The sequence below is a fragment of the Lautropia mirabilis genome, from assembly GCF_900637555.1.
Taxonomy (GTDB): Bacteria; Pseudomonadota; Gammaproteobacteria; order Burkholderiales; family Burkholderiaceae_E; genus Lautropia; species Lautropia mirabilis.
In genome coordinates this window covers 2,196,339-2,311,681 of record NZ_LR134378.1, presented here as the reverse complement: position 1 = coordinate 2,311,681, position 115,343 = coordinate 2,196,339, and the positions used below count along the sequence as shown (strand labels likewise).

Annotated in this window: 86 protein-coding genes and 5 tRNA genes (2 of these 91 cut by a window edge); 33 read left to right on the top strand and 58 right to left on the bottom strand. The window is 66.2% G+C overall.

The genetic code is table 11. The features are described 5' to 3' along the window. Nucleotides 1-160 carry the end of an NnrS family protein gene (locus EL249_RS09435; protein ID WP_050781801.1) on the top strand. The gene continues 1,211 nt to the left of window position 1, outside the view, so 160 of the gene's 1,371 nt are visible here — the last part of the coding sequence; its start codon lies off the left edge, out of view; it ends in the stop codon at nt 158-160. A 6-nt stretch (nt 161-166) separates the two neighbouring features. On the opposite strand, the gene EL249_RS09430 is transcribed toward EL249_RS09435, so the two are convergent. The 5 genes from EL249_RS09430 to EL249_RS09410 all read right to left on the bottom strand — a co-directional run bounded on the left by EL249_RS09430 (nt 167) and on the right by EL249_RS09410 (nt 4,503). Further along, nucleotides 167-772 (bottom strand): nitroreductase family protein, encoded by a 606-nt coding sequence (locus EL249_RS09430; protein WP_005672874.1) that lies wholly within the window; start codon nt 770-772, stop codon nt 167-169. Between the two features lie 164 nt (nt 773-936). Further along, a complete protein-coding gene (locus tag EL249_RS09425) occupies nt 937-1,326 on the bottom strand; it encodes a DoxX family protein (RefSeq protein ID WP_005672875.1) in 390 nt (129 codons plus the stop codon). 266 nt (nt 1,327-1,592) lie between these two features. Next, nucleotides 1,593-2,759 carry an MFS transporter gene (locus EL249_RS09420; RefSeq protein WP_005672876.1) on the bottom strand — a complete coding sequence of 389 codons (1,167 nt, stop codon included), beginning with the start codon at nt 2,757-2,759 and terminating at the stop codon, nt 1,593-1,595. Beyond that, entirely contained in the window at nt 2,756-4,084 is a 1,329-nt protein-coding gene (locus EL249_RS09415; protein ID WP_005672877.1) for a multidrug effflux MFS transporter, read from the bottom strand. The genes EL249_RS09420 and EL249_RS09415 overlap by 4 nt, the downstream gene beginning before the upstream one ends. Nucleotides 4,085-4,128: 44 nt before the next feature. Further along, a complete protein-coding gene (locus EL249_RS09410) occupies nt 4,129-4,503 on the bottom strand; it encodes a winged helix-turn-helix transcriptional regulator (protein ID WP_050781803.1) in 375 nt (124 codons plus the stop codon). Between the two features lie 284 nt (nt 4,504-4,787). Between EL249_RS09410 and EL249_RS09405 the strand changes: the two genes are divergently transcribed. Then, nucleotides 4,788-5,801, top strand: coding sequence for a zinc-binding alcohol dehydrogenase family protein (locus EL249_RS09405; RefSeq protein ID WP_005672880.1), 1,014 nt, complete (start codon nt 4,788-4,790; stop codon nt 5,799-5,801). A gap of 104 nt (nt 5,802-5,905) precedes the next feature. On the opposite strand, the gene efeO (EL249_RS09400) is transcribed toward EL249_RS09405, so the two are convergent. The 13 genes from efeO (EL249_RS09400) to EL249_RS09340 all read right to left on the bottom strand — a co-directional run bounded on the left by efeO (EL249_RS09400) (nt 5,906) and on the right by EL249_RS09340 (nt 22,772). After that, nucleotides 5,906-6,736: an iron uptake system protein EfeO gene (gene efeO / locus EL249_RS09400; RefSeq protein ID WP_040529725.1), complete on the bottom strand. Its 831-nt coding sequence runs from the start codon at nt 6,734-6,736 to the stop codon at nt 5,906-5,908. A 233-nt stretch (nt 6,737-6,969) separates the two neighbouring features. Then, entirely contained in the window at nt 6,970-8,439 is a 1,470-nt protein-coding gene (gene efeB / locus EL249_RS09395) for an iron uptake transporter deferrochelatase/peroxidase subunit (protein ID WP_005672883.1), read from the bottom strand. Between the two features lie 82 nt (nt 8,440-8,521). After that, complete coding sequence (gene efeO / locus EL249_RS09390; RefSeq protein ID WP_040529726.1) at nt 8,522-9,706, bottom strand: iron uptake system protein EfeO; 1,185 nt, start codon at nt 9,704-9,706, stop codon at nt 8,522-8,524. Between the two features lie 81 nt (nt 9,707-9,787). Continuing rightward, entirely contained in the window at nt 9,788-10,627 is an 840-nt protein-coding gene (gene efeU, locus EL249_RS09385; RefSeq protein WP_005672886.1) for an iron uptake transporter permease EfeU, read from the bottom strand. Nucleotides 10,628-11,005: 378 nt separating this feature from the next. Next, nucleotides 11,006-11,082, bottom strand: a tRNA-Asp gene (locus tag EL249_RS09380). A 178-nt stretch (nt 11,083-11,260) separates the two neighbouring features. Next, nucleotides 11,261-11,336, bottom strand: a tRNA-Val gene (locus EL249_RS09375). Between the two features lie 169 nt (nt 11,337-11,505). After that, complete coding sequence (gene lon, locus EL249_RS09370; RefSeq protein WP_005672887.1) at nt 11,506-13,920, bottom strand: endopeptidase La; 2,415 nt, start codon at nt 13,918-13,920, stop codon at nt 11,506-11,508. Nucleotides 13,921-14,464: 544 nt separating this feature from the next. Continuing rightward, nucleotides 14,465-15,730: an ATP-dependent Clp protease ATP-binding subunit ClpX gene (gene clpX, locus EL249_RS09365; protein WP_005672890.1), complete on the bottom strand. Its 1,266-nt coding sequence runs from the start codon at nt 15,728-15,730 to the stop codon at nt 14,465-14,467. Nucleotides 15,731-15,749: 19 nt separating this feature from the next. After that, nucleotides 15,750-16,361 carry an ATP-dependent Clp endopeptidase proteolytic subunit ClpP gene (clpP, locus tag EL249_RS09360; RefSeq protein ID WP_040530839.1) on the bottom strand — a complete coding sequence of 204 codons (612 nt, stop codon included), beginning with the start codon at nt 16,359-16,361 and terminating at the stop codon, nt 15,750-15,752. A gap of 298 nt (nt 16,362-16,659) precedes the next feature. Then, entirely contained in the window at nt 16,660-17,970 is a 1,311-nt protein-coding gene (gene tig / locus EL249_RS09355) for a trigger factor (protein WP_005672892.1), read from the bottom strand. Nucleotides 17,971-18,015: 45 nt separating this feature from the next. Next, nucleotides 18,016-18,100 (bottom strand) — tRNA-Leu (locus tag EL249_RS09350). A 287-nt stretch (nt 18,101-18,387) separates the two neighbouring features. Continuing rightward, complete coding sequence (locus tag EL249_RS09345) at nt 18,388-21,588, bottom strand: efflux RND transporter permease subunit (RefSeq protein ID WP_005672893.1); 3,201 nt, start codon at nt 21,586-21,588, stop codon at nt 18,388-18,390. Continuing rightward, nucleotides 21,585-22,772 (bottom strand): efflux RND transporter periplasmic adaptor subunit, encoded by a 1,188-nt coding sequence (locus EL249_RS09340; protein ID WP_005672894.1) that lies wholly within the window; start codon nt 22,770-22,772, stop codon nt 21,585-21,587. Before EL249_RS09340 ends, EL249_RS09345 begins: the two co-directional genes overlap by 4 nt. 111 nt (nt 22,773-22,883) lie before the next feature. Here EL249_RS09340 and hpnC point away from each other — a divergent pair, with 111 nt between their 5' ends. From hpnC to hpnE, 3 genes are read left to right on the top strand one after another with little or no spacing between them, the layout of a single operon-like run. After that, nucleotides 22,884-23,798, top strand: a complete 915-nt coding sequence (gene hpnC, locus EL249_RS09335; protein ID WP_005672895.1) for a squalene synthase HpnC — start codon at nt 22,884-22,886, stop codon at nt 23,796-23,798. 32 nt (nt 23,799-23,830) lie between these two features. Next, the gene (gene hpnD / locus EL249_RS09330; protein ID WP_005672896.1) at nt 23,831-24,706 is read left to right on the top strand and encodes a presqualene diphosphate synthase HpnD; all 876 of its coding nucleotides are present in this window, start codon (nt 23,831-23,833) and stop codon (nt 24,704-24,706) included. Between the two features lie 44 nt (nt 24,707-24,750). Next, the gene (gene hpnE / locus EL249_RS09325; RefSeq protein WP_169311660.1) at nt 24,751-26,208 is read left to right on the top strand and encodes a hydroxysqualene dehydroxylase HpnE; all 1,458 of its coding nucleotides are present in this window, start codon (nt 24,751-24,753) and stop codon (nt 26,206-26,208) included. A gap of 184 nt (nt 26,209-26,392) precedes the next feature. On the opposite strand, the gene radA is transcribed toward hpnE, so the two are convergent. Continuing rightward, nucleotides 26,393-27,760: a DNA repair protein RadA gene (radA, locus tag EL249_RS09320; protein WP_040530857.1), complete on the bottom strand. Its 1,368-nt coding sequence runs from the start codon at nt 27,758-27,760 to the stop codon at nt 26,393-26,395. A 2-nt stretch (nt 27,761-27,762) separates the two neighbouring features. Continuing rightward, nucleotides 27,763-28,881 carry an alanine racemase gene (gene alr, locus EL249_RS09315; RefSeq protein WP_040530860.1) on the bottom strand — a complete coding sequence of 373 codons (1,119 nt, stop codon included), beginning with the start codon at nt 28,879-28,881 and terminating at the stop codon, nt 27,763-27,765. Nucleotides 28,882-29,023: 142 nt separating this feature from the next. On the opposite strand from alr, the gene lplT reads away from it, so the two are divergent. Continuing rightward, complete coding sequence (gene lplT / locus EL249_RS09310) at nt 29,024-30,310, top strand: lysophospholipid transporter LplT (protein WP_005672900.1); 1,287 nt, start codon at nt 29,024-29,026, stop codon at nt 30,308-30,310. A gap of 42 nt (nt 30,311-30,352) precedes the next feature. Here lplT and EL249_RS09305 read toward each other — a convergent pair whose 3' ends face one another. The 3 genes from EL249_RS09305 to tsaB form a co-directional block, all read right to left on the bottom strand. Continuing rightward, nucleotides 30,353-31,168, bottom strand: coding sequence for a uracil-DNA glycosylase (locus EL249_RS09305; protein ID WP_232002007.1), 816 nt, complete (start codon nt 31,166-31,168; stop codon nt 30,353-30,355). Nucleotides 31,169-31,578: 410 nt separating this feature from the next. Further along, nucleotides 31,579-32,046 carry a ribosomal protein S18-alanine N-acetyltransferase gene (gene rimI, locus EL249_RS09300; protein ID WP_040529729.1) on the bottom strand — a complete coding sequence of 156 codons (468 nt, stop codon included), beginning with the start codon at nt 32,044-32,046 and terminating at the stop codon, nt 31,579-31,581. Between the two features lie 11 nt (nt 32,047-32,057). Then, the gene (tsaB, locus tag EL249_RS09295; RefSeq protein ID WP_005672903.1) at nt 32,058-32,993 is read right to left on the bottom strand and encodes a tRNA (adenosine(37)-N6)-threonylcarbamoyltransferase complex dimerization subunit type 1 TsaB; all 936 of its coding nucleotides are present in this window, start codon (nt 32,991-32,993) and stop codon (nt 32,058-32,060) included. A 607-nt stretch (nt 32,994-33,600) separates the two neighbouring features. Between tsaB and ompR the strand changes: the two genes are divergently transcribed. Continuing rightward, on the top strand, nt 33,601-34,314 hold the full coding sequence (gene ompR / locus EL249_RS09290; protein ID WP_005672904.1) for an osmolarity response regulator transcription factor OmpR: 714 nt from the start codon (nt 33,601-33,603) through the stop codon (nt 34,312-34,314). Between the two features lie 37 nt (nt 34,315-34,351). Further along, the gene (locus EL249_RS09285) at nt 34,352-35,815 is read left to right on the top strand and encodes an ATP-binding protein (protein ID WP_005672905.1); all 1,464 of its coding nucleotides are present in this window, start codon (nt 34,352-34,354) and stop codon (nt 35,813-35,815) included. On the opposite strand, the gene ispF is transcribed toward EL249_RS09285, so the two are convergent. Together ispF and ispD are read right to left on the bottom strand one after the other, a co-directional pair. Next, complete coding sequence (ispF, locus tag EL249_RS09280; RefSeq protein WP_005672908.1) at nt 35,724-36,299, bottom strand: 2-C-methyl-D-erythritol 2,4-cyclodiphosphate synthase; 576 nt, start codon at nt 36,297-36,299, stop codon at nt 35,724-35,726. The genes EL249_RS09285 and ispF overlap by 92 nt on opposite strands. A gap of 31 nt (nt 36,300-36,330) precedes the next feature. Beyond that, nucleotides 36,331-37,113, bottom strand: coding sequence for a 2-C-methyl-D-erythritol 4-phosphate cytidylyltransferase (gene ispD, locus EL249_RS09275; RefSeq protein WP_005672910.1), 783 nt, complete (start codon nt 37,111-37,113; stop codon nt 36,331-36,333). A 151-nt stretch (nt 37,114-37,264) separates the two neighbouring features. Here ispD and mfd point away from each other — a divergent pair, with 151 nt between their 5' ends. The 5 genes from mfd (at nt 37,265) to EL249_RS09250 (ending at nt 44,858) form a co-directional block, all read left to right on the top strand. Next, nucleotides 37,265-41,002, top strand: a complete 3,738-nt coding sequence (mfd, locus tag EL249_RS09270; protein ID WP_411431039.1) for a transcription-repair coupling factor — start codon at nt 37,265-37,267, stop codon at nt 41,000-41,002. 32 nt (nt 41,003-41,034) lie between these two features. Beyond that, nucleotides 41,035-41,892 carry a phosphoserine phosphatase SerB gene (serB, locus tag EL249_RS09265; RefSeq protein ID WP_005672913.1) on the top strand — a complete coding sequence of 286 codons (858 nt, stop codon included), beginning with the start codon at nt 41,035-41,037 and terminating at the stop codon, nt 41,890-41,892. A 171-nt stretch (nt 41,893-42,063) separates the two neighbouring features. Then, the gene (locus EL249_RS09260) at nt 42,064-43,293 is read left to right on the top strand and encodes a DUF711 family protein (protein ID WP_005672917.1); all 1,230 of its coding nucleotides are present in this window, start codon (nt 42,064-42,066) and stop codon (nt 43,291-43,293) included. A gap of 175 nt (nt 43,294-43,468) precedes the next feature. After that, a complete protein-coding gene (locus EL249_RS09255) occupies nt 43,469-44,143 on the top strand; it encodes a hypothetical protein (RefSeq protein ID WP_005672918.1) in 675 nt (224 codons plus the stop codon). 109 nt (nt 44,144-44,252) lie between these two features. Then, on the top strand, nt 44,253-44,858 hold the full coding sequence (locus EL249_RS09250; protein ID WP_197721581.1) for an RES family NAD+ phosphorylase: 606 nt from the start codon (nt 44,253-44,255) through the stop codon (nt 44,856-44,858). A gap of 115 nt (nt 44,859-44,973) precedes the next feature. Here the strand turns inward: EL249_RS09250 and gltS are convergent, their stop codons facing one another. Then, a complete protein-coding gene (gene gltS / locus EL249_RS09245) occupies nt 44,974-46,212 on the bottom strand; it encodes a sodium/glutamate symporter (RefSeq protein WP_005672920.1) in 1,239 nt (412 codons plus the stop codon). A 216-nt stretch (nt 46,213-46,428) separates the two neighbouring features. Between gltS and EL249_RS09240 the strand changes: the two genes are divergently transcribed. Continuing rightward, entirely contained in the window at nt 46,429-52,968 is a 6,540-nt protein-coding gene (locus EL249_RS09240; RefSeq protein WP_005672922.1) for an alpha-2-macroglobulin family protein, read from the top strand. A gap of 14 nt (nt 52,969-52,982) precedes the next feature. After that, the gene (gene pbpC / locus EL249_RS09235; RefSeq protein WP_005672923.1) at nt 52,983-55,523 is read left to right on the top strand and encodes a penicillin-binding protein 1C; all 2,541 of its coding nucleotides are present in this window, start codon (nt 52,983-52,985) and stop codon (nt 55,521-55,523) included. Between the two features lie 143 nt (nt 55,524-55,666). On the opposite strand, the gene rimO is transcribed toward pbpC, so the two are convergent. Then, nucleotides 55,667-57,160 carry a 30S ribosomal protein S12 methylthiotransferase RimO gene (rimO, locus tag EL249_RS09230; protein WP_005672924.1) on the bottom strand — a complete coding sequence of 498 codons (1,494 nt, stop codon included), beginning with the start codon at nt 57,158-57,160 and terminating at the stop codon, nt 55,667-55,669. 259 nt (nt 57,161-57,419) lie between these two features. On the opposite strand from rimO, the gene EL249_RS09225 reads away from it, so the two are divergent. Further along, entirely contained in the window at nt 57,420-58,199 is a 780-nt protein-coding gene (locus tag EL249_RS09225) for an acetoin reductase (RefSeq protein WP_005672926.1), read from the top strand. Nucleotides 58,200-58,304: 105 nt separating this feature from the next. Here the strand turns inward: EL249_RS09225 and EL249_RS09220 are convergent, their stop codons facing one another. The 4 genes from EL249_RS09220 to EL249_RS09205 form a co-directional block, all read right to left on the bottom strand. Beyond that, on the bottom strand, nt 58,305-58,526 hold the full coding sequence (locus EL249_RS09220; RefSeq protein ID WP_005672928.1) for a hypothetical protein: 222 nt from the start codon (nt 58,524-58,526) through the stop codon (nt 58,305-58,307). 148 nt (nt 58,527-58,674) lie between these two features. Then, the gene (gene phaR, locus EL249_RS09215) at nt 58,675-59,289 is read right to left on the bottom strand and encodes a polyhydroxyalkanoate synthesis repressor PhaR (RefSeq protein WP_005672929.1); all 615 of its coding nucleotides are present in this window, start codon (nt 59,287-59,289) and stop codon (nt 58,675-58,677) included. Between the two features lie 98 nt (nt 59,290-59,387). After that, entirely contained in the window at nt 59,388-60,125 is a 738-nt protein-coding gene (phbB, locus tag EL249_RS09210; RefSeq protein WP_005672930.1) for an acetoacetyl-CoA reductase, read from the bottom strand. 3 nt (nt 60,126-60,128) lie between these two features. Then, nucleotides 60,129-61,802 (bottom strand): PHA/PHB synthase family protein, encoded by a 1,674-nt coding sequence (locus EL249_RS09205; protein ID WP_005672931.1) that lies wholly within the window; start codon nt 61,800-61,802, stop codon nt 60,129-60,131. A gap of 251 nt (nt 61,803-62,053) precedes the next feature. Here EL249_RS09205 and EL249_RS09200 point away from each other — a divergent pair, with 251 nt between their 5' ends. Beyond that, nucleotides 62,054-62,278: a hypothetical protein gene (locus EL249_RS09200; protein WP_005672932.1), complete on the top strand. Its 225-nt coding sequence runs from the start codon at nt 62,054-62,056 to the stop codon at nt 62,276-62,278. A 24-nt stretch (nt 62,279-62,302) separates the two neighbouring features. Here EL249_RS09200 and pgeF read toward each other — a convergent pair whose 3' ends face one another. Next, the gene (gene pgeF, locus EL249_RS09195; protein ID WP_005672933.1) at nt 62,303-63,385 is read right to left on the bottom strand and encodes a peptidoglycan editing factor PgeF; all 1,083 of its coding nucleotides are present in this window, start codon (nt 63,383-63,385) and stop codon (nt 62,303-62,305) included. A 12-nt stretch (nt 63,386-63,397) separates the two neighbouring features. After that, nucleotides 63,398-64,396 (bottom strand): RluA family pseudouridine synthase, encoded by a 999-nt coding sequence (locus EL249_RS09190; protein ID WP_005672934.1) that lies wholly within the window; start codon nt 64,394-64,396, stop codon nt 63,398-63,400. Between the two features lie 269 nt (nt 64,397-64,665). Between EL249_RS09190 and EL249_RS09185 the strand changes: the two genes are divergently transcribed. Further along, complete coding sequence (locus EL249_RS09185) at nt 64,666-65,724, top strand: outer membrane protein assembly factor BamD (RefSeq protein ID WP_232002005.1); 1,059 nt, start codon at nt 64,666-64,668, stop codon at nt 65,722-65,724. A gap of 16 nt (nt 65,725-65,740) precedes the next feature. Here the strand turns inward: EL249_RS09185 and yoaA are convergent, their stop codons facing one another. From yoaA to EL249_RS09150, 7 genes are all read right to left on the bottom strand, one after another. Further along, nucleotides 65,741-67,921 (bottom strand): DNA repair helicase YoaA, encoded by a 2,181-nt coding sequence (gene yoaA, locus EL249_RS09180; RefSeq protein ID WP_170169605.1) that lies wholly within the window; start codon nt 67,919-67,921, stop codon nt 65,741-65,743. Between the two features lie 101 nt (nt 67,922-68,022). Beyond that, nucleotides 68,023-69,126 (bottom strand): cell division protein ZapE, encoded by a 1,104-nt coding sequence (zapE, locus tag EL249_RS09175; RefSeq protein WP_040529738.1) that lies wholly within the window; start codon nt 69,124-69,126, stop codon nt 68,023-68,025. 21 nt (nt 69,127-69,147) lie between these two features. Next, the gene (lpdA, locus tag EL249_RS09170) at nt 69,148-70,599 is read right to left on the bottom strand and encodes a dihydrolipoyl dehydrogenase (protein WP_005672940.1); all 1,452 of its coding nucleotides are present in this window, start codon (nt 70,597-70,599) and stop codon (nt 69,148-69,150) included. 15 nt (nt 70,600-70,614) lie between these two features. Beyond that, nucleotides 70,615-71,883 (bottom strand): 2-oxoglutarate dehydrogenase complex dihydrolipoyllysine-residue succinyltransferase, encoded by a 1,269-nt coding sequence (odhB, locus tag EL249_RS09165; protein ID WP_005672942.1) that lies wholly within the window; start codon nt 71,881-71,883, stop codon nt 70,615-70,617. Between the two features lie 99 nt (nt 71,884-71,982). Then, nucleotides 71,983-74,844 carry a 2-oxoglutarate dehydrogenase E1 component gene (locus EL249_RS09160; RefSeq protein WP_005672944.1) on the bottom strand — a complete coding sequence of 954 codons (2,862 nt, stop codon included), beginning with the start codon at nt 74,842-74,844 and terminating at the stop codon, nt 71,983-71,985. Nucleotides 74,845-75,088: 244 nt separating this feature from the next. Next, the gene (locus EL249_RS09155) at nt 75,089-75,436 is read right to left on the bottom strand and encodes a chaperone modulator CbpM (protein ID WP_005672945.1); all 348 of its coding nucleotides are present in this window, start codon (nt 75,434-75,436) and stop codon (nt 75,089-75,091) included. Beyond that, on the bottom strand, nt 75,433-76,401 hold the full coding sequence (locus tag EL249_RS09150; RefSeq protein WP_005672946.1) for a DnaJ C-terminal domain-containing protein: 969 nt from the start codon (nt 76,399-76,401) through the stop codon (nt 75,433-75,435). The genes EL249_RS09155 and EL249_RS09150 overlap by 4 nt, the downstream gene beginning before the upstream one ends. A 370-nt stretch (nt 76,402-76,771) precedes the next feature. Between EL249_RS09150 and EL249_RS09145 the strand changes: the two genes are divergently transcribed. From EL249_RS09145 to EL249_RS09135, 3 genes are all read left to right on the top strand, one after another. Then, complete coding sequence (locus tag EL249_RS09145; RefSeq protein ID WP_040530884.1) at nt 76,772-78,154, top strand: FAD-dependent oxidoreductase; 1,383 nt, start codon at nt 76,772-76,774, stop codon at nt 78,152-78,154. 104 nt (nt 78,155-78,258) lie between these two features. Beyond that, complete coding sequence (locus EL249_RS09140) at nt 78,259-79,854, top strand: aspartate:alanine exchanger family transporter (RefSeq protein ID WP_005672948.1); 1,596 nt, start codon at nt 78,259-78,261, stop codon at nt 79,852-79,854. A gap of 284 nt (nt 79,855-80,138) precedes the next feature. Next, entirely contained in the window at nt 80,139-80,981 is an 843-nt protein-coding gene (locus EL249_RS09135) for a cysteine hydrolase family protein (protein WP_005672951.1), read from the top strand. 260 nt (nt 80,982-81,241) lie between these two features. Here the strand turns inward: EL249_RS09135 and gltA are convergent, their stop codons facing one another. From gltA to sdhC, 6 genes are all read right to left on the bottom strand, one after another. Next, nucleotides 81,242-82,591, bottom strand: coding sequence for a citrate synthase (gltA, locus tag EL249_RS09130; RefSeq protein ID WP_005672952.1), 1,350 nt, complete (start codon nt 82,589-82,591; stop codon nt 81,242-81,244). Nucleotides 82,592-82,758: 167 nt separating this feature from the next. Further along, nucleotides 82,759-83,055 (bottom strand): succinate dehydrogenase assembly factor 2, encoded by a 297-nt coding sequence (locus tag EL249_RS09125; protein WP_005672953.1) that lies wholly within the window; start codon nt 83,053-83,055, stop codon nt 82,759-82,761. 186 nt (nt 83,056-83,241) lie between these two features. Then, nucleotides 83,242-83,964 carry a succinate dehydrogenase iron-sulfur subunit gene (locus EL249_RS09120; protein WP_005672954.1) on the bottom strand — a complete coding sequence of 241 codons (723 nt, stop codon included), beginning with the start codon at nt 83,962-83,964 and terminating at the stop codon, nt 83,242-83,244. Between the two features lie 74 nt (nt 83,965-84,038). Further along, a complete protein-coding gene (sdhA, locus tag EL249_RS09115) occupies nt 84,039-85,829 on the bottom strand; it encodes a succinate dehydrogenase flavoprotein subunit (RefSeq protein ID WP_005672955.1) in 1,791 nt (596 codons plus the stop codon). Nucleotides 85,830-85,833: 4 nt separating this feature from the next. Continuing rightward, complete coding sequence (sdhD, locus tag EL249_RS09110; RefSeq protein ID WP_005672956.1) at nt 85,834-86,184, bottom strand: succinate dehydrogenase, hydrophobic membrane anchor protein; 351 nt, start codon at nt 86,182-86,184, stop codon at nt 85,834-85,836. Nucleotides 86,185-86,222: 38 nt separating this feature from the next. Next, entirely contained in the window at nt 86,223-86,729 is a 507-nt protein-coding gene (gene sdhC / locus EL249_RS09105; protein ID WP_005672957.1) for a succinate dehydrogenase, cytochrome b556 subunit, read from the bottom strand. Nucleotides 86,730-87,367: 638 nt separating this feature from the next. Here sdhC and EL249_RS09100 point away from each other — a divergent pair. From EL249_RS09100 to EL249_RS09060, 9 genes are all read left to right on the top strand, one after another. After that, nucleotides 87,368-88,348: a malate dehydrogenase gene (locus EL249_RS09100; RefSeq protein ID WP_005672960.1), complete on the top strand. Its 981-nt coding sequence runs from the start codon at nt 87,368-87,370 to the stop codon at nt 88,346-88,348. A gap of 5 nt (nt 88,349-88,353) precedes the next feature. After that, nucleotides 88,354-89,361 (top strand): HpcH/HpaI aldolase/citrate lyase family protein, encoded by a 1,008-nt coding sequence (locus tag EL249_RS09095; RefSeq protein WP_005672961.1) that lies wholly within the window; start codon nt 88,354-88,356, stop codon nt 89,359-89,361. Nucleotides 89,362-89,838: 477 nt separating this feature from the next. Beyond that, the gene (locus tag EL249_RS09090) at nt 89,839-90,411 is read left to right on the top strand and encodes a hypothetical protein (RefSeq protein WP_005672963.1); all 573 of its coding nucleotides are present in this window, start codon (nt 89,839-89,841) and stop codon (nt 90,409-90,411) included. Between the two features lie 368 nt (nt 90,412-90,779). After that, nucleotides 90,780-91,397 carry a DUF3617 domain-containing protein gene (locus EL249_RS09085; protein WP_126348173.1) on the top strand — a complete coding sequence of 206 codons (618 nt, stop codon included), beginning with the start codon at nt 90,780-90,782 and terminating at the stop codon, nt 91,395-91,397. 139 nt (nt 91,398-91,536) lie between these two features. Continuing rightward, nucleotides 91,537-94,242 carry an aconitate hydratase AcnA gene (gene acnA / locus EL249_RS09080; protein WP_005672965.1) on the top strand — a complete coding sequence of 902 codons (2,706 nt, stop codon included), beginning with the start codon at nt 91,537-91,539 and terminating at the stop codon, nt 94,240-94,242. 158 nt (nt 94,243-94,400) lie between these two features. Then, the gene (locus EL249_RS09075; RefSeq protein WP_005672966.1) at nt 94,401-96,737 is read left to right on the top strand and encodes a sensor domain-containing phosphodiesterase; all 2,337 of its coding nucleotides are present in this window, start codon (nt 94,401-94,403) and stop codon (nt 96,735-96,737) included. Nucleotides 96,738-96,940: 203 nt separating this feature from the next. Next, nucleotides 96,941-97,017: transfer RNA gene (locus EL249_RS09070), tRNA-Pro, on the top strand. 72 nt (nt 97,018-97,089) lie between these two features. Continuing rightward, nucleotides 97,090-97,473 (top strand): hypothetical protein, encoded by a 384-nt coding sequence (locus EL249_RS09065; RefSeq protein ID WP_005672967.1) that lies wholly within the window; start codon nt 97,090-97,092, stop codon nt 97,471-97,473. 168 nt (nt 97,474-97,641) lie between these two features. Then, nucleotides 97,642-98,478, top strand: a complete 837-nt coding sequence (locus EL249_RS09060; RefSeq protein WP_005672969.1) for a class I SAM-dependent methyltransferase — start codon at nt 97,642-97,644, stop codon at nt 98,476-98,478. Nucleotides 98,479-98,590: 112 nt separating this feature from the next. Here the strand turns inward: EL249_RS09060 and EL249_RS09055 are convergent, their stop codons facing one another. The 12 genes from EL249_RS09055 to EL249_RS09000 all read right to left on the bottom strand — a co-directional run bounded on the left by EL249_RS09055 (nt 98,591) and on the right by EL249_RS09000 (nt 110,364). Further along, the gene (locus EL249_RS09055) at nt 98,591-99,010 is read right to left on the bottom strand and encodes a MerR family transcriptional regulator (RefSeq protein WP_005672970.1); all 420 of its coding nucleotides are present in this window, start codon (nt 99,008-99,010) and stop codon (nt 98,591-98,593) included. After that, entirely contained in the window at nt 99,007-99,321 is a 315-nt protein-coding gene (locus EL249_RS09050; RefSeq protein WP_232002076.1) for an integration host factor subunit alpha, read from the bottom strand. Before EL249_RS09050 ends, EL249_RS09055 begins: the two co-directional genes overlap by 4 nt. 123 nt (nt 99,322-99,444) lie before the next feature. After that, nucleotides 99,445-101,895, bottom strand: coding sequence for a phenylalanine--tRNA ligase subunit beta (gene pheT, locus EL249_RS09045; protein WP_005672972.1), 2,451 nt, complete (start codon nt 101,893-101,895; stop codon nt 99,445-99,447). Between the two features lie 111 nt (nt 101,896-102,006). Then, the gene (gene pheS / locus EL249_RS09040) at nt 102,007-103,041 is read right to left on the bottom strand and encodes a phenylalanine--tRNA ligase subunit alpha (protein WP_005672973.1); all 1,035 of its coding nucleotides are present in this window, start codon (nt 103,039-103,041) and stop codon (nt 102,007-102,009) included. Nucleotides 103,042-103,229: 188 nt separating this feature from the next. Beyond that, a complete protein-coding gene (rplT, locus tag EL249_RS09035) occupies nt 103,230-103,598 on the bottom strand; it encodes a 50S ribosomal protein L20 (RefSeq protein ID WP_005672975.1) in 369 nt (122 codons plus the stop codon). A 25-nt stretch (nt 103,599-103,623) separates the two neighbouring features. Next, complete coding sequence (gene rpmI / locus EL249_RS09030; RefSeq protein ID WP_005672977.1) at nt 103,624-103,821, bottom strand: 50S ribosomal protein L35; 198 nt, start codon at nt 103,819-103,821, stop codon at nt 103,624-103,626. Nucleotides 103,822-104,088: 267 nt separating this feature from the next. Continuing rightward, nucleotides 104,089-104,165: transfer RNA gene (locus tag EL249_RS09025), tRNA-Val, on the bottom strand. A 23-nt stretch (nt 104,166-104,188) separates the two neighbouring features. Further along, the gene (locus EL249_RS09020) at nt 104,189-104,434 is read right to left on the bottom strand and encodes a hypothetical protein (protein ID WP_005672978.1); all 246 of its coding nucleotides are present in this window, start codon (nt 104,432-104,434) and stop codon (nt 104,189-104,191) included. A gap of 17 nt (nt 104,435-104,451) precedes the next feature. Then, nucleotides 104,452-106,995 carry a DUF1631 family protein gene (locus tag EL249_RS09015; RefSeq protein ID WP_005672979.1) on the bottom strand — a complete coding sequence of 848 codons (2,544 nt, stop codon included), beginning with the start codon at nt 106,993-106,995 and terminating at the stop codon, nt 104,452-104,454. 427 nt (nt 106,996-107,422) lie between these two features. Further along, nucleotides 107,423-108,238, bottom strand: a complete 816-nt coding sequence (locus EL249_RS09010) for a TatD family hydrolase (protein WP_005672981.1) — start codon at nt 108,236-108,238, stop codon at nt 107,423-107,425. Between the two features lie 12 nt (nt 108,239-108,250). Beyond that, complete coding sequence (gene lolD, locus EL249_RS09005) at nt 108,251-109,009, bottom strand: lipoprotein-releasing ABC transporter ATP-binding protein LolD (RefSeq protein WP_005672982.1); 759 nt, start codon at nt 109,007-109,009, stop codon at nt 108,251-108,253. 50 nt (nt 109,010-109,059) lie between these two features. After that, entirely contained in the window at nt 109,060-110,364 is a 1,305-nt protein-coding gene (locus EL249_RS09000) for a lipoprotein-releasing ABC transporter permease subunit (protein WP_005672984.1), read from the bottom strand. A 131-nt stretch (nt 110,365-110,495) separates the two neighbouring features. On the opposite strand from EL249_RS09000, the gene EL249_RS08995 reads away from it, so the two are divergent. The 3 genes from EL249_RS08995 to EL249_RS08985 form a co-directional block, all read left to right on the top strand. Continuing rightward, nucleotides 110,496-111,824, top strand: a complete 1,329-nt coding sequence (locus EL249_RS08995; RefSeq protein ID WP_005672986.1) for a hypothetical protein — start codon at nt 110,496-110,498, stop codon at nt 111,822-111,824. After that, nucleotides 111,821-113,581 (top strand): single-stranded-DNA-specific exonuclease RecJ, encoded by a 1,761-nt coding sequence (gene recJ, locus EL249_RS08990; RefSeq protein ID WP_005672987.1) that lies wholly within the window; start codon nt 111,821-111,823, stop codon nt 113,579-113,581. The genes EL249_RS08995 and recJ overlap by 4 nt, the downstream gene beginning before the upstream one ends. Before the next feature lie 155 nt (nt 113,582-113,736). Then, on the top strand, nt 113,737-115,343 hold the 5' portion of the coding sequence (locus EL249_RS08985; RefSeq protein ID WP_126348170.1) for a cell envelope integrity TolA family protein. 1,096 nt of this gene lie beyond the right edge of the window; the window shows 1,607 of its 2,703 coding nt (coding positions 1-1,607); it begins with the start codon at nt 113,737-113,739; its stop codon lies beyond the right edge, outside the window.

Below are 115,343 nucleotides of genomic sequence, written 5' to 3'. Positions count from 1 at the left end.
GCTGCGGGCGCTGGCCTACTGGTTCGATCCGCCGGTGCTGCTGCAACTGGCGGGGCTGGCGTGGTGCGCCGCCTTCGTGCTGCAGGGCTGGCAGATGCTGCCCGTCTTCCTGCGCCCCCGGCAGGATGGCCTGTGGGGATGCCAGGGGGTGCAGGAGTAGAAGCGCTTACAGGCCGTAGACCTTCAGGCGAGCCTCGACGGGCTCGAAGGACTTCTCGCCGGCCGGGGCGGCAATGCCGCCGAACACCAGCTGGGCGCGCAGCTTCCACGAGGCCGGCACGTTCCAGGTGCGGGCCACGGCTTCGTCGATGACCGGGTTGTAGTGCTGCAGGCTGGCGCCCACGTTGATGCTGGCCAGTGCCGTCCAGATGGCGTACTGGTGCATGGCGTCGGCGTGCTCGGCCCAGATGGGGAAGTTCTCGGCGTACGGCGGGAACTTGTCCTGCAGGCCTTTCACCACGGTCTGATCCTCGAAGAACAGCACCGTGCCGGCGCCGGCGGCAAAGGAAGCCAGCTTGTCCTTGGTGGGCTGGAACTTGTCGGCCGGCACGATGGCGGCCAGTGCCTGTTCGGCCAGTTGCCAGAGTTTTTCATGCTCGGCGCCCAGCAGGACCACCAGACGGGTGGACTGCGAGTTGAACGCAGACGGCGTGTGCTTGACGGCATGCTCGATGGTCTTCACCACATCGGCGGCCGGCACCGGCAGCTGCTTGTTCAGCGCGTAGATGGAACGACGTTTCTCGGCGGCCTGGTGGATGTGCGTAATGGACATGTTTGACTCCTGATGGAATGGAGGCGAATGAATGAGGTCCCGGGGGCGTCGGCAATGCGTGCAACCGGGAGATCGTCGGGTACCCGAAAAGAGTACCCGGGAGAGACGGACCGATGGGGCTTGGACTGGCGCGTCGATCCGTCCGTGAGGGTCGAGGCGGGTTCTTACTTGCCGCGCAGGTGATCCAGCGACAGGGTACCGCCGCCGGCAGCCGACAGGTAGAGGAAGACGAAGCAGAACAACACCGCCGATTCACCGCTGTTGGCCAAGGGCATCAGCACGTTGCCCTGGGCAGCGTGTGCCATGAAGTAGGCCACGGCCATCTGGCCGGAAAGCAGGAAGGCGACCGGCCGGGTGAACAGGCCCAGCAGCAGCAGGGTGCCGCCCACCAGTTCCAGGGCGGCCGCCGCGATCATCATCGGGTTGCCGGAGATGTCGCCCATCGAGGCAGGATAGCCGAAGACCTTGGCGGTGCCGTGCCAGATGAAGAGATAGGCGGAGACGATGCGCAGGACGGACAGCAACGGTGCCTGCAGAGGAGACAGAGCGTTCATGATGGGACGATGTATCTATCAGGGAGGAATCGGAGCCAGGGTGGCCGGACGGGATGAACGGGTCATCGCCTTTCGGCTACCTGCTGGAACGCATTGTATGTCCACTCGAATCGGAACGGTTCGCCTGTAATGAAACTGATTGTTCCGAAAATAAAGATGATGAGCGGTTCGTAACGCGTCCTCAGCGGTTCCGTAACCCGCAGCTCCACATCAAGGTTGTGCCGTCATGGTCCTCAGATCAGCGCTTCAGGATCAGCGCTTCACGGTCAGAGCTTCAGGAAGCGCCCGCTGATGGCCACGAACAGCATCAGCGCGGCCACCAGTAGGAAGGCCATGGGCAGGCTGCTGTGGTGTGCGATGAAGCCGATGGCGGCCGGCCCGGCCAGGACCCCGGCATAGCCCAGCGTGGACATGGCCGGCACGGCGACGCTCTGCGGCATGCTGGTCTGGCGCCCCACGGCCGTGAACAGCACCGGCACGATGTTGGAGCAGCCCAGCCCCACCATGGCATAGCCCAGCAGCGCTGCCTGCCAGAGGGGGACCAGCGTGGCCAGCAGGATGCCGCCCATGGCCAGCAGGCCGCCCACCGTCACGACGCTGCGCCGCCCCACCCTTGCCACGATGCGGTCGCCGGTCAGGCGGCCGAAGGTCATGGTGAGCGAGAAGGCTGCAAAGCCGTAGCCGGCCTGCGCCACCGGCATGCCGTGGTTCTCGGTCAGCATCACCGCGCTCCAGTCCATCATCGAGCCTTCCACCAGGAAGACCGTCATGCATAGCATGCCCAGAAAGAGCACTTCGCCGCGCGGCAGTGCAAACGGCGGGCCCTCGGCCGGGTTCCCGTAAGGCAGGACGTGCCGCCGGATGAGCATCAGCAGCAGCACGCCGGCCAGGGCGATGGCGGACACCGTGGCGAACGGGCTCACGCCCAGGTCCATGATGGTACTGGTGGTGGCCGCCCCCAGCAGGCCGCCCAGGCTGTAGAAGCCATGAAAGCCCGACATCAGCGGCCGCTTGCTGTCGCGCTCGACGATGACGGCCTGGATGTTCATCACGCAGTCGAAGGTGCCGATCATGGCGCCAAAGAAGAACAGCGCGGCGGCCAGCGTGAAGACGTTCTGGACCGAGGCCAGCAGCGGCAGGCAGGCGCACAGGGCCACGCCGCAGACCATCAGCACCTTGCGGCAGCCATGGCGGGTGCTGACCACGCCGGAAACCGGCATGGCCAGCAGGGAGCCGATGCCCAGACACAGCAGGACCAGGCCCAGCTGACCTTCATTGACGCCTGTGGCGGCCTTGGCCACCGGCACGAGGGATGCCCAGGCGGCAGCCGAGAAACCGGCCAGCAGGAACAGCAGTCGCGTGCTGTGCTGCTCGGCCCTGCCTGCTGCAGGTTTCAGGGTGGCAGGGGTATCAGGCAAGGAGGATGTGCTCACGACCGGGCTTTGGAGGTGTCTGACGAGGGAGCGCTCTTTTCAGGCGCAGGCTGGGCGATGGCAGGTGCAGCGGCCGTGCCCGAAGCAGCGGGAGCGCCCTGCGGGCCGGGCGTGCCCGGGGCGTGGCCGGCGGGAGCAGCCCCGGCACCCGCTTCATGGCGCGGTCCCAGCGCCCATAGCAGCGCGGCGATGACCACGCCCGTGAAGTGGGCGATGGCCAGCCATTGGGCACTGTGAAAGAGCAGCGGCGCCACGAAGGCCGAGACCAGCGCGAAGATGCCCATCTGCACGAAGCTCTGCAACGAGGCCGCCAGGCCGCGCATCTGCGGGAAGATGCTGAGCACCTGCACCGTCATGCCGGGTACCGCCAGGGTCATGCCCAGGGTGTAGATGCCCAGCGGGATGACGGCCCAGGGGACCTGCGGCGTGGCCACCGAGGTGTAGACAACGCTGGTGAAGGTGGCGCCCAGCATCAGCACGAAGCCGACGAAGGTCAGGCGGCTGGGCGCCACCTTGCGGGCCAGCCGGCGCGAGGTGCTGGAGCCGCCCAGCATGCCCAGTGTCATGGGGATGAACATCCAGGCGAAGCTGGTTTCCGACAGGCCCAGGATGTTGATGATGTAGGGTGCGGCAGAGCTGATGTAGATGGCCACGCCGATGAAGACCAGGGCGATGCTCAGCACGCGCAGGATGAACACGCGGTGGAACAGCACCTTGCCGTAGTTGCCGACGATGCGGCCCAGCTGCAGCGGCATGCGCTGCGCCTTCGGCAGCGTCTCGGGAATGCCCAGCTGCCAGATAAGCCACAGCACGAGGCCGTAGCCGGTGAGCATGATGAACACTGAATGCCAGCCAAAGGTGGCCTGCAGCCAGCCACCGATGACGGGCGCGAACGACGGGGCAATGGAGAACACCATCATGATGAGCGCCATCACGCGCTGCGCCTCGGCGCCCTGAAAGCGGTCCTGCACGATGGTGCGCGAAAGCACCGCACCGAAGCCGGCTGCGACGCCCTGCAGGCCACGGGCCAGTAGCAGGACCTGGATGTCCTTGGCGAAGATGGCCAGTGCCGAGCCCGCCGTGAACAGCAGCAGCGACACGATCACCGTGGGGCGGCGCCCAAAGCTGTCGGACAGCGTGCCGGCAAACAGCGTGGTGATGGCCATGGCGCCCACGTAGATGCTGAGCGTCTGCTGCACGGCCAGCGGCGTGGCCTGGAAGTCCTGGATGATGGCGGGAAACGAGGGCAGATAGGCATCGATGCCCAGCGCACCAACCATGGACAGCATGGCCAGCGCAATGGTGATACCGGTGTTCTTCAGCATAAGTCGGGGATGAGGAGGGATCTTCGGGGAATGGATGCCGGGGATCAGTCGGGTGATCCGTCAGCCTTGTCGGCAGCAGGTTGCCTGCGGATGTGGCCATCGCCCCAGGCCTTCAGGGCCGCAATGACGGGTTCCAGTGTCTGGCCGTGCTCGGTGAGTCGATATTCGACACGCGGCGGCACTTCCGGATAGATGGTGCGGACCACCAGACCATCATGCTCCAGCTCTCGCAGCTGGTTGGTGAGCATGCGCTGCGTGATGTTGGGCAGCATGCGCTTCAGCGCATTGAAGCGCAGCACCTTCCCGGTGAGCAGATGGTAGAGGATGACCCCCTTCCACTTGCCGCCGATCAGGTTCAGTGTGGCTTCCACCGGACAGCCGGCGGCACAGTCGAATCGGGCGTGCGGTGTTCTTGCCATGGGAACGAAACAAGGGGCACACGACGCGCTGTCGTGCGAGAGGAGGCGGAACCCATCGGGCTGGCCGCTTGTGGCCGCTTGCTCTGCCGACAGACCTGAAGCACCCGTGAGACGGCCATTCCGCCCTGGCGGGCAGGTGCAGCCGGGGAAGCCGGGATTATAGCTTTGGCGCGCATGGACAGTATATTTTTCGACACTATGTGCGATTCATGTGCGTTCTTGCGGGATGCGATGGTACGGATCAGCATTGCTGACATGCCAATACCTTCTGCAAGGAGATAACCATGAAAGCCATAGGTTTCAACCAGCCCCTGCCCATTTCCGATGAACGCTCGCTGGTGGACATTGAGCTGCCCGATCCGGAGCCCGGGCCGAATGATCTGCTGGTGGCCGTCGAGGCCATTGCCGTCAATCCGGTCGATACGAAGGTACGCGCGTCGGCACGGCCGGCCGCGGGCAGCTGGCGCGTCCTGGGATGGGATGCCGTGGGGACGGTACGCGCCGTGGGGCGTGACGTGAGCGGTTTCAGGGTGGGTGATCGGGTGTTCCATGCCGGTGCCATCGACCGGCCTGGCTGCAATGCGCAGCTGCAGGTGGTGGATGCACGCATCGCCGCGCATGTGCCCGAAGGCCTGAGCAACGAGGATGCCGCCGCCCTTCCCCTCACGACGCTGACCGGCTGGGAGACGCTCTTTGATCGCCTTGACGTGCAACGCCCGGTCACGGGGGCTGCACCGGCGCTGCTGGTGATTGGCGGCGCGGGCGGTGTGGGGTCCATCACGATCCAGCTGGCTCGCGCGCTGACCGGACTGACGGTGATCGCCACGGCCTCGCGGCCCGAGTCGGTGGACTGGGTGAAGCGGATGGGAGCCCACCATGTCATCGACCACACCAGGCCGCTGGCACCGCAGGTATCGGCCCTGGGCATCGGCGCGCCGGCCTTCGTGTTCTGCACCAACGGTATTGACCGTTATCTGCCGGACATCGTGGAACTCATTGCCCCGCAGGGGCGAATCGCCATGATCGATGATCCCGAGACGCTGGATATCGTCCCGCTCAAGCGCAAGAGCCTGACGATCAGCTGGGAATTCATGTTCACGCGCTCGCTGCTGGGCACAGCGGATATCGCACGGCAGGGCGAGATCCTGCGTGAGCTGGGTGATCTGGTGAGCCAGGGCAAGGTGCGCAGCACCCGGACCGAGACGCTGGGGCGCATCAATGCGCAGAATCTGCGGCGGGCTCACGAACGGCTGGAAGGCGGCCGCACGCTGGGCAAGCTGGTGCTGGCGGGATGGTGAGGATGCCCTGACGTTTCTTCCTCACCCGAGGACTTCCCTGAAAGGAAGTCCCCCAACCCCCTGCCCGCCGGCCACGGCCGGACGGGCATGGGCTGTCGGGCGGATCAGTTCAGGCCGAACATGCCGCGCAGTTTGGACAGGTCCTCGGCCAGCGTGTTGACGCGGGCGGACAGGATCTTGCGGTCGCCTTCGGTGAGCTTGTCATAGGTGACGAAGCCGCCGTCCTTGGTGCGGTATTTCTTCAGGGTGTTGAAGACCGTCTCGAAGTTCTTCTCGGTCTTGTCCAGGAAGGCCTTGTCCTCGCGGGCGATCAGCGGCTTGAACAGCTCGACGATCTTGTAGGCGCCTTCGAAGTTGGCCTGGAAGTCCCACAGGTCGGTGTGGCTGTAGCGGTCTTCCTCACCGGAGATCTTGGTGGCGGCCACTTCTTCCATCAGCACGGCGGCACCGCCCACCACTTTCTCGGGCGGGAAGGTCAGGTCGGTCAGGCGCTTGTGCAGCTCCTCGACGTCAGCCTGCAGCTTCTCGGCGTATTTGACGACGCCCTTGGTGTCCTTCTGGTGCCACAGGGCATACTCGATGCGGTGGAAGCCGCCGAAGCCCGGGTCTTCCTCACGCTTCTCGTGGTCGTCGGCACGCGAGTCGATGGCGACGTCGATGTCGCTGAACAGCTCGGCGACCGGCTCGACGCGCTCATAGTGGGTGCGCACGGGGGCGAACAGCTTCTTGGCCTTTTCGATCTGGCCGGCCTTGACGGCAGCCACGAAGGCCTTGGTGTCCTTCACCAGGGCCGAGACGTTCTTGTCCACGAACAGCTTGTATTCGGCGATGGGGCCGACCAGCTCGCTGGGCTCCACGGCGGCCTGGGCGCTGATGGCGCCGAAGGCAGCGGCGTGGGCGACCAGCACGGAGATGATGCGACGGCGAAGGGTCATGTCGGTATGCTCCTCGGGGGTTGAAAGAGAGTGAAAAGAGAATAAGAAACAGAACGGATTCTGAAGGGTTGCCATTCTAGAGCCAGTTGCAATGACCCCACGAACGGCGGGGAAACCGAAGCCCTGATGTCGGGGCCATCGGCAGCCCGGCTGCCCTGCCCGCCTCCCGGGCGGAATCCGGGCGCCGGGTTGCAGAACATGATCCCGGCCAGGTTTCTGGCCGGGGTGTGGTCTCAGGCGCGCGTGCTGCTGCTGGCCTCCATCAGCGTGCGGCCCAGCCAGTCGTTCTCGTCACGGATGCCGGGCAGCGTGAAGAAGTAGCCGCCGCCGATGGGCTTGATGTATTCCTCCAGCGGTTCGCCGTCCAGGCGCTTCTGCACGGTGATGAAGCCCTTCTCCAGGTTCGCCTGGTAGCAGATGAACAGCAGTCCCATTTCCAGCTGGCCGGACTTGGTGACACCGTTGGAATAGTTGAACGGCCGGCGCAGGATCAGGTTCTCTTCGGTCTGCGGAGTGCGCGGGTTGGCCAGCCGGATGTGCGCATCCAGCGGCGTCTTCTGGCCTTTCGGGTCGGCGGTGTAGTCGGGCACCTGGAATTCGGTGCCGTCCGTGGCGTCCAGCGGCGCGCCGGTATCCTTCACGCGCCCGAAGATGGCTTCCTGCTCCTGCAGCGGGGTCCGGTCCCAGCGCTCGACGAAGTTGCGGATGATGCGCACGGCCTGGTAGCTGCCACCGACGGCCCAGGCGGGCTCGCCGGATTTCGGTCCCACCCAGACCACCCGGTCCATCAGCTGGGCATCGGCGGAATCCGGGTTGGCGGAACCGTCACGGAAGCCCAGGAAGTTGCGGGCGCTCTCGGCCGGCTGGCCGGGCTTGGCGGCGATGGGCGGCACGTTGCCTTCCTGCTTCCAGTGCAGGACCAGCAGGTCGGGCAGGTTCTTGATGATGTCGCGCAGCGCGTTGATGATCGTGTCCGGCGTGTTGGCGCAGAACTGGATCGACAGGTCACCATGGCAGAGCGACGGGTCCAGCGCGTCGTTGAAGAACTTCGTCATCTGCTGCAGGTACTTCGGCTTCACCTTGGCCAGCCCGAAGCGCTCGTCGAACATCGAGTTGCCCAGCGACACGGTGATGGTGAGCGCATCAGGCGGCAGCACGGGCCCCAGCAGGCCGGAGCTGACCGGCGGCAGCTTGGGATCGACCTGCACTTCCTTGCCGCCCTGGGTGAGGAAGGCAATGCGCTTGGTCAGCGTGCGAAAGAGCCGTTCCAGCTCCTCGCGGTCCTGGGCCAGCACGAAGAACGAGGCCAGCATGCCGGCGCTGGGGCGCGGAGTGACGACACCAGCCTGATGCTGGCCCAGGTACGGCACCCGCTCCTGGAAGTGGGTGCTGATGGGGGCATCGGTCACCTGACCGACCGAATCGTCGCCGGCGGCGCGCTGCGCCTTGCCGGCGGCTGCGGCGGCAGCCTGGGCCGTCATGCCGACCAGGCCCGCGGTGGCGGCGCCCAGCCCGCCCAGCACGTGGCGGCGGCGCATGGATTCGGGCTGGTGGGTGGCTGCCAGCCCGGCCGGACAGGTCATCATGGCCGGAGCCTGGTCATGGGCCGCGACGTGGCGGGCGGACGCTTCCGACTGGCCATGGATGCCGGCCGGACAGCCGCCCAGAGCGGCCAGACGGGATGGATCGAGCTTGTCTTGCATGGGAAGCCTCTTCTTTTGGAAATGCGATGCCTGCGGGGCTCCGGACGGGAGCCCCGGGCGCGTCAGATGGCCAGCAACGGGATCACTCCAGTCCCAGGGCGGCGTTGACCTGGCCCAGCGTGTCGGCCAGCTGGTTGACCGGGGCGGCCACGGCCTTGCGGCCGGCATCGTCCAGGGCACCGGCCTTGAAGCCGTTTCCGTCGCGGTACGGATCCAGTGCCTTGCCGAACTGGGCATAGCCGTCCTCGATGCCCTTCTTCAGGGCGGGAGCCGGCTTGGTCAGCAGCGGCGCCACCAGGATGGCCAGCTTGCGTGTGCCGTCGAGCGTGCCCTGCAGGTCGGAGGCTTCGGCGTGGCTCCAGGCTTCCTCGCCGCCGGTGGGCAGGTTGTCGGCCGTGCGACGCAGCAGTCGGGAGGCTGCGCTGGCCAGCCGCTCGGGCTTGATGTCCAGGGCGCTCAGCCGCTCCTTCAGCTTGCCCAGATCGGCCTGCAGGTCGTCGGCAATGGGGGCCAGCGCCTTCAGGTCGGGCGTGGGCTGGCCGAACAGCGTGTATTCCAGGCGATGGAAGCCGCGGAAGGCCGGATCGGCCTCACGCTTCTCGAAGTAGTCGGCCCGGCCGTTGATGCGCTGATCCAGGTCGGCAAACATCTCGGCCATGGGCTCGATGCGCTTGTAGAACTGGTGGGCCGGCGCGTAGAGCGCCTGCGCTTCCTTCAGGTTGCCGGCCTTGATGGCGGCCACCAGCTGTTCGGTGGCATCCTGCAGCTGGCTGGTCTGCGACACCATGTAGAAGCGGTACTCGGCCAGCGCTCCCAGGAAGTTCACGGCCGAGGGGCGTGCCGCTTCAGCCTCGGAGTCGGCCGAGGGCGTGACGTGCAGCTTGCCGCGCGGGTTGCTCAGCAGGCCGCAGGTGATGTCGTAGTCGCCGGGGCGCAGCTTGACCCGCATGGTCTGGGCGAAGCCCGGCGCGATGTTCTCGCGCTCCTCCACCACCATGATGCCGTCCAGGATCTCCCATTCCAGCGCCCGGTCGGAATTGTTGACGATGCGGAAGGTGGTACGGCCGGCCGGCACGGTGATCTCGTTGGGCTTGCAGACCTTGTCCTCGATGGTTACCGTGACGACATCGCCCTCTTCCTTCGGAGCTTGCTGCTGGGCCTTCTGCGAGGCATACCAGAAGGCGCCCAGGCCGGCGATGACGAGGATGGCCGAGCCGCCCAGGGCGGTGCGCATCAGTGCGGAGGATTTCTTTTGGGAATCAGGCATCGGAGTTCGACGAGGGGGTTTCTGTGAACCCGGAGCGGTCCGGTCTGCCCGGAACCTCCGGAGGATTTCGGATGGATGTTGTCAGCGAGGGGCCGCGCCGGCCGGGGCCGGTACTGCCGTCATGGGACGCAGGAAGAAGAACAGCGTGATGGCCAGGAAGGCGACGTAGACAAGGATCTCGCCCACCACGGGGGCGGACTGATAGCCCAGAAGGCCCGACAGCACGGTACCCAGCGGGCTGTCCATGGGCAGCGTGTGGTCCAGATCGAAGACCACCGTCTGCAGCTGGTTCCAGATGCCGGCTTCGTGGAACTTGCGCAGCACCCCGGCCAGCAGCCCGGCCGCCACCAGCAGGATGAACACGCCGGTAAAGCGGAAGAAGCGCCGAAGGTTGAGCCGCACGCCACCGGAATAGAGGCCATAGCCGATGATGACGGACACGGCGATGCCGGCCAGTGCCCCGACGGGCGCCTGCCAGCCCTGGCTCTGCTGGAAGATGGCGAGCAGGAAGAAGACCGATTCCAGGCCCTCGCGCGCCACGGCCAGGAAAACCATGCCGATGAGCGCCCAGCCGGCCGCATCGGTGCCATGGCCCAGCGCCCGCTCGACCGAGGCCTGCAGGTCGCCCTTGATGTTGCGCGCGGTCTTGCGCATCCAGAACACCATGGAGGTGAGCATGCCGACGGCGATGAGGCCCACCACGCCCTCGAAGAGCTCCTGTTCCTTCTGCGGGAACTCGGCCGCCATGAGCTGGAGCGCGGCGCCCGCAAACAGCGACAGCGCACTGGCCAGCAGCACGCCCACCCAGACGGCGGGCATCAGGCCGTCACGACCGCTCTGTTTCAGGTAACTGGCGACGATGCCGACGATGAGGGCGGCTTCGATGCCCTCGCGCAACATGATGAGAAAGGGAACAAGCATCTGGAAAGCGGGTTCTGATCGGAAGTGGAGTGATTCGCTACGGGGCAATGATAATCATTGTTTGTAATACGTGGTAATTCCCGCAACAGCCGCCGTGGGGTGGTTTGGCAGCGTTGGTCTCCAGATCGTTGATTCTTCGAGGGTTATGGTGCGCGCCTGTGCGCGGCAGGACCCTTGCAGGCGCAAGCCCTAGCACTGGTACTGGCACTGGCACTGGCACTGGCACTGGCACTGGCACTGCGTGTGCCGCAGGTGGGCCAACAGACGGCCTGGGAGGCCCTTCAGGAAGGCTGTCAGAAGCCTTGCGCTGACGATGGGCACAAAAAAACCACCTCAAGGGTGGTTTCGTTGTTTCAGCTTACTGAAGCTTTCAAGAGTTGGCGGAGCGGACGGGGCTCGAACCCGCGACCCCCGGCGTGACAGGCCGGTATTCTAACCAACTGAACTACCGCTCCTACTCTCAACAGCTTTCAATCAACCGCTGAAGTCATCATTATATCCTGCTTTTTTTGGTTGTCAACCGGTGGTTCAAAAAAAAGCTGCAGCTCGTTGAGTTGCCTGCTGTTTTCTGATCCACTGTCCAAGCAGACTTCACTTGAACGGCAGGAAAACTTCAGTCCAGTGCCTGACAGGTGGTGGGTGCTGAGAGTCTCGAACTCCCGACCTACGCCTTGTAAGGGCGCCGCTCTACCAACTGAGCTAAGCACCCAGTGTGCCGTGCACTGAAGCTGCGATGATAAACCGACTTTTGTGTGCTTTGCAAGTGGGGCGCAAAAAAAACGTCGCCAGCAGCTGAAGGCCGTGCTGGCGACGTTCATGGCGGAGGGGGCAACAGGGCAGCTGGAGTGCCGCCCTGCCCTGCTCAAGCCCTGTCCGGGTCAGTGCGCCACGATGCCGTCCTTGGGCTTGGCGGCGGCTGGCGGCGTGGCCGGAGCGGACGTGGGATCCTCGCCCTCTTCCGGCAGCGGCTGGGGACGATGCACCAGGGCCAGTTCCAGCACCTTGTCGATCCACTTCACCGGCACGATCTCGAGGCTGTTCTTCACGTTGTCGGGGATCTCGGCCAGATCCTTGACGTTTTCCTCGGGGATGAGGGCCAGCTTGATGCCCGCACGCTGGGCGGCCAGCAGCTTCTCCTTCAGGCCGCCGATGGCCAGCACCTCGCCGCGCAGCGTGATCTCGCCGGTCATGGCCACGTCGGCACGTACCGGAATGCCGGTCAGCACCGACACCAGTGCCGTGGTCATGGCGATGCCTGCGCTGGGCCCGTCCTTCGGCGTGGCGCCCTCGGGCACGTGGACGTGGATGTCCTGCTTCTCGTAGAAGTCCGGCTTGATGCCCAGCTGTGCCGCACGGCGGCGCACCACGGTCATCGCGGCCTTGATGGACTCCTGCATCACGTCGCCCAGCTTGCCGGTGGTGAGGTTCTTGCCCTTGCCCGGCACGGCGATGGCCTCGATGGTGAGCAGCTCGCCGCCCACTTCCGTCCAGGCCAGACCATTGACCTGCCCGACCTGGTTGTTCTTCTCGGCAATGCCGTAGGTGTAGCGGCGCACGCCCAGGAAGGTGTCGAGGTTCTCGGCCGTGACGGTGATGCCCTTGAGCGACTTGTCCAGCAGCAGCGCCTTGACGGCCTTGCGGCAGATCTTGGACAGCTCGCGCTCCAGCGAACGCACGCCGGCCTCCCGCGTGTAGAAGCGCAGGATGTCGCGCAGCACCGCTTCGCTGACCGTCAGTTCACCGGCTTTGAGGCCGTTGTTCCTGATCTGCTTGGGCAGCAGGTAGCGCTGGGCAATCGAGACCTTCTCGTCCTCGGTATAGCCGGACAGGCGGATGACTTCCATCCGGTCCAGCAGCGGTGCGGGAATGTTGAAGGAGTTGGCCGTGGCCACGAACATCACGTCCGACAGGTCGTAGTCGACCTCGACGTAGTGGTCGGCAAAAGTGTCGTTCTGCTCGGGGTCGAGCACCTCCAGCAGGGCCGAAGCCGGGTCGCCACGGAAGTCCTGGCCCATCTTGTCGACTTCGTCGAGCAGGAAGAGCGGATTGCGTACGCCGACCTTGGTGATGCTCTGCAGGATCTTGCCCGGCATCGAGCCGATGTAGGTGCGACGGTGGCCACGGATCTCGGCCTCGTCACGCACGCCGCCCAGGGCCATGCGCACGAACTTGCGGTTGGTGGCGCGCGCGATGGACTGACCCAGCGAGGTCTTGCCCACGCCCGGAGGTCCGACCAGGCACAGGATCGGGGCCTTCACCTTGTCGACGCGCTGCTGCACCGCGAGGTGTTCCAGGATGCGCTCCTTGACCTTCTCCAGCCCGTAGTGGTCCTCATCGAGCACCTTCTCGGCATGGGCCAGGTCATTGTTGAGCTTGCTCTTCTTCTTCCACGGCAGGGCCAGCAGCGTGTCGATGTAGTTGCGCACCACGGTGGCCTCGGCCGACATGGGCGACATCAGGCGCAGCTTGCGGAACTCGCCCTCGCACTTCTTGCGGGCCTCTTCGGGCATGCGGGCGGCCTTGATCTTCTTCTCGATGTCCTCGAAGTCGGCACCGTCCTCGCCCTCGCCCAGTTCCTTCTGGATGGCCTTGACCTGCTCGTTCAGGTAGTACTCGCGCTGGCTCTTTTCCATCTGGCGCTTGACGCGCCCGCGGATGCGCTTCTCGACCTGAAGGATGTCGAGTTCGTTCTCGATCTGCGCCAGCAGCTTCTCCAGGCGCTCGCCCACCGGCAGCGTCTCCAGCACTTCCTGCTTCTGCTCGATGCGGATGGGCAGGTGTGCGGCGATGGTGTCGGCCAGGCGACCCGCATCCTCGATGCCGGACAGCGAGGCCAGGATCTCGGAGGGCACCTTCTTGTTGAGCTTCACGTAGTGCTCGAACTGCGACAGGATGGTGCGCCGCAGGGCTTCGACCTCGGGCGAGACCGACTCCTCGTCATGGATGTCGTCCAGCTCGCACGAGAAGTACTCGCCCTCGGTGTCGACGTTGGCGATGCGTGCGCGGCTGACGCCCTCGATCAGCACCTTGACGGTACCGTCGGGCAGCTTCAGCAGCTGCAGGATGTTGGAGACGCAGCCAATGCCATAGATGTCGCTGGCGGTGGGGTCGTCCTTCGAGCCGTTCTTCTGGGCAACCAGCATGATGCTCTTGCCGGCTTCCATGGCCGCTTCCAGCGCCTTGATGGAACGCTGGCGGCCCACGAAGAGCGGGATCACCATGTGGGGGAAGACCACCACGTCGCGCAGGGGCAGCAGTGGCAGGGTCTGGTTGGGAATATGGCTATCGTTCATCGGTTTCCCGAAAAGTGTGCTGACCGCTGTACCCGGGACCGTCCTGGGCGACAGGGGTCAGCATACGAGGCATCTGGGGATGATTCCAAAAGATTACAAGAATACGCGGAGGTTGTTGCGAGTTTCCTTATGAAACCGTGTCCGGCCGGCCGCACAGCAGGGCGCGGGACGGGCGGCCGGCGCGATCCGTCGGAAGGTGGCGCGTTCTGCGGCCGCCACGCATCGACAGCACGCCGAAGGCCTGTCAGCCGTGTGAATGACGGCCGGCATGCCCGGAAAACGGGGGAATGAAAAAGCGGGTGGTGACGATGGGCAGGCACCGCCGAAGCGGGCTGGCGGCAAGGATGGTGGAAAGAACGGAGGCTGCAGAAACGGGACAGCCGGCCAAGTCTGCACGGAAGGTGTAAACGGGGCCGGCTGTTGTCGATGGTACAGGCCATCGGGTGGCGGATGCAAAGCGCCCCCGGATGGGCCAAGGGGCCCCCGCTACCCGGACTTCCGTCCTGATAGTTGCGAGGGGATGCCCTGGCCGGTCCGGCGATCGTCAGCTGTCGCCTCCCGAGACCTTGGAGGTCTCGCTGTAGATCAGGAGCGGCTTGCTGGTGCCTTCGATGACGTTCTCGTCGATGACGACCTTCTCGACGTTCTTCAGGCCGGGAAGCTCGTACATGATGTCGATCAGCGCATGCTCCAGGATGGAGCGCAGGCCGCGCGCACCGGCCTTGCGCTTGAGCGCCTGGCGGGCAATGGCCTTGAGCGCGGCCGGACGGATGTCCAGCTCGACACCTTCCATCGAGAAGAGCTTCTGGTACTGCTTGACCAGCGCGTTCTTCGGCTCGGTGAGGATGCGGACCAGCGTGGCCTCGTCCAGCTCGTCCAGCGTGGCCAGCACGGGCAGACGGCCCACCAGTTCGGGGATCAGGCCGAACTTGATCAGGTCGTCAGGCTCGATGTCCTGGAAGAGTTCCGACAGGCTGCGGTCGGATGCTCCCTTGACCTGGGCGCCGAAACCGATGCCGGAGCGCTCGGAACGGTCGCGGATCACCTTGTCCATGCCGTCGAAGGCGCCACCACAGATGAACAGGATGTTGGTGGTGTCGACCTGCACGAAGTCCTGGTTGGGGTGCTTGCGCCCGCCCTGCGGCGGGATCGAGGCCACGGTGCCCTCGATGAGCTTCAGCAGCGCCTGCTGCACGCCCTCGCCCGAGACGTCACGGGTGATGGACGGGTTGTCGGCCTTGCGCGAGATCTTGTCGATCTCGTCGATGTAGACGATGCCCGTCTGGGCCTTGTCGATCTCGTAGTTGCAGGCGGCCAGCAGCTTCTGGATGATGCTCTCGACGTCCTCGCCGACGTAGCCGGCCTCGGTGAGCGTGGTGGCGTCAGCCATCACGAAGGGCACGTTGAGCAGCCGCGCCAGCGTCTGGGCCAGCAGCGTCTTGCCCGAACCGGTGGGGCCGACCAGCAGGATGTTGCTCTTGGTCAGCTCCACGTCGTCCTTGTCGCCCTTGTGACGCAACCGCTTGTAGTGGTTGTAGACCGCCACGGCCAGCGTGCGCTTGGCCTTCTGCTGGCCAATCACGTACTGGTCGAGGATGGCCGCGATCTCGGACGGGATGGGCAGCTCGCTGGACGGCGTGCCGGGTGCCTCGCCCTGCACTTCGTCACGGATGATCTCGTTGCACAGGTCGATGCACTCGTCGCAGATGTAGACCGACGGACCCGCGATCAGCTTGCGGGTCTCGTGCTGGCTCTTGCCGCAGAACGAGCAGTAGAGGGGCTTGTCGGAGGATCCTGTGTTGTCGGGCATGCGCTGTATCTCCGGTCTCTTACTTGCTGCCGGCGTCGGCTTTGGCGGTGGCCTCGGTGCGCGAGGTCATCACCTTGTCGATGAGGCCGTATTCCAGGGCCTCGTCGGCGGACATGAAGTTGTCGCGCTCAGTGTCGCGCTCGATGCGCTCCAGCGGCTGGCCGGTGCGGTCAGCCAGGATCTGGTTCAGGCGCTTGCGCAGGTAGATGATCTCCTTGGCGTGGATCTCGATGTCCGAGGCCTGGCCCTGGGCGCCGCCCGAGGGTTGGTGGATCATGATGCGCGAGTTGGGCAGCGAATGACGCTTGCCCTTGGCACCGGCGGCCAGCAGGAAGGCACCCATGCTGGCGGCAAAGCCGATGCACAGCGTGGAGACGTCGGGCTTGACGAACTGCATGGTGTCAAAGATGCCCAGACCCGCCGAGACGGAGCCACCGGGGGAATTGATGTAGAAGTGGATGTCCTTGTCCGGGTTCTCGCTTTCCAGATACAGCATCTGGGCCACGGCCAGGTTGGCGGACTGATCCATCACCGGGCCCACCAGGAACACCACGCGCTCACGCAGCAGGCGCGAGTAGATGTCGTAGGCACGCTCGCCCCGACCGCTCTGCTCGATGACGATGGGCACCATGCCCAGGCCCTGGGGAGCCTGTGCGACGGCCTGCGGGGCGAAGGGATCGGTGGCCTGCGCCAGGTGCAGGTTGACCTGATCCTCGACCAAGCTGTTGAAGGTCATGAATGCTTCCTCGATGGTGGGGCGAAAATGCAAACCGGCCGGGATGTCACCGACCGGTCTTGCACAACCCATATGGGGATGTTGCGGAGGGCCGCAAGGTGGCGGGCTCCGAAGGAGCCCCGCCGCCCGTGGCATCCGGCGGGCCTGATGGGGGCGCCGCCGGACAGGCGCCGGTGGCGGCAGGAGGGCCTGATCAGGCCAGACCCTTCATCAGCTCGTCGAAGCTGACCTCGTGGTCGGTGACCTTGGCCTTGGACAGCAGCCAGTCGACGACGTTCTGCTCGACGACCAGGGCCTCGACCTCGGCCAGACGGTCACGGTCGCTGAAGTACCAGCGGATCACCTCGGCCGGGTTCTCGTAGGTGGAGGCGAATTCCTCGATCTGCTTGCGGATCTGCTCGGGCTTGGCCTGCAGGGCATTCTCGCGCACCACTTCGGAGACGATCAGGCCCAGACGCACGCGGCGGGTGGCCTGTTCGGTGAAGGCGTCGGTGGGCACCGGCGGGGCCTTGCGCAGATCCACGCCGCGGGCCTGCAGGTCCTCGCGCATGCGGGCAGCCAGCGACTCGGCTTCCTGGGCGACCAGGGCCTTGGGCAGCTCGATGTCGGCCAGGCCGACGATCTTGTCCATGACGGAGCTCTTGGTGCGCGACTGCACGCGCTGACGGACCTCGCGCTCCAGGTTGGTGCGCACGTCGGCACGGAACTTCTCGACGTCACCGTCTTCCTGGCCCATCTGGCGGGCGAAGTCGGCATCGACCTCGGGCAGCTCGGGCGCCTCGACCTTCTGGATCTTGACCTCGAACTGGGCGGTCTTGCCGGCCAGGTGCTCGGCGTTGTAGTCGTCGGGGAACTTCACGTCGAAGGTGACGGTCTCGCCAGCCTTCTTGCCCAGCACGCCGGCCTCGAAGTCAGGCAGCATGCGGCCTTCGCCCAGCACCATCGGGAAGCCCTCGGCGGAACCGCCGGGGAAGGCTTCACCGTCGAGCTTGCCCACGAAGTCGATGGTGGCACGGTCACCCTTCTCGCCGGCGCGATCGACGGCCTTCCAGCGGGTGCGCTGCTTGCGCAGCACGTCGATGGTGGCTTCCAGGGCCTTGTCGTCGACGCTGGCGTTGTAGCGGTCGACTTCCAGCGTGGCCGGGTCACCCAGCTTCACGTCGGGGTAGACCTCGAAGGTGGCGACGAATTCGGTGGCATTGGGGCCCTGGCTTTCGTCCTTGGGCGCGATCTCGGGCTGGCCGGCCACGCGCAGGTTCTCGGCCTGCACGGCGTCGCTGAAGGCGCGCGAGATGGCTTCGCCGAGGACTTCGGAATGCACCTGCGGACCGTAGCTCTGCTCGATCAGGCGCACCGGCACCTTGCCGGGGCGAAAGCCCGGCATGCGGGTGGTCTTGGCCATCGAACGCAAGCGCTCCTGGACCTTGGAGGAAATGTCGGCCGGGTTTACCGAAAGCGTCAGCCGGCGTTCCAGGGTGCCGGTTGTTTCAAGCTGGGAAGCCATCCGTCGTTGAGTTCCGTTGGGTTGGTTGTTCAAGAAAAGGCAGGCTGGTGCGGCTGAAAGGACTCGAACCTTCACACCTTGCGGCGCCAGAACCTAAATCTGGTGCGTCTACCAATTTCGCCACAGCCGCAGGACCGGAAAAAGGGCCGGTTGCAGGCGCTGCCGCGACGTACCGCTGGGCACCGTTGCCGGTGTCGGGTCAACCCGATGCGGCGCGGGACGTCGTTTCCCGGCAAGGCTCGGGCCGCAGGCAGCGCGTCAATCCCAATGATTCTAGCTGAAACAGAAAAGAGGATGCGGGCCGGACCGTGGTTGCAGTGCCGTGAGGGGGCTGCCCTCCCCCATTTGCACCGGGGGCTGCCTTCGGGCCGCGTTGCCGGCGTTGTATCCGGCAAACAGCGGCCCGGGCACAGGCCGTCAGGCAGCGGCGCGCTTCGGCGGACGGATGCGGTACCAGGCCACGTAGAGCGCCGGCACCATCAGGAGCGTGAGTGCCGTGGCCACCACCAGACCGCCCATGATCGAGACGGCCATGGGTCCCCACAGCACGTCGCGCGACAGCGGGATCATGGCCAGAATGGCCGCGGCAGCGGTAAGGGTGATTGGCCGGAAGCGGCGCACGGTGGCCTCGCGCACGGCCTCCCACGGCGTGTGCCCCTCGTCGATGTCCTGTCGGATCTGGTCCACCAGGATGACGGTGTTGCGCATGATGATGCCGGCCAGCGCGATGGTGCCCAGCATGGCGACGAAGCCGAAGGGGCGGCCCGAGACAAGCAGCGCCGCCACCACGCCGACGATGCCCAGCGGTGCGGTGAGCATCACCATCAGCACGAGCGAGAAGCGCCGCAACTGCAGCATCAGCAGCGTGAGGATCAGCCCCACCATCAGCGGCATGCCGCTCATGATGGAGGCCTGCGCGCTGACGTTCTCTTCCTCGGGGCCACCGGCATCGATGTGGTAGCCAGCCGGCAGTCCGGCCCGGATCGTCTTCAGCTGGCGCTGGATCTGGTGCATCACGTCCGGCCCCTGCACGCCGTCCACGACATCGGCGTTGACGGTCAGCGTGGGGATGCGGCTGCGGCGCCAGAGGATGGGTTCCTCCATCACCTGGCGCAGCGTGGCCACCTGCGACAGCGGGACAGTGCCCCCCAGCGGCGTGGTGATCGGAATGGAACCCAGCGCCGACAGGTCGTTGCGCTCGTTCTGAGGGGCCCGCATGATCACCGGGAGCAGCTGGTCACCCTCATGCAGCGTGCCGATGGTGGCGCCATCGATGACGCCGCCCAACGCCCGGCTGATCTGGCCGCTGGACAGGCCCACGGCACGCGCCCGGTCCTGGTCCACGTCGACCTGGATGCTGGGGCTGCGCTCGCCCCAGTTCAGGTGCGGTTCGACGGTGTAGGCGTTGGCGCGGACCACCTCCAGCACCTGGTTGGCGATGCGCTTGATCGTGCCGACATCGGGTCCCCCGATGCGGAACTGCACCGGGAAGGCCACGGGCGGGCCCAGCGGCGTGAGGTATGCGCGGGCGCGCACGCCGGGGAAGTTGCCGGCCAGCTCGGCCTGCAGACGCGGCATCAGGCGGTTGCGGGCCTCCACGTCCGGGGTCAGCACGACGAACTGCGCATAGTTGGTGCGGTAGAGCTGCTGGTCCAGCGACAGGAAGTAGCGCGGGCTGCCGTTGCCCACGTAGGCCACGAAGCTCTGCACGTCGTCGTCCCTGGCCAGCCAGCTCTCCAGCTGTTCGGACTGGGCCCGGGTGGCCGCCAGGCTGGCGCCCTCGGGCAGCCACAGGTCCACCAGGATCTCGGCGCGATCGGAGGGCGGGAAGAACTGCTTGGTGGTGAACTGCATGCCGGCCACCCCGGCCGCCAGGAGCAGCACCGTGATGCCCAGCGTGATCCAGCGGTGACGCATGGCGCCCTCGATGGTCGCGCGTAGCCGGCGGTAGAACGGGGTATCGAAAAGCGCGTGCTCCGCGCCGTGGCCCGTGCTGCCGCCTGCCCCGGCCCCGGCGGATGTGGTCAGGGCCTGCTTCGCGTGAGCATCCGGATTCGCCGCGGCAACCGGCGTGTCGCGACCGCGCAGCAGGTAGGTGCCGATGAAGGGTACGGCGCCGACGGCCATCACCCATGAGATGAGCAGGGCCAGCGTGACGACCGCGAAGATGGCGAAGGTGTATTCGCCCGTGGATGAGCGCGCGGTGGCGATGGGCAGAAAGCCCACGGCCGTGATCAGCGTGCCGGTCAGCATCGGGAAGGCGGTGCTGGTGTAGGCGTAGGTGGCGGCATGGAAGGTGTCCAGCCCCTCTTCCAGCTTGCGGGCCATCATCTCGATGGAGATCATCGCGTCGTCGACCAGCAGGCCCAGCGCGATGATGAGCGCGCCGGTGGAGACGCGGTGCAGGTCGATGCCGAAGACCTTCATGCCCAGGAAGGTGGCGGCCAGGACCAGCGGGATGGACAGCGCCACCACCATGCCGGCACGCAGCCCCAGACTGAGCAGGCTGACCGCCAGCACGATGATGACCGCTTCCAGCAGCGAGCGGGTGAAGACATCCACGGCCCCTTCCACCACCTTGGGCTGGTCGGAGACCTTGCCGAACTCGATGCCCACCGGCAGATCGGTGCGCAGCTCGCGCATGCGGGCATCCAGGTTGCGGCCCAGCTGCAGCACGTCGCCGTTGCCCACCATCGAGACGGCAATGCCGATGGCATCCCTGCCCTGATAGCGCATCACCATGGTGGGCGGATCCTGATAGCCGCGGGTGACGCTGGCGATGTCCCCCAGGCGGATGATGCGTCCCCCCACGGTCAGTCGCAGCGCCTGGACAGCCTTCACGTTGTCGAACTGGCCGCTCACGTTCAGCCGCACGCTGCGGGCGTCGGTGTGCAGGGTGCCGGCCGAGGCCACCAGGTTCTGGGCCTGCATCTCGCGGGCGATGGCCTCGGGCGTCAGGCCCAGCCGCGCCAGGCGTGTGGCCGACAGGGTGACGTGGATCTGTTCGGGCTGCACGCCCACCAGCTCCACCTTGGCGACATCGGGCACGTGCAGCAGCTGGTCGCGCACGTCCTCGGCGTAGCGGCGCAGCCGCGCCATGTCGATGCCGTCGCCGGTCATGGCGTAGATGGTGCCGAAGACGTCGCCGAATTCATCGTTGAAGAACGGCCCCTGGATGGCAGGCGGCAGCCGGTAGCGGATGTCGCCGATCTTCTTGCGCACCTGGTACCAGTAGTCCTTCACCTTGTCGGGCGGCGAGGAGTCCTTCAGCATCAGCACGACCAGCGACTCACCCGGTTTGGAGTAGCTGGTGGTGTACTTGAAGTAGGGAATCTCCTGCACCGTCTTCTCGATGCGATCGGTGACGAGTTCGTCCACCTGCTGGGCCGTGGCGCCCGGCCAGAGCGTGCGCACCACCATCGCCCGGAAGGTGTAGTCGGGGTCCTCACGCTGGCCCAGGCTGAAGAAGGCCAGCGCACCGCCGATACCGCAGATCAGCAGGAAAAAGAGCGTCACCTGCCGGTAGCGCAACGCAACGGCCGAGAGGTTGAAGCCCTCGCGCCGGGTGGCGCCGGAATGTGCGGTCTGTGGGGTTTCGGGAAGGTTCGGCATCGTCATGCCCCGCCGTTCTTGCGCTGCCCGTCCGGGCGTCCGTGGCCTTCGGAACCGCCCTGCCCGGTGCCCTGGCTGTCCTGACGCTTGCCGGGCAGTTGCACCTTCTGACCGTCGCGCAGCAGATTGGCACCGGCCACCACCACCTCGTCACCGGCCGACAGGCCCTGGCGGATCACCACCCGGTTGCCGCTGGCGGCGCCCAGCACGACGGGCCGGGCGCGTACGGTGGACGACGAGCGGTCGAGCACCCAGACCTGCGCGCCGTCGTCACGGCTGTAGAGCGCGCTCAACGGCACGCTCAGCACGTCGGCATCGGTGCGGGGCGCATGGACCACGGCACTCATGCCCAGGGCCACCTCATGGGTGTCTCCCTGCAGGGCCAGCCGGGCTGCGTAGGTGCGTGAGGCCGGATCGGCAGCAGGCGACAGTTCGCGCAGCATGGCCTCCCAGTGCTTGCCGGGCAGCCCCGGAAACTCGACCCGCCACGTGCCGGCAGAACGGGTGCGGGCCAGATCGGCCTCGGGAATGGCCACGGCCACTTCCACATCCCCCTGGGCCGCCACGCGCATGACAGGCTGACCCGCGGCCACGACCTGCCCGGCTTCCACCTGCACGGCCGTCACCACGCCATCGACCTTGCTCACCAGCTGGCGGTAGCCGAAGGCGTTGTCCGCCTGGTGTGCCTGGGCGTTGGCTGCCTTCAGCCGGGCCTTTGCCACGTCCACCGCGGCGCGAGCCCGATCCACATTGGCGCTGCTCACGAAATTCCGGGCGTGCAGCCGCTCGGCGCGCTCCAGGTCGGCCTGGGCCAGCTGCAGCTCGCTGCGGGCCGCCAGCTGATCGGCACGGCGGGCGTTGACCAGCGGCTTGAGGTCCACGGGATCGATGCGGGCCAGCACCTCACCGACCGTCACGGTATCGCCCGTGTCCACCTGTCGCTCGATGACGCGGCCTCCGGTCTGGAAGGCATAGCTGACCTCGGCGCGTGCCCGCACCTCACCGGCCAGGGACCAGCCATCCAGGAGCGGCGCGGGCCGTATCACCTCGGACAGTACCGGTCGGGGCGGCTCTTCATGGTGCGCGGGCTTCTGGCCACAACCGACCAGCAGGAAGGCTCCGAGGCAGGTCAGCGCCAGTGTCCGGAACGGGCTTCTGGCCAGGGAAGATGGGGGCAGACAGCAGATCATGATCGACACGACGAAAGAAGGAGTCTGTCAATGACCGACGAGTCATCAATTTGACCCATATTATCGCATCCATGCAGAAGACGGTCGGTTCGCTGGCTACAATCCGGTGCCATGAATCCAGCGCGCACCCCCTCGGATGCTGACGGACCGGCATCCGGCAGCCCTGCCCCCGCTCAGGCCTCCAGGCCCTGGCACGGGGTCGACCATGCCGAGAACTTCCCGGTGGGGTCGTGGCTCGTGCCCGCGCAGCTGCGCCCGGCGGTTCTGGCCATCTACCGGTTTGCCCGCCATGCCGACGACCTGGCCGACGAGGGCGATGTGCCGACGGCCGAGCGCGAGGTGGCGCTGCAGGCGCTGCACGCGGCGCTGGATGAAGCCGCCCGGGGCGCCCCCAGCGGTGTGCCGGTGGTGGATGGGCTGGTGGCCTCGGTGCAGCGCCACGGGCTGCACTGGCGTCATTTCCATGATCTGCTTGATGCCTTTCTTCAGGATCTGCGGGTGACGCGCTACGACACCGAGGCTCAGGTGCAGGATTACTGCCGCCGCTCGGCCAACCCGGTGGGACGGCTGTTGCTGCAGCTGTACGGGGTGGGATCGGACACGGCGCTGGCGCAGTCCGACGCCATCTGCAGCGCCCTGCAGCGCATCAATTTCCTGCAGGACATCGGCATCGATGCCGCCAAGGATCGGGTCTACCTGCCTGCCGCCACACTGGCTGCGGCGGGAAGCAGCGCCGAGATGCTGCTGGCCGAGGCCCGTGCAGGCCGTCTGGGCGCGGCAAGTCGCCAGGCCGTGCGCCTGGAATGGCAGAGTACTCAGGCCCAGCTGCTGGCCGGTGTGGCATTGCCGCAGCAGTTGCCCTGGCGCCTGGCGGCTGAACTGCGTTTCATCATCGCCGGCGGCCAGCGCATTCTGGACCGGATCGCCCATGCCGATTACGATTCCGTGGCCCGTCGCCCTGCCCTGGGCTGGCGCGATGGCCCCGCCTTGCTGCGCCTGGCGCTTTTCCCCCGCCGTCAGGCCTGACCCCGTTTTCCGTCCACGACGACACCGTTTTCATGACACCGGATGAATACTGCCAGGACAAGGCAGTGAAGAGTGGTTCCAGCTTCTACTACAGCTTTCTCTTCCTGCCGCCCGAGCGGCGGCGCGCCATCACTGCGCTCTATGCCTACTGTCGCGAGGTTGATGACGTGGCCGATTCGCAGGGCGATCGCAACGTGGCCCGGCGCAAGCTCGACTGGTGGGCCCAGGAAGTGGGAGCCCTCTTTGACGGGGCACCCACCCATCCCGTCACGCGCGCCCTGCAACCTTTCCTTGCGCCCTATGGCCTGCGTCGCCGCCAGCTGGTGGAGGTCATCGACGGCATGCGCATGGACCTGGACGGTGAACGCTACCTGGATTTCGAAGGGCTGAAGCTCTACTGTCGCCGGGCCGCCGGCGTGGTGGGCGAGATGTCGGCGGCCATCTTCGGCTACGAAGACCCGAAGACGCTGCAGTATGCCGACCGGCTGGGGCTGGCCTTCCAGCTCACCAACATCATCCGCGACGTGGGCGAGGACGCCCGGCTCGGGCGCGTCTACCTGCCGCAGCAGGATCTGATCCGTCATGGCCTGAGCCGCCAGCAGATCCTGTCGGCACGCGCCGAGGTGCAGGAATCGCCCGCCTTCCGGGCGCTGATGGCCGAACAGGTGGTGCGGGCCCGTCAGGCCTACCGCGAAGCCTTTGACCTGCTGCCGGATGTGGACCGCGCTCGACAGCGGCCCGGACTGATCATGGCGGCCATCTACGCCAGTCTGCTCGACGAGATCGCGCGCAGTGGCTATCCGGTCATGACGCAGCGCATTGCGCTCACGCCGCTGCGCAAGTTCTGGCTGGCCTGCCGCACACGCGCCACTGGCCGCCCGCCCCGCATCACGACCGATCCGGCCTGACGCCCATGCGTATCGACGGAACGCCGGAGGCTTCCCTCCGGAACGTGCCTGCCCTGCGGGATGACATGCCGCCCGTGGTCATCGTGGGGGCAGGCTGGGCCGGGCTGTCGGCCGCGCTGCACCTGCGGCGTGCCGGCGTGCCGGTGCAGGTGCTGGAAGCGGCGCCTCAGGCCGGTGGCCGGGCACGGAGCCAGACACTGCCCTGGCCCGACACCGACGGCATCGTGCTGGACAACGGGCAGCACCTGCTGCTGGGGGCCTACCGTGACACGCTGGCGCTGGTGGACTGGCTGGGCGGCCAGGGCATGCAGCGCCTGCCGATGCACTGGGAGAATGCGGCCGGCCTGCGGCTGAAGCGGCGGCGCCATGCCCCGGTCGTGTCCGGGGATGCTCCGGTGGGGCTGAATCCGGCGGAATCCCTGTCGCTGCTGACCGCCCTGCTGTCGGCCCGGGGCCTGACGGTGGCCCAGCGGCTGCACCTGCTGCGCACATTGGCGCTGGCACGGCTGAGTGGCTGGCACCCTCCCATGGGCGTGCGCACCGTGGCTGACTGGTACACACGGACCCATCAGCCCCCGGTGCTGGTACGGCAGCTGTGGGATCCGCTGGTGGTCAGCACCATGAACACGCCGCCGGAACTGGCTTCGGCCCAGGTCTTCCTGCGGGTGCTGCGCGACAGCCTGGGCCGTGCGCCGGCTGCCAGCGACTTCGTGCTGGCCGGTCAGGATCTGGGGGCGCTTTTCGTCGATCCGGCCCTGGCCTGGCTGCAAGCACAGGGGTGTCCCGTCCAGCTTCGCACACCGGTCCGCGAGATCCGTGTGGGCCGTCTGGGCAGCACGCCGGGTGCCGAAGGGGCATGGACTGCCTCGCCGGGCGGTGTTGGCTATATGTTGCGTACCGGCAGCGCCGGTCAGGACGAACGGACGCTTCAGGCGCGCCATGTCATTCTGGCCTGCCCGCCGCCCACCAGTGCGCGGCTGCTGGCCCACATTGCGCCGGCTTCCTTTCTGGCGCCGCTCAACGGCTTTGGCTGGCGTCCCATCACCACGGCCTATGTCGGCTGGCGGGCAAGCCATCCCGATCTGCCTGCGCGGCTGCCCGCCGTCTTCTCGCTGGTGGGCGACCAGGGCGAGCCGGGGCCGGCCCACTGGTTCTTCGACCGGGGCGAACAAGCGGGCTGGCGACTGGGGGCGATGGTGATCAGCGACAGCGAGGCGGCCCAGGCCGAGGGTGAGGCCGCCTTCCAGGTAGCCCTGCAGTCTCAGCTCTCTGAACTGATGCGGTTGCCGCCGGCCGAACACATGGTGCTGATCCACGAAAAGCGCGCCACCTTCGCCTGCACCGACGACCGCCCGACGGTACCGCCGGGCTACCTGCTGCCGCAGCTGCCCGGTGTGGTGCTGGCCGGTGACTACAGCTACGGTGGCTATCCCGCCACGCTGGAAGGCGCGGTACGCAGCGGCCGGATGGCGGCCGAGATCCTGCTGGACGACCTGGGCTGAAGCGCCCTGCCCGCAGGATCCTGGCTGGCTGCACCGCAGGTGTATGGCGAGACCCCCTGAAGCCCACTGCCCCGCAGGATCCGTCCCTCAAGGATTAGCGCGGTCACAGCCAGAAACATCGAAGTTGTTTGCCAGCAGGGGTCCGCTGCACATGCCGGCTTGAGGGGGCGGCTTGAAGGGAGGCTCAGTCCCAGGCGTGGGCAATGGCCTGGTCGATGCGCTCCACGGCGATGACCTCCAGCCCGGCCAGCGGCTTGCGCGGCGCATTGGCCTTGGGGCAGATCACCCGCGAGAAGCCCAGTTTCAGCGCCTCGCGCAGCCGTTCCTGGCCGCGCGGCGACGGGCGCATTTCACCGGCCAGGCCCAGCTCGCCGAACACGGCTAGCCCCTGCGGTAGCGGCCGGTTCTTCAGCGACGACAGTACGGCCAGCACGACGGCCAGGTCAGCCGCCGGCTCGGTGATGCGCACGCCGCCCACCGCGTTCAGGAACACGTCCTGATCGTGGTACTGGATGCCGGCATGGCGGTTGAGCACGGCCAGCAGCAGCGACAGCCGCATCGGATCCAGGCCCACGCACAGCCGGCGCGGTGCGCCGCCGGCGGACTGGTCCACCAGCGCCTGGATCTCCACCAGCAGAGGCCGCGTACCTTCCTGGGTGATCAGCACGCAGGAACCCGACACTGGGTCGGCATGCTGCGACAGAAAGAGCGCCGACGGGTTGGTGACGGCCTTCAGCCCCCGGTCGGTCATGCCGAACACGCCCAGCTCGTTCACGGCCCCGAAGCGGTTCTTGATGGCGCGGATCAGCCGGTAGGTGGAGTGGCTGTCGCCCTCGAAGTACAGCACCGTGTCGACCATGTGCTCCAGGATGCGTGGCCCGGCCAGCGCCCCTTCCTTGGTCACGTGGCCGATCATCACCACCGCCACACCCTGCTGCTTGGCCAGCCGGGTGAGCTGCGCGGCGCAGTCGCGCACCTGCGACACGCTGCCGGGGGCCGACTGCAGGTCGTCGCTCATCATCGTCTGGATGGAGTCGATGACCACCACGGCCGGCTTGACCTGCTCGATGGCCTGCGTGATGTGGGCCAGCGACACCTCGGCCAGCATCGGCAGCGTCGAGCCGTCAATGCCCAGGCGTGCGCCGCGCAAGGCCACCTGTGCCAGTGACTCTTCGCCGCTCACGTACAGGACCCGCTGGTTCTGCGACATCAGTGCCAGCGCCTGCAGCAGCAGCGTGGACTTGCCGATGCCCGGGTCGCCTCCGATCAGCACGACCGAACCGGGCACCATGCCGCCGCCCAGCACGCGGTCGAACTCGGCCAGCCCGGTCGGCAGCCGCGGCACCGTGTCCACCGGCACCTCTGATAGCAGCGCAATCGAGGAGGTCTCGGCCAGCATGCCCGTTGTCGGGCGTCGGCCACTGGCATCCTTTTTCGGCAGCCGGAATTCTTCCAGCGTGTTCCAGGCCTGGCAGGCCGGGCACTGTCCCAGCCACTTGGCCGTGGTGTTGCCGCATTCACGGCAGACGAACTGGGTCTTGGCCGTTGCCATGTTCAGACCACCCGACGGCGCACACGGGGTGCCACCGCACACATCAGCTCATAGCCCAGCGTGCCGGCGGACTCGGCCACCTCGTCGATCGAGACCGCATCGCCCCACAGCTCCACCGGGGTGCCGGGCCCCGCGTCGGGGATCGGCGTCAGGTCCACGGCCAGCATGTCCATCGATACCCGGCCCAGCGTGCGGGTGCGCACGCCATCCACCACGACCGGGGTGCCCGTGGGGGCCACCCGTGGGTAGCCGTCCGCATAACCGCAGTTCACGATACCGACCCGCACCGGCTGCTCGGCCACGAAGATGCCGCCGTAACCGGTGGCCTCGCCCGGGGTCAGCTGTTGAACACCCAACACGTTGCCGGTCAGCTGCATGGCGGGGCGCAGCCCCAGCGACGCCGCGCTCTGTCCGGCAAAGGGGCTGGCACCGTACAGGGCAATGCCCGGACGCGCCCAGGCCCTATAGGCCTGGGGCAGCGTGAAGAGCGCGGCCGAATTGGCCACGCAGTGTTCCAGCGTCTGCCCGGCCGGCAGCCGGGCCTGCACGGCACGTGCCACGGCATCGAAGGTGGCCAGCGGCTGGAGGGCTCCGCCCGGGGTGTCAGCGTTGGCAAAGTGCGTCATCATGCCGCGAAGCCGCACGCCCGGCGTGGCCAGCACCTGGGTCAGGTAGGCGTCCACGTCATCGGGCTTGAGCCCCAGCCGGTTCAGGCCCGTGTTCAGCTTCAGGTACACATCCACCGGCGGCCCGTCGTGGGCAGCCAGCCACTGCAGGTGGCGCGGCTGGTGGATGGCCAGCGTCAGCCCCTGGGCGGCCGCCTGCGCCACATCCGTGGCATCGAAGGCACCTTCCAGCATCAGAATCGGTTTTGTCCAGCCGTGCCGGCGCAGCCAGTCGGCCGCCTCGAATTCCAGCAGGGCCATGCCGTCGGCCTCGGCAAAGCCGGTCAGTGCGTTGGCCAGGCCATGGCCGTAGGCGTCGGCCTTCACCACCGCCCACAGGCGCGTGTCGGCCTGGACATGGCCATCCGGGCGGTTCTCTTGGACCTGGCGGCGTATCAGCGCCAGGTTGTGCGCCATCGCCGAGGGCGAGACGCTTGCAGTCAATGTTCTAGGCATGGCGGTGATGATAGAGCGTGTTACGAAGCGCTGCCCGGCCATGGCGATGTTGCGGGTATCATCGCCACCACATGTGCAGTGACCGTGGCAGGAACTACGGCACACTGTGCCCATACAAACTGACTGGAATGGAAACGTCCGGATGAAACCCGGTTTCTACACCATCATGGCAGCGCAGTTCCTGTCGTCGCTGGCCGACAACGCGCTGCTGATCGCTGCCATCGCCCTGTTGCGCGAGGCACAGTCGGCCGACTGGCTGATCCCCTTCCTGAAGCTGGTCTTCGTCGTCTCCTACGTCATGCTGGCCCCCTTCGTCGGCGCCTTTGCCGACTCCATTCCCAAGGGCCGCGTGATGTTCCTGACCAACGCCATCAAGCTGGTGGGCTGCATCCTGCTGCTGGGCATGCTGCCGCCGCTGATGGCCTACGCGCTGGTGGGCTTCGGTGCTGCGGCCTATTCGCCGGCCAAGTACGGCATCCTGACCGAGCTGCTGCCGCCCGACAAGCTGGTGGCTGCCAATGGCTGGATCGAGGGAACCACCGTCGCGTCGATCATCCTGGGGACCGTGCTGGGCGGCGTGCTGATCTCGCCCCACGTGGCGCCCTGGCTGCTGTCGTTCGACCTGCCCCTCATCGATACCCACATCGACACCCCGGCCGAGGCTGCCGTGGTGGTCACCATCGGCATCTATGCGCTGGCTGCAATCTTCAACCTGCGCATCCCCGATACCGGTGCCCGCTACCCGGGCCGCACCTCCAACCCGTTCACGCTGCTGCGCATCTTCTGGCACTGCAACCTCACCCTCTGGCGTGACCCGCTGGGCCAGATCGCGCTGGCCGTCACCACGCTCTTCTGGGGGGCTGGTGCCTCGCTGCAGTTCCTGGTGCTGAAATGGGCCGAGCATCAGCTCGACATGCGCCTGGACCAGGCCACCCGCCTGCAGGGCGTCGTGGCACTGGGCGTGGCGCTGGGCGCCGTGCTGGCGGCCAGCTGGGTGCCGCTGCGCCGCTCGCTGCGCGTGCTGCCGCTGGGCGTGGCCATGGGCTTTGCCATCATGCTCATGACCATCGTCCACAACGAGGCCATGGCCATGCTCGTGCTGCTGGTCATCGGCATCCTGTCGGGCTTCTTCGTGGTGCCCATGAACGCGCTGCTGCAGCACCGTGGCTACGTGGTGATGAGCGCCGGCAACTCCATCGCGGTGCAGAACTTCAACGAGAACCTCAACATCCTGGTGATGCTGTCGTTCTACGCACTGATGCTGTGGCTGGACCTGCCCATCAACACCGTGGCCGTGCTCTTCGGTCTGGCGGTGGCCAGCGTCATGCTGCTGGTGATTCTCTGGCACCGGCGCAACCAGCGCCGCTTCGACAGCGAAGTGCATATCGGCGAGGATCCTCGCCATGGCAACATTCCAACACCGCATTGAGGATGCGCCTCGCGGGCCGGAGGCCCTGCCTCCGGCGGCCGATCAGCTGGCCGTGCGCGCGGTGTCCTGTGCCTCCATCGCCGACAGCGCAAGGCACAGGTCTTCCCAGCCTTTCAGCTTGTCGCGCTGGTTGCGCAGCAGATAGGCCGGGTGATAGGTGACCACCACCGGTACCTGCCGGCCGTCCAGCGTGATGTGGTGCAGCTTGTTGCGCAGTCGGCCGATCTGCAGCTCGGAATGCAGCACGCTCTGTGCCGCGAAGCGTCCCAGCAGCAGGATGCAGTCCGGCTGAACCAGCCGGATCTGCTCGTACAGGTAGCCTTCGCAGGCCGCCACCTCGTCCGGTTCGGGGTTCCGGTTGTTGGGCGGGCGACACTTCAGCACGTTGGCGATGAACACGTCTGCAGAAGGATCGATGCCGGCCGCATCCAGCATCGCGTCCAGCAGCTTGCCGGCCTGGCCCACGAAGGCCTCGCCCTGCTTGTCCTCCTCGGCCCCCGGGCCCTCGCCGATCAGCATCCAGCGGGCCTGCTGCGGGCGTCCACGCCCGAACACCGTGTTCGTGCGCGTCTCGGCCAGGCGGCAGCGACGGCATCCGTCCACATCCTCGCGCAGCCGGATCCAGCGCTGTGCCGGAGGCAGGTCCGGATGAGACAACGGTGCGGATTCAGGCTCGGGCTCGGCGGGCAGCATCGGCTCGGGCAGCCAGTCCGCGTCTTCCATCCAGGGTTCGCCGCCCCAACTCTCCAGCGGCACGTCGTCTGCCCAGGCCGGGTGCCCGGGCTCGGGGCCTGCATCGGCAACGACGTCATCAGACGGGCGGGCGTTGGGAGCAACGTCGGCAGCTCCCGTGGACAAGCCCTCCGATCTCTCTCCGATGTCAACAGCGGCGACAGGGATATTCGCACCGGAAGAATTTTTGACACCAGAAGAAATTTCGACCTGTGGGGCGGAATACGTTGCGGGAGACTCTCCCGCCATGGCCGCGGTGTCCGCAGATGCTTCGCGCGCTTGCCAGACGTCGCTGGCATGGACGTCGATATCGGCATCGGATCCGGAAGCCTCGGGGGCCCCTGCTTCAGCCTCTGGCACGGCCTGCGAATCTGCACGGGTAACGTGTGTGATGTGTGGCGCGCCGGGCAAGGCCCCGGCACGCGGCAGCCACAACGGCCCCAGGCCCAGTGCGGCCCATGCGCGGCGCCGACGTGCAGCCAGCACGGCATCGTCCTTCGTGGAGGCATCGTCCGGCATCGCGACCGTATCTTCCGTCATTTCGTTGGCTCAAGGGGGCAGCGCATCACCCAGGCGTCGTCGTGGCGACCGTCGGCGGCGCGATAGTAGTTGCGACGCCGTCCCAGCGTCTCGAAGCCCATGCGCTGATAGAGCGCCAGGGCTGGCGCATTGGCGGTGGCCACCTCCAGAAACAGGCTGCGTCCGCCCTGCTGCCGTACCTGTGCCTGCAGCCAGCCCAGACAATGTCGGCCCAGCCCGCGCCCCTGATGGCTGCGCGCCAGGGCCAGGGTCAGCAGCTCCACCTCGTCCAGCGCCGCCAGCAGCACGGCATAGCCGAAGGGCTGCCCGGCCTCGGTGAAGATCCAGGCCTGATGCCCGGCCTTCAGCGAATCGGCAAACTGGCTGATCCGCCATGGATAGGGCTGCACGGCCTGTTCGATGGCGTCCACCGCCGGCAGGTCGGCTTCCGTCATCGGCCGAAAGCCGATCGTCGACAGATCCATGAGGGACCTGCTCATCGGCCGGCGGGCTGTGCGGCCAGCTTGGCCGCTGCCAGCTGGCGCTGCTCGTCCCGGTCCAGTGCCACGCGGTCGCGCACGTACAGGGGGCGCACATCCCGTGCTGCCATCAGCGCCGGGGCATCCGGCACATCGGCCACGGCCAGCAGTGCGCGTGCGCCAGGGCGTCGTTCGGCCGCCAGTGCCGCATCCTGCCCCACTTCCATGGCCCAGGCGCGCAGCGGCTCGAAGTTCGGGCCAAAACCGCCGCCGGCCAGGTGGACCGCACTGATCCGGCCTTCGGCCGTCAGCTGCCGGCGCAGCCCCTCGAAGGCCACGGCGGCGTCATCGGCCTTGCCGACCGCGGGTGGTAGCGCGGGCTGGGGCCAATGGCCGGCACGGCACAGAAAGGCGGCGTAATAGCACTCGCCCATTCGCGCATCCAGAGCAGAACAGAGCAGCCAGGGCAGCGTGTCTGCGCCGGCATGGCCGCCCTGCCCAACGAAGCTGTCTGCTGCCCCCGCAGAAGCCGGCGACGACGGGCAGCCGGATGAAAGGCCGTCGTTCGCATCCGGGGAGGCCAGCGGGAAACGCCAGTCCGGCACCGTGGCCGCCAGCGCCTGCAGAGAGCCAATGGCACCCACCGGCCGGTTGCCCGGCAGTGCCAGGCCCTGCACGAGCCCCACGGCAATGCGCAGCGAGGTGAAGGCGCCCGGCCCCACGTTCACGTAGAAGCGCTCGACCTCATCCAGCCGGCGACCGGCCTGCCGGAGTGCCTGCTGCACCAGGGCCAGCGCATCGCGCGAGGCCTGGGGGCCGCCGCTGGCGTCCAGCAGCGTGCGCGCACTCAGTTCGATGGCGGTGCTTTCGGTACCGTGGTCGATGCCGGCGCCGGCCAGCGCCACGGTGCAATCGTCCCATTCGATGGACAGGGCCAGACTCAAGGGTTTCATGGGCCCGATTCTATTGCCTGTCCTGCCTGCCGGGGGCGCAAATGGGGGCGTGAACCACGCGGCACGCCCAGGGCGCCGATCTTCCTGACGATTGTCATGTTTGCAGGATGGCCGCGCACTTCCTTGCAGAGTGTCAGGCACACCGGCGCAGCAAGGCGCTGTGACCGATTACACTTTGCGTCATATCGGGGTGAATGGCGACGGCCCCGACGCTCTTTCCGGCTGCCAGGCCCTCCGAAGGGCCTCGGTAGCTGGCAAGTAACCCGACGGTTTCAGTAAACAGCGCAAAATGTCGCCAAGAATGACAAGGCTTGGTTCACACGTGGAATTTTGAAACAAATTCAGCATTCCACGCGCTCCTTCAAGGGGGTTTTGACACGTGTCCGACGGAAGATGAACGATGCTTTCCCGGGTCAAGACCGGCTGTTTCAGGATGTCGCCAGCGGTCATTGGTTTAACGCAATCTAACGCTGTTTTAGAATTGCCACGAACCCCGGGGTTACATTTCATGTAACTATCGGTAAAACTTTGCCGATAGAACAAGGATCATCGCAACCGGAAGCCTCTACACTGATCAGCGGGTAATGGAACCCGATATCATCGGAAAATGAACACCAGCGTCAGGAAACTTGTTGTCGTCGATGACGACGCCAAATTGCGGGACTTGCTCAATCGGTATCTCACCGAGCAACAGTTCGAGGTCACACTCGCAGCCGATTCGGCATCGCTGAACCGGCTCATGCAGCGTGAGAGCTTCGATTTGATCATCCTTGACCAAATGCTTCCTGGCGAGGATGGGCTGTCGATCATCCGCAGGCTGCGTGCCGCGAACGACCGCACCCCCATCATCATGCTCACCGCCAAGGGCGACGATGTCGACCGCATCATCGGCCTGGAAATGGGCGCGGACGACTACATGCAGAAACCCTTCAACCCCAGGGAACTGGTGGCCAGGGTTCATGCCGTGCTGCGTCGCCAGATCCCCAACGACACCCCGGGCGGCGCCATGCACGACATCGGCGCGGTCTCGTTCGGCCCCTTCGTGTTCGACCTGGGCACCCGCACCCTGTCACGTGACGGCGTGCGCCTCAACCTCACCACCGGCGAGTTCTCGGTGCTGAAGGTGCTGGTGCGCCACCCGCGCATCCCGCTGTCGCGCGAAAAGCTCATGCTGCTGGCCCGCGGGCGTGAATACGGCGCCTTCGACCGCAGCCTGGACGTGCAGATCTCCCGCCTTCGCAAGCTCATCGAGCCCGATCCGCAGAACCCGCGCTTCATCCAGACAGTCTGGGGCGTGGGCTACGTCTTCGTGCCTGCCTGAGGTCCCTCGCAACACCAGACCTTGAAAGGATCGAGGCTTGAGACTGAGTCTGTTCTGGCGCACCTTTGCGCTGATCAGCCTGCTGCTGGCCATCAGCCTGGGCGCCTGGTACCAACTCTACCGCGCCTTCGAGCAGCCCCCGCAGGCCAGCCGCTTTGCCTGGGAAATGGCATCGGCCATCAACCTGGCACGCACCGCACTCGTGCACACCCGGGGAAGCGACCGTGAAGCCCTGCTGCAGGCCATGGCCAGCAACCAGGGCCTGCGCGTCTATCCGCGCAGCGATGCCGATCGCGTCGAGCCCTACCCCAACCAGAAGCTGGGTGTCGAGGTCGAGCGTCAGCTGACGAAGCGACTGGGCAACCCCACCACGCTGGCCGGCCGCGTCAACGGCGTGCACGCGCTGTGGGTCAGCTTCGACATCGACGACGAACGCTACTGGCTCATTGCCGAGCCCGAACGGCTTGTCCTTCCCATGACGGGCAGCCGGACCGAAATGGTGGCCTTTGCCATTGGCGTGCTGCTGGCCATGATCGGCGGTCTGCTCATCAGCCGGCTCGTCAACCGGCCGCTGGCCAACCTGGCCCGCTCCATCGATCGCCTCTCGCGGGGCGAGCCTCCTCCCCGGCTCAGTGAAAGCGGCCCGCCCGAGATCGCCATGCTCAACCGCCGCTTCAACGAGCTGGCCGGCGACCTGCAGGCCATGGACGCCGACCGCGCCATCGTGCTGGCCGGCGTCTCGCATGACGTGCGCACCCCGCTCACCCGGCTGCGCCTGGAAGTGGAAATGAGCGCCCTGCCCGATGCGGCCCAGGCGTCCATGATCGAGGAGATCGAGCGCATCGACTCCATCGTCCATCAGTTCGTCGAATTCGCCAGCCCGCTGGAGCGCACCGTCGAGGTCGTCGACATCAACGACGTGTTCTCGCAGTTCCTGCGGCTCTACAGCCGCGAGCGCGCCGCGGGCCTGCTGTCGGTCTTCAAGCGGGTCGAGCACGGCCTGACCTGGCAGGGCAATCCGGTGCTGCTGGAGCGCATCCTCAGCAACGTCTTCGAGAACGCCATCAAGTACGCGGCCACGCCGGGCGAGCGCAACGTGCGCATCGACATCATCGGCCGCCGCCATGAAAAGGGCGTCGAACTCATCTTCCGTGACCATGGCCCCGGTGTGCCCGAGGCCTCGCTGTCCAAGCTGGCGCGCCCGTTTGCCCGGCTGGACACCGAGCGCAGCGTCATTGGTGGCTCCGGCCTTGGCCTGGCCATCGTGGCGCGACTGGCGCGCCGTACCCGCGGCGGCATGATCATCGAGAACGCCTCTGGCGGTGGCCTGCGCATCCGCGTCGTGCTGCGCGACCTCGATTCCGCCAAGGTCGCCGCACGCGAGACATTCATCGATACGCTGGATCCGGTCAGCGCACCAGCAGAGCTGATGCAAGCGCCGCAATCGACTCGCAACGGCCGACGGTCCCGACCTTCTCGTTCGTCTTCGCCTTCACGTTGATCTGCGCCGGATGGCAGCCAATGGCTGCCGAAAGCGCGGTGATCATGCCCGGCAGCCAGGGTTTCATCTTCGGTTGCTGGGCAATGATCGTGGCATCGATGTTGCCCAGCCGCCAGCCCCGTGCGCGCACGGCCGCCATGGCTTCTTTCAGCAGCACCATGCTGTCGGCCCCCTTGAAGGCCGGGTCGGTATCCGGAAAGTGATGGCCGATGTCACCCAGACCGGCTGCACCCAGAAGGGCGTCCGTGATGGCATGGGCCAGCACGTCGGCATCCGAGTGGCCGGCCAGGCCCAGGGGGTGCTCCACATGCACGCCGCCGATGATCAGCGGCCGCCCTTCCACCAGCACATGCAGGTCATAGCCCTGCCCGATCCGGAACGGGATGTCGGGCGGGAGGCCGACGTCCTGGGGGGCATGGCCTGTCTGGGGGGCCGGGGCGGCCTGGGAAGCGCCGGGATTCGGGGTGTTCGGATTGGCAGTCATCGGACTTGGAAAGTGATTGAAGAAAGAGCGATCACTCCACGTCCGCAGGCTTCATGCCCAGCAGGATGCGCAGCATGATCAGGTCTTCCGGCGTGGTGATCTTCAGGTTGCGGCGCGTGCCGGCCACCATCCGCGGCCGGCCACCCTCGGCCTCGATGGCGCCGGCCTCGTCGGTCACGTTCGGGTGCGCCTCCAGCGCCTTCCGGAGCGCTGCGAAGCGGAAGGTCTGCGGCGTCTGCGCCAGCCAAAGCCGGCTGCGATCCACCGTGCCGCCCGAGCGGTACTCGTTGTTGGCCGCCAGCGAGGCGCGGCTGTCGATGCGCTTGACCGTATCGGTGACGGGCACGCACAGGAGCGCCCCGCAGGGTTCGTATTCTAGGTAGGCGGCCAGTCTCTGCAGGCTGGCCGAATCGATGCCCGGGCGTGCCGCATCGTGCACGTGCACCCAGTCGTGGGCCTCGATCATGCCGCGCTGTGCCAATGCCGTCAGGCCGTTGAGCACCGTGTCACGGCGGGTCTGGCCGCCGCGCCGCACCAGCAGCACCTTCGGATGGCGCAGTCCCGGCAGGCGCATCACCAGCGGGTCATCAGCCTGCACCACCACGACCACGCGGCTGATCCAGGGCTCGGCCAGAAAGACGGCCACCGTGCATTCCAGCACCGTGCGTCCGCCGCCCAGCTCCAGATACTGCTTGGGCACCTTGGCGCCGAAACGGCTGCCGCTTCCGGCGGCCGGAATCAGCACGAAGTGCCGCGCCACCGGTGTGGCCTCCTCTGCCTGGACCTGTTTGCGCATGGCACCCTTGTTCATCATGCCGACCCTCGAACCATCGCGTCAGTCGTTAAAATAGCAGGCTGTCCGCTCATATTCTTCCTTTTTCGGGCATGTCAGTCATGCTCGGCTTGCCTTGTTCAGGGCGTGCCGCTCACCCCATGCCTTCGACCGCGACGACAGGTTCGCCATCTTGACCGCTTCCATCCATCGTCTTCCCGCCGGCTTCGGCTCTTCGGATGCCTGGCTGCTGGCTCAGCGCCTTGCGCCGGAAAACGCCACCGCGGCATCGGCTGCACACGACGACCCCACCGAAAGACCTCCCGTCACGGGAAAGACCCGCGTCATTGTATGCGCGCAGCCGGCCGACTGCAGCCGTCTTGCCGCAGAAATCGCCTGGTTCGCGCCCTCATTGGCCATCGCCCGGCTGCCCGACTGGGAAACCCTGCCCTACGACAGTCTTTCACCCCACCAGGATCTGGTCTCCGAGCGCCTTTCCGCCCTGTATCGCCTGCAGGGGCGCAAGCTGGACGTGCTGCTGGTAGCTGCCAGCACGGCCGCGCACCGGCTGGCGCCGCCCTCGTGGCTCGCCTCGCGCACCTTCCAGTTCTCCCAGGGCATGAAGCTGGACGAAGCCGCCCTGAAGGCCCAGCTCACGCTGGCCGGCTACGAGCATGTCGAGCAGGTGCTGCGCCCCGGTGAATACACGGTGCGCGGCGGCCTCATCGACCTGTTCCCGATGGGCTCCCCGCTACCCTATCGGCTGGACCTCTTCGACGACGAACTGGACAGCCTGCGCACCTTCGACCCCGACACACAGCGCAGCCTGTATCCGGTCAAGGCCGTCAAGCTGCTGCCCGGCCGCGAGTTCCCGCTGGACGAAGCGGCACGCTCGGCCTTCCGGGGCCGCTGGCGCGAGCGCTTCGACGGCGATCCCTCGCGCGTGGCCCTGTACCGGGACATCGGCAACGGTGTCACCGCCAGCGGCATCGAATACTACCTGCCGCTTTTCTTCGACGAGACGGCCACCCTCTTCGATTACCTGCCTGAAGATGCCGAGATCATCCTGCATGGCGACGTGCAGGGCCAGCTGCAGGCCTTTCGCGCGGATGCCCGGCAGCGTTTCGACTTCATCGGCCACGACGCCGAGCGCCCGGCGCTCACGCCGGATGAACTGTTTCTCTCGCCCGAGCAGTTCTTCGTGCGCAGCCAGGCCTTTGCGCGTTTCTCGCTGCCCACTGTCTCGGCTGACGCGCGGGGCATCGCGACAGTTCCCATAGACGGTGCCGACACGAAAGCTTCCGTCAGGGAGGCTGCAGAGGGTGCATCAAATGACGCGCGCATAGATGCCGCTGCCCCCGGCGATGACGCTCCCAAGAGCGCCGCAGGTACCGAATCGAGCGAATTCGGGGCTGACGGCGCGCGCACACGCGCCGTCCATGCTGTTGCCGTGCCCAACGTGGCCGTCAACCGCCGTCAGGACGATCCCATCGGCGCCCTGCGCAACGTGCTGGATGCCCCCGCGCCCGTGGCCGGAATCGCCGAGAAGCGCCTGATCATTGCCGAATCGCTGGGCCGGCGCGAGACGCTGCAGGAACTCTTTGCCGAATCTGGCCTGAAGATGGCCACGGCCGAAGACTGGCAGACCGCGATGGCCACCGACGCCACCGTGGTGCTCACCGTCGGTCCGCTGCAGCGGGGCTTCCGCCTGGTGGACGGCCAGCTGCTGGTCATCACCGAAAGCGAGCTCTTCCCCTCCTTCGTGCGTCAGGGCAAGCGCAACAAGGGGCAGACCACCCAGGTCGACACCCTCATCCGCGACCTGTCCGAACTCAAGCCTGGCGATCCGGTCGTCCATGCCCAGCATGGCATCGGCCGCTACATGGGGCTGGTCAACATCGACCTGGGTGAAGGCGCAGCCGAATTCCTGCACCTCTCCTACGCCAACGATGCCACCCTGTACGTGCCGGTGGCCATGCTGCACCTCATCGGCCGCTACTCCGGCGCCGCGCCCGAGAATGCCCCGCTGCACACGCTGGGTTCCGGCCAGTGGGACAAGGCGCGCCGCAAGGCGGCCGAGAAGGCGCGTGACACCGCCGTCGAGCTGCTGGATCTCTATGCCCGCCGCGCCGCCCGGCCCGGACATGCGTTCAAGTTCGACCCGGCCGGCTACGCAGCCTTTGCCGAAGGCTTCGGCTTCGAGGAAACCCCCGACCAGCAGGCCGCCATCCATGCCGTCGTGCAGGATCTGATCGCCCCCAAGCCGATGGACCGTCTGGTCTGCGGCGACGTGGGCTTCGGCAAGACCGAGGTGGCCCTGCGCGCTGCCTACGTGGCCGCCAGCACCGGCCGTCAGGTGGCCGTGCTCACCCCCACCACGCTGCTGGCCGAGCAGCATTTCCAGACCTTCAACGACCGCTTCTCCAGCTTCCCGCTGAACGTGGCCGAACTGTCCCGCTTCGGAACGGCCAAGTCCACCCGCAACACCCTGGAAGGCATCGAGAGCGGCAAGATCGACATCGTCATCGGCACCCACAAGCTGCTGTCCAAGGACGTGAAGTTCCGCGACCTGGGCCTGGTGATCATCGACGAGGAACACCGCTTCGGCGTGCGCCAGAAAGAGGCGCTGAAGAACCTGCGCGCCGAGATCGACGTGCTCACGCTCACCGCCACGCCCATCCCGCGCACGCTGGCCATGAGCCTGGAGGGCATCCGCGATTTCTCCGTCATTGCCACCGCACCACAGAAGCGCCTGGCCATCCGCACCTTCGTGCGCAAGGAAACCGGCGGCACCATCCGCGAGGCCATGCTGCGCGAACTCAAGCGCGGCGGTCAGGTCTATTTCCTGCACAACGAGGTGGGCACCATCGAGAACCGTCGGCAGATGCTGGCCGAGCTGGTTCCCGAGGCGCGCATCGAGGTGGCCCATGGCCAGATGCCCGAGCGCGAGCTGGAACGGGTCATGCGCGACTTCCACCAGCAGCGCTTCAACGTGCTGCTGTGCACCACCATCATCGAGACCGGCATTGACGTTCCCACGGCCAACACCATCATCATGCACCGTGCCGACAAGTTCGGTCTGGCACAGCTGCACCAGCTGCGCGGGCGCGTGGGCCGGTCACACCATCAGGCCTACGCCTACCTGCTGATTCCCGACGAGGAAGCCATCACCAAGGACGCCACCAAGCGTCTGGAAGCCATCCAGATGATGGAAGAACTGGGGGCCGGCTTCTTCCTGTCCATGCACGACCTGGAAATCCGCGGTGCGGGCGAAGTGCTGGGCGACAACCAGTCCGGCGAGATGCAGGAAGTGGGCTTCTCGCTCTACACCGACATGCTGCAGCAGGCGGTCGAGGCGCTGAAATCCGGCCGCGAACCCGATCTGGCCGCCACGCTGGCCCACGTGCCGGAAATCAAGCTGCATGCACCGGCCCTGCTCCCAGACGACTACTGCCCCGACGTGCACGAGCGGCTCATCCTCTACAAGCGGCTGGCCAATGCACGCGACAGCGTGGAACTCTCGCAGCTGCGCGAGGAGCTCATCGACCGCTTCGGCAAGCTGCCCGAAGCTGCCCAGACCCTCATCGAGAGCCACCGCCTGCGCCTGATGGCCACCGAGATCGGCCTGGCCAAGATCGATGCGGACAGCGACGGCATCCTGCTGCAGTTCGACCCCGAACCACGCACGCCGCCCACGCAGATCCTGGCCTTTGCCCAGGGACGGCGCGACACCAGCTTTGCCGGTCAGGACCGCCTGCGCGTCAAGGTGGCCAGCAAGGACACCGCCGAGCGCATCCAGACGCTGCGCAGCATCCTGCAGGCGCTGCTGCCCAAGGCGGCGGCCGAGCCGTCCGCGGCTTCGACCTCGCCTGCGGGAACGGCATCCGACAGGAAGGCCGGCAAGAAGAAAGGAAAGATGGTTCGTTCATGAACCATAGGAACAACGCTCATTCGGACCCTCTCATGAACCACGCCGGCAAACAGATCATCGTCCAGAAACAGCCTGCCCTGGACACCGAGACCATCAACGCCATCAGCGCGCAGCTGCAGCAAGCGCCCGTCGAGCACCCGACGCCCGGCCTGGCGCGCTGGCGCGCCGAGCCCCAGTCCCCGGCCGTCTTCGACGACTGGGCTGAACGCTTCGGCGTCGATGCCGCCAACGTGCCCAACGGTCTGCGCCTGGCAGATTTCCGGCTGCTGGCCATCGACATGGATTCGACCCTCGTCACCATGGAGACGCTGGACGAGATCGCCGACATGGCGGGCCTGAAGGCCGAAGTCGCCGCCATCACCGAAGCCGCCATGCGGGGCGAGATCAAGGACTTTTCCGAGAGCCTCACCCGTCGCATGGCACTACTGAAAGGCGTGGGAGAAGACCTCATCGAGCGGGTCTACCAGGAACGCCTGCACCTGTCGCCGGGCGCCGAGATCCTGCTGGCGGCGGCCAAGGCTGCCGGTCTGAAGACCATGCTGGTTTCGGGTGGCTTCACCCACTTCACCGAACGCCTGAAGGGGCGTCTGGGCTTCGACTACGCCTTTGCCAATCAGTTCGACATTGCCAACCAGCGCCTGACCGGTCGCGTATTGGGCCCCATTGTCGACGGCGCCTTCAAGGCCCGGGCCGTGCAGCAGTGCTGCCAGGACATCGGCTGCCCGCCCAGTCAGGCCATCGCCATCGGCGACGGCGCCAACGACCTGGGCATGATGTCCGTGGCCGGCCTGTCCGTGGGCTACCACGCCAAGCCGGTGGTGCGGGAGAAAGCCACCTGGTCAGTGCGCAAGGGAGGGCTGGACGTGGTGGTGGGGTGGTTTGGCGGGTGATGGTCGGCATGGAATAATCGGCGACAGCCGGAGCAGGTCAGCCACATCCTGATTCCTGCCTTTCAGGCTGGAAGCAGGCCGTGCGTCCCGACACCGGTTGCTTCGAGGTCATGATGCTGTGCTTGCCTGCCGTCGTGTCCGTTCTTTCTTCACCCATCGCCGGGATTTCTCATGACCACCGTATCTCTTCAGTCACCTGAGCTGTGCCGCGTCCGCGCCATCACCGCCTTCGCCACCCTGTCGCCCGATGCACAGACCTGGCCGTCAGTGCTGGCCGAAGCCAAGCGGCAGTGCGACCGGTTGGCAGCTGCCTTCCAGCAAGGGGGCTACACGGTGCAGTCGGTGCGTATCGTGGCCAACCCGTTCGGGGAGTATCTGGACACGTCCAGCCTGGAAGCGGCCAGCCAGGGGCTGGCCACGATCCGGGACATCCTCATGCAGCTGAACCAGAACGGGCTGCGCATCCGCTTCGCCATTGGCGAGGCGCGCACGGCTCAGGAGATTGCGCTGCTGCCAGGGCTGATCCGTGACCATGGCGACCTTTCCAATGCCTGCGTCAACGTCGAGGCCAACGCCGACGGGCTGCTGGACAATGCGCAGATCCTGCGCTGCGTGGAGGCCATGCAGGAGATTGCCCGCATCACGCCGCGTGGCGAAGGCAATTTCAACTTCACGGTCAACTTCAACTGCGCACCGCTTATCCCGTACTTCCCGGCGGGCTATCACCGCAGCGAACGGGGCAATTGCCTGGTGGTGGGGCTGGAAACGCCGGACCTGCTGGCCGCCGCGCTGCGCACGCTGCCCCAGGCTGAGCACGCCGAACGCATGGCGCAGGCCCTGGACGTGATGCGTGAGGCGCTGCAACACCACGTGGATGCGGTCCAGCGCATTGTCCGGGCCACGCCGCTGGATGCTGGCTGGACCTATGCCGGCATGGACACATCGGCGGCTCCGTCCAAGAACTGTACCTCGATGGTGGAGGTCTATCGCCTGCTGGGTGTGCCCTACTTTGGCGCTGCCGGCACGGTGGAGGCCTCGGCCCTGCTCACGCGGCTCTTCAAGTCCGTGAAGGACGTGGAAGCCGTGGGCTTCTCGGGGCTGATGCTGGCCGTGACCGAAGATGAGGGCCTGGCTGCCGCCACGCGCGCCGGCCAGTTCGACATCCGCGCCCTGCTCACCTACAGTGCCGTCTGTGGTATCGGGCTGGATACGGTTCCCATTGCCGGCGACACCCCGGCCCAGAAGATCGCCGCCATCATGCGCGACACGGGCACGATGGCCTTCCGGCTGAACAAGCCGCTGACGGTGCGTCTCTTCCCGGTGCCGGGCCTGGCGGCTGGTGATCTCACGCGCTTCGAGAGCGATGACCTGTGCAACTGCGCGGTCCTGGCCGTGCCCTGAGAACTGCGGGACCTGTCTGCCCATCTGAGGGGCTCACGCCACCATGAGAAAGGCCGGGAACGACAGGTGTCGTTTCCGGCCTTTTTGCCGATGAGCGTGCCGCCAGACGCGCTTGCAAGGATATGGTGATTAGCATAGGATTGGATAATCAAGATATCCAGCAAGGAAGCTTTCCATGAACATGGTGGCCGAACGCCCCGGCTTCTACGCCGTTGCAGGCACCCCTCAGGAAGTACGCGATCAACTCGGCAAGTCCGACGCACAGCAGGTACTGGCGGTCTCCTTCCGGCAGCTGGATCCCCAGGCCTTCCAGTCGCTGGCCGAGAACATGGGGCATGTGGCGTCCTCCCTGCTGGAGGCGCTCTCACAACGCCAGGACCAGGCATCCATGCAGAGGCTGGCCGAGGCCCTGGTTCCCCCTGCGCCGGCCTCACCCCGGCTGCTGAGGGAAGCGGCCATGCTGGTGGCGGCCCGCAAGGCGGTGCTGGCCAGTGGTGACTGGCTGAGTGCAACGGAGCTGGCCAGTCTGGCCGGATTCAGCCCGCGCAACCCCAGCGCGCAACCCAACAAGTGGAAGCGTCAGGGGCAGATCTTCGCCATCCACCACAAGGGTATCGACTATTTTCCGGGCTTCGGCCTGGACCCCGATCGGGGGTTCCGGCCCCTGAAGGCACTGGCCGATGTCATCGGCATCCTTGCTGGACACAAGGATGGGTGGGGCATGGCCTACTGGTTCCAGTCCGTCAATGGTTTCCTGGGCGGTAAGCGTCCCCAGGACCTTCTGGCCACGGATCCCGACCGGGTCATCGCGGCTGCCCGTGACGAGGTCCTGGGCGTTCTCCATGGCTGAGCGACAACCCGGTGTGACCGTTGATGCTGTCATCCCCGAGGGGCAGGAGGCTGGCGGTCGTTTCCTTTCGGCCGATATCCCCGCTCCATCTGCGGGTCTGGATCTTTCCATGATCATCCTGCCGGTGGACAGCATCTTGCATCGGGTCCACCTGGAGGATTATGGCGCCACGGCATTCAATCCGGGCGTGCATGGCAACGCCCGTTTCAGCCCCATCTGCAACGCCGAAGGACAGCCCATCCCCACCCTTTACGCGGGAGCCTCGCTTGCCTGTGCACTGATGGAAACGGTGTTCCATGATGTCCCGCATGTGCCGGGCTTCAAGAGCCTGGACAGGGCGCGGTTCATCCGGCAGGTTCATTCCACCCTGACGCTGCGCCAGCCATTGCAGCTGGTCGATCTGGCAAGCATTCCGCTGCGGCGGCTGGGCATCTCGCGCCGGCAGCTGATCGATACGGAAAAGGATACCTATCCGCTGACGCGACGCTGGGCCGAAGCCATTCACACGCAGTGCCCATCGGCCCAGGGGCTGAGCTGGATTTCACGACAGGACGACTCGGCGCGCGCGCTGATGCTCTTCGGTGACCGGATTGAGGTCGGGGCTCTTGTGCAGTCCGAGGCATCCAGCCCGCTGCTGGATGAGGCCGGAACCTGTTGTGATGCGGTCCTTGATCTGGCTGAACGTCTCGGGGTGTGCATCGTTTCAGCGCAGTAGGAGGCTGTTCTGGCTGCAGGCCATGCCAAGAAGAAAGGCCGGGAACGACAGGTATCGTTCCCGGCCTTTTTTCCGTGAAGTCAGGGACATCAGTCCCTGGCCAGCGGATGGCTCGTCACTTGCCCAGGAAGTTGACGAAGCCCGTCAGGATGAAGGCGTTGACGAAGTCGATGAAGAACGCCCCCACCATCGGCACGATCAGGAAGGCCTTGTGCGACGGGCCGAAGCGCTCGGTGACCGACTGCATGTTGGCCACGGCGGTGGGCGTGGCGCCCAGACCAAAGCCGCAGTGACCGGCGGACAGCACGGCAGCGTCGTAGTCCTTGCCCATGAAGCGGTAGGTGACGAAGTAGGCGTAGAGCGCCATGATGGCGGTCTGCACAGCCAGGATGATCAGCATCGGCAGCGCCAGGTCCAGCAGTTGCCACAGCTTGAGGTTGAGCAGCGCAATGCCCAGGAAGATGCTGAGCGAGGCGTTGCCGAACACGTCGATGGCGCGGTCGAACATGTTGACCTTGAAGGCCGAGGTCAGGAAGTTGCGCAGCAGCACGCCGAAGAGCAGCGCCCAGACGAACTGCGGCAGCGTGAACCACGAGGGCAGGAAGCTCTTGACCTCCGGCGTGGTCATCAGCGCCGAGAAGGCCAGGCAGGCAGCAAACAGGGCCATGGTCTCGACCGCTGCATTGGCGGTGATCAGGCGACGCTGGTGAGCATGCTCGAACACGTCGTCGATGGCGGTATCGGCCGTATCGTGGGCCTGTGCAGCCTTGGCGCTGGGTTTCATGCCCATCTTGTTGACCAGCTTGCGGGCCACGGGGCCGCCAATCAGGCCGCCCAGCACCAGGCCGAAGGTGGCCGAGGCCATGCCCAGGTCGGTGGCGCCCACGATGTGGTGCTGTTCTTCCAGCACCTTGCCCCAGGCGCCGGCCGTGCCGTGACCGCCCGTGAGGGTGATGGAGCCGGTGACCAGACCGATGATGGGATCAAGACCCAGCGCACCCGCCAGGCCAACGCCCACGACGTTCTGGACCACGATGAAGGCGCTGACCACCAGCAGGAAGAGCACCAGGCCGACGCCGCCCGCCTTGAGGCGGGAGAAGTCGGCGCTGAGGCCGATCGACGAGAAGAAGATCAGCATGAACGAATCCTGCAGACCCTTGTCGAAGGCGAACGATACACCGGTGCTGACATGCAGGATGTAGATGATGACCGCCGCCAGCAGGCCGCCGGCCACCGGCTCGGGAATGTTGAAGTCCTGCAGGAACTTGATCCGGTCGACCATGAGCCGGCCCACCAGCAGGACCAGGGTGGCGACGATGAGCGTGTAATAGGGATCTACGGCAATGGTATCCATGGCTTGGGCCTTTGCTGGGCGATGGGGGATGTCTGTGTGATGGGTCCGGGACCTGTTATTGGAATATGTCCGCCTGGGGCGGGCAGAAACCTCAATGGTAATTCATTCCGTGTTGCCTTTCGGGCTGCCCCGGACGTCTCAATTCCACCAATCCGGCTTACCGGGGAGCCTTACATTTCGTAACATCGACGGACCCTCCTTTGCGTGGTCGATGCCATGAAGTCCAAGCCGTCCCTCCTCCTGCCTGCCCATTGCTTTCCCGGGGAGGATGCCGGGCCGGGAATCGCGCAACGTGGCCATGCCTGGCTGGTGGCGGGGCTGATGGCAGCGCTGCTGTATCCCTCGTCCAGCGAGGCGATGACGGCCCCGGCCAGCACCACGGAGGCAGCGACGGCTCGCGCCGTGGATGTGGCTGATGCCACTGCGGCTGTCACGGGAATTGCGGCCGGCGCACCTGCAGAGACCGCCGCCAGAACGGCAGGAACATCGACAGAAAACGCCCCTGCCCGTCCTGCCATCCTCAGCATCTCGCCGCAGGGCGAGGTGTACCGGCCGCGGCAGATGGTGGTGAAGTTCGACGCGCCGGCCGCCCGATTTGGCGACGCGGGGGCCGAGAGCCCCGTGCGGCTCAGCTGTTCGGGGCTGCCGGATGCCGGGCCGGACGCATCGTCATCACCGCCGGCTTCACCCTTGGGCAGCGGTCGCTGGACCGGGCCCCAGGAATGGGTGCAGGACTTTCCGGCGCCCTTGCCTGCCGGTGTCCGTTGCCAGGTCTCCACTCGGCCGGATTACCGGACGCCATCCGGTGTCCTGCTGAAGCCCTCTCGTCATGCGTTCGACACAGGCGGGCCGCGCATCGACCGGGTCCGCCCCTGGGAAGGCGACACCATCGAAGAGGATCAGGTGTTCGTGCTGCGCCTGGATGCACCGGCCACGATAGCCAGCCTGAAGCAGCATGTCTGGTGCCGTCAGCCCGATCTGGGCGAGCAGGTGCCGGTGCGCCTGGTGGAGGGCGAACGGCGCCAGGCCATCCTGTCCGGCCTGCGGTATGCGTCGGGTGAACAGCCTGCCGGTGGATCCGAACGGGGGAATGCGGCAGCCGGTGAAGGCACGGCCACCACGACGCTGGCCGTGCTGCAATGTCAGCGCCGCTTCACGCCGGGCACCGAGGTCTCGCTGGTCTTCGACCGGGGTGTGGCGCTGGCCAACGGCATGACCAACACGCAGGTGCAGCGCATGGACTTCAAGGTGCGCCAGCCGTTCACGGCGGAGATGAGCTGCGAGCGCGAGAATGCCCAGGCGGGCTGCATGCCGATCCGGCCGATCACGGTGAACTTCAGCGCGCCCATTCCGAAGGCATTGGCGGCCCAGGTCTATCTGCAGGCGGGGGGGCAGAAGCTGCGCCCGCAGTGGCCTGGTCCTGATGGTGAAGGCTTCGAGGCCGCCGATCCGGCGAAGGCCGGGGATGGGGTGGTCGAGTCGTTGCGCTTTGCCGCGCCGCTGGCCGAGCAGACCACCTATGCGCTGGTGATGCCCGACGACCTGCACGACGCCAGCGGCCGGACGCTGCGCAATGCCGCCAGTTTCCCGCTGTCCATCCGGACGGCGGCATTGCCGCCGCTGGCCAAGTTCGGCACGGCCCCCTTCGGGATTGTCGAGCGCTTTGCCGAGGGACCGGATGGCCCGGCCCTGCTGCCCCTGACGGTGCGGCGTGTGGAGGCGGATCTGGCCGTGCGGGACCTTCAGCCGGCGCAGGATGCGACCCGTCGTGCAACACCCCAGGCGCTGGGCGGTGCCCGGCTGCAGCTCAGCCAGCTGCAGGCCCGGGAAGATGGCGAGATCATCCGCTGGCTGCGTCGGGTGAACCATTACGATGAGGGCGTGGTGAACCGCCGCGTGGCGGCGCAGGACGCCCGCAACACGCTGCCCGCTTCCCTGCCCGATGACGATGCCGACTACGTGGAAGCGCGCATGGTCTCGCTGCTGGAGAACCTGCCCCAGGTGCAGTCGCAGCCGCTTCCGGACATGCCGCAAGGCGATGTTCGCCCCTTCGAGGTCCTGGGCATTCCCCTGTCACCCGGTTTCCATGTGCTGGAAGTGGCCTCCAGCCAGCTGGGCCAGGCCCTGCTGAACGCCGGCTATGGGGACAGGCGCACGATGTATGTGCGCACCGCGGTGCTGGTGACGAACCTGGGGGTGCATTTCAAGCAGGGACGTGACGGCGGTCTGGCCTGGGTGACGACGCTGGACCAGGGGCGGCCGGTGGCCAATGCCCGGGTTCGGGTCACGCACTGCAATGGGCAGCTGCAGGCAGAAGCCACGACCGATGCTCAGGGGGTGGCCCGCTTCCCGGGTCTGGAGCCGTTCTCCGGGGAATGTGGAGAGAACGATTACAGCAGCGGCAGCATGTCGGGCTACTTCGTCAGCGCCCGGGCCGAGGATCATGGCGTGCAGGACATGAGCTTTGTCTGGAGCAGCTGGCAGGAAGGCATCGAGCCGTGGCGTTTCGACGTCCCCACGTCCAGCGCGCGTGAGCCGGAGGTGCGTGCGCATACAGTCATGGATCGCACGCTGCTGCGTGCCGGCGAGACGCTCTCGATGAAGCATGTCATCCGGACCGAGAAAGGACTGGGGCTGACAGATGCCAAGGCCGGAGTGGCCGGAACCGCTTCGCCTCCTGCCGATGCCGGCGCTGATGACGCCCGGGGGTTCGGGCTTCCCGACAGCCTGCCGGACACGCTGGTCATCACGCACGTGGGCAGCGATCAGCGCTTCACCCAGCCGCTGACCTGGCGCAGCACGGCCACCGGCGGGCGCAGTGCTGAAAGCCAGTTTGCCATTCCGCCCGGTGCACGGCTGGGGCAGTATCGGATCACGCTGACCCGTGAGGACGAGCGTATCGAGCTGGAAAGCGGCACCTTCCGGGTGGAGGACTTCCGTCTGCCCGTCTACCGGGGGTCGGTGCTGGTCCGGCCCACCGCAGGCAGCGACCAGGCCAATGTGCTGGTGGCCGGGCAGGATGCCCGGGTGGACATGCAGCTGGACTACGTGGCCGGCGGCCCGGCTGCCGCCATGCCGGTGCAGGTATCAGCCATGCTGGAGGATCGGACGCCCGAGTTTGCCGGGTATGAGGCCTTTGACTTCGATTCGCCCTCCAGGAGCCCCTCCGCGGTGTCGGAGGAGAACGATCAGGACGCCACTCAGGACTCGGACACCGCGCAGGCATCCCGTGGTCCGGAGGATCGCCTGGTGGCCAACCGGCTTCCGCTCATGCTGGATGCGCAGGGCCATGGCCTGCTGACGCTGCCGCTGCCCGCCTCCCACCGTCCGCAGACGCTGACGGTGGAAACCAGCTATGCCGATCCGAACGGCGAGATCCAGACCCTGCGTGGCCGTGTACAACGCTGGCCGGCTGCCGTGCAGGTCGGCATGCGGGCCGAGAGCGGGGTGTCGGTCGGCAAGCCGCTGGCCGTGCAGCTGCTGGCGCTGGGGACGGATGGCAAGCCCCGGGCCGGCGTGCCGCTGACGCTGACGGCCCGGATGGAGACCATCCACAGCAGCCGCAAGCGGATCGTGGGTGGTTTCTATGTCTATGACAGCCACGTCGAGACGCAGGCGCTGGGCACGCTCTGCCAGGGCAAGAGCGATGCGCAGGGACTGCTGGACTGCCAGGTGACCCTGGAAAAGGCTGGGGATGTGCAGCTACAGGCCGTGGCCCGGGATGCCGAGGGGCATGCCAGCGTGGTCGAAAGGACGCTCTGGGTCTCCGACCAGTCGCAATGGTGGTTCGGGGGCGGCAACCATGACCGCATCGACATCATCCCGGAAAAGCGCGTGTATGCCCCGGGCGAGACGGCGCGCTTCCAGGTCCGCATGCCGTTCCGTGAGGCAACCGCTCTGGTGGCCGTCGAGCGCGAAGGCATCATCCGCACCCAGGTGGTGGAACTCAAGGGCGATGACCCGACGGTGAGCCTGAAGGTGGAGGAAGGCTGGACGCCCAACGTCTATGTGAGCGTGCTGGCCCTGCGCGGCCGGCTGCGTGACGTGCCCTGGTACAGCTTCTTTGGCTGGGGCTGGCGCCACCCGGGCCGCTGGTGGGATGCCTGGTGGCAGGACGACAGCCAGTACCAGGCGCCTACCCCGCTGGTGGACCTGAGCAAGCCGGCCTTCCGCTTCGGGATGGCCGAGATCCGCGTGGGGGATCGGCAGCACCGGCTGGATGTGAAGCTGAAGGCCGATCGGGAAAGCTATCCCGTGCGGGGGCACGCCCAGGTGGACATTGTGGTGACCTTGCCCGATGGCAGGCCGGCTGCGCATGCCGAGGTGGCGGTGGCCGCCGTGGACGAGGCGCTGCTGGAGCTTCTGCCCAACACCAGCTGGAAACTGCTGGAAGGCATGCTGTCGCGCCGCGCCTGGGGGGTGGAGACTGCCACCGCGCAGATGGAGATCGTCGGGCGCCGGCACTATGGCCGCAAGGCGCTGCCGCCGGGCGGTGATGGCACGACGGCCGCCCGTGCGGGCGGTGCGGTGCGCGAGCTGCTGGACACGCTGCTGCTGTGGCAGCCGAAGGTGCAGCTCGATGCGCAGGGCAAGGCGCGCGTGACGGTGCCGCTCAATGATGCGCTGAGCACATTCCGGGTCGTGGCCGTGGCTGACAGCGGCGTCTCGTACTTCGGGACGGGCCAGACGCACATCCGCACGGCGCAGGATCTGCAGCTGATCAGTGGCCTGCCGCCGCTGGTTCGTACCGGCGACCGCTTCCAGGCCGGCTTCACGGTACGCAACACCACGCAGCGCCCGATGACGGTGCAGGTGGCGCCTCGTGCCGCGCTGCTGACTTTGGAGCCGCAGGTCGTTCAGGTTCCCGCCCAGGCGGCCCGTCAGGTGTGGTGGGAGGTGACCGCACCGACCACGCTGGCCGAACTGCGCCCGGGCGAGATGCTCTGGGAAGTGGAGGCCCGGGAAACCGGGGACAAACTGGAAGCTGCCCGTGACGTGCTGAAGGTGAACCAGCGCATCGTGGCTGCCACGCCAGTGTCGGTGCAGCAGGCCACGCTGGTTCAGCTGGGTGAGAAGCCGACGACGATGGCGGTGGCACCCCCGGCCAGCACCCTGCCCGGCCGCGGCGGGCTGCAGCTGAACCTGCGGTCCCGGCTGTACGACGGTCTGCCGGCGGTACAGGCCTGGTTCCAGCGTTATCCGTATTCCTGTCTGGAGCAGCAAGCCAGCAAGGCGATCGGCCTGCACGATGCGGTGATGTGGCGGGAGATTCTGGAGAAGATCCCCACCTACCTGGATGACCAGGGGCTGGCCGATTACTTCCCGCTGCGTGGGGGCAGCGACAGCGGCAGCCCGCTGCTGACGGCCTGGCTGCTGTCGGCCACGCATGAGGCGTCCTGGCTGGATGCCATCTTTGCGTTGCCGCAGGCTACGCGGGAGCAGATGATTCGCGGACTGACGATGTTCGTAGAGGGCAAGCTTTCCGTGCGGGAAGGCAGCTGGATGTCCCGCTATCGGCAGGACATGCGCCTGATGGCGCTGGAAGCCCTGTCCCGACATGATGCCGTGCGGCCTGCCATGCTGGATGGGCTGGAGATCGCGCCCGTCCGCATGGGAACGGCTGCGTTGCTGGACTGGATCGGCATCCTGCAGCGTGTGCCGCAGGCGCCTGCACGTGCGCAGCGGCTGCGTGACGCCCTGCAGGCGCTGCGTGCCCGGGTCTCGTACCAGGGCAGCCGCATCGTGCTGCAGGCGGACGCGGAGCGTGACGGCTGGTGGCGCATGGGCAACGGGGACGTGGATGCGGCGCGCCTGCTGCTGGCCGTGCTGGATGATCCGGCCTGGAAGGAGGATCTGGGACGGATCGTGACGGGCCTGCTGGCCCGGCAGCAGCGCGGCGCCTGGCAGAGCACCACGGCCAACCTGTGGGGCAGCCTGGCGGTGGCTCGCTTTGGCCGGCAGCAGGAAGATGCGCCCGTCAACGGCGTCACGAAGGCACATCTGGGCAGCCATGACGTGCAGCATGCGTGGGCCGATGAGCGGATGGACGGCAGCCTGTTCCTGCCCTGGCCCGCCACGATCGGTGATGGCGCAAGGCAGGCTGAGGCCGCATCGGCCACCTCGTCGTCGGCCCCCCGTGGTGCCGCGCGTGGTGGCAGGCCGGCTGCTTCCGTGGAATCTTCAGACCGTCTGGAGGTACTCCATCAGGGCAGTGGTCGCCCGTGGCTGACGTTGCAGTCGCTGGCGGCGGTGCCGCGCACCCAGCCCTTCTTTGCGGGCTATCGGATCCGCCGGACCGTCGTGCCGATGACGGCGCATGTGCCAACGCTGCCGGCAGGCCGTCATGCGCGGGGGGACGTGCTGCGGGTGCGGCTCGAGATCGAAGCCAGCGCACCGATGGAATGGGTGGCCGTTTCCGACCCGGTACCGGCCGGGGCCACCCTTCTGGGCAGCGGACTGGGCCGTGATTCTGCCCTGGCCACGCAGGACGAGGACACCGGCGACGGCTGGCTGGCCTATCAGGAGCGCGGTTTCGAGTGGCTGCGCAGCTATTACCGATATGTGCCGGCCGGCAGGACATCGATGGAATACACGCTGCGGGTGAACAACCCCGGCACCTTCCAGTTGCCACCCACCCGAGTCGAGGCACTCTATGCGCCCGAGATGTTCGGTGAGCTGCCCAATGCAACGATCACGGTGCAGGATGCGGACGATGCATCGGCATCGTCTCCCCGGACGGAGGGAGCGACGCGTTGACCCGCAGGAGACGCATGGTGTCTGGACGCTGGGCCGCCGGGCTGTTGCTGGGGCTTGGCATGGCGTCTGCAGCGGCGGTTTCCGTCGGTCCCGAGCCTGACCGGACGCTGCCGGACTTCGAGACGGTTCGCAGCAGCTTCCGGTCATCCGAGACGCTGCTGCTGGATCGTCATGGCGAAGTCCTGCACCGGCTGCGTACCGACTTTCAGGTGCGCCGAGGCGCCTGGGTGGCACTGGGCGATACTTCGCCTGCGCTCCGGATGGCCCTGCTGCTGTCGGAGGACCGGCGCTTTCATGAACACAGCGGCGTGGACTGGTGGGCCGTGTCGGCAGCCGCCTGGGGCAACCTGTGGCACGAACGCACGCGCGGCGCATCGACGCTGACGATGCAGCTGGCCGGTCTGCTGGACCCTGCCCTGCAGCGACCGACCAGCAAGGCGCGCGGCCTGTCGCAGAAGTGGGCGCAGGCCAGTGCTGCCCGGGAACTGGAAACCCGCTGGCGCAAGGATCAGATTCTGGAAGCCTACCTGAATCTGGTGCCGTTTCGCGGCGAGATCGTCGGCATTGACGCCCTCTCGCACACCCTGTTCGGCAAGTCGGCCCTTGCGCTGAATGCACCCGAATCGGCGCTGGCCGCTGCGCTCATCCGTGCGCCCAATGCTCCGGCTTCCCGGGTGGCAGAGCGTGCCTGCCGTCTGCTTCAGCAGATGCAGGACCCCAAAGCGGAGTGCCTGTCGGTGGATGTGCTGGCGGGCATGACGCTGCATCGCCGTGACTGGGTGCCCAGCGAGGGTGTGGCACCGCACCTGGCACAGCGCCTGATCCGTCACGTGAATGAAGACCTGAACACAGCCCTTTCCGACGGCGGGGCCGGAGAGGACACTGTGACCGCTCTCCATGACGGCCACCCCACGGTGCGCAGCACGCTGGATGGCCCCCTTCAGCGCCTGGCCATTGACACGTTACGGACACAGTTGCGCGAGCTGCAGGGCCGACACGTCGAGGACGGTGCCGTGGTGGTGCTGGACAACGCCAGCGGCGACGTGCTGGCCTGGGTGGGGTCCAGCGGCAGCCTGAGCCGGGCGGCGCAGGTGGATGGCGTGATGGCACGACGCCAGCCTGGCAGTGCGCTGAAGCCTTTTCTGTATGCGCAAGCACTGGCCGAGCATCGGCTGACGGCTGCTTCGCTGCTGGATGATTCGCCGGCTCATCTTCCTACGGCCAGCGGCCTGTACATGCCGCAGAACTACGATCATCGTTACCAGGGCTGGGTCTCGGTGCGCACGGCACTGGGGTCGTCGCTCAACATTCCGGCTGTGCGCACGCTGGTGATGGTCTCGCCGGATGCCTTCCATCGTCAGCTTCAGCGGCTGGGGATGCGCTTTCCGGAAGGCAGCGGCTACTACGGCTACAGCCTTGCGCTGGGCAGTGCCGAGGTCAGCCTGCTGCAACTGACCAATGCCTATCGAGCGCTGGCCAATGGCGGACAGTGGTGTCCGGTGCATCTCCTCCCCGAAGCGCACCGGCGTGGGGCACCCTCGTCGCTGACAGGTCCGGTTGAACATGCGGATGGTCTGCCTGCCATCGCACCCAAACCCGCGTCATCATCATTCCGTGATGCGTCCATCCAAACAGACGATGAAGAAAGGCAGTGGCTGCCGGAAAACTGCCATCAGACGCTGGATGCCGGAGCGGCTTTCATCATCAGTGACATTCTGTCCGATCGTCATGCACGCCTGCCCACGTTCGGGCTGGATTCGGTACTGGACACACGCTTCTGGAGCGCCGTGAAGACCGGCACCAGCAAGGACATGCGGGACAACTGGGCTGTGGGCTACAGCCAGCGCTACACGGTGGGGGTCTGGGTGGGCAACGCCAGCGGCGCGCCCATGCACGACGTGAGCGGCACCAGCGGTGCGGCTCCGGTCTGGGCCACGTTGATGCGCGAGCTGCATCGCCACGAAATCAGCCGAGCGCCTTCGCCCCCGGACGGGGTGGTGCGGCAGCAGGTGGATTTTGGCGGTGAGTCAGAAATGGCCGGCTTGAACGAGGCCAGTGCCCAGGCGCTGCCAGCAAGGCGTGCAGGTACGGTGGATGATGAGGGGGCGAATGCCACCGAGCGCTCCGGCATCGAGGCACCTCGTCAGGAGTGGTTTCTGGCAGGCACCGAGCAGCGGCATTTCAGCCCACCGGCCATGGTTTCGGGGTCAAACGACACACGCACGGGGAAAGGCGACGGCGCGCACGCCGGGTGGCAGGACCATGATCCGTCCGCCCTGCCCGCACGCATCGTTGCGCCGGCACCGGGCACCGTCATTGCGCTGGATCCTGACATCCCGCCGGCCAACCAGCAGCTGCGGCTGGAAGCCAGTCACGGTACGCCTACGGAACTGTACTGGTTCATCGATGACCAGCCGGTTGGACAAGGGGCCCGCGTGGGCTGGATACCCCTGCCCGGCCGGCACACGATCACGCTGCGCGATGCCCGAGGCGGCGTGCTGGATGCGCGCCGGATCGAGGTGCGGGGCGCGTGGCTGCGCCCGCCTCTTCAGTAAGGGCCGCTCTTCGGAAGGAACCGCGAAACGATGCTGCCCGCCAGAATGGCGCAGCACGGGGCATCGCGATGGCTTTCGCACAGGCTGGCGGAAGGACAGTTTCAGAGCACGAATTCCCGGGCTGACCAGCGTGCCGTGAGCGATCAGGCGTCCGGGGCCAGTTCTCCCACCAAGTCATGAGCATCGTAGTCGGTGATGTGGGCGCGCACGAAGGTGCCGGGACCCATCGTGCCGTCGGCAGGTGCTTCGTCCAGCTCCACGTAGACCTGGCCGTCGATCTCGGGGGCGTCGGCCTGGCTACGTCCCACCAGCCGCCACCATCCCTCTTCGGGATCGTGCTCGATGGCATCGACCAGCACCTCCAGCGTCTGCCCCACCTTGCGGGCCATGCGGGCCTCGCTGATGCCCTCCTGCACTTCCATGAGCCGGGCGGCACGCTCCTCGCGCACCTCGTCGGGAAGCGGATCGGGGAGATCGTTGGCGGCAGCCCCTTCCACGGGCGAATACGCAAAGCACCCCACGCGGTCCAGCTGTGCTTCCTCCAGGAAGTCCAGCAGATACTGGAACTCTTCCTCGGTCTCGCCGGGGAAGCCCGCGATGAAGGTGGAGCGGATGGTGAGTTCCGGGCAGACCTTGCGCCAGGCCTGGATCCGCTCGATGTTGCGCTCGCCACTGGCCGGGCGCTTCATCAGCTTCAGGATGCGCGGATGGGCGTGCTGCAGCGGCACGTCCAGGTACGGCAGGATCAGTCCCTCGGCCATCAGCGGCAGCACGTCGTCCACCGCCGGATAGGGATAGACGTAGTGCAGCCGGACCCAGGCACCGTACTGCCGGGCCAGCTGGCCCAGTTCGCGGCACAGCTCGAACAGCCGCGTCTTTACCGGGCGGCCGTCCACGAAGTCGGTGCGGTAGCGCAGGTCCACCCCGTAGGCGCTGGTGTCCTGCGAGATGACCAGCAGCTCCTTCACGCCGGCCTTGAGCAGATTCTCGGCCTCGCGCATCACCTCGCCGATGGGGCGGCTGTCCAGATCGCCGCGCAGGCTGGGGATGATGCAGAACGAACAGCGGTGGTTGCAGCCTTCCGAGATCTTCAGGTAGGCATAGTGGCGCGGCGTGAGCTTGATGCCGCCTGCCGGCACCAGGTCGCTGAAGGGATCATGGGGCTTGGGCAGATGCTGGTGGACATTGGCCATCACCTCTTCCAGCGCATGGGGGCCGGTGACGGCCAGCACGCTGGGGTGAATCTCGCGCACCAGGTTGCTGTCCTTGCCGCCCTGCCCGGTGCGTGCGCCCAGACAGCCGGTGACGATGACCTTGCCGTTCTCGTGCAGCGCCTCGCCGATGGCATCGAGCGATTCGGCCACGGCTTCGTCAATGAAGCCGCAGGTGTTGACCACGACCAGGTCGGCGCCTTCGTACTGGTTGGAGATCTGGTAGCCCTCGGCGCGCAGCTGCGTAACGATGCGCTCGGAATCGACGAGTGCCTTGGGGCAGCCCAGCGAGACGAAGCCGACGCTGGGGGCGTGCTGGCTGATGGCGGTGGAAGCCGCCTTGGGGGCATCAAGTTTCTGGCCGATGGCGGCGGCGGTGACGGCCTTTTCGGCGGCCGGTTGGCGGGAGAGCCGGGTTTCCTGCATGACGAATGGCGGGGAGGATACGGGTAGACCCGGATGATACCCCGTATGTCAGCAGGGTTGACACGGTGACGCATACCGGCACGGCGGACCCGGGTATGGCAACCGAACGCGCACGATCAGTCATCATGACAAGGAGTCCGACATGGTCCAGGTGCCTGTCCTGTCGGGGCCAACGTGCGGGCCTTGGCCGCTCGTTGCGCATCCGGGGTCTGGTCCTGCGATCTGTCGGCTTTCCACCCTCAGCAAGGAGACACCGACCATGACTGAAAAAGTTGCCGTGATCACGGGTTCTGGCGATGGCCTGGGCAAGGGGATTGCCCAGCGCCTTGGAAAGGATGGTTTCAGGATCGTACTGTCGGACATCAACGCCGACACGCTGAAGAAGACCGAGGCCGAATTCAAGGCCGCCGGCGTGCCGGTGACGGCCTTCCAGGGCAATGTGTCCAGGCGGGATGACCAGTTCCGGCTGGTGAAGCACGCCGTGGACACCTTCGGCCAGGTGGACGTGTTCGTCAACAACGCGGGCGTCGAGGACGTGATGCCGCTGGAGCGGGTGACGGAGGCCGATTTCGACCGCGTCTTCAACATCAACGTGAAGGGCGTGCTGTGGGGCATTCAGGCTGCGGCCGAGCAGATGAAGAAACAGGGCGGCGACCGCATCTACAAGATCATCAACGCCGCTAGCATCGCCGCCCATGAGTCCTATGACCTGCTGGGCATCTATTGCGCCAGCAAGTTCTCGGTGCGGGCGCTGACGGTGGCGGCTGCCAAGGAGCTGGCGCCGCACCGGATCACCGTCAATGCCTATTGCCCGGGTGTGGCCGGCACGCGGATGTGGGACCGCATCGACGAGGAGATGGGCAAGATCCACGGCTGGGCGCCGGGTGAGGCCTTCAAGCGCTTCTCGTCAGGCATCCTGATGGGCCGCCCGCAGGAGCCGCACGACGTGGCCTCGCTCGTGCACTATCTGGCCTCGCCGGATTCCGACTACATGACGGGTCAGGCTATCCTGATCGATGGCGGGATGGTGTTCCGGTGATTGGATGAAGCCCCGGAGTCGGCCAGTCAGGTATCGGCTGGTCGGCTCCCTGGCGACGGAAGCGTCCCGTCAAACCGTTGGCTCATGCCGAAGCATCCTGCATGCTCAGCCGGCAAGGAACAGGTAACCTGCCAGAAGCACGGGGATGATCACCATCAGCACCATGATGATCCCCATGGCCTTGATCAGCCCGGCGGCATGTTTCGCCGGGATGTGCTTGATAAGGAAGCGTCTTTGATTGAAGAGCCCCACGAAGACGAGCACATAGGTCAGATAGTAGCGGAATGAATCCGGTGAGAAATCCAGCTTCTGGATGAGGTCGTCCATGATGTCCAGGGGGCTTCGTGCGCGTTGCGCAAACACGGCGCGCCCATCATATGCGGGGCAGCGGCAGCCCCGGATGGGTTGTTGTACGGTTTGGACGGTCCCGTATCTGTCTGGTCACGCCGTGTCGATGGGCGGTTGGGTGCTTCTTTCAGCTCTCGTTCTTGCCCGTGGGTTTGTGCGGCCGCTTTTCGGCGTCCGGCCAGCCCTGGGAACTGCTGCTCTCCTGCCCCATCGGGAAGGCGCCGGGGAAGCTGCTGAACATGCTGCGGGCCTGCTGCTGCATCTGATCCTGCATCTGGAAGAACAGGTTCTTGCTCTGTTCCAGGTAGTTGCTCATCATGCTCTGCATCATCGGCGCCTGACCCTGCATGAACTGGGTCCAGAGTTCGGCACTGGGCACGCCCTGGCCTTCGTACAGGTTCCGTGACTGGGCCTGCATGCGGTTCTGCACTTCGATGAAGGTCTGCAGGGTCTTTTCCAGATAGGCGCCCATCATGCCCTGCATGGCATGGCCGTAGAAGCGGATCATCTGCGCCAGCATCTGCTCGGAAAACAGTGGTGCGCCGCCGGCTTCCTCATCGAGGATGATCTGCAGCAGGATGCTGCGGGTGAGGTTTTCCTGCGTCTTGGCGTCCTGCACCTGGAAGCTCTCGCCATCCAGGACCAGCTGCTTGATGTCGGCCAGCGTGATGTAGGCGCTGGTCTGCGTGTCGTAGAGCCGGCGGTTGGGGTATTTCTTGATCAGCCTGGTCGTGGGGGCCATCGGGTGCTCCACTGCTGGATGGGTTGTCGTCGTTGACGGCATGATACCTGCTTGGTCAGGGCGCCTGCCGGGGGTGAATCCGGTGGCTCCAGAAGCCATCAACACATGTGCAGGCCACCGTTGACGGAGAAGTCGGCGCCGGTGGCAAAGCCGGCATCGTCGGAGGCCAGCCAGGCCACGATGGAGGCAATCTCGGCCGGTTCGCCCAGGCGGCGCACGGGGATGGTGGACACGATGCGATCCAGCACGTCCTGACGGATGGCCTTCACCATGTCGGTGGCGATGTAGCCGGGCGAGACGGTGTTGACGGTGATGCCCTTGCTGGCCACTTCCTGGGCCAGGGCCATGGTGAAGCCGTGCAGGCCGGCCTTGGCGGTGGAGTAGTTGGTCTGACCGAACTGCCCTTTCTGGCCGTTGACCGAGGAGATGTTGATGATGCGTCCCCAGCCCTTTTCCAGCATGCCGTCGATGACCTGACGGGTGACGTTGAACATGGAGTTGAGGTTGGTGTCGATGACGGCGCGCCAGTCCTCGACCGACATCTTGCGAAAGAGCCCGTCGCGGGTGATGCCGGCGTTGTTGACGACGATGTCGGGGTTGCCGAATTCTGCCTTGACCCGGTCGAAGGCGGCAACGGTGGAGTCCCAGTCGGCGACGTTGCCGACCGAGGCATGGAAGGTGTAGCCCTCTGCCTTCTGTTGGTCCAGCCAGGCGCGGGTGTCACGGCTGGGGCCGGCCCCGGCAATGACGATGTGGCCTTCCCGCGCCAGACGTCTGCAGATGGCGGTTCCGATGCCGCCCATGCCGCCAGTCACGTAAGCGATGCGCTGTGCCATGATTCAGATCCTCTCCTTGACGTAACGGCCGGGTGCCGGCTCGATGGGGGGATACTGCGCGGAGCCGGGCGCGGTGGGGGCCGGTACGGCCTTGCCCTGGTAGCTTTCCAGCCACTGATACCAGTCGGGCCACCAACTGCCGGCATGTTCTTCACCCTGCGCCTGCCATTGCTCGGGGGTGAGGCCGGCGATGTCGGGGCCGGTGGCGTAGCTGCGTTTCTGTTTGGCGGGCGGGTTGACGACGCCAGCGATGTGGCCGCTGGCGGCCAGCACGAAGCGCGGCTTGCCGCCCAGCGCCTGGGCCGATTCGTAGCCGCCCTGCCAGGGCACGATGTGGTCCTCGCGGGCGCACAGCACGTAGGTGGGCACGTCGATGCGCCGGAGATCGATGGCTTCCCCCAGGCTCTGGAAGACGCCGGGCTGCACCAGTTCGTTCTGCAGGTACAGATGGCGCAGGTAGGTGCAGAACATGGGGCCAGCCAGATTGGTGCTGTCCGAGTTCCAGTACAGCAGGTCGAAGGGCGGCGGGGTCTCGCCCTTCAGGTAGTTGCCCACCACATAGTTCCAGACCAGCTCATTGGGCCGCAGGAAGTTGAAGGTGAGCGCCAGATCCTTGCCGGGCATGATGCCCCGCTGGCCGATGGTGCCTTCTCGCAGGGCCAGCTGCATCTCGTCGATGAAGATGCCCAGCACGCCCGGATGGGTGGAGTCCAGCAGCGTGGTGAGCAGCGTGAGCGAGGCAGCGGGTTTCTCGCCCTTGGCGGCCAGCGCAGCCAGCGCAGTGCACAGCAGTGTGCCGCCGATGCAGAAGCCCAGCAGGTTGATGGTCGGTTGACCGCTGATGGCCTGCACGACGTGGATGGGATCGACGATGCCCTTCTGCAGATAGTCGTCCCAGCCCAGCGTGCAGCCTGGATCCTGGATGTTGCGCCACGAGACGACAAAGACAGTGTGCCCCTCGGCAACCGCATGGCCGATGAAGGAATTGCTCGGCTGCAGGTCCAGGATGTAGTACTTGTTGATGGCAGGCGGGATGATCAGCAGCGGCCGTTCACCGACTGACGGTGTGCCGGGCTGGTACTGGATGAGCTGGACGAGCTCGTTCTGGTAGATGACGGTGCCGGGGGTCGTGCAGACGTTGCGGCCGACCTCGAAGGCATCGGCTGGAGTCTGCGAGATGCGGCCCTGCTGCAGGTCGTTCAGCAGGTTCTGGATGCCCTGGCGCAGGCTCTCGCCCTGGGTCTCGATCATCCGTTGCTGGGCATCCGGATTGGTGGCCAGGAAGTTGGCGGGTGAGACGGCATCGACCCACTGCTGCACGGCAAAGCGCAGGCGATCCTGCGTGCGTTCATCGGATTGCACCAGGGCGGCAGAGCGCTGCAGGAATTCCGAATGGAAGCGGTACCAGGCCACCTGCCAGCCGAAGAGCGGCTGCTTCTGCCAGGCCTCGGCCGCAAAGCGCCGGTCATTGCCCAGCTCGGGGGCAGCGCCCGACATCTGCTGATTCAGCTGTGCCTGAAAGCGCTGCATGAACTCGGCCTGCAGGGCGGACAGTGCCTCGGGATCGATGTGCCAGGTTGGCGCGGTGGCCTTGGTGTCCGGGCGCTTGGCCTGCTGCGGTGGCGTCCCGGCGCGGGGCTTCTTGCGCTTCCGGGCGGATGGCGAGGTCGTGGCCAAGATCGGTCTCCTTGGGGTGCTGTTTCGCCCTGTGTCCCCGGGCGTGGCCTTTCCGGTTCATTGTAGGCGCTGACACACACCCTCACCACGGTTCAGCGGATGGGGAAAACCATGAAGACCGGCTGATGTCAGGGGCAAGCCGGGCGGTTCATGCCTTGTCCGTGGCGCGGGGCTCGCTGCGTGTTGGATGCGGACCATGGGCGGCCCGTGCGGGATGTCCGTGGGGCGCCCGGACGCGGCACAATGCAGGCATGCTGATCATCATCATTGCCTGGCTCTACGTGGTCATCCTGATGTCGATGACCGAACACTCGGTCATCGCGGGCGTCATGACCTTCCTGCTCTACGGCGTGCTGCCACTGTCGGTGGTGGTGTACCTGCTGAACACGCCAGCCCGGCGGGCACGGCGCAAGGCAGCAGAAGCGCAGAAGGAAGCGGCGGCCGCTACGGAAGATGCGGAAGGATCCGATCGATAGCGTCAGGACGCCTCGGGACTTCCGTCAGGGCTTGATCCAGACAAGCCCGGCCATGCGCCCGCAAGTCTGGTCGCGGCGATAGCTCCAGAAGCGCACGGGATCAGAAAAGGTGCAGGCTCCGGCCGTGTGGATGTCGGTGATGCCCAGTGCGTGCAGGTGCTGGCAGGCCAGTTCCGGCAGGTTGGCCAGCCATTTGCCGGGTTTCCTGCCGGGCTGGAAGGCGGATTCCGCGCGCGCCATGTGTTGCGCGTCTTCCTGGACGGACGGCCTGCCCTGCAGGTGGGTCGCCATGTCCTGAGCAGCGGCGATGAACGCGGCGCGCACCTCGTCGCCCACCTCGAAGACGGCGGGACCGATGCAGGGGCCCAGCCAGGCCACGATGTCGGCATCGGGCACTTTCTGGCGCATTTTCTGGACGGTGGCCTGCAGGATGCCGCCCGCCAGGCTGCGCCAGCCGGCATGGGCCGCGCCGATCACCCTGCCCTGTCGGTCGGCCAGCAGCACGGGCAGGCAGTCGGCCACCTGCACGGCCAGGGCGATGCCGGGCCGGGTGGTGATCTGGGCGTCGGCTTCCGGCTCGGGGACTGGGGTATCCGTCGCCGGGCTCATGTCCGCGCTGGCCGATGTTCCCTGGGCATGGGGCTGCGGTTCCGGCGAAGGAGCGTGGCGGTTCGTCCCTCGGGATGCGTCGGTATCGGGATGCGTTTCATCCAGATCCAGCACACGGATGCCGTGGACCTGTTTCAGCCACGAGATGGGCTGGCCAATGATGGCTTCCACCCGCCGGCGGTTCTCGTGTGCGGCGTCTGGGTCATCACTACAGTGAATGCCCAGGTTCAGGCCACCCGGAGCCGGTCCGGTAGAGCTGGACGCCGCCGGACCGGACGACGGAGCTTGTGGGCAGGCTTCTGCTTGCAGGGGCCCCTGCCCGTCAGGGGGTACTGGTGAAGCAGCTTCCCGAGGTACGTTGTCTGTGGAATTGGCGCAGGCCCCCCACGGTCCCTGGCTCACGCCGCCGCTGCGCAGGGTGAAGGTCCAGCCTACCGAAGGGTGCGGTACCGACGGCATGGGCAGGAAGGCGTGGTCGTCGTTCAGGGAGATCGTCATGGCTCTGTTCCTTCAGGCCCCTTCCGATGAAGCGGCTGGGGGCTGGGCGGGCAATGCAATCTGCAACTCGGCAGCCAGCGTCAGTAGGTCGGGCGGGATGGGGGCAACAAACACCTGCGACTGCTGGGTGGCAGGATGGATGAGCTGGAGCTGCCACGCGTGCAGGGCCTGGCGGGCAAAGCCGGCCAGTGGCTTGCCACCGTACAGGGTGTCGCCCACCAGCGGATGGCCAATGTGGGCCATGTGAACGCGGATCTGGTGGGTGCGACCGGACTCCAGCTTGCAGAGAATGGCGGCGGCCTCGGCATCGGGGCTGGCGGCCAGCAGCCGGTAATGGGTGCGAGCCGGCTTGCCGGCAGGTGGCTGCACGACGGCCATGCGCAGACGGTTGCGTTCGTCACGGCCGATGTTGCCCTCGACGGTGCCCTGGGCCGGCGTCTGGCCGCAGGCGATGGCCAGGTAGCGTCGTCCCATCTGTCGGCTGGCCAGCTGGGCGGTCAGGCTGGCAAAGGCGCGTTCGCTGCGGGCGCAGACCAGCAGGCCGCTGGTGTCGCGGTCCAGCCGGTGGACGATGCCGGCCCGTGGCAGCCGGGCGGCCTTCGGGTCGGCATGCAGCAGGCCGTTCATGAGGGTGTTGCGCCAGTTGCCGGGGGCGGGATGGGTGACGAGCCCGGCCGGCTTGTCGATGACGGTGATGTCGGCGTCCTGATGGACGATGGCAAGCGGCACCGGGTCGGGCGCAAAGGCGGTGTCGCTTTCCAGCGGCTGCGGTTCGACCTCGATGCTTTCGACGCCCTTCAGACGCAGCGAAGGCAGCCGTACCTGCTGGTCGACACGCACCGCTCCCAGGGCGATCCAGCGCTGGATGCGCGTGCGCGAGATGCCGTCGAGCCGTTCCTGCAGATAACGGGTCAGGAACTGGTCCAGCCGCTGGCCCTGCCCCTCACGGGCATCGATGACAAGGAGCGTGTCGGGGGTGGATTCGGTGCTGAGGTCGTCGGACAGGCTCATGATGATGGTGCGGCGGCGGGAACGGCCGGAAGCTGAAGGATGCCGGGCCGGGCGGGTTGGCGGCTCGTGCGCTTTCGGCCGGCATGGCGTCTAGTGTAGTCAATAGTCATCAAGAGGCGGTGTCGGGATGGCGTGAAGGCAGGCCGTGACCATCCGATACGCTTCGTGGCTGCCCGGGCGACAGGGCGTTTTGCGCGTGCGGCTGGGGGGCTGTCTATAATCGGCCGCTTATTCGGAGGAATGTTCGGATGTGGCAAGGCAGCAGGCAGATGGCAAGGCAGCATGATGCGGACGCAGCGCCGGAGACGGGTCTCGGGGGGCTTCGTGCCGCCGGGATGACGGCTGACCGGATGCAGCGCGCCCGCGCAGCTCATGCCGGCAGGGCCACGGCACGCCGTGCCTCGGGCTGGCTGGCGGTGGTGGCTGCAGGTGTGCTGCTGGCGGGCTGTGCAGCCACCGACAAGGACCCCACCACGAACTGGACGGCTGAGCAGCTGTATGCCGATGCCAAGGCAGATCTGGATGCGGGCAACTGGACCAGTGCCATCAAGGGCATGGAGCGGCTGGAATCGCGCTACCCGTTCGGCAGCTATGCCCAGCAGGCGCAGCTGGACATCGCCTGGGCGCACTACAAGGAAGGCGACCGGGCCGAGGCGCTCTCCGCCATCGACCGCTTCATCCGTCTGCATCCGGCCCACGAGCGGCTGGACTATGCGTATTACCTGAAGGGATTGGTGAATTTCAGCAATGGCACCGGGCTGATTGCCCGCTGGGCGGGTCAGGACGCTTCCGAGCGCGATCTGGCGGCCACGCGCGAGGCCTATGACGCCTTCCAGCAGGTGGTGAACCGCTTCCCGCAGAGCCGCTACCGTGAGGATTCGATTGCGCGGATGCGCTCCCTGGTCAACAGCATGGCCTCGGGCGAGGTGCACGTGGCGCGCTTCTACCTCAGCCGCGGGGCCTATGTGGCCTCGGCCAACCGGGCGCAGGGGGTGCTGTCTTCCTACCAGGGCACGCCGGCCACCGAGGATGCACTGAACATCCTGGCCACTTCGTATGATCGGCTGAACCTGCCGGACCTGCGTGACGACACGGTGCGGGTGCTGGCGCGCACCTGGCCCCAGAGCGCCTATCTGAAGAATTTCCCCAAGCCGAAGGATCCGGATCCGAACACGGTGCGGCCGGCTGACGCCAACATGGCGCCCCTGCAGACGGCTCCGCTGATTCCGGATCTGCCCGAGTCGCTGCGCCAGAACCCGGACCTGGGGGGCAGCGATTCCGGCAGTGCGCCGGCGCCGAACCCGATGCAAGGGGTGCCCGGCATCTGAAGCCGGTCTGGTGGGGTCAATCCTCCGCCAGAAAGTCCAGCGCCTCCTCGAAGCTTTCCAGTCGCCGAAACGGGGGCAGGCTGGAGAGGATGCGGGCGCCATAGCTGCGGGTGCGCAGGCGCTCGTCACAGATCACCAGCAGGCCCCGGTCGGTCTCCGTCCGAATGAGCCGACCTGCGCCCTGCTTGAGCGCCAGCGTGGCCTGCGGCAGAGCCAGTTCCCGGAAGGCATGCTGGCCGCTGCGGGCCATGGCCTGGCTGCGGGCGCGGAAGATCGGGTCGTCGGGCGGCGCAAAGGGCAGCTTGTCGATGATGACCAGCGAGAGCTTGTCGCCGGCGATGTCCACGCCTTCCCAGAAGCCGGCCGACCCCACCAGCACGGCGGCCTCCGCCTCACGAAAGCGCGTCATCAGTTCATGCCGGGGGGCTTCGCCCTGCATCAGCACATCGATGTCGTCACCGGCCTGGGCGCGCAGCTGCTCGGCAATGGTGCGCATGGCGCGCAGTGTCGTGCACAGCACGAAGGCGCGGCCGCGGTTGCGGCGGATCAGCGGCCAGGCCTGGCGGGCCACCCGCTCGGGAAAGTCCGGCGCCGTGGGACTGCCCAGTCCGCGCGGGATCCACAGGGCTGCCTGCTGGGGATAGTCGAAGGGGCTGGCCACCTGCATCTGCCAGGCTTCGGGCATGCCCATCTGGCGGGCGAAGTGCGCCAGGCTGTCGTCCACGGCCAGGGTGGCCGACACGAAGATCCAGGTGCCGCCCAGGTGCTCGCGCTGCTCGGCAAAGCGCTGGGCAACCGACAGCGGCGTGGTGCGCAGCTGGGCGTGGTTGTCGGTGGTCTGGGCCCAGAGGATCAGGTCGTCGGTAGATTCGGTGGGCTCAGCCGGTGAAGCGGGCGTGAGTTCGGCCGCGATGCCGGCAAAGACCGAGGCGGCCGGCTCCCCTGCCCGTCCACCTGATTCGGATCCGGACGCAGTGGAAGTCGCGGGTTCCTGCGGATCGGGCCTGGCCGGGGGGCTTTCGGGATGGCAGGCGCGATCAAAGGCCCGGTGCCAGTGGCGCAGCCGGCCCAGCAGCTCCAGCGTGCGCTCCTGCAGATGGGTCAGGTCGGCCGAGGCGGCAGCGACCGGGCGCAGGGCCTCGGCATGGTCTTCCAGCACTTCCTCCACATCGGGCAGCACGTCGCTCAGCCATTCGTTCACGTCCTGGGCGTCGGCAGCCTGAAGTTCGTCCAGCCCCAGACGCAGCATGCCGGGCGGCAGGGCCAGCCGCAGCCGGCCGGCCACCTGCTCCAGCTGACGGTACATCCCGGGCCAGTCGGCCAGACCAGGGGCGTCCTGGTTGCCGGTTCGCAGGCTCTCGCGCCCCAGATCCAGCAGCTGGCGGGTGGAGACGGTGTTGCCGAAGAACTCGGTGGCGATGTCGGGCAGCTGGTGGGCCTCATCGAAGATGAGGATGTCGGCCTTGGGCAGGAAGTCGCCGATGGCGTCGTCCTTGAGTGACAGGTCAGCGCAGAACAGGTGGTGGTTGACGATCAGCACGTCGGCCTTCTGGGCCTGCTGACGGGCCTTCATCAACGGACAGTGGCGCAGCTCCGGGCAGTCCTGTCCCAGGCAGTTGTCGCGGGTGGAGGTGGCGAACTGCCAGGCGGGGTCTTCTTCGGAGAGCTGGGTGCAGCCGGCACGGTCGCCGGTCTCGCTGAGGGCGGCAAAGCGCTCGATGATCCGCAGCCGCGCCGGGATCTGGGGATCACGGAAGCGCCCGTCACGCAGCGCACGCGACAGGTGCACGGGGCAGACATAGTTGGCGCGGCCCTTGAGCACCGCCACGGCGGCATCGCTGCCCAGGGCCTGCCGGATGCGCGGCACGTCGCGCTGATGGAGCTGGTCCTGCAGCTGGCGGGTGGCGGTAGAGAGCAGCACGCGCTTGCCCGAAAGCAGCGCGGGCACCAGGTACGCAAAGGTCTTGCCGATGCCGGTCCCGGCATCGACCATCAGCACGGCCTGGGCGTCGATGGCATCGGCAATGGCCTCGGCCATCTCCTGCTGGCCGGGACGCTGCCGGTAGCCGGAATCCTGCCGTGCCAGCGCACCCCGGGGCCCGAAGGCGGTGCGGGTGGCTTCCAGCAGTGCGTCGTCGGTGTCGGCTTCCTCGGCGGTGGATGGGCTGGACAAGGTGGGTGCAGGCGTATCGGGCAAGACGATGCCTGGATGGCAACGGGAAGGCCCCGATGATAAAGGGATGGGCCCGGGAAAGGACAGACCGGGCACAGCCACTGTGGCAGCAAGAGCCCGTGCCTTCAGCCCAGCCGGTCCGCCTGGGCGCGGCGCGCCTCGTTGCGGTAGGTGTCGGACTGCATCTCGTGCAGGCGGCTGGCAGTGCGGACGAACTCGTGGGCCATGGCGCCTGACGTGTAGAGCTGGTCGGGTGGCACCTCGGCCGAGATGACCAGGTTGACCTTCTGGTCGTAGAGCACGTCGATGAGCCAGGTGAAACGCCGGGCCTCGGAGGCCATGCGCGAATCCATCTGCGGTACGTCCGACAGCATGACGGTATCGAAGCGCGAGGCGATGTCCAGATAGTCGTTCTGCGAACGGGCGGTCCGGCACAGGGTGTCGAAGTCGAACCAGACCACCTCGTCGGCGCAGCGCACGGCGCGAAGCGGGCGGTTCTCGACGATCAGCTCGGGCGAGACTTCGCCACCGTCAGAGAGTCGCGCAAAGGCGGCTTCCATGGCGGCCCGGTTGGCGTCATTGAGGGGCGACAGGTAGGCCGGCACGCCCTTGATGGTGAGCTGCCGGTAGTCGGTGCCGACATCGACCGACATCACGTCCAGGTTCCGGTTCAGCAGTGCGATGGCCGGCAGGATGGCATCGCGGTGCAGGCCGTCCGGATACAGGGCATCGGGCACGTAGTTGCTGGTCATGACGAAGACCAGGCGATGCTGGAAGAACGCGTGCAGCAGGCGCTCAAGGATCATCGCATCGGCGATGTCCGAGATGTGGAACTCGTCGAAGCAGATGATGGCGTATCGCTCGGCAGCACGGCGGGCCACCTCGTCGAGTGGGTTGGCCATGGCCTTGAGGGTGCGCAGCTCCTGGTGCACGGCCCGCATGAATTCGTGGAAATGCAGGCGGGTCTTGCGGGGCGTGGGCAGGGCCTCGAAGAAGCAGTCCATCAGGAAGCTCTTGCCACGTCCCACGCCGCCATACATCCAGACGCCGCGCGGCGGTACCTTGCCGCGCGACATCAGCCGCTTCAACAGGCCGCCGGGGCGGTTGTCGAAATTGGCCAGCTCGTCGGCCAGCTTCTGCAGTCGTTCGATAGCGGCCCGCTGGGCCGAGTCGGCGGTATAGCCGCGCTCGGCCAGCCGGGCTTCGTAGCGATCGATGACGTTGGGCATGGTGTGACGAGCCGATGGCACTTACATGTTGAGTGCGCGCTTCTCGACCGCGAGCGCTGCCTCGCGGACCGCCTCGGACATCGACGGGTGCGGGTGGCAGATGCGGGCGATGTCCTCGGACGAGGCCTTGAACTCCATGGCCACCACGGCTTCGGCGATCAGGTCGGATGCGCCGGCGCCGATGATGTGCACGCCCAGGACCTCGTCGGTCTTCTCGTCAGCCAGGATCTTGACGAAGCCGTCGGCCGCCATCATGCCCAGTGCCCGGCCATTGGCCATGAACGGGAACTGGCCGACGCGGTAGGCACGTCCCTCGGCCTTGAGCTGCGCCTCGTTCTTGCCCACCCAGGCGATCTCGGGCGAGGTGTAGATGACGTAGGGGATGCAGTTGTAGTCGAGGTGCGGCTTCTGGCCGACGATGCGCTCGGCCACGGCCACGCCCTCTTCCTCGCCCTTGTGCGCCAGCATGGGGCCGCGCACCACGTCACCGATGGCGTAGATGTTGGGCACGCTGGTGCGGCACTCGTCGTCGACGGGGATGAAGCCGCGCTCGTCGGGGGCCAGACCCACGGCGTCGAGCGTGAGCCCTTCGGTGTTGGGCACCCGGCCGATCGAGACGATCAGGCGGTCGGAATCGATGCTGTGGGCCTTGCCGTTGGCATCTTCATAGTGCACGGTGACGCTGCCACCCTTGCCGTTCTTGCCGGCGGCAACCTTCACCTCGCCGATCTTCACGCCCAGCTCGAAGGACAGACCCTGCTTGCGGAAGATCTTCTCGGCCTCCTTGGCCACGGCTGCATCGCAGCCGCCCAGGAAGGACGGGGCCATTTCCAGCACGGTGACTTCCGCGCCCAGGCGGCGCCACACCGAGCCCAGCTCCAGACCGATGACGCCGGCACCGATGACAGTGAGCTTCTTCGGCACGCTGTCGAAGGCCAGTGCGCCCTCGTTGTCGCAGACCAGCACGTTGTCGACCGGCACGTTGGGCAGGTGACGCGCCTTCGAGCCGGTGGCGATGATGACGTTGCGGGCCTGGATGATCTCGTACTCGCCCTCGTCAGGCTGCAGCTCGAGACGGACCGCCTCACCCTCGCGGCCGATGAAGCGGCCATGGCCTTTCAGCCAGGTGATCTTGTTCTTGCGGAACAGGAACTCGATGCCCTGGGTCATCTTGGAGACGATGGCGTCCTTGCGGTCCAGCATCTTCCTGATGTCGATGGAGACATCCTTGACCGTGATGCCGTGGCCTTCCAGGCCATGTTTGGCGTGCTCGTAGGACTCGCTGGAGGCCAGCAGCGCCTTGGACGGGATGCAGCCCACGTTCAGGCAGGTGCCGCCCAGTGCGTTCTTGCCGGCCGGGTTCTTCCACTTCTCGATGCAGGCGACCTTCAGGCCCAGCTGCGCAGCCCGGATGGCGGCGATGTAGCCGCCAGGGCCGGCACCGATCACGACGACGTCGAATTCAAGGGACATGATGTTCTTCCTCCCTTACAGATCGAGCAGCAGGCGTGCCGGATCTTCCAGCGCGTCCTTGATGGCGACCAGGAACAGCACGGCTTCGCGGCCGTCGATGATCCGGTGGTCATACGACAGTGCCAGATAGTTGATCGGGCGGATGACGACCTGACCGTTCTCGACCACCGGGCGCTCCTTCGTGGCGTGCACGCCCAGGATGGCCGACTGCGGCGGGTTGATGATCGGGGTGGACAGCATGGAGCCGAACACGCCACCGTTGGAGATGGAGAAGGTACCGCCGCTCAGCTCCTCGATGCCGATCTTGCCGGCCTGGGCACGCTTGCCGAAGTCGGCGATGGTCTGCTCGATCTGGTGGAACGAGAGCTGGTCGGCATTGCGGATGACCGGCACCACCAGACCACGGGGCGAGCCGACGGCCACGCCGATATCGAAGTAGCCGTGGTAGACGATGTCGTTACCGTCGATGGAGGCGTTGACGATCGGGAACTTCTTGAGTGCGTGGACCGCAGCCTTCACGAAGAAGCTCATGAAGCCCAGGCGAACGCCGTGTTCCTTCTCGAACTTCTCCTGGTACTTCTTGCGCAGCGACATGACCGGCTGCATGTTGACCTCGTTGAAGGTCGTGAGGATGGCGTTGGTCTGCTGCGATTGGAGCAGGCGCTCGGCCACGCGCTGACGCAGGCGCGACATCGGCACACGCTGCTCGGAACGACCTTCCAGCACGCGATTGAGGTCGACCGGGGTGCGGGCCACCGGCAGTGCTGCAGGGGCATTGACGGCAGGCAGCGCCGCCGGGGTGCTGGCGGCAGGCTTGGCCGTGGCGTTCAGGGCGTCAGCCTTGGTGATGCGACCGTCGCGGCCGCTGCCGGCCACCTGGGCCGGATCAATGCCTTTTTCGGCCAGCAGCTTGGCAGCGGCCGGCATGGCGATGCCACTGGCGGCGCCCCCGGTGGTGGCCGGTGCGGCAGCCTGGGCCGGGGCAGCGGCGGCGGGTACCTGGGCGGGAGCAGCGGCCTGCGGCGCGGACGCACCGGCCGTGGCTTCGGTGTCGATGATGGCGATCAGCTCATCGGCCACGACCGTGGCGCCGTCGCCCTTCTTGATGTCGGTGATCACGCCGGCCGACGGCGCAGGCAGTTCCAGCACCACCTTGTCGGTCTCGATGTCGACCAGGTTCTCGTCACGGGCGACAGCGTCGCCGACTTTCTTGTGCCATTGCAGCAGCGTGGCCTCGGCCACCGACTCGGACAGCTGCGGCACCTTGACTTCAATCTGAGCCATTTTGGGAAAACTCCGGGATCTTTTTGGGAATGGGGATATGGCGGAACACCCCGGGGCCAGGCAATAGCCGGCCGCGGGGGTTCCCGTCAGATGGGAGGATCAGTGCTTGTCCTTGCCGCCCTTGGTGCGGCCGGCACCACCGAAAGCGTTGTCCAGCAGTTCCTTCTGCTGGGCAAAGTGCTTGTCGTAGTAGCCGACGGCCGGCGAAGCCGAGGCCGGACGACCCGCATACGACAGCTTCTGCCCGTCCTTCAGGACTTCCTGGAAGTGATGCTGGATGAAGAACCAGGCACCCTGGTTCTGCGGTTCATCCTGGCACCAGACGATCTGCGTGGCGTTCGGATAGCGGCTGAACTCGGCCTCGAAGGCCTTGTGCGGGAACGGATAGAGCTGCTCGATGCGCACCAGGGCCACCTCGCTCTCCAGCTCGCGGGCGCGACGCTCGGCCAGCAGGTCGTAGTAGACCTTGCCGCTGCAGAAGACCACGCGCCGGACCTTGGACGGATCGGCCACGGTGTCGCCCAGCACGGTCTGGAAGCGGCCGTTGGCCAGTTCCTTCAGCGGCGAGACGGCTTCCTTGTGGCGCAGCAGCGACTTGGGCGTCATCAGCACCAGCGGCTTGCGGAACGGGCGGATGAGCTGGCGACGCAGCGCATGGAAGATCTGCGCCGGCGTGGTGGGCTGCAGCACCTGCATGTTGCTTTCGGCGCACAGCTGCAGGAAGCGCTCCAGACGGGCCGAGGAGTGCTCGGGTCCCTGCCCTTCGTAGCCGTGCGGCAGCATCATCGTGAGGCCGCAGGCACGCCCCCACTTGGTCTCGCCCGAGGAGATGAACTGGTCGATGACCACCTGGGCGCCGTTGACGAAGTCGCCGAACTGGGCTTCCCAGATCACCAGGCTGTTGGGCTCGGCGCTGGCGTAGCCATATTCGAAGGCCAGCACGGCCTCTTCGGAGAGCACCGAGTCGATGACGATGAACTGGGCCTGATCCTCGGTGACGTGCTGCAGCGGGATGTAGGTGCCCTGGTCATGCTTCTCGCGGTTCTGGTCGTGCAGCACGGCATGACGGTGCGAGAAGGTGCCACGGCCCGAGTCCTGACCGGACAGGCGCACCGGGTAGCCGGCGGCGACCAGCGAGGCAAAGGCCAGGTGCTCGGCCATGCCCCAGTCCAGCGGCTGCTCGCCCAGCGCCATGGCGCGGCGGTCGGCAACGACCTTCTGGACCAGCGGGTGCAGCTTGAAGCCTTCGGGCACCTGGGTGATGCGCTCACCCAGACGCTTGAGCTCACTGATGGGCAGGCCGGTGTCGCCGGCGTCGGTCCATTTCCGGTTGAGGAACTGGCTCCAGTCGGAGGCAAAGCGCTTGTGGTTGGTGATGACCGGGTCGACCGTGTGCTTGCCGGCGTCCATGGCGTCACGGAAGGCGGTGACCAGATGGTCGGCATAGCCTTTCTCGATGGTGCCCTGAGCTTCCAGGCGGTCGGCGTACAGCTTGCGGGTGCCGGGGTGAACGCCGATGCGTTTGTACATCAGCGGCTGGGTGACGGACGGGGTGTCCTGCTCGTTGTGGCCCAGCTTGCGGAAGCAGACGATGTCGACGACCACGTCCTTGCGGAACTTCATCCGGTAGTCGAGCGCCAGCTTGGTGACGAAGACCACGGCTTCGGGATCGTCGCCGTTGACGTGGAAGACCGGTGCCTCGATGGACTTGACCACGTCGGTGCAGTAGAGCGTGGAACGCGAGTCGCGCGTGTCGGAGGTGGTGAAACCGATCTGGTTGTTGATGACGAGGTGCACCGTGCCGCGCGTGCTGTAGCCACGGGTCTCGGTCAGGTTCAGCGTCTCCATGACGACGCCCTGGCCGGCGAAGGCCGCGTCACCGTGGACCACGACCGACAGCACGTCGGAGCCGTCACGGTCGCCGCGGCGCACCTGGCGCGCCTTGGTGGAGCCTTCGACCACGGGGCCGACGATCTCGAGGTGCGACGGGTTGAAGGCCAGGGACAGGTGCACGGGACCTGCCGGGGTGGAGACATCGCTGGAGAAGCCCTGGTGGTACTTCACGTCACCGCTGGGCAGATCGGCCGCATGCCGGCCCTCGAATTCGGCGAACAGGTCCTTGGGCATCTTGCCCAGCACGTTGACCAGCAGGTTCAGGCGGCCGCGGTGGGCCGAACCGATGACCATTTCCTGCAGGCCATGGTTGCCACCCTCGCGGACCAGTTCGTCCATGGCGGCGATGAAGCTCTCGCCGCCTTCCAGCGAGAAGCGCTTCTGGCCAACGTAGCGGGTGTGCAGGTAGCGCTCCAGACCCTCGGCGGCGGTCAGGCGCTCAAGGATGCGTTTCTTCTGTTCGGCACTGAAGCTGAAGCGGCCGCGCACGGATTCGAGGCGTTCCTGGATCCAGCGCTTGGCGGCCGGATCGGACATGTGCATAAACTCGGCGCCGATGGAGCCGCAGTAGGTTTCGCGCAGCGCCTGCACGATCTCGCGCAGCGGTGCACTCTCGAAGCCGAAGAAGGTGTTGGCGGCCGAGTAGATGTGGGCGTGGTCGCCTTCGGTGAAGCCGTAGAACGACGGCGACAGCTCGGGGATCTCGGGGCGTTCGCGGCGCTTCAGGGGGTCGAGGTCGGCGTGGCGCGAACCCAGACCGCGGTAGGCGGCGATCAGCTGTGCAACGTAGATCTGCTTGCGGGCCGTTTCCACGTCGCCGCCCATCTGCTGGGGCTGCAGCGCGCCTTCACGGGCACGCTCGGCGAACGACTGGACGATCGGCGCATGGGCCACGTCGCGGGTTTCGGGATTGCCATCGGACGCGGGCAGCGACTGCAGGTTGTCGAAGTACGCACGCCAGGTCTCATCGACCGAGGCAGGATTGGCGAGGTAGCTTTCGTACAGCTCCTCGACGAAAGGGGCATTGCCGCCGAACAGGTACGAGTTCTGGCGAAAGGCGCTCATCATGTTTGCTTCACCTGTCAAACGAGTTTCTCGTTGAAGTCGTGCCGGGGAGAATCGTCCCGGATCACATGCGGTCCTGGCTTCCAGGACCTGCATGCAGCAACCGGCCGGTCCGTCCGTCCGGCCCAGCGAGACTGAAAAGTCAGTCCGCATAATAGCACCGCGATCAGGGGCTTCCGGCCGGCCAGCGGGGCATTTCAGGGATAACCCGTAGCGCCCTGTGGCCGGAACCCCACCGACGGCGGATTCAGCGCGACGACTGACGCGGCAGTCGCAGTAGGGCGCGCAGGCGGCCCACTTCATCCATCAGGTCGGCCGTCAGGGCGGCCAGCTGCGGGTCGGCATCGAAGGTGCGCTCCAGGTCGGCAATGCGCCGGGCACGCACGATGCCATGACCCGGAAAGCGCCAGGCCTGGACATCGGCACCGGGGCTGGCATCGCCCTCGCCGGCCAGATCCACAACGCCGCCGTGCACGCGCTGGACCACCCAGGTTTCGCTCACGTTGCAGGCATTGGCGAACTGGGTGATGGTCAGGCTGTGTTGCTCCAGCACCTCAATGTGGCCGGAGTCGTCGGAAAAGACCTTGTCGTTCATGCTGCGCTGTCCTCTCGATTCGTCGGGTTGCCGAATGCCCTGGCCAGGGCGGCATAGGCTTCACGCTGGGCATCGGTGGTGGGCACGGGTACGGTGATCTCCAGCACCAGGTACAGGTCGCCCGGCTCCTTGGCCGGCAGGCCCTTGCCGCGGATGCGCAGCTTGCGACCGGACTGGCTGCCGGGCGGAACGCTGATCTGGAAGGTGCCGGCCAGGGTGTGGAATTCGACCGGGCCACCGAGTGCGGCCTGCCAGGGCGTGACGTGCACCTGCTGGTACACATCCTTGCCTTCGGCATGCCAGCGCCTGTCGTCGGCAAACTTCACCTCCAGCAGCAGGTCGCCCGCGGGCCCATGGCCCATGCCGGGCTGACCCTTGCCGGCCAGGCGGATCATCTGCCCTTCGCGCACGCCCTTCGGAATGCTCACTTCCAGCTCGCGCACGCGCTCGTGCGCATGGCCCTCGTCATCCAGCTCGACGGTACGCAGCGCCAGTGTGCGCTTCGTGCCGCTGTAGCTTTCGGGCACCGTCATCTGAATGGTGGCGTGCTGGTCGGCGCCCCGCATGTCGTGCGGCTGGCCGCCACGCCGGAAGGCCTGGCCACGACCGAACAGCTCCTCGAAGAAGCTGCTGTAGCCGGCACCGTCCTCGAAGCCATCGCCCCGATGGGTGCCGAATCCGCCAAAGCCCGATGCCCTCTGCGCACCCTGCCAGCCCGGCGGTGGCTGGAAGCCCCCCTGCTGGAACTGGCCGGCATCACCCAGCTGGTCGTAGGCGGCACGCCGCTCGGGGTCGGACAGCACCGTGTTGGCCTCATTGATCTCGGACATCCGCTCGGCCGCATCGGGTTCCTTGCTGACGTCCGGGTGGTACTTGCGTGCCAGCCGACGATAGGCCTTCTTGATCTCGTCGGCACTCGCGGTCTTCTCGACCCCGAGGATCTTGTAGTAATCCTTGTAGTCCACTCGAACTCCCTGTCTGGTGGGGTTGTGCGCCCTATTGTCCCGCAAGCGTGGGCGCCCGGCGAAATTCTCCGGAAGACAGACACGCCGATGGGGATATGGGCTGGATGTCGTGCGGTGGCTGACGGATGCACACGATCACCTTGTCTCCTGAACGGAACCGGACGAACGGCAGCTGCGAGGCGCCGAAACGTCAGAACGTGTCAGAAGGGGCTTGTCAGGAGTTATAGAATAATTAAATCAAAAGCAGTTCTCGCAGTGTAAAAGACTATTTCACCGTGGCGCCCGTGGTGCGGAGATGACCGCATCCCCTTCCCCGTCCGCCCATTTTCGACCGCACGGCCGACAAGCATTCAATCAAGGCAGAATGATCATGCAAACGCTTCAGACAACCAACCTCATCATCGGTTTCGGCAAGGCCGGCAAGACGCTGGCTGCCGACCTGGCCAAGCATGGCCAGGACGTGATCCTGGTGGAGGCTTCCGACCAGATGTACGGGGGCACCTGCATCAACATCGGTTGCATCCCGTCCAAGAAACTGCTGGTGGAAGGCGAGCGCCGCGCCGCCTGCGCCACCGAGGGGGCCGACGTCTTTGCGGCGGCCATGAAGGCCAAGAATGGCCTGATCCCGAAGCTGCGCGCTGCCAACTTCGCCAAACTGGACGAGATGGAGCGGGTGCGCGTCATCAACGCCCGTGCACGCTTCGAGGATGCCAACACCGTGATCGTCACCGGCGCCGTGGGTGACGCCGGCGAGCAGGGGGAGCGCGCCATCCGCGCGGAGCGCATCTTCATCAATACCGGCAGCCTGCCGGTGGTGCCGAAGATCCCTGGCGTGGACGGCCCCCGGATCCATGACAGCACCGGCGTGCTGTCGCTGGAGGCCCATCCCCGGCGGATGGTGATCGTCGGCGGTGGCTACATCGGTCTGGAATTTGCCTTCATGTACCGGGCCTTCGGCACGGAAGTGACGGTCATCGACGCGCTGGACACCTTCCTGCCGCGCGAGGACCGCGACATTGCCGACGAGATGCGCCGCATTCTGGAAGCACGTGGCGTGAAGATCGTGCTGGGCGCGAAGATCACGCACTTCGAGGAAACGAAGAGCGCCGAGGGCAAGGATCAGACCACGGTGGTGACGGATGGCGGGCGCTTCGACGCCGATGCCGTGCTGCTGGCCATTGGCCGTCGCCCCAATACCGACGGGCTGCAGCTGGAGCGTGCCGGGGTGCGCACCAACGCACGCGGCTTCATCGAGACCGACGACCACCTGCGCGCCGCCCCGCACATCTGGGCCATGGGGGACGTGGCGGGCAGCCCGCAGTTCACCTACATTTCGCTGGATGACTACCGCATCGTGCGTGACCAGCTGCTGGGCAGCGGCCAGCGTAGCCGCGCCGACCGTGCCGTCTTCCCGACGGCCGTGTTCACGCAGCCGCCGCTGGGTCACGTCGGCATGACCGAGAGTGCAGCCCGCGCCGCCGGCCGCAACATCCGGGTGGCCACGATGAAGGCGATGGCAATTCCGAAGGCCAAGGTGCTGGGTCAGACCGACGGGCTGCTCAAGGCGGTGGTCGATGCCGATACGGGTCGCATCCTGGGCGTGACGCTGCTGTGCGCCGAGGCCCATGAGGTCATCAACCTCTTCAAGATGGCGATCGACCACAACATCCCGGCCCGCTACGTGAAGGACCAGATCTTCACGCACCCGACGATGGCCGAGGCGCTCAACGACCTCTTCGCCACGCTGGGCTGATACCCTGTTCCGGCCGGTTGCCCCCGGCCGGCCTCGGTTTCGACGGCGCCGTTTTTGAAAATAGTTCACAATGCTGACATGCTAGCCTGCCTTGGAGGGGCCACATGTCGGAATTGGCGAATTTCCTGTCCAACCAGCCCATGCTGGCACTCTTTGCCACCATGGCGCTGGGACACGCAGTAGGCGCCGTCAGCATCAAGGGTTTCTCACTGGGCTCGGGGGCCGTGCTGTTCGTGGCACTGGCGGTCGGCGCCTTTGCCCCGGCATCGGCCATGCCCTCGGCGCTCGGGTCACTGGGGCTGCTGCTCTTCCTGTACGGGGTGGGCCTGGCCTACGGCAAGCAGTTCTTTGACGGCCTGACCAGCCCGGTGGGGTTGCGGGCCAACGCCGCCTCGATCATCGGCGTGGTGATCATGGCCCTGATGACGGTCGCCACGGTCTGGCTGTTCCCCGACATCTCGCTGCCCGAAACGCTGGGTGTCTTCGCCGGCGCCGGCACCAGCACCTCGTCGCTGCAGGCGGCCATGGCGCTGACCGGCAACAACTTGCCCGCCACCGGCTACTCAGTGGCCTACCCGTTCGGGGTGGCCATCCCGATCCTGGTCATCGGCCTGTACAACGCCTTTTTCCGTCCACGGATCGCGCCACAGGAGCGCATTTCGCTGAAGATGCACGCGGTACGCGTGGAGAACGGCTACGTCGTGGGCAAGACCCTGCTGGAGCTGGCCAGCTGGCTGCCCCAGGGCGTGGCGGCTTCGACCGTCTACCGCGACGGTCAGGCCCATTCGGCCGAGGTGCACGGGCCGCTGCAGCTGGGTGACGTGGTGCTGATCACCGGCGTGGACGCCGAGCGCATGACCGAGGCCGAGAAGATGCTGGGCCAGCATGTGGGCGATACCTTCCGGCGCAGCCACGGCGAGCTGGACTATCTGCGGCTCTTCGTTTCCAACACCAAGCTGGCCGGCAAGACCATCCGTGAGGTCAAGCGGATGCTGGACTTCGAGACCAGCTTCCTGCATGTGCGGCGTGTCGACGAGGACATCAGCGTCACGCTGGACCTGACGCTGGAGGTCGGCGACCAGATCGGCGTGCTGGCCCATATCGACCACATCCCTGACCTGCGGCGCGTCTTTGGCGACTCGGTGCGCGCCAGCGGCGAGATCAGCTTCATCGGAATCGGCCTGGGGGCTGCACTGGGTCTGGGGCTGGGCGCCATTCCCATCTACCTGCCGGGACTGGGCCACTTCTCGCTGGGCTTTGCCGGCCTGCTGCTGGTGGCCCTCATCCTGGGCAAGATCCGCAAGACCGGCCGCATCACCTGGACGATGCCGGTACCTGCCAACCTGGCGCTGCGCAACTTCGGCCTGTCGCTCTTCCTGGCGCAGGTGGGCATGGCCTCGGGCGAAACCTTCGTGCAGACTGTCACCCACAGTGGCGTTTACCTGCTGGTGGGCATCGTCTTCGTGACCGTGCTGAGCCTGGTGGTGCTGCTGTTGTCCCTGCATGTCTTCAAGCTGCCCTTCGACATGGCGGCCGGCGTGATGTCGGGTGCCACCGGCAACCCTGCCATCATCGCCTTCACCAGCCGTACACTGGGCACCGACAAGCCCGATATCGGCTATGCCATGATCTTCCCGTCGATGACGATCCTGAAGATCGTGATGGTGCACATCCTGGGGGCCGTGCTGGGCGTAGGCTGATTCCCGCCGATCCTGCCGGCAGGCCGCGTGCCAGTCTCCTGCCGTCCGGAAGCCGGATTCAACAGGCATCCCTTCAAGGGGCTCCATCAGGGGGCCCCTTTCTCGTTTCATGGCCTGCGTGGTCGTGCGTGTGTGGGACGCTGATCTTCCGTGGTGCCGCTCCCTGTGCGGGCCAGGAGGACTTCGTCCTCTCAGCCAGATCAAGGCACCGTGTTGGGTCATGAAAGGCTTTCCGGGAAAAATCGGCATACTTTACAATCGCCGGTCTACTTGAAAGGGACTCCATGAATCCGTCCACCCTGGTACTGATCGTCGATCCGCAGAACGATTTCTGTGACCTGCCTGCCGGGACCGACAGCATTTCCGGTCAGCTGATCTTTCCCTCGCTGCCCGTGCCCGGCGCCCATGCCGACATGCGCCGCCTGGCCTCCTGGCTGGACGAGAATGCCGATCACATCGACGACATCGTCGTGACACTGGACTCCCATCAGTACTTCGATATTGCCCATCCGGACTGCTGGCGTACCGGTCAGGGGGGCGAGGTGGCGGCGTTCACGGCCATCACGGCCGCCTCGGTGCGCTCGGGGCAGTTTCGCACGGCCGATCCTGCCCTGCAGGCCTACGCGCTCAACTACCTGGAAGCGCTGGAAGCGCGGGGACGCTACACGCACATGGTCTGGCCCGTGCACTGTCAGCTGGGCAGCTGGGGGCATGGCATCCATCATGCGGTCCTGGGGGCCCTGGAGCGCTGGCAGCGTCAACGCCAGCGCGCTGCCATGTCGGTCATCAAGGGCACGAACCCCTACACCGAACACTACAGTGCCCTGCAGGCCGAAGTGCCCGACCCGCAGGACCCCAGCACCCAGCTGAACATGCCGCTGCTGGAACGGATTGCTGCCGCCGATCAGGTCGTGATTGCCGGCGAAGCCAGCAGCCACTGCGTGGCCTACACCGCGCGGGATCTGTTTGCCCATCTGCCTGCCGAGAACCTGAAGCACTTCGTGCTGCTGACCGATTGCATGAGTCCGGTCTCGGGCTTCGAGCAGCAGCATGCCGCCTTCCTGCAGGAAGCGGCCGATCACGGGGTGCTGCTGGCCAGCAGCGGGGAGTTCCAGTTGCCGAGGTGAAATGACCGCCTCCAAATGGCGTCCCTCATGCATCAAGGGTCTGCCATCATGGATGAGGCTGAACGGGACGGTGTTCTGAAACCGGGAACCTGCCATGTTGCATGGATCCGATTCAGTCCCGAACATGGAGGCCCATCCATCAGCGCCTAGTACAGGGGAAGGATTTGCCCCTGAAAAGCAGAAACGGCACCTCAAGGGTGCCGTTTCTCTTTGTGTCAGGGCGCAGCCTTGCGGCAATGCGCCCTGCCCCACGTCGTCGCTTAGTGCGGCGAGGACTCCCAGCTGTGGGTGCCCAGCTTGGTGGACGGCGTGGTGATCTTCCGCTTGGTCTGGCCCATGTAGAGCTGACGCGGACGGCCAATCTTCTGGTCGGGATCGCCCAGCATCTCGCTCCATTGCGCAATCCAGCCCACGGTACGAGCCATGGCAAAGATGGCCGTGAACATGCTGGTGGGGATGCCCATGGCGCGCTGAACGATGCCCGAGTAGAAGTCCACGTTCGGGTAGAGCTTGCGGGAGACGAAGTAATCGTCTTCCAGCGCGATCTGCTCGAGCTTGCGGGCCAGCTTGAAGAGCGGATCGTTCTCCAGACCCAGCTCGGTCAGCACCTCGGCGCAGGTTTCCTGCATCAGCTTGGCACGCGGGTCATAGTTCTTGTAGACGCGGTGGCCGAAGCCCATCAGCTTGACGCCGGACTCCTTGTTCTTCACTTGCTTGATGAACTCGCCGATCTTGTCGACACCACCCTTGGCCAGCAGGTCTTCCAGCATGACGAGTGCGGCCTCGTTGGCGCCACCGTGCGCCGGGCCCCACAGGGTCGCGATACCGGCGGCGATACAGGCGAACGGGTTGGCACCCGACGAGCCGGCCAGACGCACCGTGGAAGTGGAGGCGTTCTGCTCGTGGTCGGCATGCAGGATGAGAATGCGATCCAGCGCACGCACCAGCACCTCGTTGGGAACGTACTCGTCGCAGGGCGTCGAGAACATCAGGTGCATGAAGTTGGCGGTGTAGCTGAGCTTGTTGCGCGGATAGGCGAAGGGCTGGCCCTGCGAGTACTTGTAGGCCATGGCCACCAGTGTCGGCATCTTGGAGATGAGCCGGATGGAGGCCACGTGGCGGTGCTCTTCCTTGCTGATGTCGAGCGAGTCGTGATAGAACGCAGCCAGTGCACCCACGCTGGCCACCAGCACCGACATCGGGTGGGCGTCACGACGGAAGCCGCTGAAGAAGCGGACCATCTGCTCGTGCAGCATGGTGTGGTGGGTGACGACGTAGTCGAAGTCGGCCTTCTCCTGGGGCGAGGGCAGCTCGCCCTTCAGCAGCAGGTGGCAGACGTCCAGGTAGTCGCAGTGCTTGGCGAGATCCTCGATGGGATAGCCCCGATACAGCAGCTCGCCCTTGTCACCGTCGATGTAGGTGATGGCGGATTCGCAGGCCCCGGTGGACATGAAGCCGGGGTCGAAGGTGAACTTGCCGGTATTGGCGTAAAGCTTGCGGATGTCAATGACATCCGGCCCCGTGGTTCCCTTGTAGACCGGGAACTCAGTGCCGGCGGAACCATCCGAGAACGACAGCGATGCGGTGTAGGCAGGTTTGGCGGTTGTCATTGTCTTCCTTCCAAAGTGATATCAGGACAGGGGCCGGACCATGAGGGCAGTCGGCGCACTGCAAGGCGGAGATGGCGCCTACCGGCTTTTGCTCCGTTACCGAATCTTAGCCCTTAAGCGCAAGATGCAGGAGACAGGGGTTTCCCTCAGAGGACAGGGGGTTTCCCTCAGAGCGCCCGGATCTCGGTCAACAGCGCCCGGATTTCCGGCGTGTCCAGATCGCCTTCAGGCTGGCTGCGCTCCAGGATCAGGTCCAGCAGGACCGGATCGGTCAGATCCAGCAGCTGATCGAGCGCCTGCAGTTCGGATTCGAGAAAGCCCTGGCTGGCGCGGCTGTCCAGCAGGCGATGGAGCAGGATGTCGTTTTCCAGCAGCCCGCGCCGTGTGCGCCAGCGCAGTCGGCGAAAACGGGCGGCAGCTTCGTCGTCTGCCTCGGGCGATGCGATGTGATTGTTGCCGGACATCGGTATTTTCCCCAATTGGCGCGCCCTGGGGGGCGAAAATGGAAAGGAGCGTCCCGACAGCGCCTCCTGTCGCCCCGCCCGCGCAAAGGTCCGCCGTCCGGATGCTGGACGGCGGGAACGACGGGTGGGGACAGGAAGACTGCCGGGGACGCCCCGTGGACAGCAACCCTGCGGCAGCAGGCGTCGTTACACGGTCCGTCGGACCATCAGTTCCTTGATCTTGCCGATGGCCCGCGTGGGGTTCAGCCCCTTCGGGCAGACATCGACGCAGTTCATGATGGTGTGGCAACGGAAGAGCCGGTACGGATCTTCCAGGTTGTCCAGACGCTCATTGGTGGCCTGGTCGCGCGTATCGGCCAGGAAGCGGTAGGCGGCCAGCAGGCCGGCAGGACCGACGAACTTGTCGGGGTTCCACCAGAACGACGGGCACGACGTGGAGCAGCACGCGCACAGGATGCACTCGTACAGGCCGTCCAGTTCCTCGCGGTCCACGGGCGACTGCAGACGCTCCTTCTCGGGCGGCTGGGTGTCGTTGATCAGGTACGGCTTGATGGATTCGTACTGCTTGAAGAACTGCGTCATGTCGACGATGAGGTCGCGAATGACCGGCAGGCCCGGCAGCGGCTTGAGGACCACCGGCTCCTTCAGCGTCTTCAGGTTGGTGATGCACGCCAGGCTGTTCTTGCCGTTGATGTTCATGGCGTCGGAACCGCAGACGCCCTCACGACAGGAACGACGGAAGGCGAAGCTTTCGTCCACTTCAGCCTTGATGCGCATCAGCGCGTCCAGCAGCATCTTGTCGGTCGGCAGCAGCTCGACCTCGATGTCCTGCATGTAGGGTTTCTGATCCTTGTCCGGATCGAAACGGTAGATGGAGAACTTCATTCTCCGACGATCGGTATTGGCCATTTTGTGCCCTTGTCGGTCGGCGTCCGCAACCCGAAGGCCACGGACGCGCAATGCTCAATGGAAAGGATGCGGAATCAGAACGTGCGCGGCTTCGGCTTGAAGTACTCGACGGTGAGCGGCTTGAGCACCACCGGCTTGTACGTGAGGCTGTTGTCTTCCGAATGCCAGAGCGTGTGACGCATCCAGTTCTCGTCGTCGCGCTGCGGATAGTCGCTGTGAGCGTGGGCACCACGGCTTTCCTTGCGGGCCTCGGCCGAGATGATGGTGGCCTTGGCGACCTCGATCAGGTTGGCCAGCTCCAGCGCCTCGACACGGGCCGTGTTGAACACCTGGGACTTGTCGCGCAGGTGGATGTCCTCGGCACGCTTGACGTGGCTGAGGATCTTGCCCACACCTTCGGAGAGCAGCGCCGAGGTACGGAACACGCCGCAGTGCGACTGCATGTCGCGGCGGATGTCGCCGGCCACGTCCTGCACCCGCTCGCCCGAGGTGGAACCGTCGAGCTTGGCCACGCGTGCCAGCGAGAAGTCGCCGGAGTTGACGGGCAGCGGCTGATGTTTCTCGTTCTTGAAGCCCGATTCGACGATGTGGTTGCCGGCGGCACGGCCGAACACCACCAGGTCGAGCAGCGAGTTGGTACCCAGACGGTTGGCGCCGTGCACGGACACGCAGGCGCATTCGCCGATGGCGTACAGGCCGCGGACCACGTTGGACGGGTTGTCGCCCTTGGGAACCACCACCTGACCATGATAGTTGGTGGGGATGCCACCCATCTGATAGTGGATGGTGGGCACGACCGGGATGGGTTCCTTGATGGGATCGACGTTGGCGAACTTGAGCGCGATCTCGCGGATGGAAGGCAGGCGCTTGAGGATCTTCTCGGCGCCCAGGTGATCGAGCTTGAGCAGCACGTGATCACCGTGCGGGCCGCAGCCGCGTCCTTCCTTGATCTCCTGGTCCATCGAGCGCGACACGAAGTCGCGCGGTGCCAGGTCCTTCAGCGTGGGCGCATAGCGCTCCATGAAGCGCTCGCCGTCCTTGTTCAGCAGGATGCCGCCCTCGCCCCGCACGCCCTCGGTGATGAGCACGCCGGCGTTGGCCACGCCGGTGGGGTGGAACTGCCAGAACTCCATGTCCTGCAGCGGGATGCCGGCACGGGCACACATGCCCAGGCCGTCGCCGGTGTTGATGTAGGCGTTGGTGGAAGCCTGCCAGATGCGGCCTGCGCCCCCGGTGGCCAGCACCGTCACCTTGGCTTCGAGGATCATGACCTCGCCGGTTTCCATTTCCAGGGCCACCACGCCCAGCACGTCGCCTTCGGCGTTGCGGATCAGGTCCAGTGCCATCCATTCGACGAAGAAGGTGGTGCGTGCCCTGACGTTACGCTGGTAAAGCGTGTGCAGCAGTGCGTGGCCGGTACGGTCGGCGGCCGCACAGGCGCGCGGCACGGGCTTTTCGCCCAGGTTGGCCGAGTGGCCCCCGAACGGACGCTGGTAGATGGTGCCGTCGGGGTTGCGGTCGAACGGCATGCCGAAGTGCTCGAGCTCGTAGACGACCTGGGGCGCCTGACGGCACATGAATTCGATGGCGTCCTGGTCACCGAGATAGTCGGAGCCCTTGACGGTGTCGAACATGTGCCAGTACCAGTTGTCCTCGCTCATGTTGCCCAGCGAGGCCCCGATGCCGCCCTGTGCCGCCACCGTGTGCGAACGGGTGGGGAACACCTTGGAGAGCACGGCGACGTTGTAGCCGGCCTCGGCCAGCTGCAGCGAGCAGCGCATGCCGGCGCCACCGGCACCGACGATGACCGCGTCGAACTTGCGGCGCGGCAGACTGTTGGAGAGCTTGTTCAGATAGTCGACCATGTCCTTATGCTCTCCAGAGGATGAAGGCTGCCCAGAAGGCGTAGCCCGTCAGCAGCACGAGGGTGCCCACTTCGAGCACCAGGCGCACCAGCGTGTTTTTCAGATAGTCCATGTACAGGTCGCGGATGCCGACCCAGGCGTGGTAGATGAGCGCCAGCACGGCCACCATGGTGGCCACCTTCATGAACTGCCCCTGAAAGAGCTGCGACCAGGAGATGTAGTCGAGCTGGGGCAGCGTACAGACGCTACAGAGAAGGAAGATGGTGTAGAGCGCCATGATGAGGCCCGTGATGCGCTGGGCGAGCCAGTCGCGCAGGCCGTAATGGGCGCCGGACACGATTCGCTGAATGGTCATGTCGAACCTTGATGACGAAAGGGATGAGGGAAAGCAGTTCAGGAAAGGAGCAGCAAGCCGCCGAAGATGACGGTCATCGTGAGGCTGACGGCCAGGACGACCTTCGCACTGAACATGGCCTTGGATTTCTCCGTAAGGAAATGCATGTCGAGAACAATGAAGCGGAATCCCGCAGCCATGTGATGACAGAACGACCATATCAGCACCAGAAGAACGAGTTTGCCAAGCCAGGAATGGACCACGGCCGAGTAGACCTCGAAGCTGGATTCGGACGTGATGCTCTGGGAGAGCAGATAAAGCATGAACGGGATGCCGATGAGGAACATCAGCGCCCCGCTTGCACGATGCAGGATGGAAACCTGCGCAGCCGGCGCCATGGCCGGAAGATAATGACCCAGCAACTGGTCCAGGCCGACGTTGGTGGGTTTCCTGACGGCGGCCCGCCTGGCGCGCCGTGCCTCGGGATTCTCTCCCGGGTGGCCGGGCGCCATCGAGACGCCCATGTTGACCACTTCTGTGCCGTTGCCGGCCTTGGTGTCTGTCATAACGATCCTCCGTCCTCTATTGCCTGAGAATGCTTTCCATGCCAGTGATCCGGGAAACGGCCCTGGGCACTGTCATGCCCTTGCCGGTTCCTTGCAAAAGACCCGGATGCCGCCTCCGATGAGTCACGGTCACCTGCCACAGGAGCGACCTGGCGGAGGTGCCACGACTTCCCGCAACCGGGTCAGTGACCAGTATCGGGGGGTACAACCCGCCTGACCATAGGGATAATGACCTATTGTTACGCATTTTTTGTGCCCGAACAACGCGACCACACCCTGCAAATCTGCGCAAGATCAAGGAATTTGAACGCTGAACGCCCTTGCCAGCAGTCCGTGGCGAATTGCCGACGGCACGCCAGGTTCGGGCGTTCGTTCACATGTTTCTCCTCCTGGCGCAAAGCTACTCCCAATCCCCGGCACGGGCGAGAATTGCAAAACATATTTTCATGCCGGTGGGGCGGAGGTTACTCACGGACGGCCGCCCTCCCCGTTTCCGGCCGGGCAATGTTCCTCACAAGGCCCCCGGAAGCCCCTGTGTAAGGTAGCGCCATTGGGGTTCTCCCGAAGCTGCCCGGAAAGAGTCTGCGGTAACATGTTTAACGATCACCTTTTCCAACCTCACTGGGGACATTTCCGTCATGAAAGCTCCGAAACGTGTTGCCGTCACCGGCGCCGCCGGCCAGATCGCCTACTCCCTGCTGTTCCGCATCGCCAACGGGGACATGCTGGGCAAGGACCAGCCCGTCATCCTGCAGCTGCTGGACATCACTCCCGCCATGGCAGCCGTCAAGGGCGTGGTGATGGAGCTGGAAGACTGTGCCTTCCCGCTGCTGGCCGGCATCGTCGTCACTGACGATCCGAATGTTGCCTTCAAGGACGCCGACTATGCCCTGCTGGTGGGTGCCCGTCCGCGCAGCAAGGGCATGGAGCGCAAGGACCTGCTGGAAGCCAACGGCGCCATCTTCACCGTCCAGGGCAAGGCGCTCAACGACCATGCCAGCCGTGACGTGAAGGTGCTGGTGGTGGGCAACCCGGCCAACACCAATGCCTACATCGCGATGAAGTCGGCCCCCGATCTGCCGGCCAAGAACTTCACCGCCATGCTGCGCCTGGACCACAACCGCGCCCTGTCGCAGCTGGCCGCCAAGACCGGCCGCACGGTCGATTCCATCGAGAAGCTGGTGGTCTGGGGCAACCACTCGCCCACCATGTATCCGGACATCCGCTTTGCCTCCAGCAACGGCGATGCCATGCCCAAGCTGGTCAACGACGAGGCCTGGGTGAAGGACACCTTCATCCCGACGGTCGGCAAGCGCGGTGCCGCCATCATCGAGGCACGCGGCCTGTCGTCGGCTGCCTCGGCGGCCAATGCAGCCATCGACCACATGCGCGACTGGGCGCTGGGTACCAACGGCAAGTGGGTCACCATGGGCGTTCCCTCGCAGGGCGACTATGAGATCCCCGAAGGCGTCATCTACGGCATGCCCGTCACCTGCCAGAACGGCGACTACACGATCGTCAAGGGTCTGGACATCGACGCCTTCAGCCGTGAGCGCATGAACGCCACGCTGGAAGAGCTGGAAGGCGAGCGCAACGGCGTCAAGCACCTGCTGGGCTGAGCCCCATGAGCAGCCAGGCCGCCCCCCGTTCCCCCGGATCCGTCCTGTATCGGGAACGTGTCAGGCGGCCTGTGCTGCCCGTCTGCGACCATTACTGTGGCAGTCCGGCCCTGCTGGCCAAGTCGCTGGCCCTGCAGGGCCGACTGGGGCCTGTGCTGGACATCACGGCCGACTGCGAAGATGGCGCACCGGCCGGAGACGAGCTGGGCCACGCCCTGCGGATGGCCCAGGCCATCGATTCTCCGGACAATCGCTTTGACCGGGTGGGGGCGCGCACCCATCCGGTCTTTCATGGCTGTTTCAAGGCCGAACTGGACACGCTGATGACCCACGCCGGGCATCGGCTGGCCTATCTCACGCTGCCCAAGGTCCGCAGCGTGGCCGAGATCTGCACGGCCAGCACCCTGTGCCAGCAGCACGAGGCACGCCTGGGGCTGACCACGCCCGTCCCCTTCCAGGTGCTGATCGAAAGCCCTGCCGCACTGGCCGAGGTGCATGCCATCGCGGCTCATCCGCGTGTGCAGGCGCTGTGTTTCGGGCTGATGGATTACGTGAGCAGCTTCGAGGGCGCCATCGGCGCCGATGCGCTGCATGGGGCACGTCAGTTCGAGCATCCGCTGCTGGCCCGCGCACTGACCGACATCTCGCTGGCGGCCCATGCCCACGGCAAGGTGGCGGTGCACAGCGTCACGCTGGCCATTGGCGACGGCACCGCAGCGGGTGAGGATGCCCTGCGGGCCGCACGGGACTTTGGCTATCAGCGCAAGTGGAGCATCCACCCCCGCCAGGTCGAGCCGATCATTGCCGCGTTCCAGCCGCCCGCACAGGATGTCCGGCGAGCCGGCGAGATCCTGCTGGCTGCGCAGGCTGCCGACTGGGGACCCATCCGTCACGCCGACGAGCTTCACGATCGTGCCAGCTACCGCTACTGGTGGCACGTGCTTCAGCAGGCGTGGCGCACTGGCGTCCCGCTTCCCCCGGACGTGCAGGCCGCGTTCTTCGGCGACGCGTGAGTGCGCCCCAGGGCATCATGCGACCAGACCACCCAGCCTACCCTACACCATCCAGCACCACGCAATGTGATGATCAGGGCGGTTGCACGGCGTTTTTCCGAGGCATCGTGCGATCAGAAAGTGTTCAATATCGCACAACGCCTGTAACGGGTCATGGCTGGGTTGAACAAAATGTCTCCCCACCTTGACTGGTTCTCGGCCGTCAGTTATTACGCCATGGGTGTCCTGACCGACACGTCCTCTGCGCGCCTCGTCATCGCTTGCTTCCCTGCTTGGGCAGCGTGCGCGATGAAGGTGTGGCGGGACAGCACGATCATCCGCCCCGGCGCCCACGGTGTGGGTCCGATAACCTGACATTCGCCCTCCTGGAAGAACAGCCGTGACGACGATAGCCGAGCCCGCCAGGCTGGGCTTCGACCGAGCGGCCGACGTCCTGGCCGTGCTGCCGGTCGCAGTCTGACTCATCTGGAACCTGTCATGGATCTCAGCTCCTCCCTCTCCCAACACCGTGCCGCCGGCGCCCGCCGCCTGTCGCTGCTTGCCGCCCTGCCCGTGGTCCTTGCCGCCGGCATGCTGATGTCGCCGCCGTCCGTGCAGGCCGCCACCGACGGCGCGCACACCACGAAGAAGGCTGCCAAGGCCAAGGGCAGCAAGACAGCCAAGCATGGTGCCTCCCATGCCAAGGCCGGTCACGCGGCTGCAGCCGCCGCTGCACTGGCACCCATCATGGTGCAGGCGGCCGACAGCCAGCAGATGGCGGCCTTTGACCGGGTCAACCTGGGCGTCAGCCAGTGCGAGTTCCGCCAGACCGTCAGCATCAACAAGAGCACCCAGCATCCCGGCTATGTGGATCTGGGATTCAAGGGCAAGCAGTGGCTGATGAAGCCCGTGCTCTCGAGCACCGGTGCGCTGCGCCTGGAAGACGTGCGCGGCGAGACGCTGTTCATCCAGATCCGCAACAAGTCGATGCTGATGAACCAGAAGAGTGGCCAGCGTCTGGTGGATGACTGCGTGCACCCCAGCCAGCTGCAGGCGATGAGCAGCAACTGATTCCACTCCGACGGCAAGCAGATGCCGCCTCCTGCAGCGCCACGCACCGTGCCGGGCGCTGCAGGCTGCATGAAGCGCCCGGCGCTGCCCATGCGGCCCCTTCATGACCGGATGCGCGCGATTCACGCGGCGGCCGGTAGCCACGGGAATGAAAGGCCCCACCCTGCCATGGAGACATGGCATGGCCGGATGCGTTGTATATCGAGGACAAGCCGTTCACAACCGATTACCATGGTCCCGCCAGGCGCCCGATCACCCGGGCGCTCACTCTCGATCCCGTCCTCCGAGGCCTTGTGAATCCACCTGCCCCGTCCATGCTATCTGCCCTTGTCCGCCGGCACACGCTCGGTTCCCTGGCTGCCCCAACGGTGCCATTGCGCACGGGCCGGGCGGCCCTGTGTGCCCTGCTCGCGGTCGTGGCCCTGGCCTCCTGGGCCACGCCGGCCAAGGCTGCTTCGGAGGACAAGGCACTGGACAGCGAGCTGATCGTCCCGCTCGACAGCATCGCCAGCCCCGGGCGGCTTGACTATCCGCGGCGCAAGCCGGGGCTGTGGGAGATCCGCAGCGGCGCCAGCGAACAGCTGGGACTGCCGCCCGTGCGCCTGTGCGTTGGCGAGCAGACCGACACGCCCGAACACCACCTGGACCGCAAGGTGGGCAAGCGCGGCGCCTGCCAGCTGGGCGCCTTCAAGCGGGTGGGCATCAACTGGGTGGCCGACTCCACCTGCAAGGACAGTCGAACCACCATCGTCAGCCAGTCCACCGTGACGGGCGACTTCCAGTCGCACTACCGGATCGATACCGTCATCCTCTATTCGCCGCCGCTGGCCAACAACCGGCGCGAAGATAGCGAGTACACCGAGGCGCGCTGGCTGGGCCCCTGCCCGGACAACCAGAAACCCGCCGACCTGACCATTCCCGGCATGGGCGTGCTGAACATGCTCGATGGTGGCCTGCGACCCGAATCACCCCACACCCACGAGTGAATCCCAGGAGTGAATCATGACCCACGCACGATGTTGACTGCCTCTCCCGTTCCCGGTCCGTGTCCCTGCCCGGTCGCCTGGCAGGATGTCATGGTCTTGCCCTGTCCCCTGTCTGAACGTTGTATTCGAGGATTACGAGATGGCACACAATACCTTCGATACCCTGCAGTCCTACCCGCTTGCGTCGGGCAAGACCGCATCCTTCTATTCGCTGCCAGCTCTGGCTCGGCGCTTCCCCAACATCAACCGCCTGCCGGTTTCCATTCGCATCGTGCTGGAGTCGGTGCTGCGCAACTGTGACGGCAAGAAGGTTACGGAAACGCACATCGAGCAGCTGGCCAACTGGGCACCGAACGCCAAACGGGTGGACGAGATTCCGTTCATCGTGGCCCGCGTGGTGCTGCAGGACTTCACCGGCGTGCCGCTGCTGGCCGACCTGGCAGCCATGCGCAACGTTGCGGCCGATCTGGGCAAGAATCCCAAGCGCATCGAGCCGCTGGTCCCGGTGGACCTGGTGGTCGACCACTCGGTGATGATCGACCACTACGGCGATGTGGCAGCGCTGGACCTGAACATGAAGCTGGAGTTCTCGCGCAACCGCGAGCGCTACCAGTTCATGAAATGGGGCATGCAGGCCTTCGACACCTTCAAGGTCGTGCCCCCGGGCATCGGCATCGTGCACCAGGTCAACCTCGAGTATCTGGCCCGGGGCGTGCACCAGAAGGCCGACGGTGATCGCACCATCTACTACCCCGACACGCTGGTCGGCACCGACAGCCACACCACGATGATCAACGGCATCGGCGTGGTGGGCTGGGGCGTGGGTGGCATCGAGGCCGAGGCCGGCATGCTGGGCCAGCCGGTGTACTTCCTGACCCCGGACGTGGTGGGCGTGCACCTCAAGGGCAAGCTGCGCGAGGGCGTGACCGCCACCGACCTGGTGCTACGCGTGACCGAGCTGCTGCGTGCCACCAAGGTGGTGGGCAAGTTCGTGGAATTCTTCGGCGAGGGCACGCAGTCGCTGGCGCTGCCCGACCGGGCCACCATCGCCAACATGGCGCCCGAGTACGGCGCGACCATGGGCTTTTTCCCGGTCGACGAGAAGACCATCGAATACTTCAGGGGCTCGGGTCGTACCGACGAGGAGATCGACGCCTTCGAGAAATACTTCCGGGCGCAGGAGCTGTTCGGCATTCCGGCCGCCGGCCAGCTGGACTACTCGCAGGTCGTCGAACTGGACCTGGACACCATCGTGCCGTCGCTGGCCGGTCCCAAGCGCCCGCAGGACCGCATCGAGCTGACCGGCATGAAGCAGACCTTCGAGACGCTCTTCTCGGCGCCGGTGAAGGAAAACGGCTTCAACAAGAAGCCCGAGGACCTGAAGACCGAAGTGCAGGCCGGTGATGTGAAGATCCACAACGGTGACGTGCTGATCGCCGCCATCACCTCGTGCACCAACACCTCCAACCCGGGGGTACTGCTGGCAGCCGGCCTGGTGGCGAAGAAGGCCGTCGAGAAGGGCCTGACGGTGGCGCCGCACATCAAGACCTCGCTGGCGCCCGGATCGCGGGTGGTGAGCGAGTACCTGGCCCGGACCGGCCTGCTGCCGTATCTGGAATCGCTGGGCTTTGCCGTGGCGGCCTATGGCTGTACGACCTGTATCGGCAACGCGGGCGACCTGCGTCCCGAGTTCAACGAGGCCATCGTCGAGAACGATCTGGTCTGTGCGGCCGTGCTGTCGGGCAACCGGAACTTCGAGGCCCGGATCCACCCGAACATCCGCGCCAACTTCCTGGCCTCGCCGCCGCTGGTGGTGGCCTACGCCATTGCCGGGTCGGTGCTGAAGGACCTGACGAAGGAGCCGGTGGCGAAGAACCGGGACGGTGAGGACGTCTGGCTGAAGGACATCTGGCCGACCACGCAGGAGGTGCACGACCTGATGCACTTTGCCATGGATGCCGACACCTTCCGCCGTCTCTACAGCAACCTCACGAAGGATCACCCGCTGTGGAATGCCGTACCGTCGGCCGAGGGGCAGGTGTACGACTGGCCGAAATCCACCTACATCGCACAGCCACCCTTCTTTGCCGGATTCGGCATGGAACCGGCACCGGTGCCGAAAATCCGCAACGCGCGCATCATGGCGCTGTTCGGCGACTCGATCACCACCGACCACATCTCGCCGGCTGGTTCGATCAAGGAAACCTCGCCGGCCGGAAAATATCTGCTGGCCAACGACGTGACCAAGGCCGACTTCAACAGCTATGGGTCGCGCCGCGGCAACCACGACGTGATGATGCGCGGCACCTTCGCCAACGTGCGGATCAAGAACCTGATGCTGCCGGCCAAGCCGGACGGTTCGCGCGAGGAAGGCGGCATGACGTTGCATCAACCCGACGGTGAGCGTCTCGCAATCTACGACGCGGCCATGAAATACATGGCAGACGGCGTACCAACGGTTATTCTTGCGGGTGAAGAGTATGGCACCGGCAGCTCCCGTGACTGGGCCGCCAAGGGCACCCAGCTGCTGGGTGTGAAGGCGGTGGTGGCCCGCAGCTTCGAACGGATCCACCGCTCGAACCTGGTCGGCATGGGGGTGCTGCCGCTGCAGTTCCGCAACAACGACTCATGGGAATCGCTCGGCATCAAGGGTGACGAAGTCATCGACATCGTGGTACCGGATGAGCTGGTACCGCAGCAGGAAATCAACATGACGGTCCGTCGTGCCGATGGTTCGTCGTTCGAGGTCAGCCTCCTGTCGCGGATCGACACCGCGATCGAGGTGGACTACTACCTGCATGGTGGCATCCTGCCCTTCGTGCTGCGCGAGCTGATGGCGGCATAAGGGAACCTCCGCAGGATTTCTGCAGAGGTACTCCAGGTTCTGTCCCTTTCCGGAGCTGTCCGGGCGGACGATGTGACGGCTTCACCCGGAAGCCCGCATCGTCCGTCCGCAGGCCCGCAGGCCGGCTCCCGCTTCCCGTGTTTTTCCGAGGAGCCGGTTTGAAGCGCCTGACCGATTTCGAGCATCTTCCCCTGGCGGCATGCTGCCTGGTTGCCGCGGGGCTTGCTGCCGCGCTGTGCGCGCTGGCCCAGCTGGTTTCGGCCGGCTCGGCCTGGAAGCTGCTGATCTGGCCCAGCGCGGCCGTCGGCTTTGCCTTTGCCTGGTACCACGGGCTACGCTGGCTGCCGGTGGCTGCCGCCGGAGCAGGCCTGTGGGCGCTGGCCGCCACGCAGGACCCGCGCTACGCACTCATTCTGGGCGCGGCCTCGATGCTGGGCCCCTGGCAGGCGATCCGCCTGCTGCGCCGTCTGGCGGACTGGAAGCCGCCCGAGTACCGGCTGGACTCGGTCAGCCGCTTCCTGGCCATGAGCCTGCTGGTCTCGGCCCCCATCAACGCCCTGCTCTTCGGCGGCCTCGTCTACACCTTCCAGATTGCCCCACTGCATCAGTACGGTGTTGCCCAGCTGCTGCTGTCGGCCTGGCTGGCCGATGTGCTGGGCATGCTGCTGGTCTGTCCCGCACTGCTGGCCCTGCTGCGCCCGGCGCGGCTGACGGCCGATGAAGAAGAAGTCGCGGCCGATGCAGCCAGTCCGCGCTTCAGCATCCTCACCGTGCTGGTGGTTCTGGGCATTGCGGCGCTGGCCTATGTGCTGCATCGGCTGGGTCAGGGCCACTATGCGGGCCTGGTGCTGTTTGCCGTCTTCGTGCCCATGATCTGGGCCGCGGCCTCGCAGGCCACCGGCCGGGCTGACGCCTACACGCTGCTGCTGGCCGGATTGCCGCTGCTGGCCAGCCGGGCCTACGCCGTCACCGATACCCACGGCGCAGGCTTTGGCGAGACGGTGAGCGTCTCGCTGCTGCTGTGCTGCGCCGTGCTGGCCGCCCAGCTGCTGCAGGCGCTGGCGGCCGATCGCAGCCTGGCCCTGGTGCGAATGTCGCGCCAGGCGCGCCAGGACATGAGCACGGGTCTGCTGAACGACCGCGGCATGATCGCCGAGCTGACTGACCGACTGGCCTCAGCGAACCGGCCTCGCTACGGGCTCATCGGGCTCTACATCAGCAACTACGATGCCATCCACGACCTGTGCGGCACGGTGGAGGCCATGCAGCTGGAACAGGCGACGGCGCAGCTGCTGATCCAGCAGAACGGCACCCAGCTGGCAGCGCGCCTGTCAGCCGGCCGCTACACGATGCTGATCCATGCCGAGACCGTGGCGCAGGTGCGCGCCGTGGCACGCGAGATCTACACGCAACTGAGCGGCCAGGTCTTTCAGACCGAGCATGGCAGCATCCGGCTTCAGTGTCACATCGGCGGGCTGCTGCTGGATCCGAACTCGCAGATCAGCAGCGAGGACTGCCTGTCCGCCCTGTCGGATGCCCAGGCCATTGCCGCCAGCGTGCGCGACCCGCAGCTCTTCGTCGAGCCGCTGTCGCAGACAATGATCGATGCGCGTCGTGCCCACCAGAAGAAGATCGAGCACATCCGCGATGCCATCCGCAATGACCGGATCGAACTCTACGCCCAACCGCTGATCGACCCGGAGGCGCCTTCGCAGATGCGTTCCTACGAGGTGCTGACGCGGCTGCGCGACAAGGACGGTCAGCTGATCCGCCCGCCCGAATTCCTCACGCTGGCCTCACAGGCCCAGATGTCGGTGCCGCTGGACCGCGGCGTGATCCGCCTGGCCTTCGAGTGGCTGGCCGCCAATCCCGAGGCGCTGGCACTGACTTGGAAGTGCTCGATCAACCTGGCCGGCGCCACGATGAGCGACGACACCATCGCCGACTTCATCCGCGAGCAGCGCGCCAACAACGCCATTCCGGCCGCCAAGGTGGTCTTCGAGATCACCGAAAGCGAGGCCATCCGCAACCCGGCGGCCGCCTCCCGCCTGGTGGACGACCTGAAGGCCCAGGGCTTCGGCATCGCGCTGGACGACTTCGGCACCGGCCTGGCCACCTTCGAGTACCTGAAGCGTTTCCCGCTCGACTACCTGAAGATCGACGGCTCCTTCGTGCGCAACCTGATGACCAACCCCATCGACGAGGAGATCATCCTCTCCACCGCACGGGTGGCCAAGCGCCTGAAGCTGCGCACCATCGCCGAACACGTCCACAACGCCGCCATCTACGAGCGTCTGACCGATCTGGGCGTCTCGTACCTGCAGGGCGACTTCTTCGGCAAGGCCATGCCGCTGGCCGAGATGTTCGAGCGCCAGGCCCCGTCCACCGCCCACCTGCGCCAGCCTCCACCGCGGCCGCTGTCTGGTACACCGCTGCCCAGCGCTCCGCCGCCCTCGGTTGGCAACACGGTGGGTGGCGCGTCCGTGCTGCACTGAGGCCTGCCGCCCGGGGACATCAGGGCTTGGTCCCCTGCCTGTCGTCTGTGCTTCCGGGGCCTTTGGGGGCTTCTGCCGACCCTGCTCCTCGCGTGGCCAGACCCGGACAAGCCAGGCATGGCGTGAGCGCAACAGGAAACAACACACAACCGGCCCCAAGGATTTGCGTTTCAGGAAAAGATGCTGTTATACTGTAGGTCTGTCGGGGCGTAGCGCAGTCTGGTAGCGTACTTGCATGGGGTGCAAGGGGTCGAGTGTTCGAATCACTCCGTCCCGACCAAAATTCCCTGAAAGCCGGTTGTTCGCAAGAGCAACCGGCTTTTTTCATGGCCACTCCCTTGCCCGTCTGCGAATGAAGATCACCCTGCAGCGCCCCAGCGGCTTTCTGCGCAACAGCGTGGCCCGCGCACTGTCGCTGACAGTCTTCCTGAATGGCGAGCCCATCGGCAAGCTGGCCACGGGCGAAAGCAAGGTCTTTCCGCTGCCGGATGAAGGCGGCATGCTGCAGGTGGGCATATCCTGGCGGGACGAGGGCCTGGAACCCATCAACCGGGATCCGGATCGGCGCATCTCCGGCTGCTCGATCTCCAGCCAGGGGCTGGCGCTAGGCCCGGCAGACGATGGCGCCACGCTGCGGGCCGTCACGGCAGCCTGGGTCATTCTCGACCCGTTCATGCTGTATATCCTGCCCTGGATACGTCACAGGGTCCTTCAGATCCGGCGAGCCGAGGGCTGATCCGTCTATCCCAAAAGGGAATTTTCCTCTCGTGCAGGACAGAGAACCCCCTTTCTGTGGGCCTCCGGCACCATCAATGGCCGTCACCGTCAATCGGATTGACTATCATTAGCATATCGAGGCAGTACGCACGGTGGCGCACTGCCTGCCAATGAAGGAGGAGTCGCCATGACCGACAAGATCTCTCCTGCCACGGTCAGTGCCCTGTCGGAAACGATGCTGATCCCGCTGTGGGCCAAGGCGGTGGAGCAGCAACAGCCCCAGCCGCTGCTGAAGGACGCTGAAGCGCCACGAATGCTGGCGATGATCGACTACGACTTCGACCGCTTCAAGGGGGCGCGGATGTCACAGCCTGGCTGCTGTGGTCGAGCAGCGCTGATCGACGACGAGGTGCAGGCCTTCATCCGGCAGCACCCCGATGCCGTCGTGGCGCAGATTGGCGCTGGTATTGATGCACGTTTCGAGCGTCTGGGACGACCTGCCATCACCGCCTGGGTGGACATGGACCTGCCCGAGGTGATTGCCCTGCGCCGCAGGCTGCTGCCCGCGTCCACCAACATTTATCTGGAAAGCTCGCTGCTGGACGAGGGCTGGACGGCCACGCTGGCGGCCTATGGCAAGCCGGTACTGCTGGTGCTGGAGGGCGTTCTGATGTACTTCGATCAGGCCCAGGTACAGGCCTTCTTTGCCATGCTTGCGCGCCGACTACCCGGCGTGACCGTCGTTTTCGACATGCTGCCACCCTTCGTGCTGAAGCACGGCAAGCATCACGACGCGCTCAAGCGCATGGGTGGAAGCGCCCCCTCCTTCCAGTGGGCGCTGCGCGAACCGCGGGACATGGAAGGCTGGCAGCCCGGTCTTCGGGTGCAGGTGACAGGACACCTCAGCGAGCGCTGTGGCAAGCGCTATCCGTGGCTGCTTCGAATGATCTACCGGACGAACTGGGGGCGCCGGAACATGGATCAGCGCATCATCCGGGTGGAAGTGGGGGCCATCCCCCATTGAAGCCCTCGCAGGGGCGTCAGGCGTTCGGAAACGCCTGCATGAAGGCTGTGGGGCCCACCATTTCAGGTGGGCCAAAAAGCCGTGAATGGAAGCTGAAGGGAGAGCGGCCGGATCAGGTCGGCGCGTCGCGCAGCAGGTCCAGCGCCACCATCAGGTCCTGGCGGATGGCCTCCACGTCGGACTGACGCAGGCTCAGCGTGATGTCCACCGGCTGGGTGAGTTCCGCTTCCTTCTTGCGGCCGGGCTGGGCCGTTTCCGCCAGGCGGTTGCGGGCTCCGCTGATGGTGAAGCCGTGTTCGTACAGCAGCTCGCGGATGCGGCGGATGAGCAGCACCTCGTGGTGCTGGTAGTAACGGCGGTTGCCGCGCCGCTTCATGGGGCGCAGCTGGGTGAATTCCTGTTCCCAGTAGCGCAGCACGTGGGGCTTGACGCCACACAGCTCGCTCACTTCACCAATGGTGAAGTAGCGCTTGGCCGGAATGGGCGGCAGGATGGTACGGGTTTCGGTGGCCTTGGCGGCAGATGCACTCATGATTCAGTGTGGCCAGAAATGGCGCCAGCGTTCAGCGGCAGCGCGGCGGCCGGACGATGGGGCGCCTCGATCTGGGCCTTCAGCTTCTGGGAAGCGTGGAAGGTGACGACCCGACGCGCCGAGATGGGGATCTCCTCGCCCGTCTTGGGGTTGCGACCCGGGCGCTGCTGCTTGTCGCGCAGCTGGAAGTTGCCGAACCCCGAGAGCTTGACGCTTTCACCGCGGATCAGCGCGGCGCTGATCTCCTCGAAGAAGGTCTCGACCATGTCCTTGGCTTCACGCTTGTTCAGGCCCACGCGCTCGAACAGCATGTCGGCCAGCGCCGCCTTGGTCAGCGTGAAGGCGGGCTTGGCCAGCAGGTCCGCCAGGCTCTGCCCGGCGGCCAGTTCGCCGGATTCGGGTTCCATCGGGTTCTGCGTCATTGTGGAAACAGCTCAGGCACGCAGCCGGGCACTGAACCGTGCCGTCAGCCGCCCGAGGATCAGGGCCACCACGGCCTCGACTTCCTCATCGCTCATCGTCCGGTCAGTATGTTGCATCCAGAGTCGGAAGGCAAGACTTTTCTCCTTATTTTCCAACCCCTTACCGCGATACTGGTCGAAGAGTCGCACATGTCGGACACTGGCGGCAGCCGGCTCGTCGCGCACCACTGCCCGGATTTCGGCCAGGACCTCGGCAGCCGGCACCTGTTCATCCAGCACCACGGCCAGGTCACGGATGGCCGGCGGGAAGCGGCTGTCACGTTGGTAGGAGGCCACAGGGCGCGTCTGCACGGCCGACCAGTCCAGCTCGGCCAGGAAGACCGGGCCCGGCAGGTCCAGCTCATCGATGAGCTGCGGATGCAGCGCCCCGATCCAGCCCACGGGCGTGCCGTCCGGCAGCTGGATGCGCGCCGACTGGCCGGGATGCAGGCCCGGATGGGATGCAGCCACGAACTGCAGGTTCGCTTCGGGGTGTGCGGCTTCCAGGTCGCCCTTCAGGTCGTAGAAGTCCACCGACCGGGTGGCGGCGCCCCACTGCGGATCCAGTGCGCTGCCATGGACCAGCACGCCCAGCTGCACGGGTTGCGCGATGTCAGCCAGTGCCAGCGGGCCAGCGGGTTGCCCCGGGGCCGGCCAGTAGACGCGACCCACCTCGAAGAGGCGCACACGCTCGGCCTTGCGGTTCAGGTTGTGGCGCAGATTGGCCAGCAGCCCGCTCCAGAGCGAGGTGCGCATCACGTCCAGATGCTCGGCGATGGGGTTCTGCACCCGGATGGCATCACCTGCCGGCCGGAAGCGGCGATCGTCGGCGCTGTCGACGAAGCTGAAGTTGATGACTTCCTGGTAGTCGCGCGCGGCCCAGCGGCGCTTGAGCGCCAGCGTGCCCAGCCGTGCCTCGGGAGCCGGGCGCATGGCGATGCGCGCCTGCGGCGGCCGGGTCGGGATGTGTTCATAGCCGTGCAGGCGGATCACCTCCTCGATCAGGTCCTCCTCGATGGCGATGTCGAAGCGCCGCGAAGGCGGCGTGACCTGAAAGACCGTATCCGACGCGCCGTTGCCGGCATCGACAGTCTTCTGCTCGAAGACGAAGCCCAGACGGCGGAAGGCATCGGCGCAGTCGTCGGCCGACAGCGACAGGCCACTGACACGCGCCAGGCGCGACAGGCGCATGGCCACCGGCTTGCGCTCGGGCAGCCCCGTGACCTCGTCGCTGACCGGACCCGCCTGGCCTCCGCAGATCTCCAGCACCAGACGACTCAGGTACTCCAGATGCTCGACCACCGTTTCGGCATCCACGCCGCGCTCGAAGCGCTGGGCGGCATCGGTGGTGAAGTTGTAGCGGCGCGGCCGTCCCATGATGGCGGACGGCCACCAGAAGGCGGCCTCGAGGTAGACATCGGTGGTCTTTTCTGCATCCACCGCACTGCCCTGCCCGCCCATGATGCCGGCCAGGCTCACCGGACCGTCATCATCGCAGACCACGCCCACCGGCAGGCCCTGGGCATCCGGCTCCACCGTCACGGTCTGGTCATTGAGCAGCGCCAGTTTCTCGCCGGCACGGCCCCAACGAACGTGCAGACCGCCCTTCAGGCGTGCCAGATCGAAGATGTGCGTGGGACGGCCCAGTTCCAGCAGCACGTAGTTGGAGATGTCCACCAGCGCCGAGATGGGGCGCTGACCGGCACGTGCCAGTCGCTGCTTCATCCAGTCCGGCGTGGACGCAGATGCATTGACGCCGCGAATGACACGACCGGCAAAGCGTCCGCACAGTGCCGGCTCCTCGATGCGGACCGGCAGGACAGCGTCGCTGGTCACGGCCACGGGGGCGAAGGCAGGTTCCTGCACGGGATGGTTGGCCAGCGCGCCCAGATCGCGCGCCACGCCCAGCACCGACATGCAGTGCGCCAGGTTCGGCGTGAGTTTCAGCTCCAGCACGTCCTCGTCCAGGTCCAGTGCCTGGCGCAGGTCGGTGCCCGGCTTCAGGTCGGCTGACAGCTCCAGGATGCCGCCGTGATCGTCGCCCATGCCCAGCTCACGGCCCGAGCACAGCATGCCGCCGCTTTCCTGACCGCGCATCTTCGTCTTCTTGATGCGGAAATCACCGGGCAGCACGGCGCCGGGCAGCGCGCAGGCCGTCACCAGCCCGGCGCGCGCATTGGGCGCACCGCAGACGATCTGCACCGGCTCGGCCTGGCCCACGTCCACCATGCACACCTGCAGGCGGTCGGCATCCGGATGCTTGGCAGCGCTGACGATGCGCGCGACCACCACGCCGGAGAACGCGGCCGCCACCGGCTCGCGGGACTCCACTTCCATGCCACCCATGGTCAGCAGGTGCTCCAGCGCCGCCCCGTCCACCGGCGGATTGCAATAGTGGCGCAACCATTTCTCGGGAATTCTCATGATCGGATCAACACCTGCTTGGGAAAATCGGAAGGCATGGCCGGTGCGGGCATGACGCGGGCCGTGCACGGAAAAAGGGAAACCCGGCCGATCGGTAGGGCCGGGAGATCATCAGGCGAACTGTCGCAGGAAGCGCAGGTCGTTCTCGTAGAAGAGGCGCAGGTCATCGACGCCATAGCGCAGCATGGCCAGCCGCTCGATGCCCGACCCGAACGCGAAGCCGATGTGCTTCTCGGGATCCAGCCCCAGGTTGCGCACCACGTTGGGATGCACCTGACCCGAACCGGAAACCTCCAGCCAGCGTCCCTTCAGCGGACCGTCGGCAAAGCGCATGTCGATCTCGGCCGAGGGCTCGGTGAACGGGAAGTACGACGGACGGAAGCGCACGTCGATGTCGTCACGCTCGAAGAAGCGATGCAGGAAGTCGGTATAGACGCTCTTCAGGTCGGCAAAGCTGATGTTCTCGTCCACCCACAGGCCTTCGACCTGATGGAACATGGGCGAGTGCGTGGCATCGGAATCCACCCGGTACGTCTTGCCCGGCACGATGACCTTCAGCGGCGCCTGGTTCATCCGCGCATAGCGCACCTGCATCGGGCTGGTGTGCGTGCGCAGTACCAGCGGCTGGACCGAGGCATCGGCGTGGCTGCCCGCAGGCCGCTCGATGTAGAAGGTGTCGGCCATCGACCGCGCAGGGTGATTGGGCGGAATGTTGAGCGCCGTGAAGTTGAAGTAGTCTTCCTCGATCTCGGGACCATCCGCCACGTCGAAACCGATGGAGCGGAAGATCTGCTCGACCCGCTCGATGGTGAGCGTGACCGGATGCAGGCCACCCGTGGCCGCTCCCCGGCCAGGCAGCGACACGTCCAGCCGCTCGGAAGCCAGCCGCTGGGCCAGCCGTTCGGCACGGATTGCCTCGATGCGGGCGTTGAGCTGCGCCTCGATGCGCTGCTTGACCTGGTTGAGCGCCTTGCCACGCTCGGCCTTCTCGGCTCCGGTCAGCGAAGCCAGTCCCTTGAGCAGCGCGGTCAGTGCACCACTCTTGCCCAGGAAGGCCGCCTTGGCATCTGCCAGCCCGGCCTCGTCGGCCACGGCGTCAAAACGGGCGCGGGCCTCTTCGACCAGCTTCTCCAGATCATTCATCATTGCTTGCGCTTCCTGTCCAGAAACATGTGTAGAACTGCCATCAGCGACCGCCCAAAAGCAAACGGGGACCGATACTCCGGCACCGGCTCGGTGCGGCTATCGATCCCCGTCGGTGACCCGGCAAGGTGCCGGATACCCCTCGTCTTCAGGCCTCAGGACATCCGGCAGTGTCGGTCAACCGCAGTGCCTCAGGCCGCAGCGGTACCCAGCGTCGACTTGACCTGCTCGACGATGGCGCTGAAGGCCGGCTTGTCGTTGACGGCCAGCTCGGCCAGAACCTTGCGGTCCAGCGCGATCTCGGCCTTCAGCAGACCGCTCATGAACACGCTGTAGGTCAGGCCATGCTCTCGCACGGCGGCGTTGATACGGGTGATCCAGAGGGCGCGGAAGACGCGCTTGCGATTGCGGCGGTCACGGTAGGCATATTGCCCAGCCCGCATGACCGCTTCCTTGGCGATGCGGTATACGTTCTTGCGACGACCGCGATAGCCTTTGGCCTGGTCGATGACTTTCTTGTGACGGGCCCGTGCGGTAACCCCTCTCTTGACTCGTGGCATGTTGGTACTCCGGTTCGGTCAGGTTTCAGGCGTAGGGCATCATCGCGTGGATGCTGCGGGTATCTGCCTCATGGACATCAACCGCACCACGCAGGTGGCGTTTGACCTTGGTGGTCTTCTTCGTGAGGATGTGACGCTTGTAGGCCTGACCGCGCTTCACGGTACCGCCCGGACGAACGCGAAACCGCTTGGACGCGCTCTTCTTGGTTTTCATCTTGGGCATGACTTTTTCTCAAGATAGCTTCTGCGCCCGATCGAGGTGGCCAGCTGGCAGAGCCGGCACTTCCATGACCCGCCCGACGTTCAGAAGTAAGCTTTGGATGATAACACGTCCGGCGCCGTATCTGTGAATGCGCTGCAAAGGGCCACCCAACTGTCGACGCCTGCAACGATGCAGCGCGGCCTAGCCGATCAAAGGCCATGGCGTACAGGGGGCCGAAAAAAGAAAAACGGGTTGCAGGCGTAAAGCTTGCAACCCGTTTCAGGTATCTGGTAGGCGCGATTGGATTCGAACCAACGACCCCCACCATGTCAAGGTGGTGCTCTAACCAACTGAGCTACGCGCCTGCTGTCGTGCAGTGAAGCTGCGATTATAAGAGGTATTCCATGAAATGCAAGCGTTCCACGGAAAATTTTTCTTGCAGGCTTTCCGCGTCCGCCTCGACGGCCTGCCGGGGCTGCAGCAGACGCGGCAGAGGCCGCGCCGTTGCTGCCACGGCATCCGCCCCTTCCAGAGCGCCTCCCAGAAGGAGTCCTGCCGATGTGCGCCCTTGGACAGGCGTGCGCACCTGCCCGATCCCGCCTTTCGACGGGATCCCTCGGTTCAGAAGTGCCATGGTGCTTTTGCCTGTGCTTACCAGACGAAGTACAGCCGCCCCTGACGGGCCCGCTTGACCAGCGAGGCAACCTCGCGCGTCATGATGCGCTGGCCCGGGGCCAGCAGGAGCAGCGCCATGGTGCGACGCTCATTCAGCCACACCACCTTGGCGTAGTCCACCCGGCCACTGCGGCTGATCAGCTCCAGCCACCGCCCCGGCTGCATGGCGGCGGCAAAGCGCTCGACCGGCAGGTTGAAACGGCGCGGCGCGTTGGGCAGGTCATCCATGCGGGTGCTGCGGATGAGGGCCTGAAGCTTTTCGCGGGCAGCCGCCGCACTGATCGGGTCATGCGCCGTGAGGGTCCGCGGCACCGTGGTGGAGGTTGCCGGCGGCATGCCCTGATGGGCCGGCTGTGCAGCAGGCGCCGGCATGGACGGCACGGAAGCCGGCTGCGACGGGTGCAGGATGGTCGTGTACGGTTGCGAGGAATAGTCCTCGACCGGCGTGGGACGCGGTGCCTGGCGCCAGGCATCAGGCTCAGCCTTGTCAAAGGCAGGCCGGGGGGCATAGTGGTGCCGGGCGGTTTCGGCCTGCCGGGCATCCAGCACTGCCACATGCCCTGCCCCGCGCTCCTGGCCACCAGCCGACGCTGCCCCCACGTTGGCGGACGCCTGAACCGTGCCAGCGGCCTGGGCGTGCGCCTGGGAAGCGTCCATCGCGCCTGAAGCCAGTGCCACCTCCGGCGTGGGAGATTCGGCCTCGCGTGCAATGAGGGTGACCGCCGAGCCTTCTTCGCCCTGCATGCGGCGCAGGTGGATGATGAAGATCTCGTCGAAGAAGGTGCGGAAGCTCTCGGGCCGTGCGCCCACTTCGCGGATGCCGATGGTGAGCATGTTCAGCATCGGCGGGATGCTCTGCACCAGCTCGGCACGGGCATGGGGATCCGCGCCTTCCTGGCCCAGCGTCCAGAGCAGATCGTCCACCACTTTCAGGGCCAGACGATAGGACTGGCTGTCGGTGCCGTCGCGCAGCACGGCCGTGCGCAGGTGGCGCAGCCACACGTCGTACAGGAAGGTGCGCACCGAGGCCGGCACCCGGCTGCTGCCCAGGCGATGGTCCAGCAACCGGCGGATGTCCTCGGAGACGGTCTTCTCGCGGGCCGCCGACGGACGATGGGCAAAGTCGCGCCGATTGCGCTGGCGCCGCTGCTGGCGGGTGGAGCTGCGACGGCTACGCGACAGGCTCGAGAGCAGTCGACGCATGCCGTCCGTGGCGCGCTGGTACTCGTGGTCGACCTGGGCCGTGAGCACCTGGCTGCGGATGTGGAAGGCGTGAGCCACGATCTCGACCGCACGCACGATGGTCTGCAGGCGCTGGTAGAGCGGCTTGTCGGGCCGCATCTCATCCGGATAGCTGACGGCAATGGCGGCCAGCTGTTCGATGAGGCGGCGCACCGAGCGGGAGTCGTCGCTGAGGTAGCCGGCATCGAGGCTGGCCAGCGTGATGGCGGGCACCTGCAGGCGCCAGAGCAGGATGCGTGCCCCCTCGGGCAGGCGCTTGTCAGCGGTGGCGTAGTCGAACAGCGTGCCCACCAGATCGATGACGGCCAGCACCGCGGTGTCGCCCCCGGCCGCGATGATCTGCTGGCGGATCTTCTGGAAGAAGCGGGTACGGGCCTCCTGGCTGAACGGGGCCACCTGATGCTGTTGCGCAAACGCGACGGCATCGCGCTCGATCTCCTCGACTTGCGGGAGGCGCGTTGCGTTGCGGTGGGCAGCCAGGCGGGGATGCCTGGTCGACAGGGGATTGGCGGCCATGACGGCAGAGGCGCGAATGTCGTTCAGTACCTGGTGAGAGGCGTGTTTGACGAAGCTGTTTCTGAGATCTTCGGTTGGAAAGATACCAGTATAGGGTTCTGCGTGTTGGGTTTGAGTCGAAACAAGGGCGCCTTCCCGATGCTCCCCACCCTTTTGCCCCCCCATGGACAGCTGCAGACTGGCGGCCTGTTGTGCTGCCAGCACACCGCTGCGGCGCAGCTCGGCATCGCAATCAGCCAGCAGCCGGGCCAGCGGGAAGACAGCCTGCGACAGGATGATGGGCCGCAGGTGCAGCGAGATGGGCTGCAGGTGGGTGAAGGGTTCCAGCGCGAGGATGAAGGCCATGGCCAGCGCGCGGGCTCCCAGCGGGTGCTGGTCGTCACGCAGCTGGATCTGTGCCAGGCTCTCCAGGCGGCGCAGATAATACAGGTAGGAGCCCCCGAATGCCGAACGCATGCCGTTGGCCAGCTCGCGCGCCAGGATCTGTTCCAGCAGGCCGACATCGCTGGCAGGCTCGGGCACGCCCAGGTCGGTGATGGTGGACGGCAGCGAGGACTCTTCGGCCAGACCGTTCAGGTCCAGGCCCACGAAGTTCTCAAGGGCGATCTCGGCCCGAACGGCGGCTTCTTCCCGCAACCGTCGTGCGGTGTCGGTCAGCTTGGCCGCGACGTTGGTGTCCAGCCCGTCGGCTGCGTGCGTCAGCAGCGCGTCGGCAATGTCGGGCAGGAGCTTGAAGACCACGGTACCGAAGCGATCTGCCATGGTTTCATGCAGTCGCGGATACAGGGATGGATCGATGCTGGAGGACACGAGCTTGCCTCTGGAATCAGGATACTGCCGTCAAAAGGAGGAGGACCGGCGCGGCACTGCCGTGAAGCACGGGGCCGAATCGGTGGCCTGGCCATGCATGGACAGGCACATGCCGGTCGCGTAATCAACGGGCATCTTATGAGCGGCAGGGAAAGGCAGCTGTGACGAAAGTAACGCTGGTTTTTCGTGTTTGACCGACACGGGCGGCGGAAATCAGCCGACAGGCGGCATCATGGCTGGATCGGGCAGACAGAAGACTCGCACCCCGCTCATCCGGTCTGTCGAGCAGGTTGTTCGCGTTCCTGTCGATTTGTCATCAGATCGATGTCCGGTTTTTCGACGCCCGGTGTGGTGACGACGCGTTGAGGCCAGGTCGGCCTCAGTCCGATCCGATGTCGGCCGATGTTTCCGTCCCGGGCGCTCGCAGTGCCGGCAGCACCCGCGCGGCATTGGCGGTAGTGAGTTCTGCCACGGCCTCCAATGAGAGCCCGCGCAGTTCTGCCAGCACCTGGGCGATGCGCGCCAGCTCGGCCGGCTGGTTGCGCCCCGGATGGACCCAGGCGGGCGAGATGTCGGGTGCATCGGTCTCCAGCACCAGGCTTTCGGCCGGCAGGCTGGCGGCCAGGCGGCGGATGTTGCGGGCGCGATCGAAGGTCATGGCCCCACCGAAGCCGATGGCCATGCCCAGACCGATGAGATGCTGGGCCTGCTGCGGGCTGCCGTTGAAGGCATGGGCAATGCCACTGGGGGGGCGGAAGCGTCGCAGCTGCTTGGTGACGGCATCGACCGAGCGACGGGTATGCAGGATGACGGGCAATCCGAACTCGGCTGCCAGCCGTACCTGCGCCTCGAACACCGTCTGCTGGCGTGCGGGATCGAGACCGGGCACGAAGTAGTCCAGCCCGATCTCGCCGATGCCGACAAAGCGCGGGTGGTCCCGCACGGCCATGACGCGCTGGCGCAGGTGCTCCAGGTCCTCGGGACCGGCATCATTCACATAGAGCGGATGCAGCCCCAGGGCGAACCAGACATCGGCTTCACGCTCGGCCAGCGCCTGCACCGTGTCCCAGTTGCGGCGGAACACGGCCGGCACGACGATGGCACCCAGACCCGCCTGACGGGCCGCGGCGATGACGGCGTCGCGGTCTTCGTCGAACTCGGGCGCATCCAGGTGACAGTGGGTATCGATCAGCACCGCCCGCCTCCGTCAGACGCCCGCGTCGACCAGCATGCCGTCGCGCAGCGTCACGCGCCGGTCGGCACGGGCAGCCAGATCCAGGTCATGGGTGACGATGACCACGGCTGTGCCCAGTTGACGTGCCAGGCCATGTAGCAGGCCAAAGACACTGGCAGCAGTCTGGGCATCGAGATTGCCGGTAGGCTCGTCGGCCAGCACGCAGCAGGGTCGGGTCACCAGTGCGCGAGCCAGTGCAACGCGCTGGCGTTCACCGCCTGACAGCTCGCCGGGCCGGTGCTCGCCCCGCTCCGCCAGACCCACCAGACCCAGCATCAGACGAGCCGCCTCCTGGGCTTCACCACGGGGCCGCCCACGGATCAGCAGCGGCATGGCCACGTTCTCGATGGCGGAGAACTCGCCCAGCAGGTGATGGAACTGGTAGACAAAACCCAGCTTGTGATTGCGCAGCTGCCCCCGGGCCGTTTCCGAGAGCGCATCCAGACGCTGTCCGGCCACGGCCACCCAGCCGGCATCGGGCTGATCCAGCCCGCCCAGCAGGTGCAGCAGCGTGCTCTTGCCCGAGCCCGAGGCCCCGACGATGGCCACCACCTCACCGGGCGCCACGGTGAAGTCGACGTGCTTCAGGATGGTGAGCTGGCGTGCGCCCTGGTCGTAGTGCTTCCTGAGCCCCTGGCACTGCAGCACGGGTTGGGAGGCCCCATTCGGCGCGCGGGTCGCACCGTCATGACGGGCAGAAGCGGTTTCGGCATGGGCGCCCGCAGGGGACATGCCGGCAGCCGTCGTGTCCGGTCGAGCGCCGGCGGAAGGTGTCGTGGAACTCATTCGTAGCGAAGGGCCTCGGCAGGACGCACGGCGGCAGCCCGCAGGCTGGGATAGATGGTGGCCAGCAGCGCCAGCACACAGGAGATCAGGGCCACCCAGCTCACGTCCTCCAGACGCAGGTCACTGGGCAGTTCGGAAATGACATAGATGCCCGGCGGCAGCAGCCGCACCCCGAGCATCTGCTCGAAGGCGCCCACCACCGGACCGAGGTTGAGCGAGACCAGCACGCCCAGCGCCACCCCGGTGAAGGTGCCCAGCAGGCCCACCAGTGAGCCCTGCACCATGAAGATGGACAGGATGGAGCGCGACGAGGCGCCCAGCGTGCGCAGGATGGCGATGTCGGCTCGCTTGTCGGTCACGGTCATCACCAGCATGGACACCAGGTTGAACGCGGCCACCGCGATGATCAGCGCCAGGATGATGAACATCATGCGCTTTTCCACCTGCACGGCCGCAAACCACACCCGGTTCTCCAGCGACCAGTCACGTACCTGGTAGCCGTCCCCCAGCTCGGCACCCAGCTGCTGGCCGATCTCGGGAGCCCGCTGCATGTCGTCCAGCCGCAGCCGCAGGCCCATGGCGCCACCGGTGCGGAAGAAGGTGGCGGCGTCGTCCAGGTTGGCCAGGATCAGCGTGCTGTCGTACTCATAGTGGCCGGACTCGAAGATGCCGCGCACGGTGAACTGCTTCATCCGCGGCACCACACCGGCCGGGCTGACCGTGCCCTGCGGTGCGATCAGCGCCAGTCGATCGCCCTCAATCAGGCCCAGCTGGTTGGCCAGCACACGCCCGATGACGATGCCGAAGCTGCCTGGCGTGAGCGCGGACAGGCTGCCTTCGACCACCTGCCCCGCCATGTCGGAAACCTGCGGCTCAATGGCCGGCACGATGCCGCGCACCAGTGCACCGCGCACCGTCTGGTTACGGGAAATGACGACCTGCCCGGACACGAAGGGTGCGGCCCCCGTGACGTGGTCGTGGCCACGCAGCTTCTCGGCCAGCGGCTGCCAGTTCAGCGGACCATCGACGTGGTAGACCTCCACATGCGAGAGCACCGACAGCATCCGGTCGCGGACTTCCTTCTGGAAGCCGTTCATCACCGACATGACAATGATGAGTGCCGCCACGCCCAGCGCAATGCCGGCCACCGACAACGTCGAAATGAAGGAGATGAAGCCGTTCTTCTTGCCTGCGCGCTTGCCACTTCGGGTGTAGCGCAGGCCGACGAACCATTCAAAGGGTGAAAGCAACGGGGAAACTCCGGAATGAAACGGGGGGACCTGGAAGGCGTGGGCAGACATTCAGTCCCGCCCCGGCCTTCCAGGAGACCGGGACTGGCAGTTTGCCACAGCTGGCGCTTCCGCACCCGGGCACCACGTCCCGGCCGGGGTGCACGCACAAGGCCAGCCAGCGATGCCCCTACAATAGCGGCGTGAACGCCACACTGCCCTCCATCACCCCGGCACCGGGGGGTGTCGAGAAGACTTCCACCATTGAACGCCCGCGGCTGCGCCTGCTGCCCGGCGCCCTGCTGCCCACCCACTGGCTGGGGGGCGGCCTGCTGCACAACCAGCTGCCCGGCATCCGCCAGGCCCTGGCCGAAGGACGGTTGCGCCTGCGGACACTGCCCTTGAGCGCACCAGCCGACAGCGACTGGGCCCATGACCGCTGGCTGCGCGGGCATCCGGCGCTGATGGCGTCTTCGGTACCGGCCGGTGCCGTCGCCGCCGTGCGCGCCTTCGCTACAGCGCAGGCTTCCGTCCCGACAGGCCGTGCCCCGGCAGCGTCAGCAGCCCTGCAGACATCGGCTGACGCGCCATCCGCGACCGCAACGCCCAGCTGGCTGCTGCAACCCGTCACCTTCCGGCTGACCACGGACCGGATGATGCTGGACCCCACCCCGCAACGGGCGGTGGATACCGCCATGGCGGAGCGGATGATCCAGGCCATCGCGCCGTTGCTGGCCGACGAAGGGCTGGACATCGAGATGCAGACGCCGGCCCGCTGGCTGCTGCACCCACGGACCGGTACCGCCGGCTGGCAGCTTTCCTGCACGCCGATCGAGGCGGTGGGCGAGTCGCACATCGACGTGCTGATGCCACAAGGGCCGGATGCGAAACGCTTCCTGCGTCTGCTGAATGAAGTGCAGATGAGCTGGAACCTGCTGACGCTGAACGAGCCGCAGGATCTGCCTGTCAACGCCATCTGGCCCAGCGGCCCGGCCCATTCCCCGGCCATCGACGCCATGCGCGACCTGCTGGCCCGAGGTCTGGTGGTGGACGAGCGCTTTCTGATGGCCCGGCTGACGCAGGACCTGTCCGCCTGGCTGGACGCCCTGCCCGCACTGGATGCCTGGTTTTCCGACGACCCGGCCGGCTTTGCGTGCCTGCTGGCCGGAGAGCACGGCCTGCACTGGCTGCATGCCCCGAACGTGCCCGACGAGATCCTGCACCTGGCGGGCCTGATGCCCCAGCCGGGCGCCACGGCCAGGTCCACAGCAGACCGTGGCGCAGCAAGCCCCGATCGCGGCATGGCAGGCTCCGCGCCCCATGCGACCTCGGAACGCCCAGGACGCACGGCAGCGCCCGTTGCCGAAGGCGAACGGCCCGGCTGGCTGGCTCGCCTGGGCAGCCGCCTGCGGGCATGGCGGGGTCGTTCACGCGATCCCCTGGGGCATGCCGGCGGCCGGAACGGCACTGCTTCTCAGGGCACGCCCTCTGCCGATCCCCTGGATTCCCTCTTCCGCGACGAGGCCCCATGACGCCCCAGTCTTCCGCTTCCACCCTTCGGCTGCACACCCGCCCGGTTGACCTGCGCGCCCGCCAGACGCTGCTGCAGGCCGGTGTCGATCCGCTGCTGGCCCGACTGCTGGCTGCCCGCGGCATCCGCCATCCGGACGAGATCCGGCTGGACCTGGCCGGCCTGTTGCCGCCTGACACGATGCGGGGTCTGCCCGAAGCCGTGGCCCGGCTGTCGCGTGCCATCGACGACCAGGAGCCGATCCTGGTGGTGGGCGACTACGACTGCGACGGCGCCACGGCCATCGCCATTGCGGTGCAAGGCCTTCGGATGATGGGCGCCACCATCGACTACCTGGTGCCCAACCGCTTCGAGAACGGCTATGGCCTCACCCCGGAAGTGGTGGATGCCGCGCTGGTGCACCCGCGTCTGGGCCGGCCAGCCCTGCTGCTCACCGTCGACAACGGCATCGCCTCGGTCGCCGGTGTCGAACATGCCAACAGCCTCGGCCTGCCTGTCATCGTCACCGACCACCACCTGCCGGCCGAGACGCTGCCGGCCGCGCTGGCCATCGTCAACCCCAACCAGCCCGGCTGCCCCTTCCCGGACAAGAACCTGGCCGGTGTAGGCGTCATGCTCTATGTGCTGATCGCGCTGCGCAGTCACCGCCGCCAGCTGGGGCGCTTCGACGGGCCGCCGCCGTCGTTGTCGCCGCTCATGGACCTGGCAGCGCTGGGCACCGTGGCCGACGTGGTGCCGCTCTCCCACAACAACCGCGTCATCGTCAACGCGGGGCTCGCGCGCATTCGTGCCGGAAGAGCCCGCCCCGGCATCGCTGCCTTGTTGCAGGTGGCCCGCCGCAGCGCCCACACGCTGGCCGCTACCGACCTGGGTTTTGCCATCGGCCCGCGCATCAATGCCGCCGGCCGACTGGCCGACATGTCGATCGGCGTGGAATGCCTGCTGGCCACCGACCTGGCCCGCGCCACCCAGCTGGCCACCGAGCTGGACCAGATCAACCAGCAGCGACGCGACCTGGAAAGCAACATGCGCGAAGAAGCGCTGGCGCTGATCGGTGAACCGGCTGCCGACGCCCGCACGCTGGTCATCCATGACGACAACTGGCACCACGGCGTCATCGGCCTCGTGGCCTCGCGCATCAAGGAGCGCTACCACCGGCCCACCATTGCGCTGGCCCCTGACCAGGACGGCATGCTGCGCGGCTCGGGCCGCTCGATTGCGGGCGTGCATCTGCGCGACGTGCTCGACCTGGTGGACAAGCGTCACCCGGGCATGCTGGTGAAGTTCGGTGGCCACGCCATGGCGGCGGGCCTGACGCTGCCGGCCGACCGGCTGGACGACTTTCGCCAGGCCCTGGAAGACGCCGTGCGCACCCTGGCCCGGGACGACTGCTTCGAGCGCGACGTGACCACCGACGGCGCACTGCCTGCCGATGCCATCCATATCGGCACGCTGGAGCTGCTGGATACCCAGGTCTGGGGGCAGGGCTTTCCGCCGCCGCTCTTTTCTGGACGTTTCAATATCCGGACCCAGCGGCTCATCAACAACCGCCACCTGAAGCTGGAACTGAGCCCGGCCGACGACCCCGGCGTGCGCATGTCGGCCATCTTCTTCGGCCGCACCGAAGCGCTGCCCCCCGAAGCGCTGTTGTCCTACCGGATCCAGCGCGACGACTACCGCGGACGTGATGCCGTGTCCCTGCAGATCGACCAGGTCCTGCTGGACGAGGCCACCGGCCTCCCGACGCCACCCGCCTGACCACCAGTCGGCGAAATCCGGCCACCGGCCGTTCATGACGGCTTCGACCTCATGCCGCATCCGCCCTGCGACCCGTGTCGCAGCCCCAGTCAACGGCACCGACAGCCCCGTGGCCTGCCCAGGCTGTCCGAGCCCTTTTTTCGACGGATGGTTCCATGTCGAGATATTCCGTTGCCACCTATCCTGAAACCCCACGTACTGTCGACCCTCGTGACGGTGCCCACCAGCGCACTTCCTTCCAGGAACGACCCGCCGCCCACGCACCGGTGAGCGTCACGGCCACGTCGCCGCTGCCGCGCCTGCGACTGGGGCGCATCGCCTTGGCCCTGCTGCTGGCCTGCTACCTGCCCATGGCCTCTGCCCAGCTGGTGGCCGACCCCGGCAAACCCGACGCTGCCCAGCAGAAGGACGTGCTGCCCTACGCCATCGACCGCGACGGCCCCGGCGCCCCCGCGATAAGCGCCGTGGACGGCGACGGCTTCGTGACACTTTCGTTCGGTCCCGGCAAGGCCCAGGATGCGCCCGGCTGGCTGGTGATCCGTCCCCGGGAAGGCCACTGGGACTGGCACGCCGTGAAGAGCCTGCGCATGCATGTGCAGAACGCCATGCCTTGGGCGCTGACGCTGCTGATGCAGCTGAAGGACGAACAGGGCCAGACCCTGCAGGCCACGCTGGCGCTGCCACCCAGCGGACCGTTTGCGCTGGCCATGCCGCTTTCGGCCACCCTGCCCCTGCAGATGGGCATGCGCAGCGGCCCCGTCATCCCCTGGACCGTGAAGGACGCCAACGGCGCCGAGAGCCCCCTGGGTCTGGTGGAGACCACGGCCGGCACGCTCGACACCACGAAGATTCGCGAGATCCGCATCGGCATGCCGCCGCCCGATGCCGAACAGAAGATCCGGCTGGGCAAGGTCTTCCTGCCCCCCATCGGCACCGATGACCTGCAGGCCGGCTACACCGGCATCGTCGATGCCTACGGCCAATACACCCGTGCCGACTGGCCTGGCAAGTACCGCCTCCCGCGCAAGCTGGCACGCGCGCTGGAAGAGGCCACCCCGCCCGATGTGAAGACCGCCCGGCGCAAGGCTGACGGCGTGAAAGACGTTCGTGACCTGGACGGCGACGGCAAGGTCTCGAAACGCGAGCAGCGCCTGGCCCGTACCGAGGAGCAGGCCGAGAAGCGGCTGACTGCACGCCAGAAAGCCAGGCGTGCAAAAGCCTGGCGCGACGCCCAGGAAGCCGCACGGGCCGACTTTGCCCTGCACGCCCGCCAGGCTGACCAGAAGCTCGCCAACGCCCTGGCAGCCCTGCAGGACGAGGACGAGGAAAATGCCGGTGCCAGCTATTCCGCCGACAAGCACCGCCCAGCCCTGGACCGCTTCGGCGGCATCACCGGCATCGAGGGCAGCAGCCACGGCAACGGCTGGTTCCGCACTGGCCACCTCACGCTGAAGGACGGCAGCCGGCGCCACATCCTCATCACCCCCGAGGGCAATCCCTTCTTCTCGTTCGGCGTCAACGCAGTTCAGCGTGACAACAGCGAGACCTTCGTGGGTGGACGCGAATTCCAGTTCACCAGCCTGCCCGTGCGCGGCATGGCCGAATACCGCTTCACCCAGAAGAAGGACAGCACCGAGACCCTGCCCGCCGACAGCGGTGCGCAGCGGAACCGGCACTTCCTGAAGGGCCAGACGCACAACTTCTATCACGCCAACCTGTACCGCCGCGACGGCGACGACTGGGCACAGCGCTGGGTCACGCG

Excerpts from the sequence above, each read along its gene's own strand:
- EL249_RS09120 (WP_005672954.1), bottom strand. The coding sequence starts at position 83,964 with ATGGCCAATACCGATCGTCGGAGAATGAAGTTCTCCATCTACCGTTTC.
- hpnC (WP_005672895.1), top strand. The coding sequence starts at position 22,884 with ATGAATCCAGCGCGCACCCCCTCGGATGCTGACGGACCGGCATCCGGC.
- EL249_RS09000 (WP_005672984.1), bottom strand. The coding sequence starts at position 110,364 with ATGTCTGCCCACGCCTTCCAGGTCCCCCCGTTTCATTCCGGAGTTTCC.
- odhB (WP_005672942.1), bottom strand. The coding sequence starts at position 71,883 with ATGGCTCAGATTGAAGTCAAGGTGCCGCAGCTGTCCGAGTCGGTGGCC.
- efeO (WP_040529726.1), bottom strand. The coding sequence starts at position 9,706 with ATGCCTGATTCCCAAAAGAAATCCTCCGCACTGATGCGCACCGCCCTG.
- EL249_RS09145 (WP_040530884.1), top strand. The coding sequence starts at position 76,772 with ATGCAAACGCTTCAGACAACCAACCTCATCATCGGTTTCGGCAAGGCC.
- clpP (WP_040530839.1), bottom strand. The coding sequence starts at position 16,361 with ATGGTGCCCATCGTCATCGAGCAGAGCGGTCGGGGCGAGCGTGCCTAC.
- tig (WP_005672892.1), bottom strand. The coding sequence starts at position 17,970 with ATGGCTTCCCAGCTTGAAACAACCGGCACCCTGGAACGCCGGCTGACG.
- EL249_RS09405 (WP_005672880.1), top strand. The coding sequence starts at position 4,788 with ATGAAAGCCATAGGTTTCAACCAGCCCCTGCCCATTTCCGATGAACGC.
- serB (WP_005672913.1), top strand. The coding sequence starts at position 41,035 with ATGAACCACGCCGGCAAACAGATCATCGTCCAGAAACAGCCTGCCCTG.
- lplT (WP_005672900.1), top strand. The coding sequence starts at position 29,024 with ATGAAACCCGGTTTCTACACCATCATGGCAGCGCAGTTCCTGTCGTCG.
- EL249_RS09050 (WP_232002076.1), bottom strand. The coding sequence starts at position 99,321 with ATGCTGTTCGAGCGCGTGGGCCTGAACAAGCGTGAAGCCAAGGACATG.
- EL249_RS09255 (WP_005672918.1), top strand. The coding sequence starts at position 43,469 with ATGAACATGGTGGCCGAACGCCCCGGCTTCTACGCCGTTGCAGGCACC.
- lpdA (WP_005672940.1), bottom strand. The coding sequence starts at position 70,599 with ATGTCCCTTGAATTCGACGTCGTCGTGATCGGTGCCGGCCCTGGCGGC.
- clpX (WP_005672890.1), bottom strand. The coding sequence starts at position 15,730 with ATGCCCGACAACACAGGATCCTCCGACAAGCCCCTCTACTGCTCGTTC.
- recJ (WP_005672987.1), top strand. The coding sequence starts at position 111,821 with ATGACGCCCCAGTCTTCCGCTTCCACCCTTCGGCTGCACACCCGCCCG.
- EL249_RS09125 (WP_005672953.1), bottom strand. The coding sequence starts at position 83,055 with ATGTCCGGCAACAATCACATCGCATCGCCCGAGGCAGACGACGAAGCT.
- EL249_RS09155 (WP_005672945.1), bottom strand. The coding sequence starts at position 75,436 with ATGAACGACAAGGTCTTTTCCGACGACTCCGGCCACATTGAGGTGCTG.
- lolD (WP_005672982.1), bottom strand. The coding sequence starts at position 109,009 with ATGTCCCCTGCGGGCGCCCATGCCGAAACCGCTTCTGCCCGTCATGAC.
- EL249_RS09220 (WP_005672928.1), bottom strand. The coding sequence starts at position 58,526 with ATGGACGACCTCATCCAGAAGCTGGATTTCTCACCGGATTCATTCCGC.
- EL249_RS09065 (WP_005672967.1), top strand. The coding sequence starts at position 97,090 with ATGAAGATCACCCTGCAGCGCCCCAGCGGCTTTCTGCGCAACAGCGTG.
- EL249_RS09340 (WP_005672894.1), bottom strand. The coding sequence starts at position 22,772 with ATGATCTGCTGTCTGCCCCCATCTTCCCTGGCCAGAAGCCCGTTCCGG.
- EL249_RS09345 (WP_005672893.1), bottom strand. The coding sequence starts at position 21,588 with ATGACGATGCCGAACCTTCCCGAAACCCCACAGACCGCACATTCCGGC.
- pheT (WP_005672972.1), bottom strand. The coding sequence starts at position 101,895 with ATGAGAATTCCCGAGAAATGGTTGCGCCACTATTGCAATCCGCCGGTG.
- rplT (WP_005672975.1), bottom strand. The coding sequence starts at position 103,598 with ATGCCACGAGTCAAGAGAGGGGTTACCGCACGGGCCCGTCACAAGAAA.
- EL249_RS09415 (WP_005672877.1), bottom strand. The coding sequence starts at position 4,084 with ATGCTGAAGAACACCGGTATCACCATTGCGCTGGCCATGCTGTCCATG.
- pgeF (WP_005672933.1), bottom strand. The coding sequence starts at position 63,385 with ATGACGATCTCCCTGAACGACGACCACGCCTTCCTGCCCATGCCGTCG.
- efeO (WP_040529725.1), bottom strand. The coding sequence starts at position 6,736 with ATGACCCTTCGCCGTCGCATCATCTCCGTGCTGGTCGCCCACGCCGCT.
- EL249_RS09140 (WP_005672948.1), top strand. The coding sequence starts at position 78,259 with ATGTCGGAATTGGCGAATTTCCTGTCCAACCAGCCCATGCTGGCACTC.
- tsaB (WP_005672903.1), bottom strand. The coding sequence starts at position 32,993 with ATGAAACCCTTGAGTCTGGCCCTGTCCATCGAATGGGACGATTGCACC.
- rpmI (WP_005672977.1), bottom strand. The coding sequence starts at position 103,821 with ATGCCCAAGATGAAAACCAAGAAGAGCGCGTCCAAGCGGTTTCGCGTT.
- EL249_RS09055 (WP_005672970.1), bottom strand. The coding sequence starts at position 99,010 with ATGAGTGCATCTGCCGCCAAGGCCACCGAAACCCGTACCATCCTGCCG.
- rimI (WP_040529729.1), bottom strand. The coding sequence starts at position 32,046 with ATGGATCTGTCGACGATCGGCTTTCGGCCGATGACGGAAGCCGACCTG.
- ompR (WP_005672904.1), top strand. The coding sequence starts at position 33,601 with ATGAACACCAGCGTCAGGAAACTTGTTGTCGTCGATGACGACGCCAAA.
- EL249_RS09100 (WP_005672960.1), top strand. The coding sequence starts at position 87,368 with ATGAAAGCTCCGAAACGTGTTGCCGTCACCGGCGCCGCCGGCCAGATC.
- gltS (WP_005672920.1), bottom strand. The coding sequence starts at position 46,212 with ATGGATACCATTGCCGTAGATCCCTATTACACGCTCATCGTCGCCACC.
- EL249_RS09410 (WP_050781803.1), bottom strand. The coding sequence starts at position 4,503 with ATGGCAAGAACACCGCACGCCCGATTCGACTGTGCCGCCGGCTGTCCG.
- EL249_RS09190 (WP_005672934.1), bottom strand. The coding sequence starts at position 64,396 with ATGAGCCTGTCCGACGACCTCAGCACCGAATCCACCCCCGACACGCTC.
- EL249_RS09090 (WP_005672963.1), top strand. The coding sequence starts at position 89,839 with ATGGATCTCAGCTCCTCCCTCTCCCAACACCGTGCCGCCGGCGCCCGC.
- EL249_RS09135 (WP_005672951.1), top strand. The coding sequence starts at position 80,139 with ATGAATCCGTCCACCCTGGTACTGATCGTCGATCCGCAGAACGATTTC.
- gltA (WP_005672952.1), bottom strand. The coding sequence starts at position 82,591 with ATGACAACCGCCAAACCTGCCTACACCGCATCGCTGTCGTTCTCGGAT.
- ispF (WP_005672908.1), bottom strand. The coding sequence starts at position 36,299 with ATGACTGCCAATCCGAACACCCCGAATCCCGGCGCTTCCCAGGCCGCC.
- EL249_RS09240 (WP_005672922.1), top strand. The coding sequence starts at position 46,429 with ATGAAGTCCAAGCCGTCCCTCCTCCTGCCTGCCCATTGCTTTCCCGGG.
- pheS (WP_005672973.1), bottom strand. The coding sequence starts at position 103,041 with ATGATGAATGATCTGGAGAAGCTGGTCGAAGAGGCCCGCGCCCGTTTT.
- EL249_RS09260 (WP_005672917.1), top strand. The coding sequence starts at position 42,064 with ATGACCACCGTATCTCTTCAGTCACCTGAGCTGTGCCGCGTCCGCGCC.
- zapE (WP_040529738.1), bottom strand. The coding sequence starts at position 69,126 with ATGCCCAACGTCATCGATCGCTACGAAGCCCGGCTGGCCGAGCGCGGC.
- EL249_RS09250 (WP_197721581.1), top strand. The coding sequence starts at position 44,253 with ATGATCATCCTGCCGGTGGACAGCATCTTGCATCGGGTCCACCTGGAG.
- sdhA (WP_005672955.1), bottom strand. The coding sequence starts at position 85,829 with ATGGTCGACTATCTGAACAAGCTCTCCAACAGTCTGCCGCGCCGCAAG.
- EL249_RS09200 (WP_005672932.1), top strand. The coding sequence starts at position 62,054 with ATGCTGATCATCATCATTGCCTGGCTCTACGTGGTCATCCTGATGTCG.
- lon (WP_005672887.1), bottom strand. The coding sequence starts at position 13,920 with ATGAACGATAGCCATATTCCCAACCAGACCCTGCCACTGCTGCCCCTG.
- EL249_RS09160 (WP_005672944.1), bottom strand. The coding sequence starts at position 74,844 with ATGATGAGCGCCTTTCGCCAGAACTCGTACCTGTTCGGCGGCAATGCC.
- EL249_RS09430 (WP_005672874.1), bottom strand. The coding sequence starts at position 772 with ATGTCCATTACGCACATCCACCAGGCCGCCGAGAAACGTCGTTCCATC.
- radA (WP_040530857.1), bottom strand. The coding sequence starts at position 27,760 with ATGGCAACGGCCAAGACCCAGTTCGTCTGCCGTGAATGCGGCAACACC.
- hpnD (WP_005672896.1), top strand. The coding sequence starts at position 23,831 with ATGACACCGGATGAATACTGCCAGGACAAGGCAGTGAAGAGTGGTTCC.
- phbB (WP_005672930.1), bottom strand. The coding sequence starts at position 60,125 with ATGGCACAGCGCATCGCTTACGTGACTGGCGGCATGGGCGGCATCGGA.
- acnA (WP_005672965.1), top strand. The coding sequence starts at position 91,537 with ATGGCACACAATACCTTCGATACCCTGCAGTCCTACCCGCTTGCGTCG.
- EL249_RS09015 (WP_005672979.1), bottom strand. The coding sequence starts at position 106,995 with ATGGCAGATCGCTTCGGTACCGTGGTCTTCAAGCTCCTGCCCGACATT.
- sdhD (WP_005672956.1), bottom strand. The coding sequence starts at position 86,184 with ATGACCATTCAGCGAATCGTGTCCGGCGCCCATTACGGCCTGCGCGAC.
- alr (WP_040530860.1), bottom strand. The coding sequence starts at position 28,881 with ATGCCTAGAACATTGACTGCAAGCGTCTCGCCCTCGGCGATGGCGCAC.
- ispD (WP_005672910.1), bottom strand. The coding sequence starts at position 37,113 with ATGATGAACAAGGGTGCCATGCGCAAACAGGTCCAGGCAGAGGAGGCC.
- EL249_RS09185 (WP_232002005.1), top strand. The coding sequence starts at position 64,666 with ATGGCAAGGCAGCATGATGCGGACGCAGCGCCGGAGACGGGTCTCGGG.
- EL249_RS09020 (WP_005672978.1), bottom strand. The coding sequence starts at position 104,434 with ATGGCACTTCTGAACCGAGGGATCCCGTCGAAAGGCGGGATCGGGCAG.
- EL249_RS09225 (WP_005672926.1), top strand. The coding sequence starts at position 57,420 with ATGACTGAAAAAGTTGCCGTGATCACGGGTTCTGGCGATGGCCTGGGC.
- EL249_RS09060 (WP_005672969.1), top strand. The coding sequence starts at position 97,642 with ATGACCGACAAGATCTCTCCTGCCACGGTCAGTGCCCTGTCGGAAACG.
- sdhC (WP_005672957.1), bottom strand. The coding sequence starts at position 86,729 with ATGACAGACACCAAGGCCGGCAACGGCACAGAAGTGGTCAACATGGGC.
- efeU (WP_005672886.1), bottom strand. The coding sequence starts at position 10,627 with ATGCTTGTTCCCTTTCTCATCATGTTGCGCGAGGGCATCGAAGCCGCC.
- EL249_RS09095 (WP_005672961.1), top strand. The coding sequence starts at position 88,354 with ATGAGCAGCCAGGCCGCCCCCCGTTCCCCCGGATCCGTCCTGTATCGG.
- phaR (WP_005672929.1), bottom strand. The coding sequence starts at position 59,289 with ATGGCCCCCACGACCAGGCTGATCAAGAAATACCCCAACCGCCGGCTC.
- pbpC (WP_005672923.1), top strand. The coding sequence starts at position 52,983 with ATGGTGTCTGGACGCTGGGCCGCCGGGCTGTTGCTGGGGCTTGGCATG.
- rimO (WP_005672924.1), bottom strand. The coding sequence starts at position 57,160 with ATGCAGGAAACCCGGCTCTCCCGCCAACCGGCCGCCGAAAAGGCCGTC.
- efeB (WP_005672883.1), bottom strand. The coding sequence starts at position 8,439 with ATGCAAGACAAGCTCGATCCATCCCGTCTGGCCGCTCTGGGCGGCTGT.
- EL249_RS09425 (WP_005672875.1), bottom strand. The coding sequence starts at position 1,326 with ATGAACGCTCTGTCTCCTCTGCAGGCACCGTTGCTGTCCGTCCTGCGC.